General features: G+C 59.7%; 118 protein-coding genes and 3 pseudogenes (1 of these 121 cut by a window edge). 67 read left to right on the top strand and 54 right to left on the bottom strand.

Annotated features, from left to right (window positions below; translation table 11 throughout):
• The 11 genes from K0H47_RS03795 to K0H47_RS03745 form a co-directional block, all read left to right on the top strand.
• Positions 1-164: the 3' end of a DapH/DapD/GlmU-related protein gene (locus K0H47_RS03795; RefSeq protein ID WP_219272014.1), read on the top strand. It extends 379 nt beyond the left edge of the window; only the last 164 of its 543 coding nucleotides appear in the window; the start codon falls outside the window, past its left edge; its stop codon occupies positions 162-164.
• A 53-nt stretch (positions 165-217) separates the two neighbouring features.
• Complete coding sequence (locus K0H47_RS03790) at positions 218-1,180, top strand: glycosyltransferase family 1 protein (protein ID WP_219272027.1); 963 nt, start codon at positions 218-220, stop codon at positions 1,178-1,180.
• A 92-nt stretch (positions 1,181-1,272) separates the two neighbouring features.
• Positions 1,273-1,671 carry a polysaccharide biosynthesis protein gene (locus K0H47_RS03785; protein WP_017475061.1) on the top strand — a complete coding sequence of 133 codons (399 nt, stop codon included), beginning with the start codon at positions 1,273-1,275 and terminating at the stop codon, positions 1,669-1,671.
• Positions 1,672-2,148, top strand: coding sequence for a glycosyltransferase (locus K0H47_RS03780; RefSeq protein WP_093197929.1), 477 nt, complete (start codon positions 1,672-1,674; stop codon positions 2,146-2,148).
• Between the two features lie 54 nt (positions 2,149-2,202).
• Positions 2,203-3,630, top strand: coding sequence for a mannose-1-phosphate guanylyltransferase/mannose-6-phosphate isomerase (locus tag K0H47_RS03775; protein WP_219272013.1), 1,428 nt, complete (start codon positions 2,203-2,205; stop codon positions 3,628-3,630).
• Between the two features lie 12 nt (positions 3,631-3,642).
• Positions 3,643-4,986: a UDP-glucose/GDP-mannose dehydrogenase family protein gene (locus K0H47_RS03770; RefSeq protein WP_017475064.1), complete on the top strand. Its 1,344-nt coding sequence runs from the start codon at positions 3,643-3,645 to the stop codon at positions 4,984-4,986.
• 179 nt (positions 4,987-5,165) lie between these two features.
• The gene (locus K0H47_RS03765; RefSeq protein WP_063030974.1) at positions 5,166-5,450 is read left to right on the top strand and encodes a hypothetical protein; all 285 of its coding nucleotides are present in this window, start codon (positions 5,166-5,168) and stop codon (positions 5,448-5,450) included.
• Between the two features lie 86 nt (positions 5,451-5,536).
• Complete coding sequence (locus tag K0H47_RS03760; RefSeq protein WP_108083562.1) at positions 5,537-6,649, top strand: polysaccharide export protein; 1,113 nt, start codon at positions 5,537-5,539, stop codon at positions 6,647-6,649.
• 14 nt (positions 6,650-6,663) lie between these two features.
• Positions 6,664-7,323, top strand: coding sequence for a YjbF family lipoprotein (locus K0H47_RS03755; protein WP_342215283.1), 660 nt, complete (start codon positions 6,664-6,666; stop codon positions 7,321-7,323).
• A complete protein-coding gene (locus K0H47_RS03750) occupies positions 7,320-8,087 on the top strand; it encodes a capsule biosynthesis GfcC family protein (RefSeq protein WP_219272011.1) in 768 nt (255 codons plus the stop codon). The genes K0H47_RS03755 and K0H47_RS03750 overlap by 4 nt, the downstream gene beginning before the upstream one ends.
• The gene (locus tag K0H47_RS03745) at positions 8,084-10,174 is read left to right on the top strand and encodes a YjbH domain-containing protein (protein WP_219272009.1); all 2,091 of its coding nucleotides are present in this window, start codon (positions 8,084-8,086) and stop codon (positions 10,172-10,174) included. The genes K0H47_RS03750 and K0H47_RS03745 overlap by 4 nt, the downstream gene beginning before the upstream one ends.
• A gap of 281 nt (positions 10,175-10,455) precedes the next feature.
• Here K0H47_RS03745 and K0H47_RS03740 read toward each other — a convergent pair whose 3' ends face one another.
• The 5 genes from K0H47_RS03740 to K0H47_RS03720 all read right to left on the bottom strand — a co-directional run bounded on the left by K0H47_RS03740 (position 10,456) and on the right by K0H47_RS03720 (position 15,412).
• Positions 10,456-11,850, bottom strand: coding sequence for an undecaprenyl-phosphate glucose phosphotransferase (locus tag K0H47_RS03740; protein ID WP_219272007.1), 1,395 nt, complete (start codon positions 11,848-11,850; stop codon positions 10,456-10,458).
• Positions 11,851-12,070: 220 nt separating this feature from the next.
• The gene (locus tag K0H47_RS03735) at positions 12,071-12,760 is read right to left on the bottom strand and encodes a winged helix-turn-helix domain-containing protein (RefSeq protein ID WP_219272005.1); all 690 of its coding nucleotides are present in this window, start codon (positions 12,758-12,760) and stop codon (positions 12,071-12,073) included.
• A 32-nt stretch (positions 12,761-12,792) separates the two neighbouring features.
• Complete coding sequence (locus tag K0H47_RS03730; protein WP_063030959.1) at positions 12,793-13,548, bottom strand: EAL domain-containing protein; 756 nt, start codon at positions 13,546-13,548, stop codon at positions 12,793-12,795.
• A complete protein-coding gene (locus K0H47_RS03725) occupies positions 13,541-14,269 on the bottom strand; it encodes a winged helix-turn-helix domain-containing protein (protein WP_219272003.1) in 729 nt (242 codons plus the stop codon). The genes K0H47_RS03730 and K0H47_RS03725 overlap by 8 nt, the downstream gene beginning before the upstream one ends.
• A gap of 291 nt (positions 14,270-14,560) precedes the next feature.
• Positions 14,561-15,412, bottom strand: a complete 852-nt coding sequence (locus K0H47_RS03720) for a helix-turn-helix domain-containing protein (protein WP_177071375.1) — start codon at positions 15,410-15,412, stop codon at positions 14,561-14,563.
• 108 nt (positions 15,413-15,520) lie between these two features.
• On the opposite strand from K0H47_RS03720, the gene K0H47_RS03715 reads away from it, so the two are divergent.
• Positions 15,521-15,931, top strand: a complete 411-nt coding sequence (locus tag K0H47_RS03715; RefSeq protein ID WP_063030957.1) for a hypothetical protein — start codon at positions 15,521-15,523, stop codon at positions 15,929-15,931.
• Between the two features lie 237 nt (positions 15,932-16,168).
• On the opposite strand, the gene K0H47_RS03710 is transcribed toward K0H47_RS03715, so the two are convergent.
• On the bottom strand, positions 16,169-16,747 hold the full coding sequence (locus K0H47_RS03710) for a signal peptidase II (protein WP_307877321.1): 579 nt from the start codon (positions 16,745-16,747) through the stop codon (positions 16,169-16,171).
• Between the two features lie 90 nt (positions 16,748-16,837).
• Between K0H47_RS03710 and glsB the strand changes: the two genes are divergently transcribed.
• Together glsB and K0H47_RS03700 are read left to right on the top strand one after the other, a co-directional pair.
• Positions 16,838-17,746: a glutaminase B gene (gene glsB / locus K0H47_RS03705; RefSeq protein ID WP_017475078.1), complete on the top strand. Its 909-nt coding sequence runs from the start codon at positions 16,838-16,840 to the stop codon at positions 17,744-17,746.
• A gap of 193 nt (positions 17,747-17,939) precedes the next feature.
• Positions 17,940-18,626 carry a M24 family metallopeptidase gene (locus K0H47_RS03700; RefSeq protein WP_219272001.1) on the top strand — a complete coding sequence of 229 codons (687 nt, stop codon included), beginning with the start codon at positions 17,940-17,942 and terminating at the stop codon, positions 18,624-18,626.
• A 62-nt stretch (positions 18,627-18,688) separates the two neighbouring features.
• Here K0H47_RS03700 and K0H47_RS03695 read toward each other — a convergent pair whose 3' ends face one another.
• From K0H47_RS03695 to K0H47_RS03680, 4 genes are read right to left on the bottom strand one after another with little or no spacing between them, the layout of a single operon-like run.
• A complete protein-coding gene (locus K0H47_RS03695; protein ID WP_219271999.1) occupies positions 18,689-19,954 on the bottom strand; it encodes an FAD-binding oxidoreductase in 1,266 nt (421 codons plus the stop codon).
• Complete coding sequence (locus tag K0H47_RS03690) at positions 19,951-20,703, bottom strand: amino acid ABC transporter ATP-binding protein (RefSeq protein ID WP_063030951.1); 753 nt, start codon at positions 20,701-20,703, stop codon at positions 19,951-19,953. Before K0H47_RS03690 ends, K0H47_RS03695 begins: the two co-directional genes overlap by 4 nt.
• On the bottom strand, positions 20,700-21,368 hold the full coding sequence (ehuD, locus tag K0H47_RS03685; protein ID WP_177026630.1) for an ectoine/hydroxyectoine ABC transporter permease subunit EhuD: 669 nt from the start codon (positions 21,366-21,368) through the stop codon (positions 20,700-20,702). The genes K0H47_RS03690 and ehuD overlap by 4 nt, the downstream gene beginning before the upstream one ends.
• A complete protein-coding gene (locus K0H47_RS03680; RefSeq protein WP_177026629.1) occupies positions 21,365-22,147 on the bottom strand; it encodes an ABC transporter substrate-binding protein in 783 nt (260 codons plus the stop codon). Before K0H47_RS03680 ends, ehuD begins: the two co-directional genes overlap by 4 nt.
• Before the next feature lie 215 nt (positions 22,148-22,362).
• Here K0H47_RS03680 and K0H47_RS03675 point away from each other — a divergent pair, with 215 nt between their 5' ends.
• Entirely contained in the window at positions 22,363-23,142 is a 780-nt protein-coding gene (locus tag K0H47_RS03675; protein ID WP_201141583.1) for an IclR family transcriptional regulator, read from the top strand.
• Positions 23,143-23,349: 207 nt separating this feature from the next.
• Here K0H47_RS03675 and K0H47_RS03670 read toward each other — a convergent pair whose 3' ends face one another.
• Together K0H47_RS03670 and K0H47_RS03665 are read right to left on the bottom strand one after the other, a co-directional pair.
• Positions 23,350-24,594: a saccharopine dehydrogenase family protein gene (locus K0H47_RS03670; RefSeq protein WP_093197886.1), complete on the bottom strand. Its 1,245-nt coding sequence runs from the start codon at positions 24,592-24,594 to the stop codon at positions 23,350-23,352.
• A gap of 29 nt (positions 24,595-24,623) precedes the next feature.
• Positions 24,624-25,721: a carboxynorspermidine decarboxylase gene (locus tag K0H47_RS03665; protein ID WP_003211413.1), complete on the bottom strand. Its 1,098-nt coding sequence runs from the start codon at positions 25,719-25,721 to the stop codon at positions 24,624-24,626.
• 184 nt (positions 25,722-25,905) lie between these two features.
• Between K0H47_RS03665 and K0H47_RS03660 the strand changes: the two genes are divergently transcribed.
• The 8 genes and pseudogenes from K0H47_RS03660 (at position 25,906) to K0H47_RS03625 (ending at position 33,905) form a co-directional block, all read left to right on the top strand.
• The gene (locus K0H47_RS03660) at positions 25,906-26,568 is read left to right on the top strand and encodes a DUF2268 domain-containing putative Zn-dependent protease (RefSeq protein WP_219271997.1); all 663 of its coding nucleotides are present in this window, start codon (positions 25,906-25,908) and stop codon (positions 26,566-26,568) included.
• Between the two features lie 369 nt (positions 26,569-26,937).
• A pseudogene (locus K0H47_RS03655) lies at positions 26,938-27,958 on the top strand (LacI family DNA-binding transcriptional regulator).
• On the top strand, positions 27,942-28,946 hold the full coding sequence (locus K0H47_RS03650; protein ID WP_219271993.1) for an ABC transporter substrate-binding protein: 1,005 nt from the start codon (positions 27,942-27,944) through the stop codon (positions 28,944-28,946). Before K0H47_RS03655 ends, K0H47_RS03650 begins: the two are co-directional and overlap by 17 nt.
• Positions 28,947-29,768 carry an iron ABC transporter permease gene (locus K0H47_RS03645; RefSeq protein WP_063030943.1) on the top strand — a complete coding sequence of 274 codons (822 nt, stop codon included), beginning with the start codon at positions 28,947-28,949 and terminating at the stop codon, positions 29,766-29,768.
• Positions 29,765-30,559, top strand: coding sequence for an ABC transporter permease subunit (locus K0H47_RS03640; protein WP_219271991.1), 795 nt, complete (start codon positions 29,765-29,767; stop codon positions 30,557-30,559). The genes K0H47_RS03645 and K0H47_RS03640 overlap by 4 nt, the downstream gene beginning before the upstream one ends.
• The gene (locus tag K0H47_RS03635) at positions 30,556-31,587 is read left to right on the top strand and encodes an ABC transporter ATP-binding protein (protein WP_219271989.1); all 1,032 of its coding nucleotides are present in this window, start codon (positions 30,556-30,558) and stop codon (positions 31,585-31,587) included. Before K0H47_RS03640 ends, K0H47_RS03635 begins: the two co-directional genes overlap by 4 nt.
• Before the next feature lie 16 nt (positions 31,588-31,603).
• A complete protein-coding gene (locus K0H47_RS03630) occupies positions 31,604-32,437 on the top strand; it encodes a phosphodiesterase (protein WP_219271987.1) in 834 nt (277 codons plus the stop codon).
• 148 nt (positions 32,438-32,585) lie between these two features.
• Positions 32,586-33,905: an OprD family porin gene (locus K0H47_RS03625; protein WP_219271985.1), complete on the top strand. Its 1,320-nt coding sequence runs from the start codon at positions 32,586-32,588 to the stop codon at positions 33,903-33,905.
• Between the two features lie 45 nt (positions 33,906-33,950).
• Here the strand turns inward: K0H47_RS03625 and K0H47_RS03620 are convergent, their stop codons facing one another.
• From K0H47_RS03620 to K0H47_RS03610, 3 genes are read right to left on the bottom strand one after another with little or no spacing between them, the layout of a single operon-like run.
• Positions 33,951-34,400, bottom strand: a complete 450-nt coding sequence (locus K0H47_RS03620; protein WP_219271983.1) for a GNAT family N-acetyltransferase — start codon at positions 34,398-34,400, stop codon at positions 33,951-33,953.
• Between the two features lie 52 nt (positions 34,401-34,452).
• Positions 34,453-35,541: a polyamine ABC transporter substrate-binding protein gene (locus K0H47_RS03615; RefSeq protein WP_219271981.1), complete on the bottom strand. Its 1,089-nt coding sequence runs from the start codon at positions 35,539-35,541 to the stop codon at positions 34,453-34,455.
• 29 nt (positions 35,542-35,570) lie between these two features.
• The gene (locus K0H47_RS03610; RefSeq protein ID WP_219271979.1) at positions 35,571-36,872 is read right to left on the bottom strand and encodes an FAD-binding oxidoreductase; all 1,302 of its coding nucleotides are present in this window, start codon (positions 36,870-36,872) and stop codon (positions 35,571-35,573) included.
• Positions 36,873-36,989: 117 nt separating this feature from the next.
• On the opposite strand from K0H47_RS03610, the gene K0H47_RS03605 reads away from it, so the two are divergent.
• Positions 36,990-37,880 carry a LysR substrate-binding domain-containing protein gene (locus tag K0H47_RS03605; RefSeq protein ID WP_093197845.1) on the top strand — a complete coding sequence of 297 codons (891 nt, stop codon included), beginning with the start codon at positions 36,990-36,992 and terminating at the stop codon, positions 37,878-37,880.
• 21 nt (positions 37,881-37,901) lie between these two features.
• A complete protein-coding gene (locus tag K0H47_RS03600) occupies positions 37,902-38,747 on the top strand; it encodes a LysR family transcriptional regulator (RefSeq protein WP_257626613.1) in 846 nt (281 codons plus the stop codon).
• A 1-nt stretch (position 38,748) separates the two neighbouring features.
• Here the strand turns inward: K0H47_RS03600 and K0H47_RS30990 are convergent, their stop codons facing one another.
• Positions 38,749-38,874, bottom strand: coding sequence for a hypothetical protein (locus tag K0H47_RS30990; protein WP_257626612.1), 126 nt, complete (start codon positions 38,872-38,874; stop codon positions 38,749-38,751).
• 213 nt (positions 38,875-39,087) lie between these two features.
• Here K0H47_RS30990 and metE point away from each other — a divergent pair, with 213 nt between their 5' ends.
• The 4 genes from metE (at position 39,088) to K0H47_RS03580 (ending at position 45,594) form a co-directional block, all read left to right on the top strand.
• Positions 39,088-41,376: a 5-methyltetrahydropteroyltriglutamate--homocysteine S-methyltransferase gene (gene metE / locus K0H47_RS03595; protein ID WP_177071387.1), complete on the top strand. Its 2,289-nt coding sequence runs from the start codon at positions 39,088-39,090 to the stop codon at positions 41,374-41,376.
• Positions 41,377-41,622: 246 nt separating this feature from the next.
• Positions 41,623-42,120: a sigma-70 family RNA polymerase sigma factor gene (locus tag K0H47_RS03590; protein WP_093210076.1), complete on the top strand. Its 498-nt coding sequence runs from the start codon at positions 41,623-41,625 to the stop codon at positions 42,118-42,120.
• Positions 42,117-43,064, top strand: a complete 948-nt coding sequence (locus tag K0H47_RS03585; protein WP_093197833.1) for a FecR domain-containing protein — start codon at positions 42,117-42,119, stop codon at positions 43,062-43,064. Before K0H47_RS03590 ends, K0H47_RS03585 begins: the two co-directional genes overlap by 4 nt.
• An 88-nt stretch (positions 43,065-43,152) precedes the next feature.
• The gene (locus K0H47_RS03580; protein WP_093197829.1) at positions 43,153-45,594 is read left to right on the top strand and encodes a TonB-dependent receptor; all 2,442 of its coding nucleotides are present in this window, start codon (positions 43,153-43,155) and stop codon (positions 45,592-45,594) included.
• Positions 45,595-45,678: 84 nt separating this feature from the next.
• Here K0H47_RS03580 and K0H47_RS03575 read toward each other — a convergent pair whose 3' ends face one another.
• A complete protein-coding gene (locus K0H47_RS03575; RefSeq protein ID WP_093197825.1) occupies positions 45,679-46,737 on the bottom strand; it encodes a HoxN/HupN/NixA family nickel/cobalt transporter in 1,059 nt (352 codons plus the stop codon).
• A 103-nt stretch (positions 46,738-46,840) separates the two neighbouring features.
• Between K0H47_RS03575 and K0H47_RS03570 the strand changes: the two genes are divergently transcribed.
• Positions 46,841-47,389, top strand: a complete 549-nt coding sequence (locus K0H47_RS03570; protein WP_093197820.1) for a DUF924 family protein — start codon at positions 46,841-46,843, stop codon at positions 47,387-47,389.
• Here K0H47_RS03570 and K0H47_RS03565 read toward each other — a convergent pair.
• Positions 47,386-48,816: a hypothetical protein gene (locus K0H47_RS03565; protein ID WP_093197817.1), complete on the bottom strand. Its 1,431-nt coding sequence runs from the start codon at positions 48,814-48,816 to the stop codon at positions 47,386-47,388. The two genes, K0H47_RS03570 and K0H47_RS03565, sit on opposite strands and share 4 nt — an antisense overlap.
• A 171-nt stretch (positions 48,817-48,987) precedes the next feature.
• Here K0H47_RS03565 and yfcF point away from each other — a divergent pair, with 171 nt between their 5' ends.
• Together yfcF and K0H47_RS03555 are read left to right on the top strand one after the other, a co-directional pair.
• On the top strand, positions 48,988-49,620 hold the full coding sequence (yfcF, locus tag K0H47_RS03560) for a glutathione transferase (protein WP_093197812.1): 633 nt from the start codon (positions 48,988-48,990) through the stop codon (positions 49,618-49,620).
• Between the two features lie 33 nt (positions 49,621-49,653).
• Positions 49,654-50,385, top strand: coding sequence for a GntR family transcriptional regulator (locus tag K0H47_RS03555; RefSeq protein WP_063030910.1), 732 nt, complete (start codon positions 49,654-49,656; stop codon positions 50,383-50,385).
• 15 nt (positions 50,386-50,400) lie between these two features.
• Here K0H47_RS03555 and K0H47_RS03550 read toward each other — a convergent pair whose 3' ends face one another.
• Positions 50,401-50,664, bottom strand: a complete 264-nt coding sequence (locus K0H47_RS03550) for a hypothetical protein (RefSeq protein WP_063030908.1) — start codon at positions 50,662-50,664, stop codon at positions 50,401-50,403.
• Between the two features lie 143 nt (positions 50,665-50,807).
• Between K0H47_RS03550 and K0H47_RS03545 the strand changes: the two genes are divergently transcribed.
• The gene (locus tag K0H47_RS03545; protein ID WP_063030906.1) at positions 50,808-51,446 is read left to right on the top strand and encodes a hypothetical protein; all 639 of its coding nucleotides are present in this window, start codon (positions 50,808-50,810) and stop codon (positions 51,444-51,446) included.
• 29 nt (positions 51,447-51,475) lie between these two features.
• The gene (locus K0H47_RS03540) at positions 51,476-51,817 is read left to right on the top strand and encodes a hypothetical protein (protein WP_063030904.1); all 342 of its coding nucleotides are present in this window, start codon (positions 51,476-51,478) and stop codon (positions 51,815-51,817) included.
• A 173-nt stretch (positions 51,818-51,990) separates the two neighbouring features.
• Here K0H47_RS03540 and K0H47_RS03535 read toward each other — a convergent pair whose 3' ends face one another.
• Together K0H47_RS03535 and K0H47_RS03530 are read right to left on the bottom strand one after the other, a co-directional pair.
• Positions 51,991-52,740, bottom strand: a complete 750-nt coding sequence (locus K0H47_RS03535) for a creatininase family protein (RefSeq protein WP_219271977.1) — start codon at positions 52,738-52,740, stop codon at positions 51,991-51,993.
• An 86-nt stretch (positions 52,741-52,826) separates the two neighbouring features.
• A complete protein-coding gene (locus tag K0H47_RS03530; protein ID WP_023658766.1) occupies positions 52,827-53,540 on the bottom strand; it encodes a murein L,D-transpeptidase catalytic domain family protein in 714 nt (237 codons plus the stop codon).
• 37 nt (positions 53,541-53,577) lie between these two features.
• Here K0H47_RS03530 and K0H47_RS03525 point away from each other — a divergent pair, with 37 nt between their 5' ends.
• Positions 53,578-55,140: a murein L,D-transpeptidase gene (locus tag K0H47_RS03525; RefSeq protein WP_093197809.1), complete on the top strand. Its 1,563-nt coding sequence runs from the start codon at positions 53,578-53,580 to the stop codon at positions 55,138-55,140.
• Here K0H47_RS03525 and K0H47_RS03520 read toward each other — a convergent pair.
• Both K0H47_RS03520 and K0H47_RS03515 read right to left on the bottom strand, forming a co-directional pair.
• Positions 55,137-55,637, bottom strand: a complete 501-nt coding sequence (locus K0H47_RS03520) for an AAA family ATPase (RefSeq protein ID WP_093197805.1) — start codon at positions 55,635-55,637, stop codon at positions 55,137-55,139. The genes K0H47_RS03525 and K0H47_RS03520 overlap by 4 nt on opposite strands.
• A 45-nt stretch (positions 55,638-55,682) precedes the next feature.
• Positions 55,683-56,741 (bottom strand): alginate lyase family protein, encoded by a 1,059-nt coding sequence (locus tag K0H47_RS03515; RefSeq protein ID WP_219271975.1) that lies wholly within the window; start codon positions 56,739-56,741, stop codon positions 55,683-55,685.
• Positions 56,742-56,871: 130 nt separating this feature from the next.
• On the opposite strand from K0H47_RS03515, the gene dapF reads away from it, so the two are divergent.
• Complete coding sequence (gene dapF, locus K0H47_RS03510; RefSeq protein ID WP_219271973.1) at positions 56,872-57,705, top strand: diaminopimelate epimerase; 834 nt, start codon at positions 56,872-56,874, stop codon at positions 57,703-57,705.
• Here the strand turns inward: dapF and K0H47_RS03505 are convergent.
• The gene (locus K0H47_RS03505; protein ID WP_177026617.1) at positions 57,674-58,849 is read right to left on the bottom strand and encodes a PAS domain-containing sensor histidine kinase; all 1,176 of its coding nucleotides are present in this window, start codon (positions 58,847-58,849) and stop codon (positions 57,674-57,676) included. The genes dapF and K0H47_RS03505 overlap by 32 nt on opposite strands.
• Entirely contained in the window at positions 58,836-59,654 is an 819-nt protein-coding gene (locus K0H47_RS03500; protein WP_063030896.1) for an alpha/beta fold hydrolase, read from the bottom strand. The genes K0H47_RS03505 and K0H47_RS03500 overlap by 14 nt, the downstream gene beginning before the upstream one ends.
• Before the next feature lie 127 nt (positions 59,655-59,781).
• Between K0H47_RS03500 and K0H47_RS03495 the strand changes: the two genes are divergently transcribed.
• Positions 59,782-60,987: a YgcG family protein gene (locus K0H47_RS03495; protein ID WP_219271971.1), complete on the top strand. Its 1,206-nt coding sequence runs from the start codon at positions 59,782-59,784 to the stop codon at positions 60,985-60,987.
• Positions 60,988-61,001: 14 nt separating this feature from the next.
• Here the strand turns inward: K0H47_RS03495 and K0H47_RS03490 are convergent, their stop codons facing one another.
• Positions 61,002-61,682, bottom strand: coding sequence for a class I SAM-dependent methyltransferase (locus K0H47_RS03490; RefSeq protein ID WP_219271970.1), 681 nt, complete (start codon positions 61,680-61,682; stop codon positions 61,002-61,004).
• 119 nt (positions 61,683-61,801) lie between these two features.
• Here K0H47_RS03490 and K0H47_RS03485 point away from each other — a divergent pair, with 119 nt between their 5' ends.
• The 3 genes from K0H47_RS03485 to K0H47_RS03475 all read left to right on the top strand — a co-directional run bounded on the left by K0H47_RS03485 (position 61,802) and on the right by K0H47_RS03475 (position 63,155).
• Complete coding sequence (locus K0H47_RS03485; protein WP_219271968.1) at positions 61,802-62,329, top strand: GNAT family N-acetyltransferase; 528 nt, start codon at positions 61,802-61,804, stop codon at positions 62,327-62,329.
• Positions 62,330-62,404: 75 nt separating this feature from the next.
• Positions 62,405-62,950 (top strand): hypothetical protein, encoded by a 546-nt coding sequence (locus K0H47_RS03480; protein WP_219271966.1) that lies wholly within the window; start codon positions 62,405-62,407, stop codon positions 62,948-62,950.
• The gene (locus K0H47_RS03475) at positions 62,943-63,155 is read left to right on the top strand and encodes a hypothetical protein (protein ID WP_177071395.1); all 213 of its coding nucleotides are present in this window, start codon (positions 62,943-62,945) and stop codon (positions 63,153-63,155) included. The genes K0H47_RS03480 and K0H47_RS03475 overlap by 8 nt, the downstream gene beginning before the upstream one ends.
• Positions 63,156-63,165: 10 nt before the next feature.
• Here the strand turns inward: K0H47_RS03475 and K0H47_RS03470 are convergent, their stop codons facing one another.
• Entirely contained in the window at positions 63,166-63,591 is a 426-nt protein-coding gene (locus tag K0H47_RS03470) for an N-acetyltransferase (RefSeq protein WP_093197772.1), read from the bottom strand.
• Positions 63,588-64,079 carry a GNAT family N-acetyltransferase gene (locus tag K0H47_RS03465; protein WP_093197767.1) on the bottom strand — a complete coding sequence of 164 codons (492 nt, stop codon included), beginning with the start codon at positions 64,077-64,079 and terminating at the stop codon, positions 63,588-63,590. The genes K0H47_RS03470 and K0H47_RS03465 overlap by 4 nt, the downstream gene beginning before the upstream one ends.
• 32 nt (positions 64,080-64,111) lie before the next feature.
• On the opposite strand from K0H47_RS03465, the gene K0H47_RS03460 reads away from it, so the two are divergent.
• Positions 64,112-64,294, top strand: a complete 183-nt coding sequence (locus tag K0H47_RS03460; RefSeq protein ID WP_219271964.1) for a hypothetical protein — start codon at positions 64,112-64,114, stop codon at positions 64,292-64,294.
• Between the two features lies 1 nt (position 64,295).
• Here K0H47_RS03460 and K0H47_RS03455 read toward each other — a convergent pair whose 3' ends face one another.
• Positions 64,296-64,589 (bottom strand): fructose-bisphosphate aldolase, encoded by a 294-nt coding sequence (locus K0H47_RS03455; protein WP_219271963.1) that lies wholly within the window; start codon positions 64,587-64,589, stop codon positions 64,296-64,298.
• Between the two features lie 717 nt (positions 64,590-65,306).
• On the opposite strand from K0H47_RS03455, the gene K0H47_RS03450 reads away from it, so the two are divergent.
• Both K0H47_RS03450 and K0H47_RS03445 read left to right on the top strand, forming a co-directional pair.
• A complete protein-coding gene (locus K0H47_RS03450) occupies positions 65,307-66,866 on the top strand; it encodes an AAA family ATPase (protein WP_219271961.1) in 1,560 nt (519 codons plus the stop codon).
• The gene (locus K0H47_RS03445; protein WP_219271959.1) at positions 66,863-67,960 is read left to right on the top strand and encodes a hypothetical protein; all 1,098 of its coding nucleotides are present in this window, start codon (positions 66,863-66,865) and stop codon (positions 67,958-67,960) included. The genes K0H47_RS03450 and K0H47_RS03445 overlap by 4 nt, the downstream gene beginning before the upstream one ends.
• Before the next feature lie 324 nt (positions 67,961-68,284).
• Here K0H47_RS03445 and K0H47_RS03440 read toward each other — a convergent pair whose 3' ends face one another.
• Positions 68,285-69,700, bottom strand: a complete 1,416-nt coding sequence (locus tag K0H47_RS03440; RefSeq protein ID WP_003210161.1) for a cytosine permease — start codon at positions 69,698-69,700, stop codon at positions 68,285-68,287.
• Between the two features lie 251 nt (positions 69,701-69,951).
• Between K0H47_RS03440 and K0H47_RS03435 the strand changes: the two genes are divergently transcribed.
• Positions 69,952-70,863 carry a LysR substrate-binding domain-containing protein gene (locus K0H47_RS03435; protein ID WP_063030880.1) on the top strand — a complete coding sequence of 304 codons (912 nt, stop codon included), beginning with the start codon at positions 69,952-69,954 and terminating at the stop codon, positions 70,861-70,863.
• A 132-nt stretch (positions 70,864-70,995) separates the two neighbouring features.
• Here K0H47_RS03435 and argE read toward each other — a convergent pair whose 3' ends face one another.
• From argE to K0H47_RS03415, 4 genes are read right to left on the bottom strand one after another with little or no spacing between them, the layout of a single operon-like run.
• Entirely contained in the window at positions 70,996-72,141 is a 1,146-nt protein-coding gene (gene argE / locus K0H47_RS03430) for an acetylornithine deacetylase (RefSeq protein WP_177026612.1), read from the bottom strand.
• Complete coding sequence (locus K0H47_RS03425; RefSeq protein WP_093197759.1) at positions 72,138-72,815, bottom strand: DUF1028 domain-containing protein; 678 nt, start codon at positions 72,813-72,815, stop codon at positions 72,138-72,140. Before K0H47_RS03425 ends, argE begins: the two co-directional genes overlap by 4 nt.
• Positions 72,816-72,825: 10 nt before the next feature.
• A complete protein-coding gene (locus K0H47_RS03420; RefSeq protein WP_063030874.1) occupies positions 72,826-73,236 on the bottom strand; it encodes a RidA family protein in 411 nt (136 codons plus the stop codon).
• 25 nt (positions 73,237-73,261) lie between these two features.
• Positions 73,262-74,593: a flavin-containing monooxygenase gene (locus tag K0H47_RS03415; RefSeq protein WP_374106745.1), complete on the bottom strand. Its 1,332-nt coding sequence runs from the start codon at positions 74,591-74,593 to the stop codon at positions 73,262-73,264.
• A 195-nt stretch (positions 74,594-74,788) separates the two neighbouring features.
• On the opposite strand from K0H47_RS03415, the gene K0H47_RS03410 reads away from it, so the two are divergent.
• The 6 genes from K0H47_RS03410 (at position 74,789) to K0H47_RS03385 (ending at position 81,065) form a co-directional block, all read left to right on the top strand.
• The gene (locus tag K0H47_RS03410; RefSeq protein ID WP_219272022.1) at positions 74,789-75,586 is read left to right on the top strand and encodes a helix-turn-helix transcriptional regulator; all 798 of its coding nucleotides are present in this window, start codon (positions 74,789-74,791) and stop codon (positions 75,584-75,586) included.
• A gap of 46 nt (positions 75,587-75,632) precedes the next feature.
• Positions 75,633-77,015: an aspartate aminotransferase family protein gene (locus K0H47_RS03405; protein ID WP_219271957.1), complete on the top strand. Its 1,383-nt coding sequence runs from the start codon at positions 75,633-75,635 to the stop codon at positions 77,013-77,015.
• A 120-nt stretch (positions 77,016-77,135) separates the two neighbouring features.
• Entirely contained in the window at positions 77,136-78,515 is a 1,380-nt protein-coding gene (locus K0H47_RS03400) for an APC family permease (RefSeq protein WP_219271955.1), read from the top strand.
• 39 nt (positions 78,516-78,554) lie between these two features.
• Positions 78,555-80,045 carry an aldehyde dehydrogenase gene (locus K0H47_RS03395; RefSeq protein ID WP_219271954.1) on the top strand — a complete coding sequence of 497 codons (1,491 nt, stop codon included), beginning with the start codon at positions 78,555-78,557 and terminating at the stop codon, positions 80,043-80,045.
• A gap of 28 nt (positions 80,046-80,073) precedes the next feature.
• Positions 80,074-80,571, top strand: coding sequence for a GNAT family N-acetyltransferase (locus K0H47_RS03390; protein ID WP_157721256.1), 498 nt, complete (start codon positions 80,074-80,076; stop codon positions 80,569-80,571).
• Positions 80,572-80,588: 17 nt separating this feature from the next.
• A complete protein-coding gene (locus K0H47_RS03385) occupies positions 80,589-81,065 on the top strand; it encodes a GNAT family N-acetyltransferase (RefSeq protein ID WP_093197735.1) in 477 nt (158 codons plus the stop codon).
• 82 nt (positions 81,066-81,147) lie between these two features.
• On the opposite strand, the gene K0H47_RS03380 is transcribed toward K0H47_RS03385, so the two are convergent.
• Positions 81,148-81,636, bottom strand: a complete 489-nt coding sequence (locus tag K0H47_RS03380) for an HIT family protein (RefSeq protein WP_219271952.1) — start codon at positions 81,634-81,636, stop codon at positions 81,148-81,150.
• A 140-nt stretch (positions 81,637-81,776) separates the two neighbouring features.
• Here K0H47_RS03380 and K0H47_RS03375 point away from each other — a divergent pair, with 140 nt between their 5' ends.
• On the top strand, positions 81,777-82,106 hold the full coding sequence (locus K0H47_RS03375; RefSeq protein WP_219271950.1) for a DHCW motif cupin fold protein: 330 nt from the start codon (positions 81,777-81,779) through the stop codon (positions 82,104-82,106).
• A gap of 4 nt (positions 82,107-82,110) precedes the next feature.
• Here K0H47_RS03375 and K0H47_RS03370 read toward each other — a convergent pair whose 3' ends face one another.
• Complete coding sequence (locus K0H47_RS03370) at positions 82,111-83,136, bottom strand: NADP-dependent oxidoreductase (protein WP_219271948.1); 1,026 nt, start codon at positions 83,134-83,136, stop codon at positions 82,111-82,113.
• 93 nt (positions 83,137-83,229) lie between these two features.
• Between K0H47_RS03370 and K0H47_RS30985 the strand changes: the two are divergent.
• Positions 83,230-83,370, top strand: a pseudogene (locus K0H47_RS30985) (LysR family transcriptional regulator); the annotation flags it as partial.
• A 39-nt stretch (positions 83,371-83,409) separates the two neighbouring features.
• Positions 83,410-84,105, top strand: a complete 696-nt coding sequence (locus K0H47_RS03365; RefSeq protein ID WP_371315639.1) for a substrate-binding domain-containing protein — start codon at positions 83,410-83,412, stop codon at positions 84,103-84,105.
• Here the strand turns inward: K0H47_RS03365 and K0H47_RS03360 are convergent.
• Positions 84,090-85,004, bottom strand: a complete 915-nt coding sequence (locus tag K0H47_RS03360) for a LysR family transcriptional regulator (RefSeq protein WP_219271945.1) — start codon at positions 85,002-85,004, stop codon at positions 84,090-84,092. The genes K0H47_RS03365 and K0H47_RS03360 overlap by 16 nt on opposite strands.
• Positions 85,005-85,122: 118 nt before the next feature.
• Between K0H47_RS03360 and K0H47_RS03355 the strand changes: the two genes are divergently transcribed.
• Positions 85,123-86,352 (top strand): cation:dicarboxylate symporter family transporter, encoded by a 1,230-nt coding sequence (locus K0H47_RS03355; protein ID WP_219271943.1) that lies wholly within the window; start codon positions 85,123-85,125, stop codon positions 86,350-86,352.
• Between the two features lie 137 nt (positions 86,353-86,489).
• On the opposite strand, the gene K0H47_RS03350 is transcribed toward K0H47_RS03355, so the two are convergent.
• The 4 genes from K0H47_RS03350 to K0H47_RS03335 all read right to left on the bottom strand — a co-directional run bounded on the left by K0H47_RS03350 (position 86,490) and on the right by K0H47_RS03335 (position 90,735).
• Positions 86,490-88,100: an argininosuccinate lyase gene (locus tag K0H47_RS03350; protein WP_219271941.1), complete on the bottom strand. Its 1,611-nt coding sequence runs from the start codon at positions 88,098-88,100 to the stop codon at positions 86,490-86,492.
• 20 nt (positions 88,101-88,120) lie between these two features.
• Positions 88,121-89,368 carry an OprD family porin gene (locus tag K0H47_RS03345; protein ID WP_063030848.1) on the bottom strand — a complete coding sequence of 416 codons (1,248 nt, stop codon included), beginning with the start codon at positions 89,366-89,368 and terminating at the stop codon, positions 88,121-88,123.
• A 285-nt stretch (positions 89,369-89,653) separates the two neighbouring features.
• Positions 89,654-90,130, bottom strand: a complete 477-nt coding sequence (locus K0H47_RS03340) for a copper chaperone PCu(A)C (RefSeq protein WP_063030846.1) — start codon at positions 90,128-90,130, stop codon at positions 89,654-89,656.
• Positions 90,130-90,735, bottom strand: coding sequence for an SCO family protein (locus K0H47_RS03335; protein ID WP_017475143.1), 606 nt, complete (start codon positions 90,733-90,735; stop codon positions 90,130-90,132). The genes K0H47_RS03340 and K0H47_RS03335 overlap by 1 nt, the downstream gene beginning before the upstream one ends.
• A 265-nt stretch (positions 90,736-91,000) precedes the next feature.
• Between K0H47_RS03335 and K0H47_RS03330 the strand changes: the two genes are divergently transcribed.
• Positions 91,001-91,384, top strand: coding sequence for a DUF2946 domain-containing protein (locus K0H47_RS03330; RefSeq protein WP_218263737.1), 384 nt, complete (start codon positions 91,001-91,003; stop codon positions 91,382-91,384).
• A gap of 62 nt (positions 91,385-91,446) precedes the next feature.
• The gene (locus K0H47_RS03325) at positions 91,447-92,001 is read left to right on the top strand and encodes a putative natural product biosynthesis protein (RefSeq protein ID WP_017475145.1); all 555 of its coding nucleotides are present in this window, start codon (positions 91,447-91,449) and stop codon (positions 91,999-92,001) included.
• Here K0H47_RS03325 and K0H47_RS03320 read toward each other — a convergent pair.
• The gene (locus tag K0H47_RS03320) at positions 91,976-92,905 is read right to left on the bottom strand and encodes an aromatic alcohol reductase (RefSeq protein ID WP_219271940.1); all 930 of its coding nucleotides are present in this window, start codon (positions 92,903-92,905) and stop codon (positions 91,976-91,978) included. The genes K0H47_RS03325 and K0H47_RS03320 overlap by 26 nt on opposite strands.
• A gap of 90 nt (positions 92,906-92,995) precedes the next feature.
• Here K0H47_RS03320 and K0H47_RS03315 point away from each other — a divergent pair, with 90 nt between their 5' ends.
• Together K0H47_RS03315 and K0H47_RS03310 are read left to right on the top strand one after the other, a co-directional pair.
• On the top strand, positions 92,996-93,400 hold the full coding sequence (locus K0H47_RS03315) for a helix-turn-helix domain-containing protein (protein ID WP_219271939.1): 405 nt from the start codon (positions 92,996-92,998) through the stop codon (positions 93,398-93,400).
• Positions 93,401-93,531: 131 nt separating this feature from the next.
• On the top strand, positions 93,532-94,032 hold the full coding sequence (locus K0H47_RS03310; protein ID WP_219271937.1) for a DUF2165 family protein: 501 nt from the start codon (positions 93,532-93,534) through the stop codon (positions 94,030-94,032).
• A gap of 123 nt (positions 94,033-94,155) precedes the next feature.
• Here the strand turns inward: K0H47_RS03310 and K0H47_RS03305 are convergent, their stop codons facing one another.
• Entirely contained in the window at positions 94,156-94,812 is a 657-nt protein-coding gene (locus tag K0H47_RS03305) for a metalloregulator ArsR/SmtB family transcription factor (protein ID WP_218263740.1), read from the bottom strand.
• A 180-nt stretch (positions 94,813-94,992) separates the two neighbouring features.
• On the opposite strand from K0H47_RS03305, the gene K0H47_RS03300 reads away from it, so the two are divergent.
• Positions 94,993-96,051, top strand: coding sequence for a YhcG family protein (locus K0H47_RS03300; protein ID WP_219271936.1), 1,059 nt, complete (start codon positions 94,993-94,995; stop codon positions 96,049-96,051).
• Positions 96,052-96,129: 78 nt separating this feature from the next.
• Positions 96,130-97,329, top strand: a complete 1,200-nt coding sequence (locus K0H47_RS03295) for a lysozyme inhibitor LprI family protein (RefSeq protein ID WP_177026596.1) — start codon at positions 96,130-96,132, stop codon at positions 97,327-97,329.
• Positions 97,330-97,333: 4 nt separating this feature from the next.
• On the opposite strand, the gene K0H47_RS03290 is transcribed toward K0H47_RS03295, so the two are convergent.
• From K0H47_RS03290 to K0H47_RS03275, 4 genes and pseudogenes are all read right to left on the bottom strand, one after another.
• On the bottom strand, positions 97,334-97,654 hold the full coding sequence (locus tag K0H47_RS03290; protein WP_219271935.1) for a hypothetical protein: 321 nt from the start codon (positions 97,652-97,654) through the stop codon (positions 97,334-97,336).
• 66 nt (positions 97,655-97,720) lie between these two features.
• A pseudogene (locus tag K0H47_RS30980) lies at positions 97,721-97,834 on the bottom strand (general stress protein); the annotation flags it as partial.
• 167 nt (positions 97,835-98,001) lie between these two features.
• Complete coding sequence (locus K0H47_RS03280) at positions 98,002-98,478, bottom strand: hemerythrin domain-containing protein (RefSeq protein ID WP_219271933.1); 477 nt, start codon at positions 98,476-98,478, stop codon at positions 98,002-98,004.
• Between the two features lie 190 nt (positions 98,479-98,668).
• A complete protein-coding gene (locus K0H47_RS03275) occupies positions 98,669-99,226 on the bottom strand; it encodes an ATP-dependent Clp protease proteolytic subunit (RefSeq protein ID WP_063030826.1) in 558 nt (185 codons plus the stop codon).
• A gap of 156 nt (positions 99,227-99,382) precedes the next feature.
• Here K0H47_RS03275 and K0H47_RS03270 point away from each other — a divergent pair, with 156 nt between their 5' ends.
• Positions 99,383-99,604, top strand: a complete 222-nt coding sequence (locus K0H47_RS03270) for a PLD nuclease N-terminal domain-containing protein (RefSeq protein WP_063030824.1) — start codon at positions 99,383-99,385, stop codon at positions 99,602-99,604.
• A gap of 54 nt (positions 99,605-99,658) precedes the next feature.
• On the opposite strand, the gene K0H47_RS03265 is transcribed toward K0H47_RS03270, so the two are convergent.
• Together K0H47_RS03265 and K0H47_RS03260 are read right to left on the bottom strand one after the other, a co-directional pair.
• Positions 99,659-100,219 (bottom strand): type 1 glutamine amidotransferase domain-containing protein, encoded by a 561-nt coding sequence (locus tag K0H47_RS03265; protein WP_219271932.1) that lies wholly within the window; start codon positions 100,217-100,219, stop codon positions 99,659-99,661.
• Positions 100,220-100,248: 29 nt separating this feature from the next.
• On the bottom strand, positions 100,249-100,752 hold the full coding sequence (locus K0H47_RS03260; protein WP_219271930.1) for a DUF4142 domain-containing protein: 504 nt from the start codon (positions 100,750-100,752) through the stop codon (positions 100,249-100,251).
• Between the two features lie 197 nt (positions 100,753-100,949).
• On the opposite strand from K0H47_RS03260, the gene K0H47_RS03255 reads away from it, so the two are divergent.
• From K0H47_RS03255 to K0H47_RS03245, 3 genes are read left to right on the top strand one after another with little or no spacing between them, the layout of a single operon-like run.
• A complete protein-coding gene (locus tag K0H47_RS03255; RefSeq protein WP_063030820.1) occupies positions 100,950-101,174 on the top strand; it encodes a hypothetical protein in 225 nt (74 codons plus the stop codon).
• A gap of 15 nt (positions 101,175-101,189) precedes the next feature.
• Positions 101,190-101,621: a hypothetical protein gene (locus K0H47_RS03250; protein WP_063030818.1), complete on the top strand. Its 432-nt coding sequence runs from the start codon at positions 101,190-101,192 to the stop codon at positions 101,619-101,621.
• The gene (locus K0H47_RS03245; protein WP_063030816.1) at positions 101,621-102,358 is read left to right on the top strand and encodes a DUF72 domain-containing protein; all 738 of its coding nucleotides are present in this window, start codon (positions 101,621-101,623) and stop codon (positions 102,356-102,358) included. Before K0H47_RS03250 ends, K0H47_RS03245 begins: the two co-directional genes overlap by 1 nt.
• Here K0H47_RS03245 and K0H47_RS03240 read toward each other — a convergent pair.
• The 4 genes from K0H47_RS03240 to K0H47_RS03225 form a co-directional block, all read right to left on the bottom strand.
• Positions 102,312-103,367 (bottom strand): D-isomer specific 2-hydroxyacid dehydrogenase family protein, encoded by a 1,056-nt coding sequence (locus K0H47_RS03240; protein ID WP_063030814.1) that lies wholly within the window; start codon positions 103,365-103,367, stop codon positions 102,312-102,314. The two genes, K0H47_RS03245 and K0H47_RS03240, sit on opposite strands and share 47 nt — an antisense overlap.
• A gap of 46 nt (positions 103,368-103,413) precedes the next feature.
• A complete protein-coding gene (locus K0H47_RS03235; RefSeq protein ID WP_093197648.1) occupies positions 103,414-104,202 on the bottom strand; it encodes a DeoR/GlpR family DNA-binding transcription regulator in 789 nt (262 codons plus the stop codon).
• A gap of 411 nt (positions 104,203-104,613) precedes the next feature.
• Entirely contained in the window at positions 104,614-105,555 is a 942-nt protein-coding gene (locus K0H47_RS03230) for an alpha/beta hydrolase (protein ID WP_017475159.1), read from the bottom strand.
• A gap of 98 nt (positions 105,556-105,653) precedes the next feature.
• Positions 105,654-106,541 (bottom strand): LysR family transcriptional regulator, encoded by an 888-nt coding sequence (locus tag K0H47_RS03225; RefSeq protein ID WP_219271929.1) that lies wholly within the window; start codon positions 106,539-106,541, stop codon positions 105,654-105,656.
• A 132-nt stretch (positions 106,542-106,673) separates the two neighbouring features.
• Between K0H47_RS03225 and K0H47_RS03220 the strand changes: the two genes are divergently transcribed.
• Positions 106,674-107,519 carry an SDR family NAD(P)-dependent oxidoreductase gene (locus K0H47_RS03220; RefSeq protein WP_093197639.1) on the top strand — a complete coding sequence of 282 codons (846 nt, stop codon included), beginning with the start codon at positions 106,674-106,676 and terminating at the stop codon, positions 107,517-107,519.
• A gap of 3 nt (positions 107,520-107,522) precedes the next feature.
• Here the strand turns inward: K0H47_RS03220 and K0H47_RS03215 are convergent, their stop codons facing one another.
• Positions 107,523-108,278 (bottom strand): DeoR/GlpR family DNA-binding transcription regulator, encoded by a 756-nt coding sequence (locus K0H47_RS03215; protein ID WP_093197635.1) that lies wholly within the window; start codon positions 108,276-108,278, stop codon positions 107,523-107,525.
• An 82-nt stretch (positions 108,279-108,360) separates the two neighbouring features.
• Between K0H47_RS03215 and nudK the strand changes: the two genes are divergently transcribed.
• Both nudK and K0H47_RS03205 read left to right on the top strand, forming a co-directional pair.
• Positions 108,361-108,948: a GDP-mannose pyrophosphatase NudK gene (nudK, locus tag K0H47_RS03210; RefSeq protein WP_219271927.1), complete on the top strand. Its 588-nt coding sequence runs from the start codon at positions 108,361-108,363 to the stop codon at positions 108,946-108,948.
• Positions 108,948-110,146, top strand: a 1,199-nt coding sequence (locus K0H47_RS03205; RefSeq protein ID WP_219271926.1) for an alpha/beta hydrolase, incomplete at its 3' end; no start/stop codon positions are given. The genes nudK and K0H47_RS03205, both read left to right, overlap by 1 nt.

Genomic DNA, 110,146 nt, shown 5'->3' with positions numbered 1-110,146 from the left:
CAGGCGTCACCATCGGAAAAGGCGCCGTGGTTTATCCAGGCAGTGTGGTCACGCGCAACGTTGAAGCGTACTCAATTGTGGGCGGCAACCCGGCCAAACATCTTCGCTTCAGGAATAAAAATATTCTGTACAGCGCCGACTTTCCGATTTGGTTTGCCGTGTAAGCACCTCACTGGCTCCACTTTTATTTATGCAGGATTCTGACGTGAAATCATTAATGATCGCATGGATTGGCTATCAACGACGCGCCGATACCATGAAGCAATATTGGGCCTATGACATTCTGCACTTGCCCAACCAGTTCAAGAAGAAATCGGCGCGTCCACTGGACTACTTGATCAAGTCGTTTAAAACCATCAAGACGCTATTGGCCGGTTCGCCGGAAGTGCTGTGGGTGCAGTTGCCGCCGAGCCCGGTATTGCATATAGCACTGGCCTACAAGTTTATATTTAACCGGCGCTTGAAGATTATCGCGGATGCCCACAACAGCTTGTTGCGCAAACAGTGGATAGGTTTTCCGGGCACTGTATCCCTGTTGAATAGAATCGACGCAGTGGTCGTGCATAACTTTAAAGTCAAAGAGGAACTGGCAGGCCTTGGCGTCAAGGAAACCAATATCTTTATCCTGGAAGACTTGCCGTGTGACTTTCCGGCGGCGCCCGCCACTGAGCGCGAGAGGCCCTATGTGCTGTTTCCGTGCTCCTTTGATATCGATGAGCCCATAGAGGTCGTGATCAACGCCGCCCGGGAAATGCCGGATGTCGACTTCCTGATCACCGGCAAGTACCAGGGCAAGCTGTCTGAAGAACTCGTGGCGTCACTTCCCGCGAACATCAAACTGACCGGTTTCCTCAGCAAAGCAACGTTCGAACAGCTGCTGTGCAACGCGAATGTGGTGCTCGGCCTGACCACCCGCGACAACGTGCAGTTGAGCGTGGCCAACGAAGCGGTCAGCGCCGGCCGGCCGATGGCGCTCTCGAATACCACGGTACTGCGCTCGCTGTTTTCCGAAGCCGCAGTGTTCGTAGACACCATGAATCCGCTGTCGATAAAGGCCGGCGTCGCGCAGCTCATCGCCAATCAAGAAATCTATAAAGAGAAATCAGCCTTGCTCAAAGCCAAGCGAATAGCCCGCTGGAAAGGCCAGGCACAACAGTTAAGAACTGCCGCCACTATTTAATGATGTCTATTACACCTGACAGGAAGGGAACCGTCATGAGTCAATCAAGTGATGTTTTATTGATTTGTTCTGGAGGTGGGCACTGGGTGCAAATGAGCAAGTTGCTGCCGGCCTTCGACGGTCAGAAAGTTACCATTGCCACCGTGGATATCAGCATTGGCTCGCAGTATCCCGCCCACGCCTTTGCGCAAGTCCCGGACTTTAATCGCAGTGAGCCGATGAAGATCATCAAGGGCTTTTGCCAGATCTTTGCGATCGTCTACCGCAGCAAGGCCAGGTACGTGATCTCCACCGGCGCCGCGCCGGGGTTGCTGGGATTGGTCGCGGGAAAACTCATGGGGAAAAAGACCCTGTGGATCGACAGTATCGCCAACCCCAAGAAACTTTCGTTGTCCGGCCGCATTGCTGTTTATTTTGTCGATGAGTTGCTGACCCAGTGGCCCACGCTTTCGCAAAACAGCCGGGCCCAATATAAAGGGAGGATTGTGTAAATGATATTTTGCAGCGTTGGCACTCAAGCACCCTTTGAACGGATGCTCGGCTACTTGCATGAGTGGAGTCATGCAAACCCTGAGGTCCCGATTGTCGCCCAAGTGGGCAATCAGGAAAATGACCTGGGCCGCATTACGGCGCACAAGACCATTGCCGAGCCGCTGTTTTCCAAGAACTTTAATGCGTCAAAAGTGATTGTTTCCCATGCGGGCATGGGCAATATCATTCGCTCCCTTGAACTGGGAAAACCCATTGTTATCGTCCCGCGAGACAGCCGACGGGGTGAACACATCAATAATCACCAGTACGACACCGCCGAGAACTTTTCAGATATTCCGTCGGTGTTTATCGCCCACGATAAAGACGGCTTCTTTTCGGCGATTGATTCGGCACTTAACTACAGCAGCTCGGAAAGTTTATTGGACTTTACCGAAAGAGACCGTTTGATCAGTTATGTAAAGTCATTCACGTCTTAAGTTTCGGTCGATTGTCGACACGCTTCCATTACGTTTAATCATCGAGTAATCGCTATGATCCCAGTGATATTGTCTGGCGGCTCAGGCACGCGCCTGTGGCCGCTTTCTAGAGCACTTAAGCCAAAGCAGTTTATAGCGCTGCACGGTGACTTGAGTTTGTTTCAAGCCACGTTGGACCGCATCAAGCACCTGTCGATAGAGGGCGAGAGCGTCAGCCCTCCGATCATTGTGTGCAACGAAGAACACCGTTTCATCGTGGCCGAGCAAAGTCGATCGCTGGACTTGATACCCCAGAAAATCCTTCTTGAACCCACGGCCCGGAATACCGCTCCGGCGATTGCCGCCGCGACGTTGTCAGCCCTGCAAGACGGCGATGACCCGATCTTGCTGGTGTTGGCGGCAGACCATGTGATCGGCGATACCGGCGCCTTTAATGCGGCCTTGACGCTGGCCGCGGTGGAGGTCAACAAGGGCAAGATCGTTACCTTCGGCGTGGTGCCTACCAAGCCGGAGACTGGCTACGGCTATATCCGCACTCAAGCCGCTGCCCTCGATGGCGCGGCGCATGTCGAGGCCTTTGTCGAAAAGCCCGACCTTGAGACCGCACAAAGCTACCTGGCCCAAGGCAACTACTTCTGGAACAGCGGCATGTTCATGTTCCGCGCTTCCGTGATGAAGGCTGAGCTGGAGCGCTTGAGCCCGGAGATCATGGTGGCTGCGGAGCTGTCCCTCTCCAATGCGACGCACGACCAGGATTTCACCCGGCTCAACCAGGTGGATTTCGTGAACGCGCCCAACGTGTCGATTGACTACGCGGTGATGGAAAAAACCGACATCGCGTCGGTGGTCATCCTCAATTCCCCCTGGAGCGACCTGGGTGCCTGGGACTCGGTCTGGGAAGCGGGCCTCAAGGACCAGAACCAGAACTGCACCCAGGGCGATGTGCTGCTGCAAGACGTGACCAACAGTTATGTGCACGCCAGCCACCGCCTGGTCACCGTTGCCGGGATCAATGATGTGGTGGTGGTCGAGACCGCCGACGCGATCCTGGTGACCACCAAGGATCATGCGCAAGACGTCAAGAAAATCGTCGCGCAGCTCACTGAAAAGCACCGGATCGAGAGCGCCAGTCACCGCGAAGTCTATCGGCCGTGGGGAAAATATGACTCGGTGGACCAGGGTTATCGCTACCAGGTGAAGCGGATCACGGTTAAGCCGGGGCACAAGCTGTCGGTGCAGCTCCACCACCATCGGGCCGAGCACTGGATCGTGGTGTCCGGCACCGCGAATGTGCAGATCGCCGACAAGCAGGTGCTGCTCACCGAAAACCAATCCACCTACATCCCCATTGGCGTTGTGCACTCCCTGGAAAACCCGGGACGCATCCCGCTGGAGCTGATTGAAGTTCAGTCCGGCTCCTACTTGGGCGAAGACGACATCATCCGCTTTGAAGACCGCTATGGCCGCCTCGAGCTTGTTTAAAGGACTATTGAAATGAACGTAACTGTATTTGGAATCGGCTATGTGGGCCTGGTGCAAGCGGCGGTGCTGGCTGACGCGGGGCATGAAGTCTGCTGTGTCGACATTGACGCCACCAAAGTCGAGAACCTCAAGAGCGGGATCATTCCGATCTATGAGCCCGGGCTGAGTGCCCTTGTGCAGAAGAACCATGATGCCGGGCGCTTGCAGTTCACCACTGACGCGGCGCAAGGCGTGCGGCATGGTGAAGTGCAATTTATCGCCGTGGGCACGCCGCCGGATGACGATGGCAGCGCCGACATCAAGTACGTGCTCTCCGTTGCCGCGACCATCGCGCTCAACATGACCGAGCCGAAGATTATCGTGAACAAGTCCACGGTGCCGGTGGGGACCGCGGATAAAGTCCAGGCCAAGGTGTCCGAGGTGTTGGCGTCCCGGGGGCTTGAGGTGGCGTTTCAGGTGATCTCGAACCCCGAGTTCCTGAAGGAAGGTTCGGCAGTTGCCGACTGCACTCGCCCCGACCGAATCATCATCGGCAGTGACAGCAGCTACGCCGTGGAGCGCATGCGGGAACTGTATGAACCCTTCAACCGCAACCACGAAAAAATCATCACGATGGACATCCGCAGTGCCGAACTGACCAAGTACGCGGCCAACTGCCTGCTGGCCACCAAGATTTCCTTCATGAATGAAATGGCCAACTTCGCCGAACGATTGGGCGCAGACATTGAGGCCGTTCGTAAGGGCATTGGCTCTGACCCACGGATTGGCTACGACTTTATCTATCCCGGCTGCGGTTATGGCGGCTCGTGTTTCCCGAAAGATGTACAGGCCCTGGAGCGCACCGCGTCGTCGATCGGCTATCAGGCAACGCTGCTGTCGGCCGTCGAGGAGGTCAACAAGCGCCAGAAGCAGCACCTGTTCGGGCATATCCACCATCACTTCGGTGGGCAACTGGAGGGCAAGACCTTTGCGATCTGGGGCCTGGCCTTCAAACCCAATACCGACGACATGCGCGAAGCCTCCAGCCGCGTGCTGATCGAACAATTGCGCAGCGTGGGCGCCAGGGTTCAAGCCTTCGACCCGGAAGCGATGGCCGAGACCCAGCGCATTTACGGCATGAACGAAGACTTGCTGCTCATGGGGACCAAAGAGGCCGCGCTGCAAGGTGCCGATGCATTGGTGATTGTGACGGAGTGGCGTGAGTTCAAAGCCCCGGACCTGGACTTGATTAAAGAAAAACTGAGCACGCCAGTGATCTTTGATGGCCGCAATATATTTGATCCGCAGCGGATGAAAGCCAATGGCTTTGACTATTACGGTATTGGTCGCGGGTTATCAGTACGCCCAGTCGTTTAAACCTGACGATTATTAACATGGGTGGTTTGAGCTATCCACAAGTGAGATGATTTCGAGGAGGCTAAGTGCGTGATCCAACAGGGTCTTTGTACAGTTTGCATAGCCTGTTTATCTCCGTTCCATCACTACTCCCTTATTGCAAAGTTTGATAAGGGGTAAATATCGAGAAGGAGTCTGATATGAGGAAATTACTGTTGGCTGGCTTGCTGGCTTTCACAAGTACTGCGGCACTGGCGGCGGGTGAAGTCGCCGGCGCTGCGGTGAGCGAGGCCGCCGGCGCAGGTGAGTCCCTGTCGTTGAGCACCCCGCTCGTGGGCGGCGTGACGCTCGGTGAAGGGGTTGGAGTCGGCACGGCGGTTGTCGGCGCTGCAGCAGCCGCTTCCAACTCGGGTGGCAGTTCCAACGGCGGTACTGCCGGCACCGGCGGTACAACCGGCACAGGCGGTACTACCGGTACCAACTAATCCCTCGTAAACCCTGTTGTACAAGATCACTCAGAACTTTCTGGGTGATCTTTTTTAGACTCGTCCTCGACTAGCGTAGTGCCATTATGATTTCTAGGTTACCTGTTCTTTTGCTGGCAAGTATCAGCTTGCACGGCTGCATGTTTTCGCCTGGTCAACACATGGACACCAGTCAAATGTCCAGTGAGGGCTCTCCCGAAAGTACCCGGGTGGAGTTGATTCCGATCACGCCCAAGTTGATCGCCATGGATGCCGCCACGCACGTTCGTGAATCGGTACCTGCTGAATTGCTGGCGTATGTTCCGGGTGGCTATCGGGTAGGCGCCAACGACCTGTTGTTTATCACGGTCTGGGATCACCCCGAGTTGACGGCACCGTCCGGGCCGCAACAGCAGATCGACGCCAACGGTCGCTTGGTTCGTCCCGACGGCACGCTGTTTTATCCGTATATCGGCAACGTTCCGGTGGCCGGTAAAACCATCGAAGAATTACGCGCCTTTATCGCCGGGCGACTGTCGCAGTTTATTGAAAGCCCTCAGGTCGACGTCAGCGTCCTGCGGTTTGCCAGCCAGACCGTGGTGGTGACCGGTGCGGTGATCAAAGCCGGCCAACAGCCAATCACTACCACGCCCTTGAGTGCCGTTGAAGCCATTGGCGCCGCCGGCGTCGACCCGACAAATGCCGACCTGTCGGGCCTGACACTCACCCGCGACGGGCGTGAATACAGGCTTGACCTGGACAGCCTGAATCGCCAGGGCTCGCAACTGCAGGGCATTTACCTCAAGGGCGGCGACCGGCTGTATTTGCCCTATAACGACCAAAAACGTGTGTACCTCATGGGCGAAGTCAATCAGCCCCGGGCCCTGAGTTTCAAGGGCAAGTCGATCAACCTGACCGATGCCCTGGGCACGGTGGGTGGCTTGAACCAGACCACCTCCAATGGCAACGCCGTCTACGTGATTCGTGGCGCGGACAACCTTGAAGCAGAACCCGCCAAGGTGTTCCAGCTCGATGCCCAATCACCGTCCGCGCTGGTGCTGGCCACCCGATTCGACTTGCAGCCTCAAGACATCGTGTACGTCGGGCCAGCTGGCGTGACGCGCTGGAACCGCCTGATCAGCCAACTGCTGCCAACCGCCAGTGCCGTCGGGATCGGTGCCCGATCGTTTAATGACCTCAGCGAAGCCAACAGCAGATAAGGCTCAAGCCCTCCGTGAAAATTTTGCCTACCTGCGCCTGTCTGTCGATGGCGCTCTTGTTGAGCGGGTGTAACCCGTTGATGAGGGCGTCCTGGTACACCCTCGAAACCTCCGTCAGCGGCCCGGCCCCCATCAACGTGACCCGTGCCCAGGTCGACGCCGTGCCGTACCCGCAGATTCTGGTCACCACCGCTGTCAGTGAGGGGGTGATGGCCAGGGCACGGCGCCGGGGCGACCTGGAGTTCTGGGTCGCTTCCGGCAAGCAAGTGGTGATGATGCGTGACGGCCTGGTGGTACGCACCGTCGGCCTGGGCGTTTCCCTGGACGGCACTCGCTTCAGTGGCGAGTCACCGTTCAAGCGCGGCCTCCAGCATCTGCCCGATGGCTACACCAGCACACGCTGGATCGACCTCTACGACGGCAACCGAATCGGCGTCGCGGTCAACAGCCGTTTCAGCACCCACGCCATCGAGACCCTCCGCATTCTGGACAAGGATCATGCCTTGCTGCGCATCGACGAGCAGGTGGATGTTCCCACCTTGGATTTCCGCGCCACCAACCATTATTGGGTCGACCCGCAGGATGGTTTCATCCTGCGCAGCGAGCAGCATCTGACGCCCCGGTTGTCCCTGAAAATCCTACAGCTACGCCCTGATCGGGAGGCTGCCCGGTGAAGTCTCTGAATCTTCTATGGCTGGGCCTGTTGTTGATCGGCCCCGGTACGAGCCAGGCAGCCGTCACGGTCAGTGGCGATGCACGCAGCCCTGGCGCCTATGAGGTCAAACCGGGGGCGCGCTTGCTGGACGTGATTCGCGTGGCGCAACCGAACGCCGAAAGCTACTGGTTGGGTGCCGCGTGGCTGCACCAGTCGTTGATGGAGCCGCAGGCGCGTTTGAAGGCCGGGGTTTTGTTCGATTTGAAACTGCTGCAACGGGGAGCCTTGCTGGACGACCGGCCCATCCGAGCGCAGTTGAGTGCGCGTCTGTATCGGCAGGTCGAGCAGTTGCCGGTCACGGGCCGCCAGGTGGCGGTGCTGGACCCGATCGCCGTGGAGGCAGGGTTCGCGCGCAACGCGTTGCTCGATGACGGCGACCAACTTGTTTACCCCGAAAGGCCCTCCACCGTGGAAGTGCTCGGGGCCGTCGCGCAGCCCTGTGAGGTGCCGTACCGCGCCATGCAAGAGGTCGGGGATTATGTTCGCAATTGCACCGTCCTGGATGACGCCGAGCGCGATGACCTGTGGCTGATACAGCCCGACGGCCAGGTGCGACGGGTGGGCGTGGCGGCGTGGAATCGGGAGGACGGCATCGTGGCTGCTCCCGGGAGCCGGATCCTGGTGCCGGTGCGCAGCGATGACCTTGAGACGCCGACCCCTGATCTCAACCAACAACTGGCCGAGTTTTTTGCCACTCAACCGTTGGCTGAGGTGAACCCTTGAATTTACGTTTTGCTGCTGTATTGCTTTTGCCCTGCGGACTGGTTCACGGAGAACCCCGTTACACCCAAAATGATTTCGGCGGCGTGGGTCTACTCCAGACCCCCACCGCACGCATGGCCCCGGCGGGCGAGTTGAGCGCCAACGCCAACCGCACCGATCCCTACTCGCGCTACAGCTTTTCCTTGCAGCCGTTCGACTGGTTGGAGGGCTCGTTTCGTTACACCGCCATCAGCAACCGCAGGTACGGCGCCGAGGCGTTGAGCGGAAGCCAGAGCTTCAAAGACAAGGCCATCGACTTCAAGGCGCGGCTTTGGGAAGAAAGCCACTGGGCACCCCAACTGGCCTTCGGCGCCCGGGACATCGGTGGTACCGGGTTGTTTTCCAGCGAATACTTCGTCGCCAACAAGCGTTATGGCAACCTGGACTTCAGCCTCGGCATCGCCTGGGGCTACCTGGGAAATCGAGGCGATTTCGGTAACCCGCTGTCGGTGCTCGGCAGCAAGTTCAACGACCGGCCGAAGAGTACTGCGGTCGTTGCCAGGGCAGGGGATGTGAACTCCAACGCCTACTTCAGGGGGCGTCCTTCGTTGTTTGGCGGAATCGCCTATCAAACGCCCTGGGAACCCCTGAGCGTGAAGCTCGAATACGAGGGCAACGACTACAAGCACGAGCCGTTGGACAACCCGATCAAACAGGATTCGCCGGTGAATATCGGCGTGGTCTACAAGCTGGCCGACAGCGTCGATCTGAGCGCGGCCTGGGAGCGCGGTAATACCGCGATGTTCGGTATCACCCTGCACACCAACTTTGTCAGCCGCAAGGCACCGGTGAAGACCTACGATCCTCCCGCCGAACCGTTGCCGGCGCGCATGCCGACGACCCCGGCCGACCAGGTTGACTGGGCCAATGTATCCGATCGTTTGCAGCAGAATGCCGGCTACAAAGTGGAGCGCATTACCCAGCGCGGTTCCGAGCTGATGGTGTATGGCGAGCAACAACGCTACTTCTATTCAGCCAAGGCCGTGGGGCGCGCCAGTCGGATTCTCGACAACAGCGTCAATCAGGATATCGATTGGTTCACCCTGGTGAACAAGCGGTACGACATGCCTATCGAAGAGACCAGCGTGCCCCGTGACACCTTCCGCGCTGTGGTCAACAACGACCAGCCGTTGAAGGACCTGCACCGTACCACCGAGGTCAACCCGGCGATTGCCCACCGGGAAACCACGCTCTACACCGGCACCCGCCAGCCGTTCAACTACGGGCTCGGCCTGGGGTACAAACAGAACATCGGCGGCCCCGACGGGTTGCTCTATCAGTTCACCGCCGACGCCGATGCGGAATACCGTTTCACCCGCAACACCTGGTGGAGCGGCTTGCTCAGCGCCAACTTGCTGAACAACTACGACAAGTTCACCTACGACGCGCCAAGCGGGTTGCCGCGGGTACGCACCGACCTGCGCCAGTACATGACGACGTCCGATGTGACGATGCCGACGTTCCAGTTCAACCATGCGGCGCGACTGGATCGCGATCTGTATGGCATGGTCTACGGCGGTTACCTGGAGTCCATGTACGCCGGGATTGGCGGCGAGATGCTGTTCCGGCCGGCGGGCAAACACTGGTCGGTGGGTGCAGACCTGAACTTCGTGCGCCAGCGTGATTTCAACCAGGGGTTCGGCCTGCGGGATTACCAGACCATCACCGGGCATGTCACCAGCTACACGCAGCTGCCGTATGACACCTTGGCCGCCGTCAGTGTGGGGCGTTACCTGGCGCGGGACTGGGGCACCACGGTCGACATCTCGCGGCAGTTCAAGAACGGCGTGAACTTTGGTGGCTGGGTCACGCTGACCACGGCCTCGAAGGAAGAATACGGCGAGGGCAGCTTCGACAAGGGCATCTACATTTCCGTCCCGTTCGACGAGCTGATGAGCACTTCGACCATGCGTCGCGCCAACGTCGTATGGGCACCCCTGACCCGGGATGGCGGCGCACGCCTGAACCGCGGATACTCACTGCAAACCATGACCGATGGGCGTGACAGCGAGCTGTTCTACAACAACTTCGAGAAGATCACTGAGTAATGTAGCGGCGTCTGCCGACAAGGTGACTCACTGCCCGGTGCTCATGCGCCGGGCGGTGAGCAAACCGCAACAGTAAAGCGCCAGGTGCAATGCCGGCGCGCAACACGTCCCTGACTTTCCTCTCTGACTTTTATACGAACGGCTTGGGCCTGGATGCCCAGGCGTTGCTGTGGGCGTTAGTTTTGCGCGGGGCGGGGACGATGAGGGGGAGGGGCGATAGCGCCCCTAAGGGCGCCTGGTGCACCGCGCCGCCGGTGTGGCGGCGCGGGGGAAGGGAGGGCTTAGTAAATGTCTTTGGAGAGCAGGGTAAATGGCGTCTTGAACAGGATCTTGATGTCCAGCCACAGCGACCAATTGTTGATATAGCGCAGGTCGATATCGACCCGTTGCTGCATCTTCTCCAGGGTCTCGGTTTCGCCCCGGCAGCCGTTGACTTGCGCCAGGCCGGTGATGCCGGGCTTGATGCGATGCCGCGCCATGTAAGCGCGAATCTTGCCCGAGTAATAGTCATTGTGGGCCACGGCATGGGGGCGTGGTCCCACCAGTGCCATGTGCCCTTGCAGCACGTTGAACAGCTGCGGCAGCTCGTCGATGGAGGTACGGCGGATAAAACGCCCCACGGGGGTTATGCGTGAGTCGTTGCGGCTGGCCTGGCGCACTTCCTGGTCGTCATGCACGCGCATCGAGCGAAATTTCCAGACCTTGATCACCTCACCATTCCAGCCGTGACGGTCCTGCTTGAAAATCACCGGGCCGGGGGAGGTGAGCTTGATCAGCAGGGCGAACAGCAACAACAAAGGGCTGAGCAGCACAATCGCCAACAGCGCCAGGCTCTTGTCCAGCAGTGACTTGCTCAGTGCCGCCGTGGGGCGACTGGTCAGCGGGCTCTCATTAAGGAAGATTGCAGGTAGGCCGTCTACCTCGGCCACGCTGTGATTGAGCAGCAGCATGTTGTTGAGGTCGGGCACCCAAATCACGTCCACGCTGATCTCCAGCAGGTTGAGGTAGAGCGCCTCGATGTGCGTGGCTTCTTGAAGGGAGTGGGTGATGTACAGCCGGCGTATGCCGTGCGCTCGGATCAATGAGGGAAGGTCGGGCAAGTCGCCGAGAATCTGCGGTTGAGTGCTGCCCTGGGGGGACGCGGTGTTGGGGCCGACGAGGCCGACTAAGGGTGAGCGTTTTTGCCTGGCAAGCGTATTGGCCAAGTCCGTCGCTAGTTTGCCCGTGCCAATAATCAGTGATTTCTGGCGCTCGTGAAGTTGCCGATGGTAGTACCTGGACAGACTGTGAATCGGAATGTAGCAGAGTGCTAGTATTGGATAGCTCACTGCTGCCCAGAGTAGCAGGATCTCCGAGGGAAACAGCGAGCTGGCATTACAGGCAATGCCAACCGCCGATAATATGCCCAAGGTCAATAACCAGCCGGTGAATAACCGTCCCAGCCCAACAAAAAAGTCATCTTTTTTGCTATAGACGTCACATAACATGTACGCCGGTATAGAGGCCAGTATTGTAATGGCTGCCAATATCCGGTAGTGGGATTCCAATTGTCCGGTCTTGAACAGTACCAGTGAAAACAAAAGTACAACGACCACACTCAAGGCAATTGCCCACTGCCCCCAAAAGGTCAGACCCTTGGGTGTAAGGTTACGATGCATTCTTCTGTTGTTAAGCATACTTCTGCTCCCTGTGGTATCCACTCACGTACTGGCAGGTTAAAGCGAGGCGTGGTTTTAATGACTATCAAATGGCAGGCGCACGCGTAGGCGTGCGTATTGATAGTAATAAATGGCAGGGAGCAATGGCTGACGACTTATAACGCGGTCATGTTGTTATAAAATGGCAGATATAACGAGGTTTTAATAGGCAGGGTGAATTGTAATTTTTATGAAATAATTATTGTTCGGCGACGTTATTGCGGTTGCTCAACGGGCTTTTTATTTTCTGTGTGAGGCAATAACCGCGATTGCGTACCGCCCGGAACAGGCGCTCGCCATCGTTGACGCGTTTGAACTTGTCCTGCAGCCGGCTAAGGCACATTTCAAGCCCGCGATAGAGGTCGGGTTCGCGCCCGATATTGCGAATAAGTTCTTCCTTGCTCACCACACGCTCTTCATGGTGCAGCATCTTTTTAATCAGCGCCGACTCAATGGTGGTCAACGAAATTCGTAGCCCGCCTTTCACCAGTGCCCGGTCTTGCTGGGTAAGCAGCCAGACATCGGGAGTGCGCAATACGGGTGTTGCATTAACAGTTTCGGTCGGAGTGTTATTAAGGTGCGGGTGTGGAACGTCTGATTTTAATGCGGTGATGTTCGGGTTTTTTGAGGCGTCGTAAAGTTTTCGGGTCAGGCGATTGCTGGCCTCGTAAAGTCTTTTCGCGGCCACATAGTTGCTGAGCCAGAGATTAAAGTTCTGCTCACTGGTAACGGCATAGGAACTGGTCGAAGCGTCCGATGTTTTTTCTGCCGTTTCGATCAGCGGACCGCTGTCGACGTCGTAATGTAAAAATGCCACATTTGGCGTGAAATCGTGCAGTGCGATTGACGGGTACGTCGATGTAAATGTGTGTTTCTTGAGAGAACTCATGGCATTCACCGATTCCAGGAAAGTACGGGGGTTCATAAACTATCAGCAGGGGAGAAGTAGGGACCCTGAAAATAGTCAAAAGGCAAGCGTCTGGCGAGAAGTGCGCTGTCGGGGTGCTCGACGTTTTCGGCGATGAACGAGACTCGGGAGGTGCTCATCACCCCCAGCATCTGGTCGTAAAGTCGGTCGAACAGGCCCGAACGCGTGTTCAGACTGAGCCTGAGGGCCGAGTCTGGAAAAGGCATTTTTATATAGTCATAAAGACTCAAGTCGATCAGCAGGTCAGCTTTTTTTGTATCGAGTGTGTAATTGTTATAGGCAAGTTTCAGGCTGCTTCGGTCTTTCAGGCTATAGAGTTGGCGGATCATGTTTCGACGCTCCACCGGGCCCGGTAGAGTATCCAGCGTATTTTCGACGCTGACGATGAGTTGTTGTTTGTGTTTTTCCAAGGTGTTGGAAGTGCTGACAATTTCCTTGAGCAGGTCCTCATTCATCAATAATGACTGCTCGATTCGGAGAAACTTATGGAGGCCCGCACTTTTGTCCACACGCAAACGTTTTCCTTGTTGAACGGCCGAACTCGGTCTGGTGTATCGCAGGGCTTCACTGTAGGCGATTTTAAGTTGTTCAGAATAAAAGGCGCACGTATCAGCGGGCAGGTTGTCAAGAACATGCTCGGCATGGACTCGGACCTCGCTGCCCCATAATGCACAACTTCGTTCAAGTATCGCTTGTCGTGAAAATGTAAAGTCGACAGAGTCCGCAAGCAATAGAGTTCCGCTATTCACGGTTCGGCCGCTCCCTGACGGGTTGAATATGATTAACCGAAGCCAGTCCTCTGCTTAGTTTGTAGCCGTAACCCCGGATGCTTTGAATAATATTACTTCCATAGTGCGACTTTATTTTGCCGCGCAAACGGCTAATTGATTTTTCGAGTGCCCTGGAATCATAAAATCGGGCGTTAAGCCCCATGACCACGGCAATTTCATCATGGCTGAGCAATCGATTATGAATGAGCGCTTCAAGTACTTTCATTTCAACGAAGGAGATTTCGAGCTTTTTGCCTCCCCCGTAGATGCACATGCGGTCCTGATCGAGTAGCAAATCAGTATTACTTAGCCAGTACGTCTCGCTGAGGAACGCGGCAAACAGGGCAAGTTTTTTCTCGGGCGCGCTCTCGACCACCTTTATGCAGTAGTCGGCGCCTGCTAGATAATATTTGGTTTTGCTTAGTGTGGTGGCGAAGGTGACAACCAGGAAAATCGTGCTGCCAGGATTTTCGGATCTGGTTTTTTTAATGATGTCCAGCGTTTGAGTGCTGGCGGAGGGGGTGTCGATCTCTATGATGATGGCACGGTAATGTCCATGGCTTTCACAGGGACCAATTAGTTGGCCGTAGGAGCGTGTATCGACTTTTAGATTTTTCGGTACAGTACGAACTATAAGCTCGCTGAAGTCCTCGGATTTCGATGGGGTCCGTGCAATAGCGAGGACGTTGGAAAAATGCATCACGTTGCTCCCTTTTCCGGCATGCGAGGCCGTCAATTCAATCGCTGCAGGCGTTTAGATGTTAATCGAATTGAATACGCCAAAACGTGACAAATTTTAACATTCGCCACGTTATTTGCAGGGGATAAGGCGGATTTCAGGCGGGTGTTGAACGTGGGTTTCTGGGCAGGAGTACTCATATGCTAGTGCAAATTTTTTAGTGTGCGATAAGTATTTTAGGCGGGTTGATATTTTTTGGCTGGAATGATTTAACCCTTCTAGTCCTTAAGCTCTAAAAATGCTTATACGTGACTATTTATAATAATCCAGCAAGGCGATAGCGGGGGTTGTGTGCTGGGAGATGCTCGCGCGGTCGGCGAGGTAGCGCGCCGGGGGTTGGCCGATGGCCTTGCGGAACATGGTGATAAAGCCGCTGGCGTTTTCATAGCCGAGGTCCAGCGCTACCGTCTGCACGCTTTCGCCTTTGGCCAGGCGCTGCAGCGACAGGATCACATGCAACTGCCGGCGCCAGCGGCCGAAACTCAGGCCAATCTCCTCAAGCAACAATCGCGTCATGCTGCGTTCGCTCATGCCGATGCGCACGGCCCATTCCCCCAGGGTGGCCTTGTCGCTGGGGTTGGCCAGCAAACTGTCGGCCAGGCGCCTGAGCCGAACGTCCCGTGGCATGGGCAAGTGCAGGGCCTCGACCGGTGCCAGCGCCAGTTCGTCCAGCAGCGTGGCCACCAACCGGCCCTGGGCGCCCTCGGTGTCGTAGAGCGGTGGGAAGCTGACGGCCTTGCTGATCAATTCGTGTAACAACGGTGATACCGCCAGCGTGCAGCATTGCTGTGGCAGGGCACCGGCAGCGTCTGGGTCGACCAGCAGGCAGTACACATCCGCTGCCCCGGAACCGCGTGCGGCATGGGAAAGACCGCCCGGAATCCACAAAGCGCACTGGGGAGGCACGATCCAGATACCTTCTTCGATGACGCAATGGATCACCCCGCGCAACGTGTACATCAACTGACCCTTGCGGTGCTGGTGCGGTGCGTGCTCCCAACTGGCAGAAGTGCTGGAGGCGCTCACCGCGACCACGGCACGGGGAATCGCATCGGCAAGGGCCGGGCGCAATGGGTCACGGGTTTCGAGGCGGTGGTTGTACATGGAGGTGTGCGTCGTGGCTGGATTGCGAAACATTCTGGCCATTCTGTGCAATGGCGTCCAGTGATGGCATGGCTATTATGAGAAACATTCTCGTTAAAGGCGCTTCCCATGCAACTCGACAGTTCTACATTCCCTGTGGTGAAAATCGTGTTTGACGCCCCCAGCGACACGCCACCGCAAGACACCTTTGTGGCCTTCGAGGCGTTGTTGCAACGCGAAGAGCCCTTCGTACTGCTGCATGAAAAAGCCGTGGACGAAAGCGCTCACGAGCACTCCCACGAAGAGCGCAAACAAGCTTCTATCTGGATGAAGAAGAACAAGGTGGCCCTGCGTGCTTTCGTCAAAGGCATGATCCAGGTAGAGCCCAGCGCGGCCAAACGCCTGGCGCTCAAGCCGTTTGCGGTGATGTTTGGCAAGGCGTGGGGCTACCCGTTATTGGTAGTCGAATCCACGGATCAGGCTTGGGCACTGGCGCGGGACGTGCTGGATACCCAGGTGTCGGATGTGGCGCACTTTTGAGTGGAGAGGGGGGTGTTGCTGAGCTTTTTTTGTTTTCGGTGGCGTTCAAGGGCGCGCATGGCGGGCTGGAAAGAACATCAAACGTAGGAGCTGTCGAGCTTCAGCGAGGCTGCGAAAGCGGTGGGTCAGCCGACCTCAATGTCGCAGAACTGACGCCATCGCAGCCTCGCTAAAGCTCGACAGCTCCCACAAGTGTTCAGGGTTTTCCGGCAGCCATTCGGGTTGACTGGACAAACCTCAGACGTTACCCGGCTTCTTGAACAGATCAACCATCAGCAACAACGCACCCAAAGTGATCGCGATATCCGCAAGATTGAATACGCCTGTATGCAGCGAGCCGACATTCACCACCATGTAATCGACGACATGGCCGTCACGAAAGGCCCGGTCGATCAAATTCCCGGCGCCGCCCAGGGCAATCAAAAAAAGCGGCGCGGCTTTGGGCAGGGAATGGTTCCAATTCTTCCAGGCCCAATAACCGGCCCAACACACTACGGCGGCCACACCGACGATAAAGATCAGTTGCTTGACCCGGGTTGGCAAACCAGCGCCGAGGCTGAGGAATGCGCCCGGGTTCAGGCTCAGTTCCAACGCCATGTTCACCGGGCTTGAACCGAATCGGAACGTCGTGGCTTGCAGCGAAAATAGCGCCAGCAGTTTGATCAACTGGTCCAGGGCAATAAAGGCAATGCCCATCAGCACAGCAAAGCTTCGTCCTCTCAAAGCGTCCTGCATCTTCAACATTCCATTCCTTCGTGTGTTTTCGCCTGAATCGGCGGCGGCCAGAAGATATCGCACGGCCTGCGCAGCGTCCATCTTTGCACCAGCAGCCTGCCTGGCCCCGGCGTTTCAGGTATCCTCCGCGCCCCGCTCAACAACTATTCCCAAACCATGCCAGAACACAACATGCAGGCCCTCCTGGAGTCGATCCTCGACGAAGTTCGTCCACTGATCGGCCTCGGCAAGGTCGCCGATTACATCCCCGCATTGGCCGACGTACCGGCGCAGCAACTGGGCATTGCCGTGTATGGCAATGACGGCTCGTTCTACTGCGCGGGTGATGCTCACACCTTGTTCTCCATACAGAGCATCTCCAAGGTGTTCAGCCTGGTGCAGGCCATCGACCATGGCGGCGAAAGCATCTGGGAGCGCCTGGGTCACGAACCGTCGGGGCAACCGTTCAACTCCATGGTGCAGCTGGAGTTTGAGCGCGGGCGGCCACGCAATCCGTTTATCAATGCCGGTGCCCTGGTGATCTGCGACATCAACCAATCGCGCTTTGCCGTGCCGATCCTGTCCATGCGCGACTTCGTGCGGCGGCTGTCGGGCAATCCGCAGATTCTGGTCAACAGCGTCGTGGCTGAATCCGAAGCCCAGCACGGCGCGCGCAATGCGGCGATGGCGTACCTGATGAAGTCGTTCGGCAACTTCCACAATGACGTGGATGCAGTGCTGCACAGCTACTTCAACTACTGCGCGTTGCAGATGAGCTGCCTGGATTTGGCCAAGGCGTTTTGCTTTCTGGCGAATGAAGGCGTGTGCACCCACAGCGGTGAGCAGATTCTGACGGCGCGGCAGACCAAGCAAGTGAACTCGATCATGGCCACCAGCGGGCTGTATGACGAGGCGGGGAACTTTGCTTATCGCGTTGGCTTGCCGGGCAAGAGCGGGGTAGGCGGCGGAATTCTCGCGGTGGTGCCGGGGCAGTTTACGGTATGCGTGTGGTCACCGGAGCTGAATGCGGCGGGCAATTCGCTGGCGGGAATGAAGGCTTTGGAGTTGTTGAGCGAGCGTATCGGATGGTCGGTTTTTTGAAGAGACTTGATCGCTCCCACGCTCTGCGTGGGAGCGCAGCCCTGGACGCTCTGCGTCTGCCTTTGTGACGCGGAGCGTCACCGTAGGCATTCCCACGCGGAGCGTGGGAACGAGCTTAAAATCCGAGCACGTCTCCCTGTCGAGGAGGGTGCTGATACTATCGACGCAATCCCCCATCAGTCAGAGACAATCCATGTTGCCTAATCGCGTGGTCCAGGCCGCCGCCAAGTCGGTGCTGCAGCAGCTCGTTACGCGAATCACGCCACAGTCAACTGAAGCGTCCATTGCCGAAATGGCGACGCAGATGCTTGCGGATTCCGGCTATCCGGAGACCTGGTATTACGACTGCCCGGCCTTCGTGTTGCTGGGTTCGCGCAGTGCGCTTTCGGAGTCGGGACGCGACTATCGGCCCAGTGATGAAGCCGTCGGTTTACACAATCTGATCACGGTGGATTTGAGCCCAAGAGCAGGCAATGTGTGGGGCGACTGTGCCCGCTCTTTCTATGTGGAGGAGGGCGTGTGCCGGGCGGTGCCGGTGGGGGGCGAGTTCAGCAGGGGTTATGAAGTCGAGCACCTGCTACACGCGATGATGCGCACATTCGCCCGGCCTGAAACCACGTTCAACGATCTCCACGCGTTCGCCAATGACCTGGTCGCATCCGAGGGTTTCGAGAACCTCGATTTCGCTGGCAATGTCGGTCACAGCATCTGCGAACGGCGCGACCAGCGGATCTACATCGAGGCGGGGAATCACCGACGTCTTGAGGAAGTGGCGTGCTTTACCTTCGAGCCGCATATTCGCGAGCGAGGTGGTCGCTGGGGGTATAAGCACGAAAATATCTATTTCTTCGGCGACGAGGCTGAGGCCTGCGAGCTTTGACGAGGGCGCCGGTCTCCTGACGAGACGCGGCGCCTTTGAGTTTTTCGCGAGCAAGCTCGCTCCTACAGGGAGAGGCGATCCAGCAGGCTGTACCACGCCACGCCCGCGCCGATGTAGAAGCGTTGCAAGCCATGCATCGGCAACCGTTGCAAAGGTGTCACCGGGTACGCGAACGCTGAACGGCTGTCACATAAACGTCCCGCCAGTTGCTGGCCCAGGCTGGTGCACAACGCAATCCCGCGCCCGTTGCAACCCAGCGCCAGGGTCAAGCCCGGTGCGGGCTCATGAACGTGAGGCATAAAGTCCCGGGTGATCGCGATCCGTCCTGCCCAGCGGTACTCGAAGTCCAGCTTGCCCAGTTGCGGAAACAACAACGCCAGCGAGCGTTCCAGGTGCGCAAAGTCCGCAGGCCCGGTGGGATCTTCGAACAACCCGCGCCCGCCCATCAGCAGGCGGCCATGGGCATCCTTGCGAAAGTACAGCAGCAGGCGTTGGGCGGTGGAGACGGTTTCCTGCCCCGGCAAAATGCTCTCTGCCGCAGCCCCGTTCAACGGCCGGGTGGCGACGATAAAGCTGTTGGCCGCGAGCACGCTCTGGGCCATGCCGGGCCACAAGTCGCCGCTGTAGCCGTTGGTGGCCAGCACCACTTGGCCGGCAGACACCTGCGCGCCGCTGGCGGTCTGCAACTTCCAGCCTGCACCGGCCTGTTGCATCGCGGTCACAGCGCTTTGCCCATGAATGCGTACGCCCGCCGCCTGGGCTGCGCGCACCAGGCCACGGGCATAGGCCAAGGGTTGAATGGCGCCAGCGCGGCCGTCCAGCCAGCCGCCGGCAAACGCCTGGCTGCCCATGCGTGCGGACACCGCGCCAGCATCGAGGCGCTGCACCGGCACCCCGCGGCGCTCCCATTGTTCGGCCCTGGCATGCAGGCCCGCCACGCCTTTTTCGGAATAGGAAACCTGCATCCAGCCTTTGCGAGTGGGCGCACAGTCAATGCCATGGCGTTCGATCAGGTTGAACACCAGGTCTGCCGAGTTGGACACGGTGTTGATCAGCGGCTCGGCGCGCTCGGCACCGTACCTCTGCACCAGTTGATCGGGGTCGTATTTGAGCGTCGGGTTGACCTGCCCGCCATTGCGCCCGGACGCGCCCCAGCCGGGTTCGTTGGCCTCCAGCACGCACACGCTCACGCCACGTTCCGCCAGGTGCAGGGCCGTGGACAAGCCGGTGTACCCGGCGCCGACGATGGCCACGTCCACCTTCAATGACTCAGCCAGCGCGGGTGTCGGCGGTGCAGCGGGCGCGGTGGCGGCCCAGAGTGACTTCATGACAGGCTCCGAGTGTTGGCCGTGGGATGCAGCACGCGGCGCAGGAAGTCCTGGGTACGTGGTTGTTGCGGGTTGCCCAGTACCTGCTCGGCCGGCCCGCTCTCCACGATGTAGCCGCCGTGCAGGAAGCACACGCGGTCGGCCACTTCCCGGGCAAAGCCCATTTCGTGGGTCACCACAATCATGGTCATGCCTTCATCGGCCAGGGTGCGCATCACCTCCAGCACATCGCCCACCAGTTCCGGGTCGAGGGCCGAGGTGGGTTCGTCGAACAGCATGGCGTCGGGCTTCATCGCCAGTGCGCGGGCGATGGCCACCCGTTGTTGCTGGCCGCCGGAGAGTTGTTCCGGGTAGGCATCGGCCTTGGCCGACAGGCCGACTTTATCCAGCAGCGCCAAGGCCTCTTCCCGGGCCTGTTTCAGCGGTTCGCCTTTGACGTACACCGGGCCTTCCATCACGTTTTCCAGCACGGTGCGATGGGGGAACAGGTTGAAGCGCTGGAACACCATGCCCATGCGGCTGCGCAGGGCATGCACGGTCTTGCTGCTGCGCTGCACGGTTTCACCGAATACGCGGATGGTGCCGCCGTCGTAGGCTTCCAGGGCGTTGATGCAGCGCAACAAGGTGGATTTGCCCGAGCCGGACGGGCCGATCAGGCACACCACTTCGCCCTTGGCCACGTCCAGGTCGACGCCGTGCAGCACACGATGGGTGCCGTAGTGTTTTTGCAGTTGGCGAATCTCGATCATGCTTTTTTCCTCCGGCCCAGGTGCTGTTCCATGCGACGCAGGCCATACACCAGCGGCAGGCTCATCAGCAGGTAGAGCAGGGCGACCAGGGTGTAGACGGTCATGTTCTGGAAGGTGGATGAGGCGATCAGTTGGCCCTGGCGCGTCATCTCTGCCACGGTGATGGTGGACACCAGGGACGAGTCCTTGAGCATCATCACCAGGGTGTTGCCGTAGGGCGGCAAGGCGATGCGAAAGGCCTGGGGCAGGATCACCCGGCGCATCATCAGCACCGAGCGCATCCCCAGGGCTTCGGCGGCTTCACGCTGGCCCTGTTCGACGGCGATGATGCCGGTACGGAAGTTTTCTGCCTGGTACGCCGAGTAGGCGATGCCCATGCCGATCACGCCCGCCTGGAACGCGCTGAGGTGTACGCCCATGTCCGGCAACACGAAGTAGATGTAGAACAGTTGCACGATGATCGGCAGGCCGCGAATCACATTGATCACGGTGCTCGCCGCCCACGACAGCGCGCGGATCGGCGACAGCTTGAGCAACGCCAACACCAGGCCGATGGCGCTGCTGAGCAGGAACGACAACACGGTGATCTGAATCGTCACCCAGGCGCCCTGAAGCAGGATCGGCAGGAAGTCTTGGGCGTTTTGCAGGAATTCAGCCGGGTTCATGGCTGCACCTGGGCATCAAGTCCCCACTTCTTGAGGATCGCTTCCAGGGTACCGTCAGCCTTGATGCTGGCGATGGCCTGGTTCAGGCGCGCGAGGGTTTCGCTGTCGCCCTTGCGCACCACCAGGCACACCTCGCCGACGTTCACCGGCTTGTAGTCGGCGGCGAGCTTCACGCCTTTGAACAGCTTCTGGCGGATCTGGTAAGCCACTACCGGCTGGTCACCCACCGCGGCCTTGATGCGGCCCAGGCTCAGGTCGCGGACCATTTCGCCAATGGAGTCGTAGGTGCGGATTTCCTTGAAAATCCCCAGTTTGTTGAGCATGTCGTAGAAGATCGTGCCGGCTTGTACGCCGACCACTTGGCCCTTCAAGGAACTCAGGTCGGTATAGGTTGCGTTGTCGTCCGCACTCACGATCAGGCCTTCGCCGTAGGCGTACACCGGTGCGCTGAAGTCCACCACCTGCGCGCGCTCCGGGGTCTTGAGCATGCCGGCGGCGATGAAGTCGAGCTTGCCGGAAGTCAGGGAGGGAATCAGTGCGGCAAAGTTGGTCTGCTCGATTTCACTGGTGAAGCCACCGGCCTTGCCCACGGCATTGGCGACGTCAACCATCACGCCTTGGATGCTGTTGCTCTTGATGTCGAGGAAGGTGAACGGCGAACCGCTGGCCGTTGCACCGACTTTGTACGAGGCCGCACCGGCGGCGTGCACGGTTGCCACGCAAAAGGTGGCGCAGATACCGAAGGCGAGGCGGCGAAACAAGGGCGAAAGACTGTTCATCGGGTTACTCCAGAAGGAAAACGGATCGTCAGTACCGCAAGCGGTTGGAAAGCAAACCGCAAGCTCTATGCCATTTCGATTCAATAAAATCGTTTAGTGGTATAGAAAATCGACAAAATGAACCATTCGTATCGGTATGCGATTTTAAGTGGTCGAATTTTGCCGTTTGGTGTAGAAATATCGCCACGCTTGATCGACCTGACCGCGAGTTCGCCATGTCTGAAGAACGCAATAGCTTGCATAACCAATCCCTGGAAAAAGGCCTGTCGGTGCTCAAGGCATTCAGCGCACAGCGCCGCAGCATGAGCCTTGCAGAGGTGGCCGAGGCCGCCGGCATGACCAAAAGCTCGGCCCAGCGCATGGTGTTTACCCTGGAGAGCCTGGGTTACCTTCGGAAACACTCGCGCACGCGCCATTACCAACTCACACCGCGGGTGCTGGAGTTGGGCTTCAGTTATCTGGATGCGCATTCGTTGATTGAGGTGGCCAACCCATTCCTCTCGGAATTGACCCGCCTGACCGGAGAAACCTCGTGCCTGACCGAGCCTGCGGGTTACGACATGACGTATATCGCGCGGTTTGTCAGCGCGGGCTTCGTGCCGGTGCATATGCCGATTGGCTCGCGGGTGCCGATGTACTGCACCGCGTCGGGCCGGGCGTATTTGAGTGCGTTGCCGCAGGATGAGGCGTTGGTGTTGATTGAGAACAGCCAGCGAGTGGCGCATACCAGTCAAACGTTGACCGAAGTCGACAGGATCATGGCGTCGTTGCAGCAGGTGCGCGAACAGGGCTATGCGGTGAATGGCCAGGAACTGTTCCTGGGCGACATGACCATCGGCGCGCCGGTGTTGGGGGCTAATGGCCGGCCGGTGGCGGCGGTGCATGTGGTGGCGCCCACCAGTCGGTGGAGCAGGGGGGATGCGGAGAAGCAGTTGGCGCCGGCGTTGTTGCAGTGTTCAAGGGCGTTGAGCAATTCGGCGCGCAACCTTGAATAGATAAACTATCGAACAAACAACACGGTCAGTGTGGGAGCTGGCTTGCCTGCGATAGCGGTGGGTCAGTGAGCCCATACGGTTCTGACCCACCGCTATCGCAGGCAAGCCAGCTCCCACATTTGATGTTCATTGCTTTGAGGTTTGGGTTGGCCCCAACAAAAAATGCGCCCCTTCGGGCGCATTTTTTGTTCGGTCAACGATCGCCTATCAGGCAATCGCATCCCAGGCACGGTCACTGTTCTCGTCTTTGATCCGAGTCGGCAAGCCCATCACGTCCAGCGCCTTCAGGAACGGCTCAGCCGGCAGTTCCTCGACGTTGGCCATGTGCTTCACGTCCCACTCGCCACGGGCAACCAGCAGCGCTGCGGCTACAGGCGGTACGCCAGCGGTGTAGGAGATGCCCTGGCTGTCGGTTTCGGCAAAGGCTTCTTCGTGGCAGGCCACGTTGTAGATGAACAGCTCGCGTGGCTGGCCATCCTTGGTGCCCTTGACCAGGTCGCCGATGCAGGTCTTGCCGGTGTAGCCCGGTGCCAGCGACGACGGGTCGGGCAGCACGGCCTTGACCAGTTTCAGCGGCACGACTTCCAGGCCTTCGGCGGTGGTGACCGGTTTTTCGGAGAGCAGGCCGAGGTTTTTCAGCACGGTGAACACGTTGATGTAGTGTTCGCCGAAGCTCATCCAGAAACGCACATTGGGCACGTCGAGGTTTTTCGACAGCGAGTGCACTTCATCGTGGCCGGTCAGGTACAGATTCTGCGAACCGACCACAGGCAGGTCGTCGGTGCGTTTGACTTCGAACATGGTGTTGCTGGTCCACTGGCTGTTCTGCCAGCTCCACACCTGTCCGGTGAATTCGCGGAAGTTGATTTCCGGGTCGAAATTGGTGGCGAAATATTTGCCGTGGGAGCCGGCATTGACGTCGAGAATGTCGATCGAATCAATGCGGTCGAAATGCTTTTGCTGCGCCAGCGCGGCATACGCGTTGACGACACCCGGGTCGAAGCCCACGCCAAGGATGGCCGTGATGTTCTTCTGTTTGCACTCTTCCAGGTGGTTCCATTCGTAGTTGCCGTACCACGGCGGGGTCTCGCAGACCTTGCCCGGTTCTTCGTGGATGGCGGTGTCGAGGTACGCCACGCCCGTGTCGATGCAGGCACGCAGTACCGACATGTTGAGGAACGCGGAACCGACGTTGATGACGATCTGCGATTCGGTTTCGCGGATCAGTGCCTTGGTCGCTTCCACGTCCAAAGCGTTCAGCGCGAAGGCTTGAATCTGGGCGGGTACCTTGAGGCTACCCTTGGCCTTGACGCTGTCGATGATGGCCTGGCATTTGGAGATGTTGCGCGACGCGATAGCAATACGACCGAGTTCGTCGTTGTGCTGCGCGCACTTGTGGGCCACCACCTTGGCGACACCTCCTGCACCAATGATAAGAACGTTCTTTTTCAATTGCTTTATCTCTCCTTTATCTGTCCGCTTTACGAAAGGCTGGACAGGTAGTCGTCGTAACCAAATTCACGAACCACTTCGACTGTACCGTCGAGTTGTTTCACTACGATGGACGGCATTTTCAGGCCGTTGAACCAGTTTTTCTTGACCATGGTGTAGCCTGCCGTGTCGATGAACGACAGTCGATCGCCGATGGCCAGCGGCTGATCAAATTGGTACTCACCGAAGATGTCCCCGGCCAGGCACGACTTGCCGCACACCATGTAGGTGTGTTCGCCATTGCTTGGCGCCAGCTTGGCGTTGAGGCGATAGATCAGCAGATCCAGCAGGTGGGCTTCGATGGAGCTGTCTACCACGGCGAGGTTCTTGCCGTTGTAGAGGGTGTCGAGCACGGTCACTTCCAGGGAGGCGCTGTTGGTGATCGCCGCTTCGCCGGGTTCCAGGTACACCTGCACGTCGTACTTCTGCGAGAACGCCTTGAGGCGCTGGCAGAAGGCGTCGATGGCATAGCCTTCACCGGTAAAGTGGATGCCGCCGCCGAGGCTGACCCAGTTGACCTTGTGCAGCAGCGCGCCGAAGCGTTCTTCGATGGTGTTGAGCATCTGGTCAAACAGGTTGAAGTCACCGTTCTCGCAGTTGTTGTGGAACATGAAGCCGGAGATCTGCTCGATCACACCTTCGATCTTCACCGGGTCCCACTCGCCGAGACGGCTGAACGGGCGCGCCGGGTCGGCCAGCAGGTAGTCGGAGCTGCTCACTTGCGGGTTGACGCGCAAGCCGCGGGTCTTGCCTTCGCTGCGTTCGGCAAAGCGCTGCAGCTGGCTGATGGAGTTGAAGATGATCTTGTCGCAGTTATCGAGCATCTCTTCGATTTCATCGTCGGCCCAGGCCACGCTGTAGGCGTGAGCTTCACCTTCGAACTTCTGGCGACCCAGCTTCAGCTCGTACAACGACGACGAGGTGGTGCCGTCCATGTATTCCTGCATCAGGTCGAACACCGACCAGGTGGCGAAACACTTGAGGGCCAGCAGAGCCTTGGCGCCGGACTGTTCGCGCACGTAGGCGATCTTCTGCATGTTGACCAGAAGCTTCTGTTTGTCGATGAGGTAGTACGGCGTTTTGATCATTTTCAGAGCCTGCGGCGGTGCCTGCCAAAAAAGGACACGCATTGTGCCCGCACTTGGGACAGATCGAAAGGTTAGTCAGCGGAATTTGCTGGCCCGGTTATAAGCTGGCCTGTGAATATGACAGCCCGTAGGTATGATGAGCCGCTTTGATAACGGACCACGGCTTCGGCGACGAGAGGTGAGAATGGACGCATGGACGCTGCATTGGCTGGAAGCTTCGGGGAGCCTGGCGCAGTTTCGCGCTGAGCTGATCCGTGAATGTGAAGTCGCTTACGGGGCCATTGCGCAGATGATGCCGCCGCCGCGCCTGGACATTCTGATCCAGCGATTGCCGGGGGAGACCCTGCCGGAACTCGGCCTGGTGGGCCGTGCTTATCGCAGCACCCTGTTCAGCATGACCCTTGACCCCGACAACCCGAATTTCCTCGCCAGCCTGCAAAGCGGAGCATTGCGCCGGCACGTGGTGCATGAGGTGCACCATTGCCTGCGCATGGCGGGCCCGGGTTATGGCTGGACGCTGGGGGAGGCGATGGTCAGTGAAGGCCTGGCCGGGCAGTTTGTACGACGGGTGCTGGGCAGCGAGCCGGAGTTGTGGGAGCGGGCGCTTGCACCCCAGGAACTGCTGAGGGCACCGGTAGACCGCCAGCTTCTCGAAGCCACGTATTACGACCACAGCGAATGGTTCTTTGGTACCGGCGCGCGGCCAAAGTGGCTGGGGTACACGCTGGGCTACCAGATGGTGGAGGCCTGGCTGGCAAAGCAGGGCGACGTGGACGCCGCCACCTGGGTCAACGTGCCCGCCCACGACATACTCGCCAACGCCGCCAAAGAGGGGCTGGTGGCCTGAATCTGAAACACAAAACCACCAAACAACCCCCATCCCCTGTGGGAGCCGTCGAACTTTAGCGAGGCCGCGAAGGCGGCGGCACAGCCGACAACCAGGTTGCCTGACACACCGCTATGGTGATCGTTCCCACGCTCTGCGTGGGAATGCCGCCTCGGACGCTCTGCGTCCATCGGGCGATGCAAGGTTCAAGTCTTGCGCAGTGGTGACGCGGAGCGTCACGGGATGCATTCCCACGCAGAGCGTGGGAACGATCAGCGTGGGAACAAAAACGCATCCACACTGACATCAAACCGTCATCTCCCCATCGCCTGACTGCCACATTCCCCCGTTACTGTCCTCGCCAATGAGATCGATCTCAAGCGAGTGACAATGACTGATTTGAAAGACGTAGCTCGGTTGGCCGGCGTATCCCGCGCCACCGCCGCCCGCACCTTTGCCTCCCCGGAACAAGTGCGCCCGGCCACCCGTGAGCAGGTATTCGCCGCCGCCCGCGAGCTGGGTTTCAGGCCCAACCTGCTGGGCCGCCAATTGCGCCTGCAAACCACCAACCTGATCGGCGTGGTGGTGCCCAACCTGCTTAACCCGGTGTTCGCCGAACAGTTCCAGGCCATGGAGCGCGCCGCACGCCTGCGTGGCTATAACCTGTTGCTGGCGACCACCGACTACAGCGCCGAGCGCGAAAGCAGTGTGGTGGAAGAGCTGCTGCGCCAGCGCGTCGATGGTTTGGTGCTGACCGTCACCGACGCCGAAAGCAACAGCGTGCTCCACAGCCTGGCCACGGAAGAAACGCCGTTCGTGCTGGCCTACCACCAACCTGACAACCCCAACTACAGCGCCGTCTCGGTGGACAACCGCGCCGGCATGGCCCTCGCGACCCGTTATCTGTTGGAGGCGGGCCATCGCCGGATCGCCATGGTCGCCGGCCCCGCGTTGCAGTCCGACCGGGCCCGGCTGCGTTATGCCGGGTATTGCGATGCCATGGGCGAGTACGGTCTCGCTAGCCAACCGGTGATCGAAATGCCGGCCCACACCCAGGCTGAATTCGCCGCCATCGAACCCTTCCTGCAAGGCCCGCAAGCCCCCACAGCACTGGTCTGCTCCAACGATTTTCTCGCCATCAGCCTGATCGCCGAACTGCGCCGCCACGCCTGGAACGTGCCCGAACAACTCTCGGTGATGGGGTTTGACGGTATTTCCCTGGGCACCCAGATGCACCCGACGCTGTGCAGCGTGGTGCAGCCCATCGCGCTGTTGGCCAGCACCGTGATCGACCAACTGCTGGCGCAAATCGCCGGCAACGCACCGACTTCCCACTGCCTGCCGTGCCATGTCCGGCCGGGCGAAAGTACCCAACCCCATAAAGGAGACGCTTGATGCGCATGCTCAGTAAAACCCTGGCGGCATTGCTGCTGTGCGGCACGGCCAGCCTGGCCCAGGCCGCGGACACCGCGATTTGCTACAACTGCCCGCCAGACTGGGCGGACTGGGGCACGCAACTCAAGGCCATCGCAGCGACCACCGGCGTGCAGGTGCCGCTGGATAACAAGAACTCCGGCCAGTCCCTGGCGCAGTTGGTGGCCGAGAAAGCCGCGCCGGTGGCCGATGTCGTCTACTACGGCGTGACGTTCGGCCTGCAAGCGCAGAAGGCCGAAGTGGTGGAGGGCTATAAACCCAAAGGCTGGGAGCAGATTCCCGCCGGCCTGAAAGACCCGGACGGCCAGTGGTTCGCGATTCACTCCGGCACCCTGGGCATCATGGTCAATGTCGATGCCCTGGGCGGGCTGCCGGTGCCGCAAAGCTGGGCCGACCTGCTCAAGCCTGAGTACAAAGGCATGGTCGGTTACCTCGACCCGTCCAGCGCTTTCGTCGGCTACGTCTCGGCGGTGGCGATCAACCGCGCCATGGGCGGCGACCTCGATAACTTCGCCCCGGCCATCGACTACTTCCAGAAGCTGTCGAAAAACGCCCCCATCGTGCCCAAGCAAACCGCCTATGCGCGGGTGCTTTCCGGTGAGTTGCCGATCCTGGTGGACTACGACTTCAACGCCTACCGCGCCCGCTACAAGGACAACGCCAACGTCGCCTTCGTGATTCCCAAGGAAGGCAGCATCAGCGTGCCGTACGTGATGAGCCTGGTGGCGAACGCACCGCATCGCGCCAACGGTGAAAAGGTCCTGAACTTCGTCCTGTCCGATGCGGGCCAGGCGCTCTGGGCCAAGGCCTACCTGCGCCCGATCCGGCCTGTGAAGATGCAGGCGGACGTCGCCGCGCAGTTTCTGCCGGACAGCGACTACGCCCGGGCCGGCGTGGTGGATTACCAAAAAATGGCCGCCGTGCAGGAAGCCTTCGCCGCGCGTTACCTGAGTGAGGTCAAGTAAGTGAAGGCACTCTTGCGGCCAAATCCCGCCTGGGCGCTGGCCCCGGCGTTTGCGGTGCTGCTCGCGTTCTGGTTGTTGCCGCTGGCGCACCTGATGGTACTGGGCGGTGAAAGCCGCGACAGCCACGGCAGCGGTTACTGGCAAGTGCTGAGCAGCGCGCAATACCTGGGCAGCCTGGCGCAAACCTGCGTGCTCGCGGTGCTGGTGACGTTGGCGGCGCTGCTGGTGGGCGGCATTGCGGGCGTGTTTCTCGCCCGCCAGCAATTCTTCGGACGTTCGGCGCTGGTGGCGTTGTTGACGTTTCCCCTGGCGTTCCCCGGTGTGGTGGTGGGCTTCCTGGTGATCCTGCTGGCAGGTCGACAAGGCTTGTTCGCGGCACTCGGGCTTCAGTTGGCCGGTGAGCGCTGGATCTTTGCCTATTCGCTGGCGGGGTTGTTTGTCGGCTACCTGTACTTCTCGATTCCTCGGGTGATTCTCACGGTGATGGCAGCCTGTGAAAGCCTCGACCGCAGCCTCGAGGAAGCCGCCCATTCACTGGGGGCCGGGCATTGGCGGGTGGTGTGCGACGTGATCGTGCCGGGCCTGGCGCCGGCCCTGGCCTCCTGCGGGGCGATCTGTTTTGCCACGTCCATGGGCGCCTTCGGCACGGCGTTCACCCTGGGCACGCGGCTGAACGTGACGCCCGTCGCTATCTATAACGTGTTCACCAACTACGCCAACTTTGCGGTGGCCGCGGCACTCTCGGTGGTGCTCGGCGCGGTGACCTGGGCCGTGCTGTTGCTGACGCGGCGCCTGGTGAAAAACGCGGGGACGGTCCTGTGAAGCGCTCATCGCTGTTTGTCATCCAGCTGCTGTTTACCTTGCTGGTCTGCGCGTTCATGTTGGTGCCGGTATTGATGTCATTGCTGGCGGGGCTGACGCGTAATTTCTTCGTCGGCCTGTCCAGCGGCCTGACGTTCGACTGGTTGATTCAGGTATGGCAGGCCTACTCGCCGACGGTCTGGCTCTCGCTGCAACTGGCCCTGGCCTGTGCGGTGTGTGTCTGTGTGATCGGCGTGCCGGCGGCGTATGCCCTGGTGCGGATGAACAACCGCTTCAGTCGCGCCTTCGAGGAATTGATGGTGCTGCCGGTGGCCATGCCCGGCCTGGCCAGTGCCCTGGCGTTGTTGCTGACCTACGGCCAGTTCGGCGGGTTTCGCAGCAGCTGGTTGTTCATCCTGGTGGGGCACGTGTTGTTCACCTTGCCGTTCCTGGTGCGCCCGGTGATGGCGGTGATGCAACGCCAGCAGTTGCCGATGCTGGAAGAGGCCGCTGCGAGTCTGGGGGCCGGTCCCCTGCGACGCTTCTTCAGTGTGGTGGTGCCCAACTGCAGGGCCGGGATTCTCGCCGGGGTGTTGATGGTCGTGACCCTGTCCCTGGGCGAGTTCAACCTGACCTGGATGCTCCACACGCCGATGACCAAGACCTTGCCCGTCGGCCTCGCCGACAGCTACGCCTCGGCCCGCCTGGAAATCGCCAGCGCCTACACCCTTATCTTTTTGCTGATGATCGTGCCGCTGCTGATTGCGTTGCAGGCCATCAGCGCTCGTCTGTCCCGTGGAGACCGTCGATGACCGCTATCACCATTCGCCTGAAGGGTTGCCGCAAGGCATTCGCCGACGGCACCGTTGCCGTGCAGAACCTCGACCTGACCATCGAGGGCGGCGAAACCCTGGCCATTCTCGGCCCGTCCGGTTGCGGCAAAACCACCACCTTGCGTTTGATCGCCGGCCTTGAGCGTCCCGATGCAGGTCAGGTTTTTTTCGGTGACACCGACGTCACGCGCCTGCCCATCGAGCGGCGTGATGTGGGCATGGTGTTCCAGAATTACGCGTTGTTTCCCAACCTGGATGTGGCCGGCAATATCGTCTACGGCCTGAAAATCCGTGGCGTCGCGCCGGCAGAGCGCAACAAGCGCTGTGACGAACTGCTGGAGCTGGTGGGCCTGCAGAACCACGGCAAGCGCAGCATCCATGAACTGTCGGGCGGCCAGCGCCAGCGTGTGGCACTGGCCCGCGCGTTGGCGCCTCGGCCCAAAGTGCTGTTGCTGGATGAACCGTTGGCCGCCCTCGATGCACAGTTGCGTGAGCGCCTGCGCAGTGAGCTGGATCAGCTATTGCGCGGCCTTGGCATCACCTCGGTGTTCGTCACCCACGATCAGGGCGAAGCCATGGCCCTGGGAGACCGCATCCTCGTGATGGAGCAGGGGCGTATCGCGCAACTGGCCAGCCCGCGTGAGATCTACCAGCAACCGGCCAACGCGTTTGTCGCAGGCTTTGTGGGCAACCTGAATGCCTTTTCGGTGGTTGATCGCACGACCCATGGCTTGAAAGTGTGCGGCGGCGAACTGCCGTGGCACGAGCCTCATCTGCCGGCCACCGTGTATTGCCGCCCCGAGCACCTGCGGGTGATGGAGAGCGAAGGGCACCTGCACGGGCATTTGCTGGCGCATTTTTTCCAGGGCGCGCAAAGCCGCCTGCTGGTGGATGTCGGCGGCCCGCAACCGTTGCTGGTGGACAGCAGCGACAACCAGCTTCACGCCGTCGGCGCGCCAATTGCCCTGGCCATCGCCCCACACAAGCTGTTCACCCTGCATGCCTGACTTCAGAGAGCCTATTTTGAACCGTCCGTTTCTTGTTGCGCAGATCAGCGATCTGCACCTTAAAGCCGGCCAGCGCCTGACTTACGGCGTGGTCGACACCCTCGGTGCATTGCGCCGTGCCGTCGACCACCTGAATGCCAGTTACCCACGGGCCGATATCGTGGTGATCAGCGGCGACCTGGTGGACTTTGGCCGCGCCGATGAATACGCCGTGCTGCACCCCGAGCTGGCCCGTTTGCAGATGCCTTGCTACCTGGTGCCGGGCAATCACGATAACCGCCAGCATTTGCTCGACGCCTTTGGTGATCACCGCTATTTGCCGGCGAGCGCCGACGGGCCGCTGGACTGGGTGGTGGACGACTATCCGGTGCGGCTGATCGGCCTGGATTCGACGATTCCCGATGCCCATGGCGGCCAGCTGCTGGACAGCCAATTGCAGTGGCTTGATGAGCAACTGGCGCTGCAGCCGAACGTGCCGACCCTGCTGATTTTGCATCACCCGCCGTTTATCAGCGGCATCGGCCATATGGACCGCGAGCCATTCGTCAACGCCGCTGCGCTGGAAAAGATCATCGCCCGTCACCCTCAGGTGGAACGCCTGCTGTGTGGGCATTTGCACCGGCCGATGCAGCGCCGTTTCGGCGGCAGTGTGAGCTGCGTATGCCCGGGCACGTCCCATCAAATCGTGCTGGATCTACAGGAGGCTGCTCCAGCGCATTTCAACCTGGAACCGGCGGGTTACCTCTTGCACCGCTGGGATGAACAGCAAGGGTTGGTCAGCCACAACGGCGTATTCGGGGACTATCCGGGGCCGTATCCGTTTTATGACGCTCATGGATTGATTGACTGAAGTTTCCCGGAGGTCCATCTCGCCCAAGTTAATACCCGAGCACTTCTGAACAGTTATTAACGCACCGGCCAACCGAAGTTTGGCCGAGTGCTTCCTGCTGCCTTTTTTATGCGCCCGCAACAGTGATTGCGCGCCGGAGTTCGTCCTGATGAAAGCCACACTACATGTACTAAGCGTATTGACCGGCGGCCTGGGCATGGCCCTGAGTCCCTTGGCTTCTGCTGATTTCCTGGGGGACAGCAAAGCCAACTTGAGCATGCGTAACTTCTACTTCAACAACGACAACCGCGACGGCGCCGCTGCACCGTCGAAGACCGAAGAGTGGGGCCAGGCGTTCATCCTCAACTACCAGTCGGGTTTCACCGACGGCACCCTCGGCTTTGGCCTGGACGCCATCGGCATGCTCGGCGTGACCCTCGACAGCAGCGCGGCGAAGCATGTCGGCAGCTCGATGATTCCCACCGATGATGGCAAGGCTGCGGACGATTGGGCCCGTGGCGGCGTGACCGCGAAGGCGCGCTTTGCCAAGACCGAGCTGCGCTACGGCTACCTGCGCCCCAACCTGCCGATCCTGGTGAGCAACGACGGCCGGCTGTTGCCGCAGTCGTTTGAAGGCGGCCAAGTCACCAGCAACGACATCGACAACCTGACCCTGATTGGCGGCCAGCTTGAGCATACGACGGGTCGCGGTTCCAGCGACGCCAGCGGCCTGGCGGTGGCCGGTGCGACCCAGGAAAGCAACAAGTTCACCTACGGCGGCGCCGACTACAACCTGACCAAGAACCTCTTGGTGCAGTACTACTACGCCAACCTTGAAGACTATTACCAACAGCACTTCGCCGGCCTGGTGCACGTATTGCCGATGGGCGAGTACGGCTCGCTGAAAACCGACTTGCGTTACTTCAAGACCACCTCCGACGGCAAGAACGCAAGTGCCGCCGGGCGTGCCGATGGCTATAAGTTTGGCGGCTATACCAAAGGTGGAACCGGGGAGATCGATAACGACACCTGGAGCGCCGCGTTCATCTATTCCCTGGGGCCCCATGCGATCACAGCGGGCTACCAACGCGTGTCCGACGACAGCAACTTCGCCCAACTCAACCAGGGCGGCCTGGTGGGCAAAGGCGAGGCGGGCCCGAGTCTGTACCTGTACACCGACCGAACCATCCAGACCTTCATCCAGGCCGGTGAGCGTACTGCTTTTGCCCAGTACGCCTACGACTTTGCGGCGCTGGGCGTACCCGGTTTGAAGGCCTCGGTGATGTACCTCAAGGGCGACCATATCCTCACCACCAACGGCAACGATGGCAGCGAGTGGGAGCGGGATATTTCGCTGGATTATGTGGTGCAGAGCGGCACGTTCAAGAACGTCGGGTTCGGCTGGCGCAACGGCATGTCCCGCAGCGAAGTGGCACGGGATCAGGACCAGAACCGGGTGTTTGTGAACTACTCGATTCCGTTGATGTAAATCCTGAAGTCCATGCACCAGCCCTTGCGGCGAGGGCTGGTGCGTTTACAGCGACTTCATGTGCGTTGCATGCTCATCCTGTATTGACTCAAACCCGCAGCGCAGATAAAAGGCGGCGCCTTCGTGGGTGTCGGTAGACAGGCGCACAACACGGTACTGCTGCGCAGCGCGTTCCAGCAGTTGGCCCACCAACGCCTTGCCTACATGCCGTTCCCTCGAAGCCCGTGCGACGTACACCCGGCGCAGCCTGCCAACCTCCGGACCGGCGTAAGGGTCATAGGACAGCCCGCCAACGGCGATCAACTGCTCGTTGCTGAATACGCCCAAAAGACATTCGCCTGGCTGGTCGAACCGGTTGGCGCCGCTGTGCCACTCTGCAACGAGTCGCGTGAGAAACCTGAATCCTTCGGCGACGGCTTCTGCTTCCAGTATCAGGATCTCTTCGGGCAACGCCGAGAGGGCGCGTATCGACAAACCAACCGTTGATCTATCCACTGTATTGACTCAATTCCCTACTCAATGCAGCGACTATAACGCTCTCCCGGTATCACGTATTGGTCTTCAACTTGGTCCACAACCGAGTGGCCAGCCGCGCAATCGCCGGCGGCAGGTCTTCGACGATGAACAGCTTGTCCATCACGCTTTTCGACGGGTAGATCGCCAGGTCTTGCTTTACCTCGGGAGTCACAAACTCATCCGCGGTGCTGTTGGGGTTGGCGTAGTGGATGCTGTTGCTGATGTTGGCAATCACCTTGGGCTCCAGCAGGTAATTCATATAGGCATAGCCGTTCTTCTCGTGCGGCGCGCCCTTGGGCATCACCACCATGTCCAGCCACAGCGTCGAGCCTTCATCCGGGATCGAGTAGGCGATGTTGATACCGTTTTTCGCCTCCTTGGCGCTGGCGGCGGCTTGCACCACGTCGCCGTTAAAGCCGATCACTGCGCAGATGTTGCCATTCGCCAGGTCGCTGATGTACTTGGAGGCGTGGAAGTACTGGATGTAGGGCCGGATCTTCAGCAGCGCCTGTTCGGCCTTTTTGTAGTCGGCCGGTTCGTGGCTGTGGTGAGGCAAACCCAGGTAGTTGAGGGTGATCGGCAGAATCTGCGTGGGGTTGTCGATAATCGCCACGCCACAGGCGCTGAGTTTCTTGATGTTGTTTTCATCAAAGAACAGGCTCCAGGAATGGGTAACGTCGGTGGTGCCGAAGATCGCCTTGATCTTCTCGACGTTGTAGCCAATTCCCGCCGTACCCCACATATACGGGAAGCCGTACTGGTTGCCCGGGTCGTTGGTTTCGAGCTTTTTCATCAGCAGCGGGTCGAGGTTTTTCCAGTTGGGCAACTGGCTTCGGTCGAGCTTCTGGATCGCCCCGGCCTTGATCAGCCGCGACAGGAAGTGGTTGGACGGGCTGACCACGTCATAACCGGTATTGCCGGTCATCAGTTTGGATTCCAGCACTTCGTTGCTGTCGTGAATGTCGTAGGTCGCCTTGATCCCGGTCTCCTGGGTGAAGCGGGTCAAGGTGTCGTCGGCGATGTAGCCGTTCCAGTTGGAAATATTCACTTCTTCGGCGGCGTACACGGCCGCGGGGAGCGCGCTGAGGATGACCGCCAGGGACAGACTGTTGATGTGCATGTGAATCACCTTTGTTGAGGTTTTTTGTTCTAGATTTCTGTCCGAGCCCGGACCGTTTCCACGCGCATACGCAGCATGGCACCGATGTCGAACAACGGCCGGGGCGGGAGCCAGCCGGGCTCTGCCCTGAGCATTACGGAGTGCAGGAGCGACGAGGCTTGGCCCGACGCCCACTCGGCCAGCAGTCGGCCCCATAACGTGCCGCGGGCGACGCCCGATCCGTTGCAGCCGGCGACGGCGTACAGGTTGTTTTCGACTCGCGCGAAATACGGTTGGCCGCTGCGGGAGGCACTCAAGTGGCCGGTCCAGGTGTAGTGGATGTCTTGTTCGGTGAGCCAGGGAAAGCGTCGCTGCAAACCCTTCACATGGTGTTGGCGCCGGTGCAGCAGGTCGCCGTTGGACAAATCCCGAGTGCGGTATTCCGCCGTGTTGCGGATCATCACCCGGCGGTCCGGCGTCAGGCGCACCGTGGCGCCCAGTGGCCGGGTGGACAGTACGCCCCAGGGTTCCACCGCGCCGATACGGCGGTATTCCTCATCGCTGAAGGGGCGGGTGAGGCTGGCGCTGAGTTCCATCGGGAACGTCGCGCTGTCTTCAATACCCACCCGTGGAATAAAGGCGTTGAGGCACACCAGCACCTGGCCGGCTTCAATACGGGCGTCCAGGCCGTTGGCGCGAATGCCGCCATTGGCCATGCGCTCAAGGCCGGTGATGTCGGTGTTCTCATAGAGCGTCACGTTGTCCGGCAGGGCTTCCAGCAAGCCCTTTACGTATTTCGCCGGTTGCAGCAAGGCGTTGCCATTGCCGCACCAGATGGCGGCCTGGTAATGCTCGGTGCCGAGTGTTTGTGCGAGCGCCTTACCCTGTAGAAAGCGCGCTGAAGCCCCCACCGCACGCAAGGTCGCCAACTTGGCATCCACATGCTCGAGCTTGTCGGGATCGTGCACGGCGAAGAAGTAGCCGCTGTCCCTGAAATCGCAGTCGATGGCATGGCGGGCGATGCGCTTGCGCACTTCATCACTGGCGGCGCGTGAGATGGTGGTGTCCACCTCAAAATCGGCGAAGCCAGCGCGGCCCATCAATTCACTTTCAGCGGGATGCTCATGGGCCACCACAAAACCGGAATTGCGCGCCGAGGCACCTTGGGCGGCGCGCTGGCGGTCGACGATCACGATGCGGGCCTCGGGGTGCATCTCGGCCAGGGTGTGGGCCGCACACAAACCGGTAATCCCTGCGCCGATCACCAGCCAGTCGGCTCTTTGAACGCAGCTCAGTCGGCCCCGGGCGGGGAGGCTGTCAGTCTGGGCAATCCAGCCACATGTGTTTTCCATGAAGATCCTCGGCTGTATGCGTTGTTCGCATGACTAAGTTCGGGCTACAGCTGGAATCTATAGGGCCGGTGGTGATACAACCAACGTTATAAAATCATCCAGCTATTCGGAAAATGCATGGATAACATCCGTCACGTGCCTTCGTTGCAGGGCTTGCAGGCGTTGGTTGAAGTCAGCGATTGCGCCAGTTTCACCGTGGCGGCACAGAAGCTGTGCCTGACCCAAAGCGCGGTGAGCCGCAAAATCCAGCAGTTGGAAAGCCATTTCGGCGTGCCGATGTTCACCCGCACCAGCCGCAGCCTGCGCCTGACCGCTGAAGGTGAGCAGGTGCTGGCCAGCGCCCGGAGCATCCTGGCGCAACTGAAGGTGCTGGAGGATCGGCTCTCGCCTCACAAACGCCCGTTTCGCATCCGCCTGCATGTGTCGCTGGCGGTGCGCTGGCTGCTGCCCAAGCTCAGTGATTTCTATCGCAACCATCCCGATATTTCCCTGGCGATCGAGACCGTCGCCACCGAGGTGGTCGAGCCGGCGAGTGACAGCGATGCCTACATCCTTTACCTGCCAAAACCCGACAACGATCCTGCGCGCCTGACCTTGTTCCACGAGTCATTGGTGCCGGTCTGCGCACCGGGTTTGGGGCCACTGGCTTCGGTGGAGCAACTCGCACACTTTGCGCTGCTGCATCGTTCGGCCGACAAGCAAGACTGGATGACCTGGCTGGCGGCCAATGGTGCGCGGTCGCTGGACGACTACCGGCATATCCCGTTCAACCTCGACGAACTGGCACTGGATGCCGCCGCCCGCGGGCTTGGGGTGGCGATGACGGACCTGACCCTGGCGGCCGAGTCGATCGAACGGGGTGTGTTGGTGGTGCCGTTTGGTCAGCCGCTGGTGACCGGCGGGGTGTATGCATTGTGCTTGCAGCCATCGGCGGCGTCACACCCAGGCTGTGCGCTGATCATGCAGTGGTTTGGGCAGCAGGCGCGGCATGCTAACGTCACGCCTTAACTTACTATCGCCAGTTCATCCATGAAAATGCCCGATATCGACGCCATCCAGGCGTTCGTCCTGGTCGCTGAACTCAAGAGTTTCACCCGCGCCGCCGATGCCATCGGCGGCACTCAGGCGGCCATCAGCCTGAAGATAAAACGCCTCGAAGAAAGCCTTGGCCGCAAGCTGCTAGAGCGCACGCCGAGACGGGTCACGTTGTCGGCCCATGGGCAGATGTTTTTGACCAGCGCGCGCCGTTTGCTGGACAACTACCAGGAGGCGATGAACTGTTTTGGCCCGCAGAAACGCACCTTGCGCGTGGGCGTCAGCCACCACATTGTCGGCGCCGATCTCAGCCTGTGGCTGCGGCGTTTGGCGACCACCGACCCGGACGTGATCGTGGCGTTCAGCCTCGGCACTTCGCGGGACATGTTGATGAACTACGAGCAGGGCAAGCTGGATGTAGCGATGATCCTGCGGCACGACAACCGTCGCCAGGACGGCGAAGTGGTGGGCGTCGAACGCTTTGGCTGGATGGCTTCCCACGACTTCGAATTACGCCAGGGCGGGGCGTTGCCCCTGGCGATCCAGCCGGAGCCCTGCGGCATGCGCAGCATGGTGATGGCGGCGCTGGCCGAGCAGAACCGCGCCTGGGAAGAGGCATTCGTGGGCAGCGGCATCCTGGCGATTGGTGCTGCGGTGGTGGCGGGCATTGGCATCGGCGCGATGGTGGGGCGGATGGCGCCCGGTGGCTGCGTCGACGTAGAGCAGCGTTTCGACCTGCCGCCGCTGCCCAATCGTGAAGTGGTGCTGTATACGGCGCAGCGGGACACTCAGGCGCAAGCGTTGATCCGCACCTTGAGTGCCGATATTCCAGCGGACTGAACTAGAACATCAGGCGCCCGGCCCAGGCCATCAGCAGGGCCAGGCTACTGATGCCGAGGATGGCCACGCCCAACGCGGCGAAGTGAACGAGCAGGGCGGTTACAGGCTGACTTCGATGGGGTTCCATGTGAGGACTTCCTTGGGTGTTCGGGAAGCAAAAGTATGGGTAGCCATTGCGCACCGAAACAGACGCTGCTGGCTATTTCAGTGATAAGCAAAACCGAAGGAGCGCCCGAGGATCATGAGTAGAACTTGTGATCATCTGGAATAAAATGAGTTTGTCTCACTATCGCCCGATCCCGACAATAGCTCCCATACACACACATTGGAGCTTTACGTCATGGCTGTTGCCCATTCCCTTGGATTCCCGCGCATTGGTCGCGATCGTGAACTGAAAAAAGCGCAGGAAGCGTTTTGGAAGGGTGAACTCGACGAAGCCGGATTGCGCGCCGTAGGTCGTGAGTTGCGCAAGACGCACTGGGACCTGCAAAAGAAAGCCGGCATTGAGTTGCTGCCCGCCGGTGACTTCGCCTGGTACGACCAGGTACTGACTCACTCGCTGATGTTCGGTGTGATCCCTGAGCGTTTCCGCCCGGCCGATGGCAAAGCCACCCTGCACACGCTGTTCGGCATGGCCCGTGGCGTCAGCGACAACTGCTGCGGCGGTGCCCACGCCCAGGAAATGACCAAGTGGTTCGACACCAACTATCACTACCTGGTGCCTGAGTTCAGCGCCGACCAGCAGTTCCAACTGGGTTGGGAGCAACTGTTCGAAGAGGTCAAGGAAGCCCGTGACCTTGGCCACACCGTCAAGCCGGTGGTCATCGGCCCGCTGACTTACCTGTGGCTGGGCAAGGCCAAGGGTGGCGATTTCGACAAGCTTGACCTGCTGGACCGCCTGCTGCCGCTGTACGGCCAGATCTTCCAGCGCCTGGCGGACCTGGGCGTGGAGTGGGTGCAGATCGACGAGCCGATCCTGGTGCTGGACCTGCCGCAGGATTGGAAAAATGCGTTTGAGCGTGCCTACAACCTGATCCAGCGTGACCCGCTGAAGAAGCTGGTGGCCACCTATTTTGGCGGCCTGGAAGAGAACCTCGGCCTGGCAGCCAACCTGCCGGTGGACGGCCTGCACATCGACCTGGTGCGTGCGCCGGATCAGTACCCGACCATCCTCGATCGTCTGCCTGCTTATAAGGTGCTGTCCCTGGGCGTGGTCAACGGCCGTAACGTGTGGCGCTGCGACCTGGAAAAAGCCCTGGCCACCTTGCAGCATGCTCATGAGCGCCTGGGGGATCGCCTGTGGGTGGCGCCGTCTTGCTCCTTGCTGCACAGCCCGGTGGACCTGGGCCGTGAAGACAAGCTGGATACCGAGCTGAAAAGCTGGCTGGCGTTTGCCGTACAGAAGTGCGAAGAAGTGGCGGTGCTGGCTCAGGCCGTGAATCAACCTGAAGCGCCAAACGTGATCGCCGCCCTGGCTGAAAGCCGCGCCGTGCAAACTGCCCGTGCCGCTTCGCCACGTATCCATAAGCCCGCGGTGCAGGCCCGCGTGGCGGCGATCACCACCAAGGACAGCCAGCGTCACTCGCTGTTTGCCCAGCGGATCGAGAAACAACGGGCCGGCCTCAACCTGCCGCTGTTCCCGACCACCACCATCGGTTCGTTCCCGCAAACCGCCTCGATCCGCCTGGCCCGCCAGTCGTACAAGGCCGGCAAGTTGAGCGAAGCCGAATACGTCGAAGCCATGCACAGCGAGATTCGTCACGCGGTGGAAGTGCAGGAAAACCTTGGCCTGGACGTACTGGTGCACGGTGAGGCCGAACGCAACGACATGGTCGAATACTTCGCCGAGCAGTTGGACGGTTATGTATTTACCCGCTTCGGCTGGGTACAGAGCTACGGTTCCCGTTGCGTGAAACCCGCAGTGATTTTTGGTGACCTGAGCCGCCCGAAAGCCATGACCGTGGAGTGGATCCGCTACGCCCAAGGCCTGACCAACAAGGTGATGAAGGGCATGCTGACCGGCCCGGTGACCATGCTGATGTGGTCGTTCCCCCGGGAAGATGTAAGCCGCGAAGAACAGGCGCGCCAACTGGCCCTGGCGATTCGTGACGAAGTGGTGGACCTGGAAGCCGCCGGGATCAAGATCGTACAGATCGACGAAGCCGCGTTCCGCGAAGGCTTGCCGTTGCGCCGGGCGCAGTGGAAGGAATACCTGGACTGGGCCACCGAAGTCTTCCGCCTGTGCGCCTCGGGTGTGCGTGATGAAACCCAGATCCACACCCACATGTGCTACAGCGAGTTCAACGATGTGATCGAGTCCATCGCGGCGATGGATGCCGACGTGATCACCATCGAAACCTCGCGCTCGGACATGGAACTGCTGGAGGCATTCGAAGCCTTCGCTTACCCGAACGACATCGGCCCGGGCGTGTACGACATCCACTCGCCACGGGTGCCGGATGCCTCGGAGATGGCCAACCTGCTGCGCAAGGCAGCCAAACGCATCCCGGCCGAACGCCTGTGGGTCAACCCGGATTGCGGCCTGAAAACCCGTGGCTGGCCGGAGACTGAAGCGGCGCTGATTCACATGGTGACTGCAGCGCGTCAACTGCGGGCTGAATTGGCCTGATCCAACACCCGGAATCACACGCCGGGTGAAGATCAAAAATGTGGGAGCTGGCTTGCCTGCGATAGCGGTGGGCCAGTTTGCACCTTCGGCGACTGATACACCGCTATCGCAGGCAAGCCAGCTCCCACAGGAATCTACAGCGCTCAAAAAACTGTGAAATTGCCAGTTACGACCCTTGCAGACTAGAATGCGATCAATTCTTAATTACGCTTGGGTCTCACCGCCCGGCGCGCCCCGGTGATCGGCATGTCGTCTCCCCTCAATCTGCATATCCAGGACCTGTACTGCGAACACCATGGATGGTTGCACCGTTGGCTGGACCGCAAGCTGGGCAATGCCAGCGACGCCGCCGACCTGGCCCATGACACGTTCATGCGCCTGCTCACCCGGCAAACCAGCACCCACTTGGGCGCCGAGCCACGGGCATTGCTGACCCATATCGCCAAGGGCTTGATGATCGACAGCTGGCGCCGCCAGGAGGTGGAACGCGCCTACCTGGAAACCATCGCCCACCTGCCCGAGCAACATGTACCTTCGCCGGAAACCCGCTGGCTGATCCTCGAAGCGCTGTACCGCATTGAAGCGATGCTGCGGGATCTGCCGGAAAAAACCCGCCAGGCCTTCCTGATGTCGCAGATCGACGGCCTGACCTATCAGCAGATCGCCGATGCCCTGGGTGTGTCGCTGATTTCAGTCAAACGCTACATGCGCGATGCCTTCCTGGCCTGCCTGAGCGTGGCATGAGCCAGTCGATTGATCCGCTGATCCTCGGTGAAGCCGCCGACTGGATGGTGCAGTTGCAATCCGGCAGCGCCACCGATGAAGACCGCCGCGCCATCGCCCTATGGCAGGGCCGCAGCGCCCAGCACGCCCAGGCCTGGCAACGGGCGCAGGCCGTTCTGGGGGACTTCAACAGCGTGCCGGCGGCGATTGCCGGCGATACCCTCAAGCGCATTGGGCGCAAAAAGTCTCTCGGTCGGCGCCAGGCGCTCGGGCTGTTGCTGGCGGCGGGCCCGGCGGCCTGGCTGGCGTATCGGCAGGTGCCGTGGCAGCAGTGGACCGCCGACCAACACACGGCCATCGGCGAACAAAAGAACCTGACTTTGCCCGACGGTACACGCCTGCTGCTCAACACCGGCAGCTCGCTGAATATCGCGTTCTCCGATCAGGTACGGCGCATCGAGTTGCTCAAGGGCGAAGTGTTGATCACCACCGCCAAGGACTCCGCTCATCGTCCGTTTATCGTCCAGACCCGCCACGGCACGGCCCGCGCCTTGGGCACGCGGTTCAGCGTGCGGGTGGGTGAGCAGGCGAGTCGAGTGGCCGTGACCGAAGGCGCGGTGGAGTTGCTGGCAGAGCATGCCGGCCAGGGTGTGATCGTCAGGGCGGGCGAGCAGGGCGCCTTCAGTGTTGACCGGGTAGCCGCCGTCGAGCCGCTGGACGTCAGCGCCCTGACCTGGGAAAACGGCATGCTGCTGGCCCAGCACATGCGCCTGGCGGACTTGCTGGATGAGCTGGGTCGTTATCGCGCCGGCGTGTTGCGCTGCCACGACTCGGTGGCCAACCTCACGGTGTCGGGCGCGTTTTCCCTACGGGATACCGACGCCAGCCTGCACCTGTTGCAGGAAACCCTGCCGGTCAAGGTCAGCAGCCTCACCGGGTATTGGGTGACGGTCGAACCGCGCTGATTTTTTTCAACATTCGCTGATACCTTTTTCGTTGTCGCCCGGTGTAGGGGAGAACCCTCAACATTGCTCCGCGTCGACAGGAATGCCCATGACCGCCAGACCGCTCCCATACTGCCCCCGTCCGTTGAAGGCACTGAGCCTGGCGGTCGCCCTTGCCGCCATCGCGCCGTTGCAGAATGCCCAGGCAGAAGAAGCTGCGCCAAGCAGTGCGGCGCGCAGCTATACCCTCGCGCCGGGGCCGCTGGGGAATGTGCTGGCGCAGTTTGCGGCGTTGTCCGGGGTGCCGTTGTCGTTCGATTCCACCTTGCTCAACGATCAACAAAGCCCGGGGTTGCAAGGCAGTTACAGCGCGCAATCGGGCTTTGCCCAGTTGCTGCAAGGCAGCGGCTATACCCTGCAAGGCACCAGCGCCAATGGCTACACCGTGGTGCCCCAGGCCAGCGGCGATGCGTTGGAACTGGGCGCCACCACCATCAGCGGCGAGGAGAGCGGGGCGCAGGCGGACACGTATGCGGGCGGCCAGGTGGCACGTTCTGCGCGCCTGGGCGTGCTGGGCAACCGGTCCATCAGTGACGTGCCGTTCAGCGTAGTCAGCTACACCTCGAAAACCATCGCTGACCAACAGGCACGGACCGTGGGCGATGTGTTGCTCAACGACGCATCGGTGCGCCAGTCGTCCGGGTTCGGCAATTTCTCCCAGGTGTTCACCATTCGCGGCCTGCCGCTGAGTACCGATGACATCGCGTTCAACGGCCTGTATGGCGTGCTGCCCCGGCAGATCATCACCACCGAAGCCCTGGAACGGGTGGAGCTGTTCAAGGGCCCCAACGCCTTCGTCAACGGCGTATCGCCTTCGGGCAGCGGGATTGGCGGCAGCGTCAACCTGGTGCCCAAGCGCGCCGAAGACACGCCGACCCGCAGCGTCACCCTCGATTACGCCAGCGACAGCCAGACCGGCGGCCACATCGACCTCGGCCAACGCTTTGGTGAAGACAATCGCTTCGGCGCCCGGGTCAACCTGGCCCGGCACGGCGGCGAAACCGCCGTGGACGACGAAAACAGAAGCTCGCAGTTGATCGCCGTCGCCCTGGATTATCGCGGCGATCGTTTGCGGGTCTCAACCGACTTTGGCTACCAGAAAGAGCGCATCAATAATGGCCGCTCGGTGGTTTACCTGACCGGCACCAAAGTGCCCAGCCCGCCGTCGGCCAAGGACAACTATGCCCAGGACTGGAGCTGGTCGGAGCTGGAAGACACCTATGGCATGGTCAATGCCGAATATGACTTGAACGATAACTGGACGGCCTACGCCGCGGGTGGCGCCAAGCACACCCGGGAGAACGGCCAGTATTCGTCGCTGTATGTCGGCAACGATGGCAGCGCCAAGGTGGGCTTCCTGTATTCGCCCCATGACGAAGACAACAAAAGCGCCATGGCCGGCTTGAACGGGCACTTCGCGACGGGGCCGGTGACCCATCAGATGAACTTCGGGTTGTCGGGGATCTGGGGCGAGCAGCGCTCGTCTTACGAGGCGATCCTGCAAGCCAACCGCCAACCGGGCAACCTGTACAATCCGACGCAGACACCGCGGCCGACCAACACCTATTTCGGCAGCGATATTCACGACCCGCGTGTTGTCGGCAAGAACCGCATCAAGAGTGCGGCGGTGTCCGACACCCTGGGCTTTCTGGATGATCGGGTGTTGCTGACCCTGGGTGTGCGGCGCCAGACGATCGAGGTGGACAGCTGGAACACCGCCACAGGGGCGCGCGGTACGCCGTACTCCGAGTCCATCACCACGCCGGTCTATGGCCTGGTGATCAAGCCTTGGGAGCATGTGTCGTTCTACGCCAACCGTATCGAGGGCCTGGCCCAGGGGCCGACGGCGCCACTCACTAACGTCACCAATCCCGGCGAAGTCTTCCCGCCCAAGCGCAGCAAACAGACGGAGGCCGGGGTCAAGCTGGACTGGGAAAACTATGGCGCCACGCTCGGCGTGTACCGCATCGAACAGCCGAACAACGCGACCACCCGATTCCCAGGCCAGAGGCTCGATACCTTCACCGTCGACGGTGAACAGATCAACAAAGGCGTAGAGCTCAACGTGTTCGGCGAGCCCATCGACGGCCTGCGCCTGCTGGCCGGTGCCACGTGGATGGACACCGAACAGAAGAGCACCTCCAACGGCGCCACCGACGGCAACCGCGCCGCGGGTGTGCCGCGCTTCCAGTACAACGTGGGGGCGGATTGGGATGTGCCGGGCATCCAGGGGGCGGCGGTCAGCGCACGGATGCTGCGCACCGGTGGCGAATACGTCAACGCCGCCAACAGCCTGAGCATCCCGGCCTGGACCCGCGTCGACCTGGGCGCGCGGTATGGCTTCAAGGCGGATGACAAATACATCACGCTGCGCGCCAACGTCGAGAACGTGGCGAACAAGGCGTATTGGTCGTCGGCGTCGACGGCGAATAACTACCTGACCCAGGGTGAGCCGCGGACGGTGAAATTGTCGGCGACGGTGGATTTCTGAGCCTGGGAAAACCTATCGGTTCAATGAACAACCTGTGGCGAGGGAGCAAGCTCCCTCGCCACAACAAGCCAAAATGTCCCACGGTCAACCCGGATTCACCTCTATCCGGTCAAAGCCCCTGAGGCGATACAGCATCACCGAGATCGCCCAACTGGCCACAAAGATCCCGATGATCAGGTAGCCCAGCATCCCGAAACTGTCGTTCAGCGAGCCGATAAAGCTCCAGAACGATCCCTTCAAGTCCAACTGGTCACCCATCAACCCCAGCGCTTCAATGCTGCCGATCACCACCGCAACCACCACCGACACCAGGGTGATGGTCATGTTGTAGTAGATCTTGCGGATCGGCTTCATGTACGCCCAGCCGTATGCCCCCAACATCAGGTGACCGTCGAGGGTGTCCACCAGGGACATGCCGGCGCTGAACAGCAGCGGGAACACCATGATTGCCCACGGCGACAGCCCCTGTGAGGCCTGGGTCGCAGAGATTCCCAGCAGGCCGATCTCGGTGGCCGTATCAAACCCCAGGCCAAACAGGAAACCCAATGGATACATGTGCCAACTGCGGCTGATCAGGCGAAACACCGGGCGGAAAATCCGCGCCATGAAACCCCGGTCCGCCAGCAATAGGTCGAAGTCATCCTCCACGTACGCGCCGCCCTGGCGTACATGGCGCCAGGCCTTGTAGATTGCGTGCAGGATCACCAGGTTCATCAAGGCGATGACCAACAGGAACGCCGCCGAGACCGACGTGCCGATCACCCCGCCAATGGCCTTGAACCCTTCAAACCGGTCCTGCATCGTCGACGCCGCAAACGCGACGCCAATGGATGCCAGCACCACCACCGAAGAGTGCCCTAGGGAGAAAAAGAAACCGACCGCCACCGGGCGTTTCTTTTCCTGCATCAGCTTGCGGGTTACGTTGTCGATGGCGGCGATATGGTCGGCATCCACCGCATGCCGCAGTCCGAAGCCGTAGGCCAGCAACGCAGTGCCCAGCAGCACCGGATGCTCATGGAAGGCTACCAGCGCCCAAATCCAGGCGGCCACGTTAATGCCGACCAACAGCCCGTAGATACCAAACAGCTTGGCGCGAACCTGGGTGTTGGAGTCACTGAAAACCTGGGCAAGGCGTAGGATCATCAAAGGTACCTTTGTACAGTGGAAACATTCAGACATATTCCGGAACTTTAAAGGTTTTGTTTAAGTTGATGATGAAACCTGTGGGCTTACTGAGGAGACGACGGTGACGACTATCGAGAGTGGAGCGCTGGCGGTTATTGAATTCTGGAAGGCGGCGGGGCCCAAGCTCTGGTTTGCCAAGGATGAAGCGTTTGACCGGCGCTTTCGCGAGGCTTTCTACGCCGCGCATTTGCAGGCGGCCCGGCGCGAACTGGAGAGTTGGATGCAAACCCCGGAAGGCGCGCTGGCGTTGCTGTTGCTGCTGGACCAGTTCCCGCGCAATACCTTCCGAGGCACGGCGCATATGTTCGCCACCGACCCGCTGGCGCGCCTGTATGCGCGGCAGATGGTCGAGGCGGGGATGGACACGTTGATCGAAACCCCGTTGCGGGCGTTTTGTTATTTGCCCTTCGAGCATTCTGAAGACCCCGAGGATCAACAGCGGTCGCTGGCCCTGAACAAGGACCTTGATGCCAATACCTATCGCTGGGCCAAGGAGCATGCCCGCATCATCGAGCGGTTCGGGCGCTTTCCCCATCGTAATGAGGTGTTGGCCAGAGTCACGACAGAAGAGGAGCGGGCGTTCCTGGAGGACGGTGGCTTTTCGGGCTAGGACTCTGGTTCAGCGACAAAGTCTCTGACGCCCGCCTGACGAAAACGTCGAACGCCCTTGAGGTCAATCGCCCAACGCAGCGCTTCAGTCGCTGACGGACGTTCGCCATGGGTGATCGCTGCCTCATCGGTGGTCAGTCTGCCAAGGTAGCCCTGCTTGCCGCCGCGTTCGCTCCAGTAGTGGGTGTGGCTGAGCCAGGACTTGGCGAGCCAGCCTTTCCATTTGTCCACGGTGACCGGCAGGTCCAGCACGCCGGGACCCATCACCGGGCTGACCGGGCCGCCGACGATGTCGCCAAACAGGCCCAGGGGCGCGGGGAAGTAGAGGTTGGTCCAGCGGGTCACGGCGAACGCCGCGGCATGGTGCAAGTACAGGGGTGAAAATGGGCGACTGCCCACGGTGAAAGGAAGCCGACCGCTGTAGGCGTAGCCCTTTTCGTCGAGCGTCGGCGGGCACGCGGGGGCTTCGCGGCGTTCGATGCGGCGCTTAAAGTCGCTCACGCTGCGGCCCAGCAGCAGGCTGGCGTGGGCCATCGGGCTGCCGAGGGTGACCAGGTCGGTGATGCGCCAAGGGGTGCCGAGGTTGCGTTGTTCGATAAAGGCTTCGGCCTGCTGCTCGCGAAACCTGAGGAGGCTTTGAAGGCGGCCGTCGAGGGCGTTCCCGGCCTTCGGCAACGTGTCCTGGACCACCGGTTGCAGTCGCTCGTGATTGGCGTAGCGGGCGGCGAGTTCCGGGTTGTTGGGGTGCAACTGGTCGTGATGTTCATGCCACAGGTAGCCGACGATGTCGTAGGCAATCACGCTGCCCAGGCTGTGGCCGACGACGATGATGCGGTCGTAATCACCCTTGTCGTGCAGGGCACGCAGCAAGTCGACGCCATCGGCGCGGATCTGTTCACGCACCACCACGTTCTGCGGGTTGGGGCTCAGGTAGCGGGCGGCGTCGCCAAGGTACGACAGTGCCGAGTACTTCAGGGCCAGGCCGATCACCGCCAGCAGCACCGGGATCAGGGCAAAGGGGTTGTCGCTATGGGGAAACCGGCCATACAGCGTCGCCAGGGTGCCGCTGACCAGCAGTACAAGCATGGCCAGCAAGGTCCAGCGGGTGGCGCGCCAGATCGGCACGATGGCCGTGGGAATATCCCGGCGCGGGCGCTTGAAAATGTCCCATAGCCAACTGAGCAGGTGGCCGACCTTGGTGCCCTGCATCTTGTGGGCCCAGTAGTACTCATAGAAGTCGGTGGAGTTGCGGCCCGCCGACTTCAACACACGCAAGTCGAAGTTGCGCGAAAACCGGTCGGGTTTGCTCCAGTAGAAGGGCGTCGCCTCGGGGGTGTCCGCCGGGATCACCGCTTCCACGAAGCCGCGCAGGGTATCCATCGGGCGCTGTTCGCCGATTCCGTGGATGACGACTACCGCTTGTTTCATCTGTTGATCGTTCCTTGATCTGTTTTCGGGGGCGTTACGGGAGGGGTGCAAGGGGCCATAGTATTGCCATTATCGATGGTATTCCAGCCAGGAATGCCCCCATAAAAACCGCGCATTTTATTTGCACGGCGCGATCTCGTAGTGTGTTGCTCCCACCAAGGAGATGTCGCCGTGAATCATCGCCCGCTGACCCTGTACGTTGATGCCCATTTCACCAGTCCCTACGCGATGTCGGCGTTCGTGACCCTGCGGGAAAAAGGCCTTGAATTTGAACTGCTCACCCTGAACCTCGACACGGCCGAGAACCAGACCGAAGCGTTCGCTCACTTGTCACTGACCGGGCGCGTGCCGACTCTGGTACAGGGTGAGTTTGCGTTGTCGGAGTCGTCGGCGATTACCGAGTACCTGGAGGAAGTGTTCCCGCAGGTACCGGTGTACCCGGCCGAACCCCGCCAGCGGGCGAGGGCGCGGCAGGTGCAGGCGTGGTTGCGCAGTGACTTGATGCCGATTCGGCAGGAGCGTTCGACCCTGGTGGTGTTCTACGGGCTCAAGGGCGAACCGCTGTCGTCGGCAGCGCAAGCGGCGTCCCACAAGCTGATCAACGCGGCACAGGCGCTGTTGGCCGACGGCCGCGATTATCTGTTCGGCGAGTGGTCGATTGCCGACGTGGACCTGGCCGTGATGCTCAACCGGCTGATCCTCAACGGCGACAGGGTGCCCGCCAACCTGGTGGCGTATGCCCAGCACCAATGGCAACGGCCTTCGGTGCAGGAATGGGTCAAGCAGGCACGACCGTCGCTGTAGTCACCTCCTCAATTACTAAGTGAATCCTGATCCATGAATATACTGTCGAGTGACTCCCGCCTGCCGTTGTATCAGCGTTTTCGGGATCATCTGATTGAGCAGATTGCCAATAATCACTGGCGTGCCGGTGCGGCTATTCCTCCTGAAGCGGTGCTGTCCACCCAGTACCAGTTGTCTACCGGCACCGTGCGTAAAGCGATCGAGGCGTTGGTGGGGGAAGGCATTCTGGAGCGTCAACAAGGCCGGGGCACGTTTGTGCGTCGTCCGAAGTTTCAATCGTCGTTGTTCCGGTGTTTTCGCTTTCAGGGCCCGGGCGGCGAATGCCAGTTGCCCCAGAGCCGGATCCTGTCGGTCAAGCCGGTGAAGGCGCCGTTGTCGGTGAGCGAGGTGCTGGGGCTGGCGCCGGATGCGCCGGTGATTTGTATTGTGCGGGTGCACGTACTCGACACGGGGCCAGTGCTGGCGGAGGAAATCTGGCTGCCGCGCCCCCGGTTCCAGGCACTGCTGGACGTGGACCTGACCCGGCAGGGCTTGCTGTTGTACCCCACTTACGAAGAAGTCTGCGGGCAAGTCGTGGCATCTGCCGAGGAAGCCCTCACCGCCGAGTCCATCGATGACGTGTGGGCCCGCTGGTTGCAGGTGCCGGTGGGCAGCCCGGTGATGGTGATCGAGCGGCTGGCACGGGATTACGCTGGCCAACCCCTGGAGTTGCGACGCGGCCGTGGCCACGCCGAGCATTTCCGTTATCGCGTGGATATTCGCTGAACCGTTAGCGCGCTGCTATTCGGCTTTCAGTAGCACCAGCCAGGCTTGCACCACCCGGCGGTCAAGGTCTTCCCAGTCGGCCATGCCCAGCACCCGGGTGGTGTTCAAGCCGCGCAAGTAGCCGCGCAGTTGCTGGGCGATGGCGTAGACCACCTCGGGTTCCGCGGTGTTATCCAGCAGCACTTCCTCATAATCGACCAGGTAGTCGGCAACCCGGTCGCGAAATTCCGGCAGCACGGCTTCACGGATGCGATCGAAGGTTTTCTGGTGGGGCTTCATAGGCGTTCCTTATCATTTTGTGTGAGGCGGCCTGCACGACACTATTGCTCTAGATAATAGTCACCATCAAGTATTGCGAGTTCTGTTTTTCTGAAAAAGGAGGACAATTGCCATCATTGAACATGATGTGCAAGGACCCTGCGATGAGGACTTTTACCGGATTGGCCCTGGTGGCGCTGCTGATGAGCACAATGGTTGGCTCTGCGTCGGCCGGGGGGCTTCAAGCCAGCCACCTCGCGCCAATCGTCGCCAGCCCGGTGGGTTTGCAGCATTCGCAAACGGTCGGTGTGCTCTACAGCGACAACACCCTCGACAACCTGCAGTACCTGGCGCGCTACCACACCATGGCAGTCAATGGAGCCAAGGATCAGTTGGACGACCGGATTCGCCAGGCCTTCGTCGACAGCTCCGACCCGGACCTGGCGATTGACTGGCTGATGGCTTCGTTGCGGCACACCTTTGCCTCCGTCACCCGTTACGACAACCTTGATGCGCTGTTGCAGGCGCACCCGGACGTGGTGGTGATGCTCGACACCTACAACCAGTTGCTGACCCAGCGGAACGACCTGGTGGAGGCGCGGTTTGTCGCCAAATTCTATGACCTTGACTTGCAATACATCGACAAAGCCGAGGGTTCGGCGCAATTGCACTTGCCTTCTGTATGGGTACATGACAAAACGGCGCCCCAGATCGCTGCACAGATTGGGCAGCAGCGCGACGTTCAGTTGAATGCATTAAAGCAGTTCGATGCCTCGCTCAAGGCGTTGGTCGCTGCCGGTTAGCCCACTTCGTTTATTTTTCAGGAATTTCTATGCGCTTGTTGTTCGTGCCAGCGATGGCTTCTGCTTCTTTATTGATGACCGGTTGCGCGTCTGCCCCCAACGCACCGACCCTGACGCTGCAAACCAGCAAGTCTCCCGATGCGTATGTTGAGTGCGTGGTGCCCAAGTTCGAGAAGAACGGCATGACCTCCACGGTCACGCAGAACTCTCGGCATGCGCGGATCGTGGTGACCAGCAAGATCGCTGCGGACAACATCCTGGAAGTCTACAAATCCCAGGACGGCGGCAAGGTGTTCTTGTATGAGCGCAAACCATTGGCGTCGGCGTTCAAGCCATCGCGGTTCGAGCATGCGGCGCAGGATTGCCTGTAATCGACTGGCGCCGGTCTGTCGGCTGGCGGGGATCTAATGTGGGAGCTGTCGAGCCCCAGCGAGGCTGCGATGGCATCGCTGCGGTCTGACAGTGACACCGCGGTGATCCCATCGCAGCCTCGCTAAAGCTCGACAGCTTCCACAGTTGATCTTCATTGCATTGAGCGAACGATTCAGCTCGGCTTTGGCTCGCTGCTGAACGTCTCGACCGCTTTCACCAACCCCTTGGCCGCCAGCGCCACCAACTCACCGCCTTTTTGCGGGGTGGCCAGTACCGGGTCCGAACCCATGCGGCCATCCGGGAAACGTGCGCGGAAGTCGCGGGCTTCGCGGATCGGGCCGGTGTTGGCGATTTGCGGCGAGTAGTCAGCCGACTTGATCGCGTCCGGGTAGGCCCATTGGGTCACGGCGATTTCCGACGGCGTGGCATGGCTGCCATGGCCCACCGGGAACTGCTGGTGCGCCAGCTCGTTCACGCTTTCCAGGTCCCACCAGTTGCACAGTTTCAGCGCATAGCCTGACGGGCGCCCGCTGAAGCTGGCTTCGGCGTACAGCTCGGAGAACGCCGCTTCGATCGAGGCGATGTTGCCGCCGTGGCCGTTGAGGAACAGGATTTTCTCGAAGCCATGACCTGCCAACGAACGTACCCAATCACCAATCGCCGCGATAAAGGTCGAAGGGCGCAGGGAGATGGTGCCGGGGAAACCCAGGTGGTGTTGCGCCATGCCGATATTGAAGGTCGGGCCGATCAGGATGTCGGCGTTTTTTTGCGCTTCATGGGCGATGATTTCCGGGCACATCCAGTCGGTGCCCAGCAGGCCGGTGGGGCCGTGTTGCTCGTTGGAGCCGATGGGAATCACGATGCTGCGGCTGCGTTCCAGAAACTGGCCAATCTCGATCCAGGTGGATTGATGTAAAAGCATCTCAGGTTCTCTCTCTCATCAAGCCCAGGAACACGGTGGAGTTCCTGGTGGCGTGTGCCGCATGTTGCACGGCAACGGCCAGCCCATCAACCGCCTTTGACGGTACCGGCACTCGCCATCTGGCGCGGCTTGCAGTTGAGATACGCCGATGACTTCAGCCAGCGCTGGTCGGGGTACCAGGAAAACATGAACTGGCCGTCCTTGAGTTTATCCACCACCTGGCGCGCTACCTGCGGGCGTACGGCGGGGCAGCCCTGGCTGCGGCCGATGCGGCCCTCGCGCTTGCTCCACAAGGGGCTTACGTAGTCGGCGGCATGAATCACGATGGCGCGGTCCCGTGCACGGTCATTGAAACCCGGTTCCAGACCGTCCATGCGCAACGAGTAGCCATGGGCGCCTTCGTAGCTCTCCTGGGTGCGGAACAAGCCGATGCTGGACTGGTAGCTGCCTTCGCGGTTGGAGAACTGGGTGGCGAAGTTTTCCCCGGATTTTTGTCCGTGGGCCACCAAATCCCGCAGCACTAATGTCTTCTTGCGCAGGTCGAAGATCCATAGACGACGAGCGGTCGAAGGCTGGGAGTAGTCGATAACGGCCAGCCGGTCGGACTGTTCGATGCCATTGCCCACCGCGCACTGCATGGCACTCAAGGCTCTTTTCAATACATCGGGGTTGAGTTCTGGAGCGGCGTGGGCGAGGCTGCTATACAGAGTAAGAGGTTTACCGGTGTCTGCGAGCGCAACGGTGCTCAGCGAGGCAAAGGTCGAGATGATCAGGCCGAGTCGGCAGCAAAAGGTCAGCATGTATAGAGCATCTCCGCCGTGGATGGGAGCTAAGCGATTGTTCAAAAAACACGCATGTTACTTGAGCATTTGCCTGCTCGTTGCACCGCTGGTCGCGACAGCCGAAGACCTGTTGGTGGTGTCACCGGCCCCGGTGCAACTGGCGCTCTCGCAATTGTCGACGGTTTGCCCAGGCCTGGCCGGGCAGGTCGATGCGCCTTCCCAGGCGCGTTTGCAGGCGTTTTATCAGCAGCAGGGCGACGTGGTGCTGTGGTCCGAAGGGGATCGCCGCGCCGAATTGCAAGCCCAACTGCAGTTGCTGGCCGACGATGGCCTGGACCCGGCTCACTATAGACTGCCTCCGACGGATGCCACGGGAAACGTGCTGTGCATCGACATCGGCACCAGCCAGCAGTACCTGCAAGCCCTGCAGGATCTGCATTTCGGCCGCTTGCAGCAATCGCGCTTCGAGCCCGTCTGGCATTCGCAACCGGCCCCGGACTCCGACACCCAAGTGCTGGCCATGGCCGAGGCCGGTATGCAGAACGTCGCCCAAGCTTTCGACCAGGCCCGTCCGAGCGCGCCGCTATACCTTGGCCTGCGCAGCGCCTATGCCGCCCTGCGCCAGCAACCGTTGCAGCATTGGGAGGCGGTGGCCAGCGGCCCGCTGTTGCGCCCCGGCATGGACGATTCGCGAGTGCCGCAACTGGCGCGGCGCATGGTCAATGGCGGCTACCTGAGCGGCACCTCCGCCGGCACGCAGTACCGTGGCGAGCTGGTCAACGCGGTCAAGACCTTCCAGCAAAGCCATTCCCTGCAAGCCGACGGCGTGATCGGCCCGGGCACGGTCACCGAGCTGAACATCAGCCCGGCCATTCGCCGCGAACAACTGCGCATCAACCTGGAGCGGTTTCGCTGGTTGTCCCGGGACCTGGAGCCCGACGGCGTGTTGGTGAACGTTGCGGCGGCGCAACTGAGTTTCTACCAAGGCGGTGTGCCCGTGTGGCAAACCCGCCTGCAAGTCGGCCGCGCCGACCGCCAGACACCGCTGCTGAAATCGCGCATCACCCGGCTGACCCTGAACCCCACCTGGACCATCCCGCCCACCATCATGCGCGAGGACAAGCTGCCGGCGATCCGACTGAACCCCGAATACCTGCGCCAGCAGAACCTGCAAGTGCTCGACAGTCAGGGCAACCCGCTGGTGCCGGAACAGGTCGACTGGTCGCACCCCGGCAACATTTTGCTGCGCCAGGGCGCCGGCCCGCGCAACCCGCTGGGCCGAATCGTGCTGCGCTTTCCCAACCCGTATTCGGTGTACTTGCACGACACGCCGAGCCAGCCGCTGTTTTCCAAGGGACCGCGGGCCTTCAGTTCGGGGTGTGTGAGGGTTGAGCAGCCGTTGCAATTGCGGGACTTGCTGGTAAGCCCGGCGGAGAAGATCCGCACCGAAGAGCTGCTGGCGACGGAAACCACCCACGAGTTCCGGCTCGCCACGCCGGTACCAGTGTTGTTGGGGTACTGGACGGTGCAGGTCGATGGCAAGGGCGCTTTGCTCTACGCGCCGGACATTTACGGGCGCGACCCGGTGTTGATGAAAGCGATGGAGAGTGCGCTCTAGGCGCTTAGCTGAGCGTTGATCATCGTCAGCGCCTCATGGGGAGACAAGCGCGCCGTATCGACGGTCAATGGCGACTCGGCCCATGGCTCATATTCATGGGCCAGGACGGACTGCCAGGTGGGCGGCGTGAGCCCCGGAATATCGCTGGTGCGTGATTCCACGCGACGTTGATGTTCGTGTGGGTCGGAGCACACCACCTGGATATTCACCAGCGGCGTATCGGCGCTTAGCGCGGTGTCGCTCCACGCCTGACGACTTTCAGCCACCGGGTTAACGCAATCGACGACAACCGTGCGGCCCAGCAACAGGTTGCTCAACGCCAGCGCATTGGCCACCTGGTAACCGCTGCTGCCCACACCTTGCTCCAGAACCCCTGCATCGCGGATGGCCTGCTCGATGGTGTCGATGCGCAGATACACGGCGCCGGATTGGCCGGCAAGGGCCTTGGCAATCGTGGTCTTCCCGGTGCCGGGCAGGCCGCTGAACACAATAAGCATCGTCGATCCTTCGAATGGGTGAGTCGGCTCAGTCTACCGGGCGACTCACTTCAAATAACAGGCGCTGATCCAGTCCGAAGGCTTGGGCGCCAGCTGTTCGGCCACAGGTAGATACCGCGCGTCCAACTGCGCGGCCAGCCAGTACAGGGTATTGCTGCTCTTGGGGTTCCACTCGCCGCTGTAGCCCGGTTCGCCGATGCGGGCGCGGTCCCTGTCGAACTGCACGTGGGTGTTCACGAATTCTTCATGGTTGCGCTGGCCTTTGGCATACGGCGCAAGCCAGTCCAGTGCTTCGCTCAGCGAGCCGCCGTGGGGCGCGGTGAAGTCCAGCCAGTTGCCGCCAATGCCGTAGGGTTTGGCCGCCAGCGCCGCCTGAACCAGCGGCTCCAGGTCGTAGACCACGTAGTGCAGGGCGTCACGGTCCTGGAAGTCGGTCACCGAACCGTCGGGCAGCACGTTGTCGGTGATCTGTTGCTGGAACAGCTTGAAGGCCTCTTCCAGCATCTCGCGGTCGCCCAATGCGGCGGCAGCTACCGTGACCAGCTTCACGCGGTGGCTTTGCCAGTTATTGGTGTTGGTGGCCTTCTTGGCGCCATGGAACTGCTTGATACGTTCGATATAGCCGTTGCCCAGGTTGGTCAGCAGCGCGCGGGTGGCGTCGCGGGTCTGGGGGCGAAGGTCGCTGGCGGTGAGGGCGTAGGCGCTCATCAGCATGTCGAGGTTGGTTTCGTCGATCGGATTGAAATCCGGCTGATAGGTGCTGGCCCACGCGCTCAGGTAGTCATCCACTTGCTTGAGATAGCGCGTGTCGCGGCTCAGGCGCCAGGCGAGGGCAGCCTGGCGCATCACTGGCCAATCCTTCTCGGCGGCGATGCTTTGCTCGCGAATGCCGTGGTTGGGCAGCGTGCCTTCGGTGTGCAGATGGGGCAGGGCGTCGGGTTGGTCACCGAGGTGGCGCTGGGCGGCGGCCAGGAGGGATTTGGAGGTCGGGTTCGAGGTGGCGGGCTGGCAGGCACTCAAGACCTGGGGCGCGGCAAAGGCGGCTTGGGCGAACGAGGCGAGCAGCGCGGCCAGGGCCACGGTTTTCAGAGAGCGTTGGAGCATGCAGTTTCTCAGGGTTGGATTGACCAGATCGGGGCACAGCCACGCTACCATGCCCGTGATGGGGATTTGATGAAATACCCGCCAGCCCTCTATCCTAGCCTGCCAAGCCCGGTCGAGAACAGGACGCCCCATGACCTTGCAGTTCGTGAAGATGCACGCCCACGGTGATGACTTCATCGTGATCGACCGGCGCGGCCGGGATGACCCGATCACCGCGAACATCGCCCGCCGCCTGGGGGACCGTCATCGCGGCATCGGCTTCAATCAATTGGCCGTGGTGCTCGATTGCGCTGACGCCGCTGCCCGCATCACATTCTGGAACCCCAACGGCACTCCGCTCGATACCTGCGGCAGCGCCACCCGTGGGGTTGCGGACATGCTGATGCGCGAAGCCGGCACCGCCACCATCGTGCTGCGAACCAACCGAGGGCTGCTGACCTGCGTGCGCGAATCGGGACAGCGGGTGTCGGTGGACATGGGGCGGCCGTCATTGGGCTGGGAAGAGATTCCGCTGGCGCAAGCGATGCACACCGAACGCTTGCCGCTGGAGGGCGACCCGGCGGCGTGCAGCATGGGCAACCCGCATTGCACCTTCTTTGTCGACGACCTTGCGGCGGTCGATATCGCGACGCTTGGGCCGTCGTTGGAAACCCACCCGCTGTTCCCCAACAAGACCAACGTGCATTTCGTGCAAGTGCTGGACCGCAGCCATATCCGCCTGCGCATCTGGGAACGGGGCGGCGGCATCCCGCAGGGCTCGGGCTCGTGCTGTTGTGGTGCGGTGGTCAACGGGATTCGTCGTGGGCTGCTGGATGACACCGTCGACGTGCAATGCGATGGCGGTACCGTGACGGTGCATTGGGACGGTCACGGCGGCGTGGTGTTGACGGGGGCTGTCCAAACCGTTGTTCACGGCACAGTGGCTGCCGCGCTCATGGGTGGCGCAATGGAAAGTGCACACTGAAAGTGGTGCCCTGGTCCGGGCTTGAGCTTACCGAAACACCTCCATCATGGGCCTTGGCGATTTCCCGCACGATAAACAGCCCCAGGCCAACGCTACGCACCTCACTGTCCTGCTCCGTGCCTCGGGTCATGGGTTCAAACAAGCCAGCCATCAACGCTTCGGGAATGGCCGGCCCTTGGTTATGTACCGAGAGCCGGCTCTCTTGCGCGTCCTGGTGCGAGGTGACGGTAATAGGCTGTTGCAGATCGCCGTACGCCACGCTGTTGGCCACCAGATTGCCGATGATTTGTTGGATGCGGTCGGCATCCAGGAACGTGCGGGCGCTGCCCGTGGCGTGATGTTCGAGGGTCGCCGTGGGGAACGCCACCCGCAACTCGTCGAGACTGTCACGGGTGACGGTGTGCAGGTCGAGTGCTACGGGGTTGATGCCGATGCCCTGGCCCACTCTGGCCTGAGTGAAGTCCAGCAAGTCGGCGATCATCCGCTGCGCCCGTTCGGTGGACAGGCCGATATGCCCCAGGAGTTGGCGCTCTTTGGGGCTGTGCTCGCCGCGGGCGAGGAACTCCGAGGCCATCTTGATCGCGGTAAGCGGGTTCTTCAGGTCATGGCTGACAATCGCGACCATCTGCTCGGCAAACAGCGCCCGGCGCTGGGCGATTTCATAGGCGCTGCTCAGTTCGGCCTGGGCCTGCTGCAGTGCGACTTCAGTGGCGGTCTTTTCCTGCAACAAGGCTTCAGCCAGTTTGCGGGCATTGAGCAGTTCACGCTCGTACTTGTCGCGGTCGGTGGTGCCGAAGAGGGCCAGTTCGTTATAGGCAATGCCGGCATGTTCGTGCCTGACGCCGTTGAGCAATACCGTGACGGTGCGTCGGTCACGGTGCAGCAGGTCGAGTTTTACTTCGGCGATGGAGCCTTGCATTTTCATCAGCGGCGCAAGGTGCGTCTGATGGAAGATCCGCCCGCCCATCGTCAGCAGGTCCTGGAACCGTCGTTCTTTCAACTCATCGACGCTGAAGCCGGTCCAGTCGCTGAAGCACTGGTTGGCCTGCACGATGGTGCCGTCTTCCCGGGTAACCACCAAGGCGCAGGGCGCGCCGTCGAACAAACGTTGAGAATCCGGCAACGACAGGTTATCGACTGGCATCGGCACCTACCCATGGCAACAGGAAACTGTCCATGGCCGCTGAGCAGGCCCCAGGTGCACTCATGTGCGGGCAATGCCCCACGTTATCGACCAGGCAATACGTGCTGGCGGGCAACGCGGCATGCAGGTACTCACCGACGCACACCGGTGCGATCAAGTCGTCGGTGGATTGCAAAATCAGGGTGGGGGTCATCAGACCCGCGATGTCCTGGCGGTTGTCCGACAGGAAGGTCACCCGTGCGAAGCGCTTGGCGATGTCCGGCTCGGTGCGGCAGAAACTGTTGGTCAGTTCTTCGCCGAGGGCAGGTTGCCCGGGTGCGCCCATGATTACCGGGGCCATGGTGCTGGACCAGCCGAGGTAATTGCTGTCGAGGGTATCGAGCAATGAATGGATATCTTCGAGGGTGAACCCGCCCGTATAGCCATCGGAATCGATATAGCACGGCGAAGGACCGATCATCACATGGGCGGCGATTGTTCCGGGCGCCTGGCGATCGGCCAGGGCGCCGATCATCGCGCTGACGGAGTGACCCACCAGCACCACCGGGCCCACGGCGTATTCATCAACAATCTCGCCCAGGTCATGGGCGTAGCCGGCGAGTGAGCTGTATTTTTCGCTATCGTACGCGCCCAGATCAGACTGGCCAGCACCCACCAGGTCATACAGCACGACGCGGAAACGGCCGGTGAAATGAGGAAACAGGTAATTCCACATGGTTTGATCACACCCGAAACCATGGGAGAAAACCAGGGTCGAGGGACCGCTGCCAAACACCCTGACGTTATTGCGCTGCTGAAGGTCCATGGCGTTCTCGTGTAGGGCGTGTGTGGGGGTAGCGTAAGTCTAGATAGTCGGTGGCTTCGGGTCACCTGTTTACAGCGTCGATAGGGTAAAGTCGGCCGATTCAGGATGAAACTTCAGGTAACAAAACATGATGGTGTTCCTACGGCAATGTGTCTTGGGCTTGCTACTGATCGTTTCCGGCTCGCAGGTGTGGGCCGATACCGTTCCCCCGGCGCCGGTCACGGTTGCGCTGGACCAGCGCGTGATCGACCTGACCCACACCCTCGACGCCGCCACTCAATCGCGCATGACAGCGCAACTCGCCGGCCTGGAACAACGCAAAGGCGCACAGGTGGCTGTGATGCTGCTGCCGAGCACCCAGGGCGTGGGCATCGAGGACTTCGCCAACCAACTGTTCCGTGCCTGGAAACTGGGGCGCAAGGACGTCAACGACGGCATCCTGCTGCTGGTGGCGAAGGACGATCGCAAGGTTCGGATCGAAGTCGGTTACGGCCTGGAGGGCGTGGTCACCGACCTGCTGGCCCACCGCATCATCGAGGAACACATCACCCCGGCGTTTCGCCAGGGCGATTACGCCGGCGGCGTGCAGCAGGCGGTGGACGACCTGACGCTGTTGGTGGACGGCGGCAATTTGCCCGAGGTGGCCAAGGCCGGTTTTCCGCCTGAGGCTTATGCGGTGCTCCTGGCGTTTATGTTTGGCGGGGTGGTCGGGGTATTGATGGGGGCTGAAAAACTCCCTTGGCGTCGGGCCCTGATGGCGGTGGTCGTTGTCACTGTGGCGCTGGTAACGGTTGCAGGCGGCAAAGACTGGCCGGTCTATTTGCTGTTGCTGCCCCTGTGCATGTTGATTGGCGGTGCCACGTTTGGCGCGTTGTGGCAGGCGAGGGCGGCGTTTTATGCCGTGCTGGGGCTGTTGATTTATATCGCCGGGGTGCTGCTGACCGATCACTTTGTTGGCGACCTGTCGCTGATCCACTGGCTGGCTTATCCCATGGCCGGGCTGCTGATCCTGGGCCTGTACTTCGGCCTGTTCCTGGTGATGAAAAGCATGTGGAAAGAGAGCCAGGGCGGCTTTATCGCGCGGCTGGTGGCGGTGCTGGTGGTGTACGGGGTCGCTGGGGCATTGATTGATAAGGGCGCCACGGGATGGCTGCTGGCGTTTCCATTCGCTTCGTTCGCGGCGCTGTTCATCTTTGCTCATGGTATCAGCGGCGGGTCGGGATCGGGGTCTGGTGGGGGCTCCAGCTCCTCCGGTTCGAGCTCCAGTTCCAGCAGCAGCTCATCGGGGGGTGGCGGTTCCAGCGGTGGGGGTGGCGCGTCGGGGAGTTGGTAAGACTCCCCCGGAAGCTAGGCGGGCTTGTAGGCAATCCAGCCCTTGAAACTGAAGCCCGCGTAGAACAGTTCCACACCTTCAAAGCCTGCCTCCCGTAGCAGCGCTTCATCGTCCTCGGGCGACAGCACCGGCAAGTGGCTGCTGATCGCGGCAATCGCCCGCTGCGCATCTTCAGGCGGCACGCCGGAATCCACCGCATAGGCTGAATAACGCTTCAGCCAGCGCGCTTTTTCCTCTGGCGAGGATTGGGGGAAGCTGTGATGCGCCGCAATCAAAGGCGCGCCTGGCGACAAGCGCCGCCACAGTTCTTTTAGGGTTTGCAGACGGTCTTCGGCCGGGATGAAGTGCAAGGTCAGCAAGGACGTGGCGGCATCGAACGGCCCCTCGGGCGCGGTATCGATATAGCCTTCATGCAACTGCACCCGGGCCATCAGCGGACCCAAGGTGGCCTCGGCCAGCTTCAGCATCTCGGCAGACGGGTCCACCCCCACAAACTGCCACTCGGGCTGGCTGTCGGCAAACTTCTTCAACTCCAGCCCGCCGCCTGCACCGAGTACCAATACCTTGCCGGTGGCTGGGACCGTTTCGCGCAACAGCAGTGTGCTCATGCGCTGCAGGGACTCGAAACCCGGCACCAGCCTCACCGGGCCTTCGGCGTAGCGGGCAACAGCGGCGGGGTCTGAAAACCAGGTCATGGTGGTTCCTGTTGGCGGGGGAAGCGATAACCCTACTGGGGCAAATCCGGGCTGGCAATTGAAGAGATGTGCAGTTGTGTTAAAACGTTGCCTTTGCTGATTTTGAGAGTACCCCTCGAATGCTCCCCGACATTCTTATCCGCGATGCACGGCCTGAAGACGCGTTATGCATTGGCGTGCTGGGCATGCAGGTTTTTCTCGATACCTACGCCACAGAAGGCATTCGCGACTCAATCGCTGCCGAGGCGCTGCAAGCGTTTTCGCCCCAGACGATTTCCGCGCTGATCGCCCAGCCGGGCACGGCGATTATCGTCGCTGAATCCAATGGGCATCTGGTGGGGTTTGCCCAGGTGGCGATGGACACCGGCCATGCGCTGATCTCAACACCGAAAGCCGCGGAGTTGCAGCGGCTCTACATCCAGGAACGGTTTACCGGCCTGGGCCTCGGCTACCGTTTGCTGCAAGCGGCTGAACAGCGTGTGGGGCAGGGTGGGGCATCGTTGCTGTGGGCGACGGTGTGGGTCGGCAACGAACGGGCGCTGGGTTTTTATCCGCGTCGTGGTTATGAGCTGCTGGGGGCGCCGACTTACACGTTTCAGAATGAGAGCCATGAAAATCGGCTGTTTGGTAAAAGACTTCAGTCTTAACGCGTGAGCAATTGCACTTAAGAAAATCGAAATGATGTCGATATGATGTCATCGCTCACAAGGACCGTTTATCCGATGAAAGTGTTAAAGCTCGCCGTTGCCTGTGTATTCCCGCTGCTCGGCGCCTGTTCCAACTACCACTACAAGAACTACCAAGGCGATTGGGCCCCGGAAAAAATGCAACCGGTCGACCTCTCCGACAACCACCCGAATGCAGCGCTGGTGTACTTCGAAACGTTCCGGGTACGTGAACTGGGCGTGCCGTTTCACCGCTTGGTGTTGGCCACGGAAGTAGACGGCGTTGCGCTCCCGGGCGCCGGTCGACGTTCAATCCTTGATGTGTCCGGTGAACAGGCGCTCAAGTTGGCTCCGGGCAAGCATTCATTGCGCTGGTGCAACGTGTCGATGAACGCCTTGGGCACCGGCGGCGCCTTCTGCAACAAAGGCGCCGATGATGTGGTGTTTGCCGGGGGCCAGCGGTATGTCGTGACCTTCCGCATGACCGCCAGCACCAAGGGCTACCCGGGTGCCTACAGCGTGGAGTACCGCACGTACTCGACGATCAAGAACCTGGACACTCAGGAAGTCATTTTCCCGTTGGAAGGACAGGGTGATGGCTGAGCGCCTCGCACTGGAGAAGCTGGCTTATCTGGAGTTCCTGCGCCTTCTTGAGGCGAGTCATTTTGAACCGCAGCGCACCGGCCAAGCGTTCTACAACCACTTCAACTTGCACCGGCTTTCGGATCAACAAGCGCTGGCTGGGTTGTATGCGGCGGATGGGCGTCAGGCGATAAAGCTGATTGAGCGTATGTTCGACGTCGAGTGAAGTAAGTTCCTCAGAGCATTTTGCTCAGGAACACCCGGCTGCTGCCTTCCGGGTCGCAAGGGATTTCACCAAACCGCACCCAGCCATTCTTCTCGTAAAACTCCGGGGCCTGGAAACTGAGGGTGTACAGCATCGCCGAGCGGCAGCCACGGTGACGGGCTTCGTCTTCGAATGCTTTCAGCAGCGTTGTGCCCAGGCCTGAGCCACGCAGGGCCTCGGGCAGATGAAACAGGTCGAGAAAGGCCATGCCGAGGCTGGTTTTGCCGGTGATGCCGCCGAGGGTTTCACCGGTGTCGGGATGCTTGATCAGCACCGTCAACGGACGTCGGTCATTGGACCCGGTGACGTGCTCGTTGAAGGCGGCGAGGCCGCTGCCCAGGAGCTGCTCGGCTTTGGCGTCTGGCTGGTCGCCGACCTCAATCAGATGCGGCTTCATAGATCCATCACCATCTCATGCCACGCCATCCCGCCATGGTCCGACGCCGACGGCTGCACATAGCGATAGCCCATGCGCTTATACAGCTCCACGTGGCGTTCCTTGCACATCAGGTGAATGGTCTTCTTGCCCATCGCCTGCATGCGCTGGATAAACGTCTCCATCAACTGCGTCGAATAACCCTTGCCCTGATGAGCCGGGTCAACCACCACCGACATGATCACCACATTCGGCGCATCGGCTGAATGCCCGACCAACTCCTTGAAGGCCTCATCCGACATCACCACTTCATCGGCGCAACCGCAGTTGATGAAACCGACCACAACACCATCCGCCTCCAGAATCAGAAAGCCTTGCGGGTACAGCGCGATGCGCGTGGCGATCTTTTCCAGGGTGGCGGCTTCGTCGCCTTCGTAGGCCGAGATTTCGATCTCGTAGCAACGGTTGGCGTCGGCGGGGTTGGCGTTACGGAAGGTGAGGGCGGGCATTGGGTTACCGGAGAAATTGAACGACGGCCCCCATGATAAAGAAAGAACACCCCGACAACACCGCCGAACACAAAACCCACCACACCCCCGCCCCCCTGTGGGAGCCGTCGAGCTTCAGCGAGGCCGCGATGGCGGCCTCCCTGACACCACCCAGACTCGCCAAGCCCTATAACTGGAAAACCCGCCAATGCGGGTTTTCTCAACGCTGGAAATAAATCAGCGGGCTACAGGTGCATGCATCCCACGCCGCTCAATCACCCCAAACACATCCGCCACATCCTGGACCAGGATTCGAGCGGTTTCGGCGACGGTATTGATGTCTTGTTCGCCGTAATCAGACACGTTGGAACAGGCCATCAGGTGCAGGTATTTGAGGGCTGCGTTGAGGCGTTCGCTGATGCAGGCGTGGAGATCGCAGAGAGGTGCGTCGCTGTCGATGAGCAGGACGGGGGATTCGGTCGCGGTTTGGGACATGGGGGTGAAGCGGTGGGGCGGATGTTGAGTAGTCATGGTGTAAATCCTCAAGAAAGAAGAAATACCACCGTTCTGCTGCGAAACAGATTGGGTGGCAGCTGTGCGCGGGTTCGCAGACCGGACGATTTACACCAAAACCCGGCAGACCCGAAGGTCTCCCACGCACAGCCGCCATAAAACAATCGGCAGCCGCGGGGCGGCTGGGTCATGTCTGACGGTGTCGGTGTGAATCGTTTTAGGGCTGCGAAACCCTGTCGCTGACCAATGTCGGCGGCGAGGGACTATAAGCGCAAGTTTTCAGGACTGCAACGCGACTAACGTAGAATTTTCAGCCAGTACCACTACTCAAAGCAGATGCTCTATTGTAAATCAGCGAGAGTAATAATTTTTCCAAATGCTGGCGCTTTGATGGCTTCCTGTGCTCTATTACAAAAAATGATCGGTCTGCGGGGCGCGTGTGCCTAAGTGGTAACATCAAATCATGATTTTTAGCGAGTTGATCAGCTCAATGTTACTCATGCTGAAATGGGTTTGTTTGTTTTGCTCGCGCTTTTAGTTGTGGTTTAGGCTGGTAAGGTCGGAGCGGATGGAATTGTAGTAAGTTTTCGCGTTTTGTCGGGGGAGTTTAAAATTGTAGTTGGATGATAAATTCATGACTTTTTTGAGCTGATTTACCGGGCGTTGCTTTAGGTGTGTTGTTAGTGGGGTGTGTAAATTGTACTTGGTGTTTATTATATACAGAGGGGCTTTAGTTTGAAAACTATTCGTCTTAAAAATTTTCGAAGTCTTAAAGATACCGGTAAGATTGAGATAAAGCCAGTTACTATACTTCTGGGCCAGAATAGTTCGGGTAAGAGTACCTTTTTAAGGTCGCTTGCTCTCCTCAAACAGGGTATTGGCGTCCGTGCGCGAGAGCCTTTTCTTTGGGTCGGAGACTTAGTTGATTTTGGCGGTATTAGTGAGACGGTATCAAATTTTTCAGATGAAGGGTGTCTTTCTTTTTCTTATGATTTTGAAATGCCTTCAAGTTCGGTGTTGTTGAGAAGAACAACAGTATCAAGTAAGGAAAGTGTAGAAAATATCCCGTGCTCCATCTCAATAACTGAAAGATTACACCCTAAGGATGGTGCGGCTGCGTTTGAATATTTAATTGATATCGAAAATGAGAATTTTTCTTTTGCGCTCTCTAGGGTCGGAGAGTTTGTTAGCTTCGAAATTAATGGTGTTGATTACCTTAATTTAGTTGTAAATAGCTTGTCGGCCAAAGTTTGGAAAGGCCCTGTGCCGACTTTTACGCGAAAAAATTCAACTGACGTATTTGAGGATTTTGATGGTTCCTCAGACTTTCGAGATTTCACTAAGGCGTTGAGAGAGTTTATTGATGCTCGTGTCCATGGGAGAACTGGGGAGCAAAAGCGGGATTCGCTGCTATACACACTAACTAGATTTCCGTTTTCCGCATTTAGGCTTGTTAAGAATCACTATATTGGCGATACAAAATGGCGAAAACACTGTTGGACATGGACGGAAGAATCTAAGGGTTTTATCGAGCTTAAAAATTTACTTCTTGGTTATCGTTTTTTAGATTTTGTAAATATGGCATCGGACTATACATTGGAAGTCTTGGAGAGCGCCAAATACATTACACCATTGAGAGCAAGTGCAGAACGATACTATCGAAAGCAGGGACTTGCCGTTGATGAGTTAGATGCGCAAGGCGCAAATTTCGCTCTTTTCCTTGATAATATGTCCCCGAAGGATCGTAATAGCTTTTCAGATTGGTGTGAAAGTTTTTTCGGAGTATCTATTTTCGTGGAGGAAAGTGGTGGTCATTTATCTTTGTTTATTAAGTCTCAAGATAAGCAATCTGTAATGGTGAATATTGCAGATACCGGGTTTGGGTTTTCTCAAATGTTCCCAATACTCGCGCAGTTGTGGGTGGTGCAACATGCGAAGACAGAATCTAAAAGTAGCAAACTAAATATTCCATTGATTTTTTCGATTGAGCAGCCTGAGTTGCACTTGCATCCAAAATTGCAGGCTAGTTTGGCTGATGTATTTGTTAATTCTGTCACCGCGGCTCGCTCAATTGGTGTGGAGCTGAAGTTGGTCATAGAAACTCATAGTGAGTATCTGGTTAACAGGCTTGGTTATCTTATAGCGAAGTCAAAATTCAGTAGTGAAGATGTCTCTGTCTTGATATTTGAAAGGAAAGGCTATTCGGAAGGAACCAATATAAGGCATGCTAGTTACTCTAGTCGTGGTTTTCTTGAAAATTGGCCATATGGCTTTTTTGAGCCGGATAACTTATGATTTTTCAATTAGATAATTCCCTTGTACAGTTCGCGGCAGAGGGTAGGGATAATCTTGAAATAGTAGTTTCGGTTTTGGAGTTGCTATCCGTCGCGCAGCGAGAGGGTAGTCATCTTGTCTTTGCTGAACTCGATGTCGCAGACGGCCTAATTGGTATGCTTGAGGGGCGTGATGGATCAGCCAGGTCCTTGCTTCTTAAAGTGATTAATCAATACCCAAGAATTGGAAGCTTGGCGTATGGGGTTAAGCTTAAAGCTTTAATAGGTGATTTTGAACTGCCACAGGTTAGTGTTGTTGAGGGTGTTAGACGAATTGAATACCCGTTAGGGCTGGTAAATAGCAACTTGCTGCAAAAGTCATTAATTTTAGTGGAGAATCTTACAGACGCAGATTTTTACAGGTGGATTACTAACGCTGTTTTGATTGATACAAATTTTAGTGGTGTTTCTCTCGCGCTAGAAGGGTATCCTGGAGGTGGGAATACTACTGCTGAGGCGTATGATAACCTGAAGGCTAATACTTCGAGGTTGTGTCTATGTATCGTTGATAGTGATATTCGAGCACCATTATTAGGTCCGGGCGAAACCGCAAAGAAGGTTATAAAGAGTGATCTGATTGCACCTGTTGTTCGCGCGAACTACCATGTGATTGGCGCTTGCTCAATTGAAAATTTGATACCATTTTACTTTTTTGAACAGGCTTGGCGTGATGATCCAAATTATTCAGAAAAACTAGAGGTGTATAGAGCTCATTATCGTGAGGGTCACTGGAAATATTTGCAGCTTAAAAAAAATATATCTTGCTTTGAGCTTTACGGGGGTAGTGCTTTTTCTGTTTATTGGTCGAGTGAACTAGCGGCTGTTGAGGTTGGTTGTGTCGTGGATAGACCTAGCTGTGGCCGTAAGTCTAGTTGTAACGAGTATAAGTTGCCATTGCTTTCCGGCTCACCCTTAGGAGCTGCGCTTCCGCTTATTAAAGCGGCAGTGATTGAAAGGCAGCAGTTACTTCCGGATATTAGAGTCGCCTGGGAAAATATTGCCGAGGAAATTTTGGGGTGGTGTTGTGCTTCTACGGCTCACACCGCGACAGCATAGCTTGGTAAATGAATGTTTAGTAGTTCTTGTTGGCTGGCCTTAGTTAAATTTTGGGTGTGCTGTTATTTGCTGAGCAGGTTTATGTATCTATGAGGCTTTTTATTTTGTTTGGGTTTGTAAGGTTTTATGATAGGTTTTTAGGCCAGTCAGTAAGATAAATTATAATGGAGAGCTTAGAATTGAAAACTTTATCCTGAGGGTGTTAGTGACATTGAGGACGCTCACCTTTTCTTGGAATGGGTAGGAGCTTGGCATTTTTTGTAAAAGTTAGCGCCATTACGTGTATGGCGCTAAGGCGTCTTCTTCAAGAGAGCAGGATTTTAATCAAACCCCACCCACCAACTTCCCCCCTTCCAACCGGCGCTTATACGCACTGTCCCGACTCGCCAACCAGAAATACAACGGCGACGTCACCACCAACCCCACCAACCAGGACAAATCCGCTCCGTTGATGTGTGCCGAAATCGGCCCGACATACAGCGGCGTATTCATAAACGGAATCTGCACCACAATCCCCACCGCATAGGCCACCAGCGCCTGAGGGTTGTACCGCCCGTAAATCCCGCCGTCGACCCGAAAGATCGAACCGATGTCGTACTTGCCCTTATGAATCGCATAGAAGTCGATCAGGTTGATCGCCGTCCACGGCACCAGTACCACCAGCAGCACCAGCACCATGTCCACGAAGTGCCCGATAAAATCCTTCGACGCAAACACCGCCGCAATCGAACACGCGGCCAACACCAGCACCGAGATCACGGCGCGCGCCTTGGCGGTCGGGATCCAGCGGTAGGCAAAGGTCTGTACCAGGGTGATCAACGACAGCACCGCGCCGTACAGGTTGAGTGCGTTATGGCTGATCACGCTGAGCAGGAACAGCAACAGCATCAGCGGGCCAATGGAGCCGGTCGCCAGTTTGACCGCGTCCATGGTGTCCATGCCCACCGGCGTGGCGAGTACCGCAACCGCACCAAAGATGAACGACAGGCTGGAACCGAGCACGGTGCCCAGATAGGTGGTCCAGAAGGTCGACGCCACCGGCACGTCCGCCGGCAGGTAGCGGGAGTAGTCAGACACATACGGCGCAAACGCGATCTGCCACAGCGCGGCCAGCGACACGGTGGCCAGCCAGCCGGAGATGTTGAAGTTGCCGCGCGTCAGGAAGTCGGCCGTCTGCACATGGGTGAAGATGTAGCCGAAACCCAGCACGATGCCCGCGCCCAGCACCCAGGTGCCGATGCGGTTGAGCACGTGGATGAAGCGGTAGCCGATGATGCCGATGATCCCCGAGCCGATGGCGCCGATGACGATGCCCACTGGCACCGGGATCGCGTCGACGACGCCGTGCAGGGATTTGCCCGCCAGTACGATGTTGGAGGCGAAGAAGCCGATGTACATCACGCCGGCGATCACCACCACCAGCAGTGCGCCGAGGGAGCCGAACTGGGCGCGGCTCTGGATCATTTGCGGGATGCCCATTTGTGGGCCTTGGGCCGAGTGCAATGCCATCAGCACGCCGCCGACGAGGTGGCCGACGAGGATGGCGATGATGCCCCACACCAGGTTCAAGCCGAACAGTTGCACGGCCAGCGCGCCGGTGACGATGGGCAACGGCGCGATGTTGCCGCCGAACCACAGGGTGAACAAGTCTCTTACCTTTCCGTGGCGATCTTCCGGGGGCACGTATCCAATCGTGTGTTTTTCGATAAGCGGGGCGGAGGATGTTGCAGTGGTAACCATGACGAGCTCCAAGGCAAGGTGAGTACGTTGACGTACTTCGCTGGGCGGCGCGTGTGCGTCGCTTTTGTTGTTGGAGTGATCATGTGCAATGGTCACGGGTAGGTAAATTAGTAAGTTTGTTGCTATAGACCTTAAAAATAATATCTCGCGGCGATTTTCGCTCCGGTATGTTGCATGGACTTGAATCGTCAAAAAAAGCGGCTTTTTCTTGCACTTGTTTGGGGCGAATTCCCACGTTTCTGGAGGTCCCGATGGCTGCCTATAACCTGCGCCAGCTCAAATATTTTGTAACCACCGCCGAGTGCGGCAGCGTGGCAGAGGCCTCGCGCAAGCTCTATATCGCGCAACCGTCGGTGTCGACGGCCATCAAGCAGCTGGAAGACAGCTTTGGCGTGCAGTTGTTTATCCGCCATCACGCCCAAGGGGTGTCGCTGACGCCCAGTGGTGCACGGTTCTATCGCAAGGCCCTGGAGCTGCTGCGGGTAGCCCATGAATTCGAGCAGAACGCGCTGGCAGACAACGACGTGGTGGCGGGGCAGATCGATATCGGCTGCTTCGAGACGGTGGCGCCGCTGTATTTGCCGCGTTTGATTGCAGGCTTCAAGCAGCGCTGGCCGGGGGTGGAAATCCGCCTGCGGGACGGCGAACAGCAGGAGCTGGTGCAGGCGCTGACCGCCGGCAGTATCGACGTGGCGATGCTGTTTGAGCATGACCTGGGCAGCGCCATCGAGACCACACCGCTGATGCCGCCGCAGCAACCCTATGCGTTGTTACCGGCGGATCACCGGTTTGCGCAGCAGGCCAAGGTGTCACTGGCGGATTTGGTGCTGGAGCCGATGATTCTGCTGGATGTGCTTCCGAGCCGGACGTACTTCGTGAGCATCTTTGAAGAGCGTGGACTGACGCCGAATATTGTCTTCAGTTCGCCGTCGATCGAGATGGTGCGCGGGATGGTGGGGCGCGGGTTTGGCTTTTCGATTCTGGTGACCAAGCCGTTTTCGCCGTATTCCTATGACGGGCAGAAGCTGGTGTGTGTGCCGTTGGCGGAGACGGTGACGGGGTCGGGGTTGTCGGCGGTGTGGTTGCGGCGGGCGCCGTTGACCAAGCCGGTGCAGTTGTTTGTGGAGTATTGCCGGGAAGAGCTGGCGCGGTTACTTGGGTAAAACACAGAGCAAAAAAATGTGGGAGCCGGGCTTGCCCGCGATGGCGGTGTGTCAGCCAGCAAATAGGCCAACTGATCCACCGCCATCGCGGGCAAGCCCGGCTCCCACAGTTGATTTGTACTGCTTGGGGAATCAGGTACGGATCGAAAGCAACATTCGCTGCAGCATTTCATCGCAACCCTTCAGTTGCTCCACACTCACAAACTCATCCGGCTTATGCCCCTGGTCCATGCTCCCGGGCCCGCACACCACGGTGGGAATGCCCGCCGCATCAAACAACCCACCCTCAGTTCCGAACGCCACGGTGCCAAATTCCCGCGAGCCGCAAAACGCCGCAATCAGCTCCGCCGCCTGGCTGCGCTGGTCGGTGGCCAGCCCCGGGTACGCCGACAATTCACTGAAGCGAATCGCACTCTGCCGGCTCACCGCTTGCATGCGCGGCAACACCTGCTGCATCGCATAGGTTTGCAGCTCCTCGGCCACTTCACCCGGGTCCATCGACGGCAGGGCGCGCACTTCAAAGTCGAAGCGGCAATCCGCCGGGACGATATTCAGCGCCTTGCCCCCGGAAATCACCCCGGTTTGCACGGTGCTGAACGGCGGGTCAAAGCGCTCGTCCTGATGCACCTTGAGGCGTTGGCCAATCCGCCCCAGCTCACCAATCAACTCCGCCGCATACTCGATCGCATTCACGCCCTGAGGCGCATACGCCGAATGGCACGCCTCACCATGCACTTCGCAGCGCATGGCGAGCTTGCCTTTATGGCCCAGCACCGGCTTCAACTCGGTAGGCTCGCCGATAATGCACAGCAGCGGTTTCACCGACCATTGCTCCAGCACCTTGAGCAGCGAACGCACCCCAAGGCAGCCGACTTCCTCGTCGTAGGACAGCGCAATATGCACCGGCATCCGCAGGTCTGCGTTCACCAGCGACGGCACCAGCGCCAGCACGCAGGCGATGTAGCCCTTCATGTCCGCCGTGCCCCGGCCATACAACTTGCCGTCGCGCTCGGTCAGGGCAAATGCGGGCAGTGTCCAGGGTTGCCCGTCCACCGGGACCACGTCGGTGTGCCCCGACAGCACGATCCCGGGCACCTGCGCCGGGCCGATGGTGGCGAACAGATTGGCTTTGCTGCGTTCATCGTTGTAGATCAGCTCGCTGGCGACACCGAAACCCGCCAGGTAGTCGCGTATGTACTCGATCAATTGCAGGTTGGACTCGCGGCTGGTGGTATCAAACCCCACCAGCGTCTGCAGCAATTCGCGGCTGTTGCTCATCGGTCGTCTCCGGCCACGCCGTAGCCCGGTGAGCGGTCCGGGGCCAGGGCGCGGTCGATGTAGTCCTGCACCTGCGGGCGGTAGGCGTCCCACAACTTTTGCAGTTCGCCAATCGGGTTCTCATCGGCCCAATCCACCCGCAGGTTGATGATCGGCCAGGTCAGTTCACCCACCACTACCACGGCTGCCGAATGCACCGGGCCGGCTTCGCCACCGGCGGCGATGGCTGCGTGCATCGCGGCCAGCAGGCGATCGGTGAGTTGGCCTTCGCCCTGTTCAAATGCGGTGACCATGGCCTGTATCACCGAGCGGTCCGCGAGCATATTGCCGGCCGCGACGCACTGTTCACCCGACACCGCGTTATGGGTGCCGAGGGTTTCGCTGCCGCTGAAATGCACGGTGCGCCCCAGGTGATCAATCGCCGTCAGTTGCCGGTATTGGCTGTAGCCGTTGCGGGTGAGCGCCTTGTCCACCGCGTCGGCAGGGGCCAGGCCTTGCTCCAGCAGGTCGAGTACATCCGGGCCCAAGGCCGGCAGGGTGATATTTTGGGTCGAGACCGCACCCACACCGGGCCGCAGCCACGGGCAACGGGCGCCCACGGCGATGCTCGATGAGCTGATGGCAATGCCCATCTGGCCGGTTTCCGCGCAGCGGGCGACGATTGAAAAGGTCATGGGCGACTCCTTATTCGGGAATGACGGCGATCACATCAATTTCCATCAACCACTGTGGCTGGCCCAGGGCCGAAACCACCAACCCGGTGGAGATCGGGAACACGCCCTTGAGCCACTTGCCGACTTCCTGGTACACCGGCTCGCGGTAGCGCGGGTCGATCAGGTAGGTGGTGGTCTTGACGATGTGGCTCAGGTCGCTGCCGGCTTCTTCCAGCAGTTGCTTGACGTTGCGCATGGCCTGCTCGGCCTGGGCGCGCGGGTCGCCGAGGCCAATCAGGTTGCCATCGAAATCAGTGCCCACCTGGCCCCGTACATACACCGTGTTGCCGGCGCGTACGGCCTGGCACAGGTCGTTGTCCAGGCTCTGGTTCGGGTAGGTTTCCTTGGTGTTGAACATGCGGATGCGAGTGTGAGTAGGCATCAAAAAAACTCCAGAAAAAAAGTGATCAGGCGCTGACAGGTGAGGTGTGAACAACCGGTGCGGGCTCGCGGTATTCAAGGTATTGACGCTGGATGGCGATATGGTCGGCCACGTACTTGGCGTCATGCCACACGCCCCAGATAAACGACGAGCCCCGGCGCGACTGCCATGGCAAACCAAGGAAGTAGATGCCCGACTCGCTGGCCACGCCGCGCTGATGCTGCGGCTTGCCGGCGGCGTCAAATGCATCGACCTTCAGCCAGCTGTAATCCACGGCAAAGCCGGTGGCCCAGATGATTGAGGTGATGCCGGCCTTGGCCAGGTCCAGTTCCAGAATCGGCTGCTTGATGCACTCGGCATCGGGAAACACGCGGCGTGCTTCGGGCTCTAGCGGCAGGTCCAGGCCGTTGCGTTCGATGTAGGCATCCGCCGCATCCAGCAGGGCCAGGTAGTTCTCATCGCCGCGGGCCAGGTTTTCCACCAGATTAGGTTGGAAGCGAGCGACGCTACCGTCGAAGGATTGGGTCAGGCCTACCAGGGTCATGCCTTGCTGGGCCAGTTCGCGGAAATCGATGGTCTTGCCGCCGTGGGCGCCGCTCACCGCGATGGTCACGTGTTCGCGGCCGGGCTTCATCGCGGCCTGGTCCCACTCGCCCAGCACCCCCAGCCACCAGCAGAAATCGCGGTTGCGATAGGCACGTGGTGGGCGGTCGTGGGCACCGACCGACAGGTACACCTGGCGCCCGGAGCGTTGCAGTTCATCGGCGATCTGCACCCCGGAGGAACCCGCCCCCACCACCAGCACCGCGCCAGCCGGCAATTGTGCAGGATTGCGGTAGTCGGCGGAGTGGATCTGGTGCAGCGCGGTGTCTTTAGGGGCAATCGCCGGAATCACCGGCTTCTGAAACGGCCCGGTGGCCGCCACCACACGGTTGGCTTCGATCACGCCTTCGCTGGTGTGGATGGTAAAGCCTGGACGACCGACATTGCGCACCACGGAGGTCACGTCCACGCCGGTGCGAATCGGCGCATTGAACTTGCGTGCATAGGCTTCGAAGTAGTCTGCCACGCGCTCTTTTGGCGCAAAGCCATCGGGGGCGACAGTATCGAAGGCCAGGCCCGGAAAACGGTCATGCCAGGCCGGGCCGTTGGCGACCAGCGAATCCCAGCGGCCGGTGCGCCAGCGCTCGGCGATACGGCTGCGCTCCAGCACCAGGTGCGGCACGCCTTGTTTGCTTAGGTGCTCGCTCATGGCGACGCCAGCCTGACCGGCTCCCACTACCAGCGTGTCTATTTTTGTTATTGCTTGAGTCATGTGTCTGTCCTTGCGTAATGCAGTTGGATTCAGCTTGGGCATGGCTTCAAGGCTAGGGGGAGGGCGGTTTTTAATAAAATATTATTAAGCTGGGAAGTGAGCATAAATATCGGATGCAGGCTCACCCTATCGGGTGATTTCGAGGATGGGGCGGGTGTGTAACCATCCTGGCAGTTCTTTCAGCGAGTGTTTGAAGTGGAAAACGACCGGCTTTCTTCTGCGCAATGGTTCGAACAGATGGCCCGGGTGACCGACAGCATCGGGCAATCGGGGTTCGCCGCGACCTTATTCGAGGCCCTCGGTTATCTCCAGCCGATTCAGGCCACGACGCTGTATTTCTACCCGCGAGGTGGCATGCCCAGCGCGTTGTTCGAGCTGGAAGGGCCGTGGTTGCCACAAGGCAATGTGCGCCAGTACCTGTCGGGGTTCTATTTGCTCGACCCGTTTTACGGGGCCTGCGTGGAAGGCGTCAGCTCCGGGTGTTACGACCTGGCCGACGTCGCCCCCGATCACTTCGAACTCAGCGAATACTTCCAGTCGTTTTACCGGCACTCGCACCTGGAAGATGAGCTGAACTACATCCTGCAGTCGAGCAACGGCTCGAGCCTGGCGGTGTCACTGGCCTTTACGCAAAAGCTCGACGCCGCCATCACCCAGCAACTCAAGCGCATCGCCCCATGGGTGCTGGCCGTGCTGGGCAAGCATTTCGTAGGCCTGGATGCCCAGGGTGCGCGTTTCGAGAACCTGCTGGAGCAGCGCATTCACTCGGCGTTGAACAACTTCGGCTCGTCGATATTGACCGAGCGTGAATGCCGGATCGCCCAACTGATCCTGCGTGGGCATTCCACCCGCTCGTTGGCCGAGCGCCTCGACGTCTCGGAAGACACCATCAAGTCCCACCGCAAACACATCTACACCAAGCTCGATATCGGCGCGCAATCAGAACTGTTTGCCTTGTTTATCGACTCGTTGGCCGAAGCCCAGGGTGTCCTCAGCAAAGACCCCCTCGAAAGCTACATGAGCAAGCACCGCTGAGCGGCGTTGCTCGCCCTTGCGTCACTACTAATAAGAGAGAAATACCATGAACGTACCCGCCCAACTGAACCGCCTGACCGAGGACTACCAGAAGTCGGATGCGGCCCACCACATCCATGCCTTTGTCGATCAAAAAGCGCTGAATGCCGAAGGCCCTCGGGTGATGGTGCGCGGTGAGGGCCTTTACCTGTGGGACAGCGAAGGCAAGCGTTACCTGGACGGCATGTCGGGCCTGTGGTGCACCCAGCTGGGTTACGGTCGCAGGGATTTGACCGCTGCCGCTGCTACGCAGATGGACCAGTTGGCGTACTACAACATGTTCTTCCACACCACCCACCCGGCGGTGATTGAGCTGTCGGAGTTGCTCTTCAGCCTGTTGCCGGGCCACTACAGCCACGTGATCTACACCAACTCCGGCTCCGAGGCCAACGAAGTACTGATCCGTACCGTGCGCCGCTACTGGCAGGTAGTCGGCCAGCCGCAGAAAAAAATCATGATCGGCCGCTGGAACGGCTATCACGGCTCCACCCTGGCGGCGTCTGCCTTGGGCGGCATGAAGTTCATGCACGAGATGGGCGGCCTGATTCCCGACGTGGCACACATTGACGAACCTTATTGGTACGCCCATGGCGGCGAGCTGACGCCTGCCGAGTTCGGCCGCCGCTGCGCCTTGCAGTTGGAAGAGAAAATCCTCGAGCTGGGCGCTGAAAACGTCGCCGGGTTTATCGCCGAGCCGTTCCAGGGCGCGGGCGGCATGATTTTTCCGCCGGAAAGCTACTGGCCCGAGATCCAGCGTATTTGCCGTCAATACGATGTGCTGCTGTGCGCCGATGAGGTGATTGGTGGCTTTGGCCGTACCGGCGAGTGGTTCGCCCATCAGCACTTCGGTTTTGAGCCGGACACCCTGTCCATCGCCAAAGGCCTGACATCCGGTTACCTGCCGATGGGCGGCCTGGTGCTGAGCAAGCGCATGGCCGATGCACTGGTGGAACACGGCGGCGTGTTCGCCCACGGCCTGACCTATTCCGGGCACCCGGTGGCGGCGGCGGTGGCGCTGGCCAACCTCAAGGCGCTGCGGGATGAAGGCATCGTGCGCCAGGTGAAGGACGACACCGGGCCGTACCTGCAAAAAATCCTGCAGGAAGTGTTCGGCAATCATCCGATGATCGGCGAGATCCAGGGCACGGGCCTGCTTGCGGCCTTGCAGTTCGCCGAAGACAAGAGCACGCGCAAACGCTTCGACAATGAAAACGACCTGGCCTGGCAGTGCCGCACTTTTGGTTTCGAAGAGGGCGTAATCATTCGCTCGACGCTGGGCCGCATGATCATGGCGCCGGCACTGGTGGCCACGCGCACTGAGCTGGACGAGCTGGTTGAAAAGACCCGCATCGCCGTAGATCGCACCGCACGGATCGCGGGAAAACTCTGAAGTGACCAGCGCGCCACCCCAGGCGAGGGGTGGTGCGCAACCTCCATCAGGCAACGCTTGAACGGCATCGATGTGATCGCATGCCGCGACGGCCTGCATCCCCAATTCCAGGAGTCACCCATGAATACAATAACAAACGTGACCGATACACCCGCTCATCAACCCTCACCCAAAACCGCTTCGTCCCGTCGGTTTCGTCAGCCGCTGGGTCTTGTCGGGCTGGTGCTGTTCGGCCTGGCGTACATGGTGCCGCTGGCGGTGTTTACCACCTACGGCCTGGTGACCCAAATGACCAAGGGCCACTTGCCGACCGCCTACATGCTGACCCTCGCCGCCATGCTGCTGACGGCCTACAGCTATGGGCGCATGGTCCAGGCGCATCCCTATTCGGGCTCGGTCTACTCCTACACCCGTAAGGCGTTTGGCGCCTACTTCGGCTTCATCGCCGGGTGGACCCTGTTGCTGGACTACATCTTCCTGCCATTGCTCAGCTATTTGCTGATCGGCATCTACATGTCCGAATACTTTCCCGGGGTGCCGACTGCCGTGTGGGTGCTTGGCTCGATTGCCCTGGTGACCACGCTTAACCTGGTGGGTATCGAGTCCATCACCCGGGTCAACTGGATACTCATCGTGGCCCAGTTGGTGTTCATTGTGGTGTTCGTGGCTTTATCAGTGCATACCCTCAGCGAGCAGTTCGCACCCGTGTCGCTGATGGCGCCATTCCACCATGAAGGCTTCAGCGCGCCGCTGATCATGGCGGGTGCCGCGGTGTTGTGCCTGTCCTTTCTCGGCTTTGATGCGGTGTCGACCATGGCGGAGGAAACCCCCAACCCACGCCGCACCATCCCGTTGGCGATCATGGTGGTGTCGCTGTTCGGCGGTCTGCTGTTCCTGCTGGTTTCGTATTTCGCGCAAATGGTGTTCCCGGAATGGAACAGCTTCGTCGACCCGGATTCCGCGTCGGTGGATGTGATGCGCAGAGTAGGCGGCGAACTGCTGGTGACTGCCTTTACCGCGACCTATGTCGCCGGTTGCTTCGCCTCGGCGATGGTCTCCCAGGCCAGCGTGTCGCGGGTGTTGTTCGCCATGGGACGTGACGGCGCGTTGCCCCGCGTACTCGGCAAGCTGGTGACGAAAAAGCGCGTGCCCGCCACGGCCATCGTGCTGGTCAGCCTGTTCTCGCTGATTGCCTTGTTCATCACGCTGGATACCGTCGCCAACATGATCAGCTTCGGTGCGCTGTTCGCCTTCTCGGCAGTGAATCTGGCGGTGATCAAGCATTACCTGGTCGACCAGAAGTTGCGCGGCACGAAGAACTACCTGCTGTACGCCGTTGTGCCGGCGCTGGGGTTCCTCAGCACGATCTGGCTGTGGAGCAGCCTATCCAGTCTGTCGTTCACCATCGGCCTGTGCTGGATGGGGCTTGGGCTCCTGTGTCTGCTGGGCATCACGCGGGGGCTGCGGGTGAAGATGCCGGAACTGCAGATCGTCGAGTGAACCCCTCGTTTATCCATCGCCATTTATTGGGAGTACAACGTGTTCGACCTTAACTATTGGCAACAGCGTGTTGCCCGCCAGACCTTCATCACCACCGCCCTGATCGGTGGTCGCTCAGTCAGCGCGGCATCGGGGGCGACCTTCGATGCGATCAACCCGGCCACCCAGCAGTTGCTGTCGCAGGTTGCAGCCTGCGGTGACGCAGAAGTCGACCTGGCCGTGCGCAGCGCACGCCAGGCCTTCGACACTGGCCCTTGGCGGCGAATGCCGCCGGTGGAGCGCAAGAAGATCCTGATCAGGCTCTCCGAGTTACTGATGACCCACCGCGAAGAGCTGGCGCTGCTCGATTCGCTGAACATGGGCAAGCCGGTAATGGATGCCTACAACGTCGACGTGCCCGGCGCCGCCAATGTGTTTGCCTGGTACGGTGAAGCCCTCGACAAGCTCTACGATCAAGTCGCGCCCACCGCGCACAATGCGCTGGCAACCATTACGCGCGAAGCACTGGGGGTGATCGCGGCGGTAGTGCCGTGGAACTTCCCGCTTGATATGGCCGCCTGGAAACTCGCACCGGCATTGGCGGCCGGTAACAGCGTGGTCTTGAAGCCCGCTGAGCAGTCGCCGTTTTCTGCCCTGCGCCTGGCCCAGCTTGCCCTGGAAGCGGGTATCCCGGAGGGTGTGTTGAATGTGGTGCCCGGCCTCGGCGAAAGTGCCGGCAAGGCGCTGGGGCTGCACCACGATGTGGATTGCCTGGTGTTCACCGGCTCCACTCAGGTGGGCAAGTACTTTATGCAATATTCCGCCCAGTCCAACCTTAAGCAGGTGTGGCTGGAATGTGGTGGCAAAAGCCCGAACCTGGTGTTTGAGGACTGCCAGGACCTGGACCTTGCTGCGGAGAAGGCCGCCTTCGGCATCTTTTTCAACCAGGGCGAAGTGTGCTCGGCCAACTCCCGTCTCTACGTGCAACGCTCCATCCATGACGAATTCATCGAGCGCCTGATTGCCAAATCGCGCGCCTGGATGCCGGGTGATCCGCTGGACCCCAGCAGTGCAGCCGGTGCCATCGTCGACAGTCAGCAAACCGCACGCATCATGCACGCCATCAGCCAGGCCCGAGGGGAGGGCGCCAGGCTGTTGTGTGGTGGCAAACAGTTAAGCATCAATGGCTCCTCCAACTTTATCCAGCCGACCATTTTTGCCGGCGTGACCCGAGCCATGGCCCTGTCCCGTGATGAAGTGTTCGGCCCGGTGCTTGCGGTGAGCGCCTTCGACACGGAAGAGCAGGCGATACACCAGGCCAATGACAGTGTCTACGGCCTGGCGGCCTCGGTATGGAGTGATGACCTCAACCGTGCGCACCGTGTGGCCCGAGCCCTGAATGCCGGAACGGTTTCGGTCAACACCATCGACGCCCTGGATGTGTCGGTGCCTTTCGGTGGAGGCAAGCAATCCGGGTTCGGGCGTGATCTGTCGCTGCACGCTTTTGACAAGTACACGCAGCTGAAAACCACCTGGTTTCAGTTGCGTTAACTCAAGGCTGTCACCCGGTCGTGTATTTATGCGTGCGCGACCGGCACAAGTGCAGGCAAACTCAGCGCGAACTCAGAGGGTTTTGAATACCATGGTCACTCTTCGCGTAATGAGCGCCGCCGACTACGACGCCGTGCTTGAACTGATGCAGAACACGCCTGGCATCTCCCTGCGCGACGCCGACTCCCGCGAGGCCACCGCGCGTTACCTGGAGCGCAATCCCGGCATGAGTTTCGTGGCCGAGATCGACGGGGTGCTGGGTGGATGCGTGATGTGTGGGCACGATGGCCGGCGCGGTTATTTGCAGCATGTGCTGGTGCTGCCTGAGTATCGGCGCCAGGGCATTGCGAACGCGCTGGTAGAACGCTGCCTCACCAGCCTTGCGCAGTTGGGCATCCGCAAATGCCACCTGGATGTGTTCAAGACCAATGACAGCGCCGCCCGTTATTGGCAGGGCCAGGGCTGGCAGCTGAGGACCGATATTGACCGCTATTCGTTTACCCGACCGGGTGACGAGAACGCCTGACGTCCATGGAGGGACAAATGCTCGAGATACGACGCGCCACGCTGGAAGATGCACAGACAGCCTTCGACATTCGCCGGTTGGCCATACGCAGTCAATGCATCGGCGCCTATACGTCCGAGCAGATGATGGTGTGGACCCGGGGCGCCGCCGAAGACGGCTATGACGCGTTGATGGACAAGCCTTTTTACCTGGGCTGCGTGAACGGTGAACCTGTGGCCACAGGGATGCTGGATCTGGCGAACAACGAAATCGGTGCGCTGTTTGTGCTTCCAGGGTTTACCGGGCGTGGGATTGGCAAGCAGGTGCTGGTGTATCTGGAGGCGTTGGCGCGGGAGTTGGGGATTAAGGAAGTGATCCTGGACGCGACGTTGAATGCGGCGGATTTTTATCGGCGGTGTGGGTATGTGGGCGATGAACAGGCGATCTACCACTCGCCGTCGGGGTTGCGGCTGGCCTGTATTCCTATGCGCAAACACCTCCACAATGTTCGCTGACCCACCCAAAAACCTGTGACGAGAGAGCTTGCTGTAGTGAGGGAGCTTGCTGTGGCGAGGGAGCAAGCTCCCTCGCCACAGGTCATGTGTTGTCTTGGATATTGAACTCCGTACGCAAACACCGGATCACCTCGCTCACCGAAGCGCCTTGAACAGCCGGCGGCGTAGGGCTCTCACCAAACTCCCGCCAGATAAAAAGCGTCAGCTCCGCACCGTCGGTTGCCTTCTGCTGCGTCCCGAAATTCTGCAAAACCCGATAGCGCTCATCCTGCCAGAACAGCGCCTCAACCCATCCATAAACGGGTATGAAATGAAAGTGCAGCGGGAAGCCCGGCATATGCCCGAACCGGCTGATGTAAAGCCACTTGGGCTTCAACTGCGCTTCCATGACCCGCTGGGTTTTAGCCAGCAATCCGCCCAGCTCCGCGAGCGCTGCATCGGGCATGTCTGCAAGTGAGTGGACAGACGCCTTGGCACCCAGCATCAAATAGCCCGGCAGCGCGGACGACAGGTGATGATTGAGCAGCCAATGCTCGGTCTCATGCACAACAAAGGATGGATCGATCTTCATCGACATACGCCCATGGGAGGAGGGTGGCAGGATACCAAGAGTCACCGCCCTGTATCCCGCAAATGCTGCGGATCTGTCTCTATCGCTGTGCGCACCTGTTCGGTAAGTTCTGAGCACCTGCATTCACCGCCGAGACAATCATGGACCTGACCGCAATCCCCTTTGGCACCACCGACTGGTCGACCCTCAAACCGGTGATGCATCCCGGCGAAACCGGCAGTGCGTATTGGCGCACCTGCCAGTTCGGCTCAACCCGCGTGCGCATGGTCGAATACAGCGCCGGTTACCTGGCCGATCACTGGTGTTGGCGCGGGCATATCCTGCTGTGCCTGGAAGGTGAGCTGCACACCGAACTGGAGGATGGCCGGCAGTTCACGCTGACTGCCGGGATGAGTTATCAGGTGGGCAATGACATGGAAGGGCATCGGTCATCGACTACCGTCGGGGCGAAGTTGTTCGTGGTGGATTGAGGCGTCAAGCCAGTCGCACAATCAACTTGCCGAAGTTGCGCCCCTCCAGCTGCCCGATAAACGCCTCAGGCGCATTCTCAAGGCCCTCGACAATGTCTTCGCGCCACTTCAGCTTGCCCTGATCAATCCACTGCGCGGCTTCCTGCAAAAAGTCGTCCTGCTGCTCGTCAACGAACTCGGTCTGGATAAAGCCGCGCACGGTGAGGCTCTTGGCGAGGATGTCGTGCATAGTCGCCGGCAGTCGGTCGACCTGTTGCCCAGGCACCGAACGGTCGTTGTAATGGGCGATCAGCCCACATACGGGTATCCGCGCAAAGTCATTGAGCAGCGGCCTCACGGCATCCCAAACCGCTCCCGAGACATTTTCGAAGTAAACGTCAATTCCATTGGGGCAGGCTTCGGCCAACTGCTGGGCAAAATCCGCTGCGCGATGGTCGATGACGGCATCAAACCCGAGTTCATTTTTCACGAACGCGCATTTCTCCGGCCCGCCCGCGATACCCACGGCGCGTGCGCCCTTGATGCGGGCGATCTGGCCGACCACCGAGCCCACTGCGCCACTCGCCGCCGCCACTACCACGGTGTCACCGGGCTTGGGTTGGCCGATAGTGAGCAACCCCGAGTAAGCGGTGAACCCCGGCATTCCAAGAACTCCCAGCGCTGTGCTGGGGTGGGCCATGCCCGGATCCAGAAGCCGCAGATCGAGACCGTCCGAGAGCGCAAAACGCTGCCAGCCGGCATAGGCAAGCACCATGTCGCCCTCTTGCCACAATGGGTTTCGTGAGTGTTTGATCCGCGCGACCGTGCCGCCCACCATCACCTCGCCGATGCCCACTGGCTCGGCATAGGATTTGGCTGCACTCATGCGCCAGCGCATGTAGGGGTCGAGGGACAGATAGAGGTTCTCAAGCAACACTTCGCCTTCGGCAGGCACGGGAATCGCGCTGTACTCCACGCGAAAATCGCTGGGTTGCGGGCGCCCGTCGGGGCGGGCTGCCAGTACGATGCGTTGGTTCTGGAGTTGGGTCATGAGGCTCTTCCTGGTTGATAACGTTCCAGCAGAGTAGTCATGCTCCAGCTATCGAGGTAGGGTGATAGCTGTTGATTCAGAGTTAATCCAAAAATGATATCTGACGCGTTTGAACCCTATCTACTACGAACCTTTATCTCGGTATGCCAGCACGGCAGCCTGAGTGGCGCAGCCCAGCAGGCGGGCAGGGCGCAATCAGCCCTCAGCACACAAATCCGCCGGCTTGAGGAGTTGCTAGGCCAGCGGCTGTTGCGCAGAACAGGTCGGGGCGTGGTGCCCACTACCGAAGGGGAACTGCTGCTCACCTACGCGACGCGCATTCTGGCCTTGGGCGAGACGGTAGCAGCGCGCCTGAAAGAGCGCACGGTGATGGGCAATGTGCGCGTCGGGCTCTCGGAAGACGTGGCGGTATCGGCGTTGCCGGCAGCGCTCGGCCGGCTGCGGCGCGCCTGCCCGCATGTACACCTGGAGGTCGTTGTTGATCACGGCGACGCACTCGCCGAGCGTTGGAATGACGGCGAGCTGGACGTGGCCATTGGCGTCAGCTCATCGTTCAACGCCGACCCTGTGCACGCCTGGAACGTCGAGCTGTACTGGGTGTGCGCGATTGATGAAGAAATCGATGCGGCGCTGCCGCTGGATGTCATCGTGTATGCCGAACCCTGTGCCTGGCGGCGCTTGATGTTTGATGCGTTGCTGAACGCCGGGCGGGATTTTCGGGTCACGGTGACCAGCCCGAACATTGGCGTAATCACCGCAGCGGTGGAGGGTGGACTGGGTGTGGCCTTGCTGCCGGCGGAGAACATTCGGCCGGAGACCATGCGCATCATTTCCTTGGCTGAAAGCGATGGGCCTATTTTGAGTGTCAACTACGGCCTGTACGCCGTTCCACGGCAAAGCGACAGTATCCGCGCGGCGGTGGAACTGCTCACCGAGAGTTTTCACGCGATGACTCAACCCTTGCGATAAACCCCCGCCAACTCCCGCGCCAAGCCAATGAAATTCTGCAACGGCGCCGACGGATTGAACGCGCGCCGCACCAGGGTGATCGGCGCCAATAATCGTGGCCGCGCATCGCTGATTCGGCAATACACCACGCTCTCGCGGTGCACATCGCGCATCGACGCGGGCACCACCGAGATGCCTTCACCGGCGGCCACCAGGCTGACGTTGGTCAGCATGCGCTCCACTTCAAAGGCGATCTTCGGCTCGAAGCCGGCGTTCTGGCAGGCCTTGATCAGGTTGGCGTACATCCCAGGCGCGCCGGGGCGGCGGACAAGGATGAAGCGTTCGTCCTTGAGCTCAGCCATGGTGATTTTTGGCTCGGCGCCCTTGAGCAGCGGATGCCCGACGGGCAGGGTCAGCAGCATTTCTTCGTTGAGCAGGCGGTGGAAGGTCAGGCTCTGGTGGTCGCCCACCGGGGCGCGGAGGATGCCGATGTCTATGCGTTTTTCGATGGTGTCTTCGGTGACTTCCCGGGCGCTGCCTTCGTTGATCGAGAGTTCCACGCCCGGGTAGTGCTCGCGGTAGGCACGAATGATCCGCGGGATCAGCGGATGGGCAGCCGCGGAGCTGGTGAAGGCGATGATCAGTGTGCCCTCGATGCCCTGGGCGGCGCGGGCGGCTTTGAGGGAGCCTTGCTCGACGCGGGCGAGGATGGCCCGAGCCTCTTCGAGAAACACCATCCCACCGGCGGTCAGGTCGACGCCCTTGGGGTGGCGCTTGAACAGGTCGAACCCCAGCTCTTGTTCCAGGGCTCGAATCTGTTGGCTGAGGGGCGGTTGTCGCATGTTCAGGCGGGCGGCGGCGCGGGTGAAATGTCGCTCTTCGGCCACCATGATGAAATAACGTAAATGGCGAAGTTCCATGGTGGTATATCCCGTGACAAGACTTTATTATTTGTGGCCAGAATGCGCCTTGGCGACCAATATGCCGAAAGTGGCTTGATCCGACAATAACAATAAATAAAAAGACCCTGGAGCATTGATGCCATCCCGATTTTCCAATAACGCCACATTGCCTATTTTGATTGCCATTGCACTTGGTATGGTGTTGGGACTGTTTTATCCAGGCGTGGCGGTTGAAATGAAACTGCTCAGCGACGCTTTTATAAAAGTGGTCGGGTTATTGATGCCGTTTCTGTTGTTTGTGTTGGTGTCAACGGGTGTGGCGGGTATCAAGCGCGAGCCTCAGCATCGGCATGTAGTCGGGCGCATCGTGGTGTATTTCCAGCTGATGTCCCTTGCCGCATTGGTGTTGGGAATGTCGACGGGGTGGCTGTTCAGCCTGGATCACACGGCAGTGGCTAACCTGGATTTTGACCCCCTGACGCCGCCTGTTGCGCCGGAGGCGCTCCTGCATGAGCTGTCCATGACGTCGATTTCATCCAGTCTTTACAGGGTTTTTACCCAGAGTCTGGTACTTCAGGTGATGCTGGTGGCGGTGGTGTGCGGGCTGGTGCTGGGGCGTGGCGGCAAGGTTGGCAACCGCTGCCTCGGCTGGTTGGAAGCAGCAGTCGCCGGGCTGTTCTTGCTATTGCGCTTTATCTTGAAATTTGCACCGCTGGCGGCTTTTGGGGCGATGGCGTTTGTGGTGGGGAAGTACGGTTTAAGTTCTGTTTTACCGCTGTTGAAGTTTATTGTGGTGATTTACCTGGCGTGCGCGGTTTTCGTGATTTTAGTGTTTGCGACGATTGCGCGCCTGGTTGGATTTAAATTGACGCGGCTAATTGTTTACTTGAAAGAAGAGTTGTTGTTGGTGACGTTTACCGGTTCGTCGGTTGCTGCACTTCCCGGTTGTGTCAGCAAACTTGAGACGCTGGGCTGTGAACGCCAATTAGTGCGCCTGGTGCTGACCACCGGCTATACGTTCAACTTGGCCGGCACCAATATTTACCTGACCACCGCCATCATGTTTCTGGCGCATCTGGCTGGGGTCGAGATTGCGGTTCCCGAGTTGCTGGCGGTGCTGGTGATTTGCCTGTTCACCTCGCTGGGCTCTACCAGTGTGGCGGGCTCGGCGCTGTTTACCCTGATTGCCACCTTGAACATCCTGCAACTGGTGCCGCTGGAAGGGGTGGGGTTGTTGTTGGGAGTGGAGCGGCTGATGAAGTGTCGGTCGTTGACCAATGTGTTGGGCAATTGCGTGGCGTGCCTGGCGATATGCGGGTGGCAGAAGTCGATTGATCGCGAGGTGTTGAAGCGGGAATTGAGCTGAGCTGAACGCATGCATCAGGTAAAAGCAGCTCAAATGTGGGAGCTGGCTTGCCTGCGATAGCGGTATGTCAGTCGATAAATCTGTTGTCTGACACTCCGCTATCGCGGGCAAGCCCGCTCCCACATTCAGCTTGCATCTCAGCCCTTGGCGTTGAGCAACTTGTCGAAGGCCTTGTCCAGATTTCCCTCAGCACCTTTCAGCTTCTCACGACGCTCCTTCAACCAACTCTGGTCCGCGTCGAGATTCTTCCGCGCTTCTACCAACATCCGCTTGACCTCTTCCGGCTGCGGCCCACCCGTGCCTTTACGGGTCTTGACCATCGTCGTCGGCGACAGCGCCGCGCGGAAACCCGCATCATCCAGCGGCAAGGTGTTCGGCGTCCATTTGAATTTGTCCGCCGCCTGGGTGTACAGCTTCTGCGCGTCTGCATACGGGAAGGTCTTTGGCGTGGTGCCGTTGCTGCGCGCCTCGGTGACGATCAGCGACGCGAAGCTGTGACCAATGCGGAACGGCACCTTGAACTGGCGCTCCAGGGTGTCGGCCAACTCCATCGAAGTCGTCCACTCGGACTCCAGCTCATCCAGCGCCCGCTGCGGATTGATTTGCAGCGCATCCAGCACCGCGTCCATGCTTTTGAACATTTCGTCGGTGGACTGGAACAGCCCCAGGGAATCAAACGCGAACTTGTAGTCGGTCATCCCGGTAGTGACGTTGTGCGCGCGCAAGGTCACGGTCTGCGCCAGGCCGACCACATCCGAGGCCGATTCCCGGGTGCGCATCAACAACCCCGGGTTGCGCTTTTGTGGCATCGCGCTGCTGGTGTAGGTGGACTCTTCGTCCAGCAGCAGCCAGGGGCGGATCTGATGGTACTGGGTATGGATATCGCCAATCATCGCACCGATGCGGATCGCCGAAGACGCCGCCAGGTTGGCCGCCTCGATCGGAATGTCGTACGTCGACACCTGGCTCGAATCCAGGGAGTTTTCCCGCACGCCGTCGAACCCCAGCAACTCGGCCAGGCGTTCGCGGTTCAGCGGGTAAGCGGAGTTCGCCAGTACCGCGGTGCCCATCGGGCTCAGGTTGAGGCGGGTATAGAGTTCACGAATGCGCTGGCCGTCGCGATCAAATGCGGCTTCGAACGCCAGCAGGTAGTGCGCATAGCTGATGGGCATGGCCTGCACGCCGTTGGTGTAGGCGGGTACCAGGGTGTCGATGTTCTTGTCGGCGATATTCAGGATACGTTGACGGGTGGCGTTCAGTGCGTCGCTGTAGGCCAGCACCTGGGAGCGCAGTTTGGCCAGGCGGTAGGTGGCGAGCATGTCCTGGCGGCTGCGGCCGGAGTGGATCAGGGAGGCTTCCGGACCGATCTTGTCGGTCATGATTTTTTCCAGTTGCAGCACGTCTTCCGGGCGCTTGCCATCGGGCTGGTCGGCCTGGTCGATGGCAAAGCGCACGCCGCCGGCGATCTTGTGGCCCATGTCCGGCTTGACGATGCCTTCTTCGGTGAGCATCACGATCGAGGCTTTGTTGATGCGGTTCAGCCAGGCGAACTGGGTTTGGGTCGGGTCGCCCTTGGCCTTGTGGGCGCTTTGCGAGGAGCCCGGCGTGGCCCCGACTTTGGCCGCCTGGGCCGCGCATTCTTCGGTGGTTTTGCAGGGCAACGCGCCGGTGTCGGCGGCGTAGGCGCCGTAACTGCTCAACAGGGCAAAGGCGACGGCCAGGTGGATCAGGCTTTTTTTGTTATTCATGTGCAACGCTCCGGGAAAAATCACAGCAAGGGCAGGGTGTAGCTGACGATAAAGCGGTTCTGGTCGATATCGCTGCCGCTGCCATTGCTGCGATACGTGCCATTGCGCCATTTCACTTCAAGGTTCTTCAGGGCGCCGCTCTGAAACACGTAGCCGATATCGGTGTTGCGCTCCCACTCGGTGCCTTCCAGGGTGCGAGTGCGTACGAAGTTGTCGCCTTTGAGGTAGCGGGTCATGAAGGTCAGGCCGGGGATGCCGAGGGCGGCGAAGTCATAGTCGTAGCGGGCCTGCCAGGACTTTTCCTCAGGGTTGGCGAAGTCCGGCGAGATCATCACGTAGTTGACGAGGTAGGAGTCGGTACCGTCCAGGTGGGGGAAGCCGGTGGTGCCTTTCATGCGCTGGTAGGCGGCGCCGAACGAGTGGCCCTGGATGCTATAGGTGAACTTGGCGCCGAAGGCCTGGTTGTCGATGTTGCTGTTGCCTTCCTTGCTGGAGTCGGCGTAGCGCAGGTCGGTCTTGAACGACTGGGCGTCACCCAATGGCAGGGTGTGGACCAGGTTGAAGATGTGTTGCTTGTAGTTGTTCTCGAGGTTGGCGTAGTGGTAGCCGGTGACGAGGGTTTTGGTCCAGCTGTAGCTGGCACTGGCGAAGTCGAATTTATCGCTGGGCACGGCGCCCTTGATGCCTTTGCCATCGACTTCAATGTCTGCATGGCCGCTGTCGTTACGCAGGGTGTTGCTGGTCAGGCGCCCGGCGTCGAAGGTCAGGCCGGCGATGTCCTGGCTGGTCAGTTGGGTGCCGCGAAAGGTCTGGGGCAGCAGCCGACCGTCGTTGGGTAGTACGGTGGGCAGCTTGGGGATCAGCGTGCCGAATTTAAGTACGCTTTTGGAGATGCGTGCCTTGGCGGTGGCGCCCATTCGGCTGTAGCTGTCCGGAGCCCCATCCTCGCCGACGGGAAGCAGGCCGGTGTTTTGGCGGTCTGGGCTTGAGTCGAGTTTCAGGCCTTGCAAGCCGATGGCATCGATCCCGAATCCCACCAAACCTTCGGTATAGCCCGACTGGTAATTGAGGATCAGCCCTTGGGCCCACTCATCGCGTTTGGACTGGCTCGCGTTGGGCTGGCGGTAATCGCTGTTGAAGTAGAAGTTGCGAAATTCGAGGTCAGCCTTGCTGTCTTCAAAAAAGTCAGCTTCGGCAAAGGTTGGGAAGGCGAGGGTCAAACCGAGGGTGGCCGAAGTCAAACCCAGGGTAATAGGGGATTTTTTCATTGTTATTCCCGTTGTCTGCTGCTTATTTTTAGAATTATCTGGCCGGACGGCGACAGGGAGACGCGTCCGGCTTGCGCAGGCTAACGAGTTGTTTTGCAGATTGAAAATATATAGAAAGTGTTGAGGCGAGACGAAAAAAGTATGAAGCGGACGCCCGATTTTTCAGACACTGAAGGGCCAATGTGGGAGCGGGCTTGCTCGCGAAAGCGGTGGATCAGTCAATACATCCGGTGACTGTCACACCGCATTCGCGAGCAAGCCCGCTCCCACATTTTGATCTGCGCTTTAGTGCATCTTGCTGTGGTCCATGGTTTCCGTTGCATTCAACGCGCGGGCCTCAGCCTTCACTTCGATCGACTGCTTTTCGCCCTTGGCATTTTCCACGGTGACGGTCAGCGGCACCTGGTCGCCTTCCTTGATCTGGGCGGTGAGGTCGATCAGCATCACGTGATAGCCATCCGGGTCGAGCTTGACGGCCTTGCCGGCAGGCAACGGCACCGAGTCCACCGGGCCCATGCGCATCACGTCGTCCTTCATGGTCATCTCATGGATCTGCACGGTCTTGGCGACCGGCGACGCCACGCTGAGCAGTTTGCTGTCGCTGTCGGCGGTGACGGTCATGAACGCGCCGCTGGACGGCTGGCCCGGTACCGAGGCGCGTACCCAGGCGTCGCTGACCACCGCCTGTGCACTGGCGTGTGCGGCGAGGCCCAGCAGGGAAAGACCGAGGGCGAAGCGTTTGAGGTGTTGAACGGCAGTCATTAGCAGACCTCCATGACGGTGAGCAGGTCTTCTGCGCACTCTTTGGCGTTAAGCGAGGCAGACAAGCCCAGGCGCAGGGTGCCTCGGGTGTCGAACACAAAGCTGGTGGCGGTGTGGGAGAGGGTGTAGCTGTCGCCGGCGGGGATCTTTTCATAAAAGATCCCGAATTCCTTGGCAGCCACGGCGATTTCTTCCGGGGTGCCGTACAGCGCTTCGAAACTCGGATCGAAGGCCTTGACGTAGGCGTCGAGTATCTTGGGCGTGTCGCGTTCAGGATCGAGGGTGATAAATACCACCTGCATGATCTTGCCGTCGCGGCCCATCAGTTTTTTCGCCTGGGCCATGCGCGCCAGGGTGGTCGGGCATACGGCGGGGCACTGGGTGAAGCCGAAGAACACCACCGGCATCAAGCCGCGGAAGGAACTCAAGGTGACGGTTTCGCCATCTGTGTTCTTGAGCTTGAAGGTACGGCCCATGATCTTGTCGCTCAGATCCTTGCCGTACTTGAAGTTCAGTTTCGGGCTGTTGTCACAGCCGGCCAGCAGGCCCAGGCCCAGCAATCCCATGCCGGAGAGGACTTTGCGGCGGGTGAATAACGTACTCATCAACTGTGCATCCTGTGAAGCGCCTGGGTACCACGAAGCGTTAAATCAGGCGAGGAGAGCGTGGCATTCTAACAACCTGGGCCTCTGGGCGTAATCTGCGACGTTCTGTCACAGGCCCTGCCGCGCAAGACCAGATGTGGGAGCTGTCGAGCTTGAGCGAGGCTGCGATGCAGGCGCCACGGTCTTGCAGGGGCACCGAGGCGATCCATTCGCAGCCTCGCTAAAGCTCGACAGCTCCTACAGGGGGAATGGTAAAGTCGCCGCCATGAAACTCTCCCGCCCGGACCGTTCACTCATTGCCTGGACCCTGTATTTTTGCGTCCTGTTCAATGTGTTCGTCTGCGGTTTGGGCCATGGGCAGATGATGGGGCTTGAGCTCAATGGCCTGGGCGGTCAGTTCTGCTCAAGCCTGGGCACCAAGGCGCCGGCCTCGGATGCCGGCCTGGGTAATCCGACGGCCAGCAGCTGGTCGAATTTCTTCGCCTGCCCGGTGTGCTCCGCCGTGACCCTGGGCATCGTCTTCCTGTTTTGCCTGGCCTGGTTGTTGGGCCTGGGGCAAAAGCCGCGCCCGGCCCATGAGCAGCGTAACAAGGCGCCTCCGCGGTATTCCTGGCCCTCGGCCAACCCTCGCGCTTCCCCTGCATTCTGACGTGTGCCTTGGGCTTCCTGTTACCAGGAGGCGTTCTATCGTCACGAGTGTGAGTGCGTTCCATGAGCTCTATCCTGCCTTCCGGCGCTGCCCGCCTGGTCAGCAAGGCGTCGCGCCGTCCGTCCCGCGGCGACGTGTTGTTGCCGTCTGTCGAATACCCGAGTAACGCCCGCTGTTTCGTCCACCTGGATGCACGGTTGCTGCCGTATTGGCACACCTTGTTCGACATCTGCCCCGGTTTGCTCAAGCTCGACCCGCCGGAGGGCTTGAACCTGTTTCGCAGTTTCATGACCTGGGCCTACCGCAACCGTCCCTCCCTGAACTGGACCTACCACGTGAGTGTATGTCGTTGGTTGCTCGGTTCGGTGTATCGCACGCAGATCGATGAAGAACCCATCGAAGCGTTCATGACAGCGGCGGCAGCCCGTTGGGTCAGCGATGACACCAGCCAGGCCCGGGGCTTGGTCCTGGCCTGGCAAGGTTCACCCCTGCAAGTGGTGGATTGGAAGCAGGGCAGCGGCGTACCGCTGCAGAAACTGCCGCCGCTGCCCGGGGATTTCGCCTGGTGCGCGCTGGATAGCCAGGGACGGTTCAGCGGGTGGTTGCCGGTGCCTTGAGGTTCTGCTCGATCCACTGGGCAACGCTGGTGACGGCGATCTGCTGTTGGGCATTGAAGGTGACGGCGGGGTCCCAGGCCACGCCGTGGCCTTGGGCGAAGGCCACCCGGTATTTCAGCAGATTGTCCTCGGGTGCAGCGGCCAGTTCCGCTTCCAGGTACGTCACCGACCAGCGTTCGCGTTTGAGGGTGAGCCCCAGTTGCGCATCCACGGTCTCTGCCAGCTCGCCGTAGGTCAGGGTGTCGCCTGCGGTGTACACCACTCGGTTGACGATCGGCGGTTCGCTGAACAGGATGCGCGCCGTCAGCAGGCCGATGTCCTCAGGCGTGGTGACGGTGACGGCAGTGTCCCAATCCCCCAGTGCGCGCACGGTGTTTTGTGCCAGGTCGACAACGCCGAAGGACGGCTCGAACAGAAAACTGGTGAACATCCCGGTGGAGACGATCACCCATTGCGTGCCCTGTTGGTCACGCAGCAAGTCGCGCACATCAAGCTGTTCGTCCCACAGGTCCTGGGCCGAGCCACGGCCGATCACGTCGTAATCCACACCGAACTGCCACGGTACATAACGCTTCACGCTACCTGCGATGACCGCGTGGGTCAGCTTGCGCTGGGTGCCCGGGCCTGCGGCAAAGCCGATGCAACTGATCACGGTGTGATAGTTGGCGAACACCGTTGCCAGTTCGGCCTCGGAGCCGTTGGCCAGGTCACCGGCCAGCAGCTCAATGCCCAGGGCGCGCAGTTCGGTGATTTCCTGCTGTTTGGCGGGGTCGAGGGAGTTCAGTGTGGCGGGGCGCAGCAACACCGTCACAGGCACATTTTGCGGTGCAGCCAGGCGTGCCAGTTGGCGCAGTACCGCCAGGCCCAGTTCGCCGGCGCCCAGTACAAGGATCGAAGCAGTCATAGGGTTCTCGGTTCGATTGAAAGTCATGCCATGCTTGCAGAATTGCCGACGGGGCATAAGAAGGCACACCAGTGATACCGGGAGTAGAAGGTGGACAACGACGAGATCATCAGGCGCTCACAAGCCGCCTGCGAAGCCCTTAGCGCCGATGAAGACGGGCTCAAGCGCCAGGTGCTGACCCATGCGGGTAACCGCTGGTCGTTGGGCATCGTGCACCTGTTGGGCGTTAACGGGCGACTGCGCCATGCCGAGATCGGCCGGCGCATGGAGGGCGTCACCCAGCGCATGCTCACGCGGACCTTGCGCCAGCTGGAGCGCGATGGCCTGGTGTTGCGCCACGACTTTCAGGAGGTGCCGCCCAAGGTCGAATACCAGCTGTCGGAGCTGGGCAAACAGCTGCTGGTGCACATGATTCCGTTGTGGACGTGGGTGGTGGAAAACGCCGACGGATTCAGGCATGCCCGGGAGCGGTTCGATGCTGAGCAGATGCCGTGATCAGGGAATGGACTGATCAATTAAGAAAGTATTAGCTTGTGTAATTTGGGCGGCGCTACGTATTATCCAAATATGTTCTTGGATATAGGCCCAAGACCTGATTTTTGCTGTCGGCGAACAAGGAGTTTTGGATGAGCGAAGAGGCATGGCTGCCGGGTGGTTCTGCCGGGTTGTTCCTGGGCACGCAGGCGTTGGGCTTGAGTGTCTGGCTGACCCTCGCCGTTATCAACAACGGGCAGGCTTTTCGCAGCTCCGTCGGTGCGGTGGGCGCGACCATGGCCATGGCGCCACTGCACCAGGCTCCGGCCATCGATATACCCCTGTTGAGGCGCGCTGTGCGTTCCCCACACCTGCATCAATTGGCCCTGCTGATTGTGTTGGCGCTGCAAGTGATCGCGGCAGTGGCGGCATGGACCGGCAGCTACCAGTTGGTCCTCGGTGATGGCCTCTCGGCCGCCCGGCCATGGTTCAATCTCGCCCTCAGCGGTTTCTCGGCTTTCGTTTTCGCGATGCTGCTGGGAGGCTTGTGGTTTGGTTACTGGATTCGCCAGGAGGGCTTGCAGCTGACGCACTTGGTGCTGGCGATCTGGGCGCTGTTGGCGTTCGCACTGTTCAACCTGCAATGGGCCTGACTTCGGCCTGAGGCTTAGGCTGCGATGGACTGCGCAGCAATTGTGAGTCCTGAACCGTTGGTGTATCCGGGACACTGCGGCGCTGGAATTGCGGTTGCTGCGCAGCCCATCGCAGCCTCTTTCTTACGGGCGGCGGGGCTGGATACTGTAGGCGCAGCGCCGGTCCCCGGAAATCAAATGCTCGCGCCGCTCCACCACATTCTCATCGCCCAGGGCTGCCTGGAAGATCTGCAGTTCCGAACGGCAGAACCCCTGGCATTTGCGGGCGGCCACGCAGATCGGGCAGTGGTTTTCCACCAGTAGCCAGCCATCGTTCAGCGGCTCCATCTGCGCCATGTACCCGGCGCGCTCGCGAATCTGCACCAGGATCTCGACTTTCTCCCGCAAGCTGGGTGCGACGGAGCAAGCCTGGATGTATTCATGCTTGGCGGTCGCCTCCATGCTGGCGATGACTTTTTCCACGCCTTCGCTGCCAAAAATCCCTTCGATGGACTCGATCAGGTGCAACGTCAGCACGCTGTGGGAATCGGGGAATTTGCTTTGGGCGGTTTCGGTCAGGGTCCACTTCAACGATGGCCGGCCGGCACCCGAGATGGGGGCTGATACGCCGACGATCAACTCCGCGACCTGCAACTTCTGGATTTGCTGGCGGGCGGCTTCGGAGGTGATGTCCAGCAGCGCAGCCAGGTCCGCAGTTTTCAGTGGGCCACGGGTCTTGAGCAGGAACAGGATGCGGTCCCCGGTGGATGCCTGGCTGTCGTCAGTGGGTGTGGCGTTCATAGATCGGGAAGAACCATGGAAGTGACCGGCTCATTTGACCACAGCACGCATGTTGAGGCACCCCTTGATGCGCCTGAAGGTACGGTTCCAGTTGATTTGTATCGAAAGCATTCTGCTGGCCCATCACGCATTTTTCCCTCGCTACTATCGGCCGCCTGCCCAACCCACGAGGGAAAAGGAATGAGTGAGACCCCCGATAGCCTGATCACACCACCCGAGGGATACAGCGATTGGCTGACTGGTCTCAAGAGTCGAATCAACTCCGCCCAGCAGCGCGCCACCCTGGCGGTAAACCGCGAGCTGGTGTTGCTGTATTGGCAAATCGGCCAGGATATTTTGACCCGGCAGGCACGGCAGGGCTGGGGGACCAAGGTGATTGAGCGGCTGGCGCAGGATTTGCGTTCAGCGTTTCCGGAGATGAAGGGTTTTTCGCCGCGCAACCTGAAGTACATGCGTGCATTTGCCGAGGCGTGGCCGGATTCCGAATTTGTGCAACAGGCTGCTGCACAATTGCCTTGGGGCCATAACCTGGTGTTGCTGGACAGGCTGCCCGGCCCCGAAACCCGTCGCTGGTACATTGCACAGGCCATCGAACACAACTGGTCGCGCAACGTCCTGGTGATGCGAATCGAAGGTCGCCTGCTGGAACGCAGCGGCAATGCGGTCAGCAACTTCGAGGGACTGCTGCCCAAAGCCCAATCCGACCTGGCTCGCGAATCACTTAAAGATCCTTACCGTTTCGACTTCCTCGGCCTGTCCCTTGACGCGCAGGAACGTGAAATCGAAAACGCCTTGGTCAAACATGTCACCGATTTTTTGCTGGAGCTGGGCGCCGGTTTTGCCTTCGTGGGACGGCAAGTATTGCTGGACGTAGGGGACGAGGAGTTTTTCGTCGACCTGCTGTTTTATCACCTCAAGCTGAGGTGCTACGTGGTGATCGAACTCAAGGCCGGTAAATTCAAACCCGACCATCTGGGGCAGTTGGGCTTTTACCTCGCGGCGGTAGACGCCCAGCTCAAGCACCCGCAGGACAGCCCCACCATCGGCTTGCTGCTGTGCAAGAGCAAGAACGAAGTAGTGGCCGAATACGCCCTGCGTGACAGCTCGCGCCCCATTGGTGTTGCCGAGTATCAACTGGTGGAATCCCTGCCTGCAGAGCTGCAAACCAGCTTGCCGAGCATCGAACAGATTGAGCGAGAGCTGGCAAGTGATCGCCCTTCCATGGCGAGTGCTTCGTAGGACAGTGCCGACAGACTGGACATTGGCAATCGCGTCGGCACAATAAGCGCCTTGAAAGGAACTCACCCTAGGAAAGCCATGGCCCGCCGTATTCATTCTGCCTATCCAATGTTGTTGCTCACTGGCGTGCTGATGGGCGCGGGGATGCCTGCCAGTGGCGCGTCCTTCGATTGTAAAAAGGCCTCCACCATGGTGGAAAAGGCTATTTGCGCCAGCCCTGAATTAAGCGAACTCGACACTACGCTGGGCGTGTACTACCGCCAGGCGATGGCCAAACTGGCACCCGACCAGCGCGACGAATTGCGCCGTGGCCAGCGCATCTGGCTGCAGGCTCGCAACGCGTGTGCCGGTGCCCCGGAACAACTGCCCGGCTGCCTGCAATCCCAACTGAGTCAGCGAGTGGTCGAGGTGGGAACCATCACCCACAAAGACACCGCAGCCCTTGACGCAATCATTGCCAGTATCCCGTACCATCCGGCCCAGGCAGCAGAAGGGCTCCGGCGCTACCCGATGAACGATCTGGCAGCCGCCTGGCTGGTTTACCTGCAGCGTTTTGAACCCGACAGTGGCGTGACGGAGAATGAGGCCGAGGAGAATCGCAAGCAGGTTCTCGTAGCACTCAAGGAAGACAGTTTTCCCTGGTCGATCTGGCAGGACCTGCAAAACGATCCCGTCGTCAGCCGTGACCGGGTGACGTTGACCTTGCTGCGCATGATGATTGAGCGCCAACAGTATGAGATGTACGCCGACCAACGCCCGTATGTGCACTGCTTTGTCTTCAGCCGGCAGGGCGAGGTCGCGTATGAGTCGTTCGGATCGTTGTACGGCTCCACCCGCGACAGTTTTGCGCCGATCTGTGCCCCCCAAGGTGATCTGTTTGCACAGCCGGCGTGGAAGCGGTTGGACGACAGTTTGACCGAGCCTTTGTCCACGGCCTCGCAAAACGAGGGCACGATCCGCTTTGCCAGCTATGCCGACTGGAACACTCTTTCCCTCAAGGCCACTGCGTCGCCTCGGCTGTTTCTCCAGCCAGGCGCCGCAGGCAAGACCCAGGATCCTGAATTAACGCTGCGCAACTGGGGCGCTGATAAACACTGGCCCGCCAAGCAACGCCAGCAGGCGCTGGCGGCCATTGAACCGGCGCGCCAAGTCACGAGCGAATGGTTGCAGCGCGAGCGGGGCTTCTCTGCTGTTGATGCCCGGCAAGCGTCCCGGGAAATCGTTCGGCAGTGGTTGAACTTGCGCCTGGACTTTATCGGTGGCCCAAGCGAGCTCTAGTTTCTCAACTTCCCGATGCAGGCGCGGGTTTCTTGTCGCTCTTGCTGGACGGGTGCTGGGTCGAGGGTCCTTTGTGGCGCGTGCTCTTCACGCTTTTTGACGGCGCGGGCGCATTGGTCTCAGTGTCCTTGCTGCCACTGCTGTCGGCCCCGGATGGGCTGCTGGGATAGGTGCCTGGCGGCAGTGCCGAGCCTGGCACGCTGTTGCCGCTCAAGGCAGGCGTCTCGGGTGCGGTGTTGTCGCCGAAGGCTGCGTAGGCGGGGGCATACAGTACGAGCGTCAAGCTGGCGGCGAGTACGATCCTTTGGGAAATGCTGGTCTTCATGACTCAATCCCTCTTGGCGATGGGGACCGAAGCCCGGAATACATCCAGGCTTCGGCGACGCCTCAATCAAGACTTCTTGGAGCCTGGCGCGTGGCTGTGAGCCCCGCCTTTTTTGCCCGCTTCAGAAGCCTTCTCGCGGTCATTGGCGAAGTTGCCGCCTGAACCCTGGCCGCCGCTTTTACGGTTTGTGTCTTTCTGGTCTTTGTGACCAGCACCTGGGGTGGTTTTTCCACTATTAGCCATTTTGAAAACCCTCAATGATGAGCGAATCAATGGTGTTGCCTAATTGGGAATCCTCCAGCCAAATCAAAGTTTGAAATAGTTTCCAGGCATGCGACGAATGGACATCAAGCGGCCATTGGTTTCGCGCCGGGTGCTTTCTTGTGCGCGGCTTTCATCGCTTCCATCTCCGCGCCCAGCTCTTCCAGCAAGGCCTTGCCCAACAGCTTCCTGGCCTGTGGGAACATCTCGCTTTCCTCTTCCTCGATATGGTGCTCCAACAGTTCCTTGACGACTTTCACCCGTCCGGAAAACTCGGTGGTGGCGGGCGAAGTCTGCTTCAGGTCTGGCAGGACGAGGGAGTCGACGGTGCGGTGTTCTTCCTTGGCTTCGTGGTACATGATTTCCTGATCCTTGCCCCCTGCCTTGCGAAAAGCCGGATAGAGAATTTCTTCCTCAAGGCGGGTGTGCAGGCTGATTTCCATTTCCAGTTTCGCCAGCAGCTCGGTGCGCTTTTTAACGCCGCGCTCCGTAGACTCACTCAGCTGGTTCAGGATGGCTTTGACGCGTTCGTGGTCGGCCTTGAGAAGATCAATGGCATTCATGGGTGATACCTCACGGGTAGCGAAAGGGCGGGTCGAATTGCCCGCCTGTCCAGACCTCTACAGCATGAGTTGTACCAAGTTGAACTGAATATTTATTAGCTTATAAATCAATAGTTTATATCGAATAAATATCGGCGCCGGTCGTGCAGGTTGCACGGTCCGGTGGCGGCCGGCATGCATTAAACCATGCCTAGCCGCCGCTGACTTTCCAGTGCTTGATATCGTCGGCAAACACGATCTGTTCCACCTTATGGGCAATCCCGTAGGCCAGTGACTCGTGGGCGGCGATGACTTTTTCCTCGGCCGACAGGCACTTGAAAATATCCAGGTGCGTGTCGGCGTTGGCGGTTTCCAGTTCGTAGATTTTCACGTAGCGCGCCAGGTCGTTGTCCAGGCTTGAAAGGTATTCCCGCAGACGCTGATGATCGACGGAGCTCTGGTTGAAGTACCAGTTCATCGGGTGGATCAAAAAGCGTGAGTGGGGCGTGGTGATCCGGCGACCGGCCGCCAGGAACATGATGATGCCCATGGATTCGATGTTGCCTGCATTAATCGCACACAGCGGCACCGGTAGGGACTTGAGGAAGGTGTAGAGGGTAAAGCCGAAATTGGTGCTGCCACCGGTGGTCGACAGGTTCAACAACAACGAGCTGGCGCCTTGCTCGATCGCGTCCAGGCAGCAATCCCGAAAGCGCTCGGTAGTGCCCTGATCGATCTGGCAGTGAAAGTGGATGATGTGCTCGGTCATCCTGGGCCTCCGTAGGGTAAGAGGTGACGTACAGTTGAGTCTAGAAGGTTGCGGCGCATGTGCCGCAACCGTTGGGCGAGAGCCATCCGCTGCAATTTTAATGAACCCTCGGACGTGTTGCTTGACCTAACGCATACGACCTCAGGAGGATGAATCATGCAAATCGAATATGTCTGGATTGGCTTGGCGGTGATTCTGGTGCTGCTGGAACTGTGGGCGATCAACAGCGTGCTGCGCAGTGGCAGTGGCTGGGAAACCAAGGGTTTATGGTTGGTGGTACTGATCTTCATGCCGCTGTTGGGGCTGATTCTCTGGGCGCTGTTTGGGCCCAAGGGTGTGAACCGCGCGACACACGCCGCTGAGCACGGCAAAAGCTAAGACAGAATCGAAAAAGAACAGGCGCCCAAGGGCGCCTGTTTGCGTTGGGTGGCGTCAAGCCGCCAGGGTTTTGGCAATCGCCTCGTTGAACGCAGGCAAATCATCAGGTGTGCGCGAGGTGATCAACGTCCAGCCATTGGCCGGGCATTCTTTCACCTGCGCATCCACCCAGTTGGCTGCGCCGGCATTGACCAGGTCGGTACGCACGCTTTTGTAGGAGGTGAGGGTCTTGCCTTCGATCACGCCGGCATCGATCAGGGCCCAAGGGCCGTGGCAGATGGCGGCTACGGTTTTACCTGCCTTGACGAAATCATTGATCAGCCGCAAGGCATCGGCATCCTGACGCAGGGTGTCAGCGTTGACGGTGCCGCCGGGGATGACCAGTGCATCAAAATCACTGCCGTGCAGATCCGAAAGCTTGGCATCGGACTCCACTGTCCTGTCTTTCTCGGTGTCCTGGAGAAAGGTCTGGGTGCTGCCACCTTTTCTCGAGCCGTGGGTTACCGTGGCGCCAAAACCGCGCAGGGCTTCCAGCGGCTTGAGCAATTCGTCGCGCTCGATGCCAGTGTTGGAGGTGATGATCAGAATCTTCTTGCCGTGCAGTTGCGAACTCATGGTCGAGTGTCTCCTGAGTGGGTAGATAATTAATTGGCGTGCTGGGATTGCAGCTCCTTGGCCAACTTCAAGTGGGTTTCGAGCGTCGGCAGCGTCTTCTCGGCAAACGCCTTCAGTTCGGCGTTGTCCGAAGAAGCGGCTTCTTTTTTGAACAGCGCCACGGTGTCTTCATGGGCCTTCACCTGGTTGTCGGCGTAAGCCTTGTCGAAAGATTCTTCACGAATCTCCAGGATCATTTTTTTTGCCTTGTCGGTCAGGCTGGCATCATCCGGTACCTTGATATCAAGCTTGGTCGCCAGGGCAGTCAGCTCCTGGTTGGCCTTGGTATGGTCGGTGATCATGTGCTGGGCAAACGCCTTGATATCGGCGGCACCGCTTTTTTCCAACGCCAGTTTTCCGGCCTCGACTTCGGTAATCCCGCCTTGCGCGGCGGCGTCGACGAAGTCATTGGAGGTGGCCGCCATGGCCATGCCAATCGAGCCCGCGGCCAGTGCGAAGGTCAGTCCCATTTGTTTCATCAGCAAGTGCTTCATGATGCTTCTCCTGAAGAGTGGCGCGATGCCGTTACCTGACTGTTGAGCGGGTGCCTGAGCAAAAGGTTTAAATTAATTTGCGCTTATTTCTCCGGGCCGCAGCCCACGCAATTTCCTTGAACTATCAAAAAACCATGGGCTCTGCTGCATAACGGCTCCGCGCTGGAGCCTGATCATTTAACAGCAGGAGAATCACCATGGGCACTGAAAAAACCGCCGACAAAACCCCCGATGCAATCAGCTCCGAACAGGCGCAGAAAGGTCGCCAGCTTGACGAGAAGGACAGTTCCTTGCAGCGCCCCAACCCCAAGACTGAAACCGTTGATAAGGTGATTACGCCGACGTCCATCAAGGACACACAGCGGCAAACCGACTTGATCAATGAACAAGCGGCCAAGGCCGAGCGCAAGCTGGGCCAGTGAAGAACGGAGGTCGTCATGGGGCGATCCATCAGTGCCGGTGAGCTGGGTATCGAGCTCAAAGCCGGTGATGACACCGCACTGTTCAAGTGGTTTATCGCCAGCTTCTTGATGGGCAAGCGCATTCAGGCGCAGATCGCGGCGCAGGCCTATCAGGTGATTGTGGTGAAGCATGGCCGGGACACGCCGCGCAAACTGCAACACTGCACCTCCCGTGAGTTGGTGGCCATGCTCGGCGAGGCGCATTACGTGCGTTACGACGAAAGCACCGCGCAACGCCTGCTGGACCTCAGTAGCAAGTTGAACGCGGAGTACGCGGGCAAGATCAGCCAGATACACGATGCCAGTGCCGACCGCGCGGAGTTTGAAAAACGCTTGAACGCGTTCGAAGGCGTCGGGCCGAAGACGGTGGAGATCTTCATGAGGGATGCAGCGTCGGTGCTGTTCTGATGCCGATTTTTCTGGGGTGTGCCGGTTGGAGCCTGCCTCGTGAGCAATGGCCTCGCTTTCCCCGCCAGGGCACCCATCTGCAACGTTATGCCGCATGCTTGAATGCGGTTGAAATCAACAGCTCCTTTTATCGTCCCCATCGTCCGCAAACCTATGAGCGATGGGCGCAATCGGTGCCGCCGGGCTTTGGTTTTTCGGTCAAGGTGCCTCGGCTGATAACCCATGAGTTGCGTCTGCATGACTGCGATAAGGCGTTGGATGAATTCCTCTCACAGTGCCTGCAGTTGGGTGATCGCCTGGGCTGCCTGCTGGTGCAATTACCGCCTTCATTGAACTATGAGGCAGCCATCGCTGCCGGTTTCTTCACGGCCTTGCGCCAACGCTTCGCCGGTAATGTGGTGCTGGAGCCTCGGCATGCCAGTTGGGTGCAGGCCGAAGGCATGTTGCAGGAGTATCAAATAGGCCGGGTGGCCGCCGACCCTCCGGTGATCGCTGAAGGTGACGTACCGAGAGGCTGGCAAGGCGTGCGTTATTGGCGCCTGCACGGTTCGCCGCGTATCTATCACAGCGCCTACGAAATGGATCGATTACACGCCCTGTGCGAGGCGATGCAAAGATCGTCAACCGAGGGCGTTCCCACCTGGTGCATTTTTGACAACACCGCCAGTGGCCATGCGGTTGGGGATGCCCTCAGCCTTCAAGCCTTGCTTGGTGGAAGGCATGAATGTGGTCAATGATTTGCGCTGACGCCTCGGTGATTGCGGTACGGGTGTTGCCCGCGATGTGTGGCGTCAGTATCGCGTTGGCAATACCCGTCAAAGGCGATTCGAACTGATGTTTTTCCCTGGCAAAGGTATCGATGGCGACCCCCTTGATATGGCCGGGAACGCGCGTCATGAACGTCGCCAACTGGCCCTCGTCGACAATGCCGCCACGGGCTGTATTGATCAGGATCGACCCCGGCTTCATCCGAGTGAATGCAGTGCTGTCGAACAAGCCCCTTGTCTGCGGGGTGAGTGGGGTATGGATGGACACGACATCGGCCTCATCCAGCAATTCGCCGAGTGTGGCGCGCCATTGCAGGCCCAGGTTCGCGGCGGCCTGCCGGGTGAATCGCTCCGAGCCGGTGGCGATCACTTGCATGCCCAGGGCCCGGGCCTTATGGGCGAGCACCTGGGCGATCCTGCCGGTGCCTACCAGCCCCAGCGTCAACTCGGCGATTTGCAACGCGGGCGCGAGCAGGCCTTTCGACCACTGGCCTTGATGGGTTTGGGTGTTGTAGAGGTTAAGGTCCCGAGACAGGAACAGGGTTTGCGCCAGCACATATTCCGCCACGGCCGTTGCGTTGGAGCCCGGGGTATTGAGTACGGCCACGCCATGCTCGGCGGCGGCCTGCAAGTCGATATGGTTAAGCCCGACGCCGGCCTGGGCGATCGCCTGCAACGGGCTGCTTAGATCCGGCGAGGCCACGGCGTTGATCAGTGCAGCGCCCAGGGGAATGTTCAAGCGGGTCTTGAGTACGCTGTAGCCACCGGCTTTTACCACCGCGCTGATCAGCGAAGGTGTGTCGTGGCAGTTGATATCCACGAACTGAATGCGCCCGTCGTAATGGGTTTTGATGCTGTCCTGATCGGTGAAGTAGTGCAGGTTGAGGGTGATTTCCAGGCCGTATGCCAGGCACCGTTCGATCTCATCATGGAGCAAGGGAGGGTTGGGGGCATCCAGGATCAGGACGGGAAACGCCATCGGAATGCTCCTCTGCAAAGGCTATCGGGCTGTTATGGGGGGCATGTCAGGCATCCACTTGCATCACCTCCAGCCCCAGGCATTCATAAGCCTCGACGCTGCCCGGCGGCACATGCCACTCGGTAATCAGGGTATGGATGCGACTGCACGGTGCCACCACAAATGGCTCCACGGCGCCCAGTTTGTCGGCCAGGGTGACGGCCACCACGTGGGAGGCGCTGTCGAGCATAGCTTGTTTTACCGCCACCTCCTCAAAGTGCAGCGAGCTGATGCCGACCTGTGGATGCAGGGCGCACACACCCGTGAACAACAGGTCGGCCTTGATGCCCTGGATCAGCCGCAACGCCTCGTGTCCGCTGGCCGCCATGGTCACCGGGTTGAGTTGGCCTCCAGCGAGGATCACCGTCACATTGGGGTGCTCGGACAACGCGATAGCAATCATCGGTGAGTGGGTGACGGCGGTCAGCTTGATGGAGTGCGGCAAGGACTGGGCGATTTGCAGGGTGGTGGTACCGGAGTCGAACAGCACGATCTGGCCGTCTTCCACGCGATCGGCGGCGAGTTGCGCCAGGTGGCGTTTGGTCGCGGTGGTTTCGCCGAACCGGGTGAAGAAGTCCTTGCCGGTGTCCTTCGGTCGCGGCAGGGCGCCGCCATGCACGCGTTGCAGCAAACCGGCGGAGGCGAGTTCGCCGAGGTCGCGGCGAATGGTGTCCTGGGAAACAGCGAAATGTTCCACCAGTTCCGAGGCGGTGACCTTGCCGTCGCGCTCCAGCAGCAACAGGATTTTTTGTTTGCGCAGGGAGGGCAGATCGACGGCGGCATGGGTATTATGCATGTTTGTGCTCGTTAATGCGTGTTTGTGCGAGATTAATCAGTATTTGGCGGAAACGCAATGGGTGGCTGTGTCCCTCCGACGCCCTGTCGAATGTGCTGAAAATCATGACCAAACCACACAGGATCATGAACGTGCTCGGTACCCAGTGCCGTGTTTCGGTCAGCGGGCTGATGCAGGAGTTTTAGCTGCCGTGAAGCTTTCCAGCAGGGCATCACTGAGCAAAAAAATCGTAAAAAAGTAAAAAGAGTTGTCCACGAAAACCGTGGGTATCTCTGTGGATAACTTCCCTTGAGCCCGGCGGGTATGGCGATTTAACCGGCGGTTAATATTTGATCAGTCGCTGTTTATGGCCAGTATGGGCAGGCTTTGCGCCTTGACAGGCACCGGCGAAACCGGTGCCGAAATGCAGATTTAAGAGTCGTTCGGGCGCCCGGTAGAGGGACCGGCCACTTGGGTTGGGCGCTTCGATTGCATCAGGCTATCCAGGGCCTGGCGATAGTTGCGCCCAGCCAGCCGCATGCTGTCGTTATGAGTAGCGCCGGGCACCAGCAACAGGTGCTTGGGCTCTTGCGCGGCATCAAACAATTGCTGACTGAAGCGCGGTGGCACAAAGGCATCGGCGAGTCCGTGGACCACCAGCAGCGGCATGTGGATATCGGCGATCTTGTCGATGGAATCGAACTTCTGTGACAGCAGCCAGCGCACCGGCAATGAAGTATTGGCCACCGCCGTGGCTACATCTGCCAGGGAGGTGAAGGTGGATTCGATTACCAGCCCGCGCACCGGGGGCGGCACATGGTTATCCGCGGCCTGCTTGCCCAGCTCTGCCGCCAGGTCGATGGCCACAGCGCCACCCAGGGAGTGCCCGTATATGAGGCGTTTGGCGGGGTCGGGTTGCAGCACCTGGAAGCGTTCCCAGGCAATGCGCGCGTCTTCGTACACGCTGGTTTCCGAAGGCAGGTCACCCCGGCTCTGGCCGAAGCCGCGATAGTCGATGGCCAGTACCGAGAAGCCCAGGGCCCGCAGTTGTTCGATGCGAAACAGCTGGCCGGTGAGGTTCCAGCGTACGCCGTGCAAATAGAGAATCGCCGGGGCGTCCTTCTGCGCCGCCGGCCACCACCAGCCGTGAATATTTTGCCCGGACTTGAAACTTGCGGGTTTCAGGTCGAACTCCTGCACATCACGCGGCAACCCGCTGTACCAACTGGCTGTGCCCGGCTCGACGCGAAACAGCAGTTCGCGCTCCTTGTGTTGCAGCACCGCGCACCCCACGGGCAGGCCGATGATCAAGGCCGCCATGCACAGCAGGGGAAACCAGCGCAAGCCGAGGCGGGACAGGAAACGTGAAGACATGAAGGTTCCAGGACAGAGGCAAAGCACGGGTTTTAACAGATGCCTAGGCTGTGCAGGAAATATTTAGACAGCCGTCATCGGGCATTGCTTGCAAAGTATTACAGGGCTCCTTCCAGTACCGAGAAGAAGTGTCCGGGTAATGGCGAGGGATTGTCGGTGCTCCAATTGAGGTAGAGCCCGATGGTGGAAGGCGACACGGAGAGGGGAACAAACACCACTTTGTCACCGGTGATCGAACGGGCAATCGACTCTGGTACCAGTGCCACCCCAAACCCGCACGCCACCAGGCCAATCAGGGTGTGCAATTGATCGGCTTCCTGGACCACGCGCGGATAGAAGCCTGCGGCCTCGCACAAGGCGATCAACTGGTGGTGATAGCCGCTGCCCAATACCTGTGGGGTGAACACAAAGTCGGCATCGGCGAAATCCTTCAGCTCGATAGCGGCGTTGCCGGCATCGGGATGGTCCACGGGCAGCGCCATCAGAATCGGTTCATCCAGTAATAGCCGGGACTCGATGTGATCCGCCAGACCCGGCAGACGGCGCAAAAAGGCGATATCGGCCTCACCCGTTATCAGAGCTTTCGCCTGGCTGGCGGAGGGCATTTCCTTGATCACCAGCTGCACCTTGGGAAACGCCTGGCGAAACTGCTTGAGGGCATCCAGCAGCCAGGGATAACCGGCAATCGACACCGAGGTGATGGTGAGGGTGCCGGCGACTCCCTGGGACACCTGCCGGGCGTGTTCGACGCCTTGCTGCAATTGCCCGAGGACGGTGTAGGCCGTCTGAAGAAACGCTGCCCCGGCCGGCAGCAGCCGCACACCGCGTCGGTCACGCTCCAGCAGGGCAAACCCCAACTTCTGTTCCAGGCGATTGATCGCCTGGCTCAACGCGGGCTGCGCCATATGCAGCCGCAGCGCAGCCTTGTGAAAGTGCAGCTCCTCGGCGACGGCAACGAACTGGCGCAGCAGGCGGGTTTCGATCATCTGGGCTGATCCTTCAGGTAGATGGAGCCTGTGGGGCTTGATACGTCCGGGGTATCAACATCGCTGTTTTTCAGTATTAAACAGGGTGGCCTCGGGTTGTTAGGGTGGAGTGCCTATCAGGAGAACGCAACGATGGACTTTACAGGTAAAACCGCAATCGTGACCGGTGCCGCCCGAGGCTTAGGCTTCAGCTATGCGCGTGAGTTGGCGCGCCTCGGCGCGCAGGTGGTGATCAGTGATATCGGCGCGGACACCCTCGGTGATGGTGTGGACCCACAGGTGGTCCAGGCGGCTGCGCTGGCGCTTCAACGTGAAGGTCTGCAGGTGGTTAGTCACGTGGGTGACCTGTCCGGTGAAGCTGGCTGCCAAGACCTGATCGAGTGCGCCATCACCCATTTCGGGCAGCTCGATATCCTGATCCACAATGCCGGCTGGGTCGGCTATCAACCGATCGAGGCCGCCGACGCGGCGTTTATCCGACGGGCAATGGACATCAATGTCTACGCACCGATCTGGCTGTGCAAACACGCCTGGCGGCATCTCCAGCAATCCATCGCACCGCGCATCGTGCTGACCACCTCTGACCGTGCGATGTACACACACTATGCCCAGCCGGGACTCGTGGCCTACAGCGCCGGCAAGATGGCGCAATTGGGGATCATGAATGCATTGAGTGGGGAAGGGGCCGAGGATGGAATCCTGGTCAATGCCATCTCGCCGGTAGCCAAGACCCGCATGTGGGGCGTGAGCGGTGAGCCGCACAACCTCAAGCCGGAGTGGGTAACCCCCGGGGTGATCTTCCTGGCTTCTGCGTTGTGCCTGGACAGCGGTTATATCCTGCGGGCCAGTAACGGCCAGTTCACCGCCACGCGTTTCGCTGAGAATCCGCATGTCGAGTATCCGGTTGACCTGGCGCGGGTCCAAGCCTCGGACGCTACGCAAGTCGCCGCATCATGGGAGGCCATCAAGGAGAGTTGAAGGTCACGCAAGATAAAGCGTCAGCCCTTGGGCCTCATAGGGTTGCAGCAGTGCCTGCGGCGTACTGGCCAATGCGACGATCGCGCTGGCATGGGCCAGCTCCACCACTTGGTAGGGCGATGCGGTGTTGAGCTTTTCCGAGGTGGCCAGCACGATGGTTTCAGCTGCGGCGTGGCACAGCGCGCGCTTCACCACCGCCTCTTCATAATCGCCGGTAGACAGGCCGGCACTCGGGTGCACACTGCACACCCCCATGAAATACAGGTCGGCGTTTACTCGGCCGATGGCCTCCAGCGTGGCCGCGCCAACCCCCACCAGTGAATGGCGAAACAGCCGGCCGCCGAGCATGATCACTTCAATCTGCGGATGATCCACCAAGGCCATGGCAATCGACGGGCTGTGGGTGACCACGGTGGCGCTGAGGTCCGCCGGCAAGTGATGGACCAGTTGCAGGCACGTGGTACCGCCATCGATAAACACCACCTGGCCGGGCTGCACAAGTTGTGCTGCCGCGCGGCCAATGGCGATTTTTTCCTCGGGCACCAGGTGTTCCCGTACCGAAAAATCCGCCATCGCGGGCGAAGCCGGCAAGGCGCCGCCATGCACCCGCAGCAGCAAACCTTCCTTGGCCATTTCCCGCAGGTCGCGGCGAATCGTGTCTTCGGACACCTCCAATGCCTGGCTCAACTCCTTGGCAATCAGCCGGCCATCGCGGTGCAGCGTGTCCAGCAGGTGTTGTTTGCGTTGTTGGGTCAGCATCAGTAGCTTCCTGCACGTTTTTTCTTGACTGTGCACGATTTTGCACGACATGCTGAATAACACAAGACAAAAAGGCCCCGCCATGGAAAACAGCCCCGTTCGTATCCACGCCGAAGAGTTGCTCTCGGATAACTGGTATGTGCTGAAAAAATACACCTTCGACCTGCGCCGCCGCGATGGCAGCTGGCAGTCCCAGACCCGCGAAATCTATGACAGGGGCAATGGCGCGACCATCCTGCTGTACAACCGCGAACGGCGCAAGGTGTTGCTGATTCGCCAGTTCCGCATGCCGACCTTCGTTAATGGCTACCACGGCTACCTTATCGAATCCGCCGCTGGCCTGCTCGACAACGCCAGCCCCGAGGAACGTATTCGCCTGGAAGCGGAAGAAGAGACGGGCTACCGTGTGGGGAATGTAGAAAAGATCTATTCGGCCTTCATGAGCCCGGGTTCGGTGACCGAGCGCATTCACTTTTTCATCGGCGAATATCAGCCCGGTGATCGGGTCAGTGATGGCGGCGGGCTGGAAGATGAGGGCGAGGATATCGAAGTGCTGGAGTTGGGATTTGAGGCGGCTCTGGCCATGGTAGAAAGTGCCGAGATCGTCGATGGCAAGACCATCATGCTGTTGCAGTACCTGGAATTGCGGATGTTGAAAGAGGGCTGGTGATGTCGCGACGGTTATCGCTTGCGCTGGCGATGTTGCTTGCCGGATGCAGTGGTGTGAGTGCTGAGCAAACGTTTGTCGGTGATGGTGCTGTTCCCGCGTTTTATACTTGGACCGACAAGCTGCCTGCCTCACCCGGGCAGATGCTGCGCAGCGAGCCGTTGACCGGCCAGCAAAGCCTGGCCGATGCAGGGCAGAACATCCGTATTTCGTACACCTCCACCGACGGTCTCGATGCCCGCAAGCGGATTGTCGTTTCCGGTGCGCTGTTCCTGCCCAAGGGCACACCGCCGGTGGGTGGTTGGCCGTTGATGGCGTGGGCCCACGGCACGGTGGGCAGCGCCGATATCTGCGCGCCATCGTTCGCCGGGCGCAGCCCGCGAGATACGCGGTATCTCAATTATTGGCTGGCCCAGGGCTACGCCATCGTCGCCACTGATTACCAAGGGCTTGGGACACCTGGCCTGCATCCGTATGGGCTGACCAGTCCGCTCGCTTATGGTGTGCTCGACAGCATTCGTGCGGTGATGGCGGGTGATTTCGAACTCTCCAAGCGGGTGGTGGTGTTCGGGCAGTCTCAGGGCGGCCGTGCTGCGTTTGCGACGGCGGTCTATAGAAAAGACTATGCGCCCGAGTTGAATATCGTGGGGGTGGTGGCGACGGGGACGCCTTACGCTGCTGCCCATAAAACGGGTGACAGTGCCGAGGTGGAAAAGGCACGCAGTTCGGTGGTGCCGACCTTTGCCTACAACCTGCTGCGGCTGAGTACAGCCACTTTGTTTGATCCTTCGTTCGTGGCTGCCGACTACTTGAGCGAGCGTGGGATGCCGGCGTTTGAGATCAGTCAGCGTGATTGCTTGCATGTCATAGAGCAGCGGGTGATGGCTGATGGGCTCAGCTTCAATGACAGCTTCAAGCGTTCGCCGAAAGCGGCACTCGACAGGGTTTATCGTGAGTCGGCGTATCCGACGTTGAAGACGGATATTCCGGTGTTCATCGGTACGGGGGGGCAGGATCGGGATGTGTTTGTGCCGGGGCAAAAGGCGCTTGTCAGGGGTGCGTGCAAGGCGGGGGATCGGATCGAATGGCATTTTTATCCTGAGCTTGATCATTCTGCGACGGTCAATGGTTCGCTCGTGGACTCGACGCCGTTTGTGCGTAGGGCGTTTGCGGGGGAGGTGATTGGTGGGAATTGTGGGGG

This window comes from Pseudomonas sp. Xaverov 83, from assembly GCF_019352905.1.
Classification (GTDB): Bacteria; Pseudomonadota; Gammaproteobacteria; order Pseudomonadales; family Pseudomonadaceae; genus Aquipseudomonas; species Aquipseudomonas yamanorum.
This window is presented reverse-complemented; position numbering and strand designations above follow the sequence as displayed.

Excerpts from the sequence above, each read along its gene's own strand:
- K0H47_RS03445 (WP_219271959.1), top strand. The coding sequence starts at position 66,863 with ATGATTTTTCAATTAGATAATTCCCTTGTACAGTTCGCGGCAGAGGGT.
- K0H47_RS03715 (WP_063030957.1), top strand. The coding sequence starts at position 15,521 with ATGCAACTCGACAGTTCTACATTCCCTGTGGTGAAAATCGTGTTTGAC.
- K0H47_RS03470 (WP_093197772.1), bottom strand. The coding sequence starts at position 63,591 with ATGAAGCCGCATCTGATTGAGGTCGGCGACCAGCCAGACGCCAAAGCC.
- K0H47_RS03475 (WP_177071395.1), top strand. The coding sequence starts at position 62,943 with ATGGCTGAGCGCCTCGCACTGGAGAAGCTGGCTTATCTGGAGTTCCTG.
- K0H47_RS03305 (WP_218263740.1), bottom strand. The coding sequence starts at position 94,812 with ATGAACGCCACACCCACTGACGACAGCCAGGCATCCACCGGGGACCGC.
- K0H47_RS03530 (WP_023658766.1), bottom strand. The coding sequence starts at position 53,540 with ATGCTGACCTTTTGCTGCCGACTCGGCCTGATCATCTCGACCTTTGCC.
- K0H47_RS03350 (WP_219271941.1), bottom strand. The coding sequence starts at position 88,100 with ATGAATAACAAAAAAAGCCTGATCCACCTGGCCGTCGCCTTTGCCCTG.
- K0H47_RS03275 (WP_063030826.1), bottom strand. The coding sequence starts at position 99,226 with ATGACCGAGCACATCATCCACTTTCACTGCCAGATCGATCAGGGCACT.
- dapF (WP_219271973.1), top strand. The coding sequence starts at position 56,872 with ATGACCTTGCAGTTCGTGAAGATGCACGCCCACGGTGATGACTTCATC.
- K0H47_RS03580 (WP_093197829.1), top strand. The coding sequence starts at position 43,153 with ATGACCGCCAGACCGCTCCCATACTGCCCCCGTCCGTTGAAGGCACTG.
- K0H47_RS03415 (WP_374106745.1), bottom strand. The coding sequence starts at position 74,593 with ATGCCCAAGCTGAATCCAACTGCATTACGCAAGGACAGACACATGACT.
- K0H47_RS03550 (WP_063030908.1), bottom strand. The coding sequence starts at position 50,664 with ATGAAGCCCCACCAGAAAACCTTCGATCGCATCCGTGAAGCCGTGCTG.
- K0H47_RS03665 (WP_003211413.1), bottom strand. The coding sequence starts at position 25,721 with ATGATCAAAACGCCGTACTACCTCATCGACAAACAGAAGCTTCTGGTC.
- K0H47_RS03320 (WP_219271940.1), bottom strand. The coding sequence starts at position 92,905 with ATGACTGCTTCGATCCTTGTACTGGGCGCCGGCGAACTGGGCCTGGCG.
- K0H47_RS03650 (WP_219271993.1), top strand. The coding sequence starts at position 27,942 with ATGCGCATGCTCAGTAAAACCCTGGCGGCATTGCTGCTGTGCGGCACG.
- K0H47_RS03340 (WP_063030846.1), bottom strand. The coding sequence starts at position 90,130 with ATGACTGCCGTTCAACACCTCAAACGCTTCGCCCTCGGTCTTTCCCTG.
- K0H47_RS03375 (WP_219271950.1), top strand. The coding sequence starts at position 81,777 with ATGGACCTGACCGCAATCCCCTTTGGCACCACCGACTGGTCGACCCTC.
- K0H47_RS03615 (WP_219271981.1), bottom strand. The coding sequence starts at position 35,541 with ATGCACATCAACAGTCTGTCCCTGGCGGTCATCCTCAGCGCGCTCCCC.
- K0H47_RS03545 (WP_063030906.1), top strand. The coding sequence starts at position 50,808 with ATGAGGACTTTTACCGGATTGGCCCTGGTGGCGCTGCTGATGAGCACA.
- K0H47_RS03335 (WP_017475143.1), bottom strand. The coding sequence starts at position 90,735 with ATGAGTACGTTATTCACCCGCCGCAAAGTCCTCTCCGGCATGGGATTG.
- K0H47_RS03230 (WP_017475159.1), bottom strand. The coding sequence starts at position 105,555 with ATGTCTTCACGTTTCCTGTCCCGCCTCGGCTTGCGCTGGTTTCCCCTG.
- K0H47_RS03565 (WP_093197817.1), bottom strand. The coding sequence starts at position 48,816 with ATGAAACAAGCGGTAGTCGTCATCCACGGAATCGGCGAACAGCGCCCG.
- K0H47_RS03355 (WP_219271943.1), top strand. The coding sequence starts at position 85,123 with ATGCCATCCCGATTTTCCAATAACGCCACATTGCCTATTTTGATTGCC.
- K0H47_RS03695 (WP_219271999.1), bottom strand. The coding sequence starts at position 19,954 with ATGAAGTCACTCTGGGCCGCCACCGCGCCCGCTGCACCGCCGACACCC.
- K0H47_RS03380 (WP_219271952.1), bottom strand. The coding sequence starts at position 81,636 with ATGAAGATCGATCCATCCTTTGTTGTGCATGAGACCGAGCATTGGCTG.
- K0H47_RS03290 (WP_219271935.1), bottom strand. The coding sequence starts at position 97,654 with ATGAAGACCAGCATTTCCCAAAGGATCGTACTCGCCGCCAGCTTGACG.
- K0H47_RS03385 (WP_093197735.1), top strand. The coding sequence starts at position 80,589 with ATGCTCGAGATACGACGCGCCACGCTGGAAGATGCACAGACAGCCTTC.
- K0H47_RS03775 (WP_219272013.1), top strand. The coding sequence starts at position 2,203 with ATGATCCCAGTGATATTGTCTGGCGGCTCAGGCACGCGCCTGTGGCCG.
- K0H47_RS03590 (WP_093210076.1), top strand. The coding sequence starts at position 41,623 with ATGTCGTCTCCCCTCAATCTGCATATCCAGGACCTGTACTGCGAACAC.
- K0H47_RS03725 (WP_219272003.1), bottom strand. The coding sequence starts at position 14,269 with ATGCATTTTTCCAACGTCCTCGCTATTGCACGGACCCCATCGAAATCC.
- K0H47_RS03460 (WP_219271964.1), top strand. The coding sequence starts at position 64,112 with ATGATAAAGAAAGAACACCCCGACAACACCGCCGAACACAAAACCCAC.
- metE (WP_177071387.1), top strand. The coding sequence starts at position 39,088 with ATGGCTGTTGCCCATTCCCTTGGATTCCCGCGCATTGGTCGCGATCGT.
- K0H47_RS03370 (WP_219271948.1), bottom strand. The coding sequence starts at position 83,136 with ATGACCCAACTCCAGAACCAACGCATCGTACTGGCAGCCCGCCCCGAC.
- K0H47_RS03600 (WP_257626613.1), top strand. The coding sequence starts at position 37,902 with ATGAAAATGCCCGATATCGACGCCATCCAGGCGTTCGTCCTGGTCGCT.
- K0H47_RS03400 (WP_219271955.1), top strand. The coding sequence starts at position 77,136 with ATGAATACAATAACAAACGTGACCGATACACCCGCTCATCAACCCTCA.
- K0H47_RS03680 (WP_177026629.1), bottom strand. The coding sequence starts at position 22,147 with ATGAACAGTCTTTCGCCCTTGTTTCGCCGCCTCGCCTTCGGTATCTGC.
- K0H47_RS03520 (WP_093197805.1), bottom strand. The coding sequence starts at position 55,637 with ATGCTTATTGTGTTCAGCGGCCTGCCCGGCACCGGGAAGACCACGATT.
- K0H47_RS03295 (WP_177026596.1), top strand. The coding sequence starts at position 96,130 with ATGGCCCGCCGTATTCATTCTGCCTATCCAATGTTGTTGCTCACTGGC.
- K0H47_RS03610 (WP_219271979.1), bottom strand. The coding sequence starts at position 36,872 with ATGGAAAACACATGTGGCTGGATTGCCCAGACTGACAGCCTCCCCGCC.
- K0H47_RS03255 (WP_063030820.1), top strand. The coding sequence starts at position 100,950 with ATGGGCACTGAAAAAACCGCCGACAAAACCCCCGATGCAATCAGCTCC.
- K0H47_RS03790 (WP_219272027.1), top strand. The coding sequence starts at position 218 with ATGATCGCATGGATTGGCTATCAACGACGCGCCGATACCATGAAGCAA.
- K0H47_RS03515 (WP_219271975.1), bottom strand. The coding sequence starts at position 56,741 with ATGCTCCAACGCTCTCTGAAAACCGTGGCCCTGGCCGCGCTGCTCGCC.
- K0H47_RS03740 (WP_219272007.1), bottom strand. The coding sequence starts at position 11,850 with ATGCTTAACAACAGAAGAATGCATCGTAACCTTACACCCAAGGGTCTG.
- K0H47_RS03215 (WP_093197635.1), bottom strand. The coding sequence starts at position 108,278 with ATGCTGACCCAACAACGCAAACAACACCTGCTGGACACGCTGCACCGC.
- K0H47_RS03420 (WP_063030874.1), bottom strand. The coding sequence starts at position 73,236 with ATGCCTACTCACACTCGCATCCGCATGTTCAACACCAAGGAAACCTAC.
- K0H47_RS03360 (WP_219271945.1), bottom strand. The coding sequence starts at position 85,004 with ATGGAACTTCGCCATTTACGTTATTTCATCATGGTGGCCGAAGAGCGA.
- K0H47_RS03540 (WP_063030904.1), top strand. The coding sequence starts at position 51,476 with ATGCGCTTGTTGTTCGTGCCAGCGATGGCTTCTGCTTCTTTATTGATG.
- K0H47_RS03410 (WP_219272022.1), top strand. The coding sequence starts at position 74,789 with ATGGCCCGGGTGACCGACAGCATCGGGCAATCGGGGTTCGCCGCGACC.
- K0H47_RS03785 (WP_017475061.1), top strand. The coding sequence starts at position 1,273 with ATGAGCAAGTTGCTGCCGGCCTTCGACGGTCAGAAAGTTACCATTGCC.
- K0H47_RS03300 (WP_219271936.1), top strand. The coding sequence starts at position 94,993 with ATGAGTGAGACCCCCGATAGCCTGATCACACCACCCGAGGGATACAGC.
- K0H47_RS03455 (WP_219271963.1), bottom strand. The coding sequence starts at position 64,589 with ATGACTACTCAACATCCGCCCCACCGCTTCACCCCCATGTCCCAAACC.
- K0H47_RS03535 (WP_219271977.1), bottom strand. The coding sequence starts at position 52,740 with ATGCTTTTACATCAATCCACCTGGATCGAGATTGGCCAGTTTCTGGAA.
- K0H47_RS03660 (WP_219271997.1), top strand. The coding sequence starts at position 25,906 with ATGGACGCATGGACGCTGCATTGGCTGGAAGCTTCGGGGAGCCTGGCG.
- K0H47_RS03770 (WP_017475064.1), top strand. The coding sequence starts at position 3,643 with ATGAACGTAACTGTATTTGGAATCGGCTATGTGGGCCTGGTGCAAGCG.
- K0H47_RS03270 (WP_063030824.1), top strand. The coding sequence starts at position 99,383 with ATGCAAATCGAATATGTCTGGATTGGCTTGGCGGTGATTCTGGTGCTG.
- K0H47_RS03425 (WP_093197759.1), bottom strand. The coding sequence starts at position 72,815 with ATGACCTTTTCAATCGTCGCCCGCTGCGCGGAAACCGGCCAGATGGGC.
- K0H47_RS03735 (WP_219272005.1), bottom strand. The coding sequence starts at position 12,760 with ATGAGTTCTCTCAAGAAACACACATTTACATCGACGTACCCGTCAATC.
- K0H47_RS03265 (WP_219271932.1), bottom strand. The coding sequence starts at position 100,219 with ATGAGTTCGCAACTGCACGGCAAGAAGATTCTGATCATCACCTCCAAC.
- K0H47_RS03490 (WP_219271970.1), bottom strand. The coding sequence starts at position 61,682 with ATGACCTGGTTTTCAGACCCCGCCGCTGTTGCCCGCTACGCCGAAGGC.
- K0H47_RS30990 (WP_257626612.1), bottom strand. The coding sequence starts at position 38,874 with ATGGAACCCCATCGAAGTCAGCCTGTAACCGCCCTGCTCGTTCACTTC.
- K0H47_RS03235 (WP_093197648.1), bottom strand. The coding sequence starts at position 104,202 with ATGCATAATACCCATGCCGCCGTCGATCTGCCCTCCCTGCGCAAACAA.
- K0H47_RS03220 (WP_093197639.1), top strand. The coding sequence starts at position 106,674 with ATGGACTTTACAGGTAAAACCGCAATCGTGACCGGTGCCGCCCGAGGC.
- glsB (WP_017475078.1), top strand. The coding sequence starts at position 16,838 with ATGCAGGCCCTCCTGGAGTCGATCCTCGACGAAGTTCGTCCACTGATC.
- K0H47_RS03480 (WP_219271966.1), top strand. The coding sequence starts at position 62,405 with ATGAAAGTGTTAAAGCTCGCCGTTGCCTGTGTATTCCCGCTGCTCGGC.
- K0H47_RS03240 (WP_063030814.1), bottom strand. The coding sequence starts at position 103,367 with ATGGCGTTTCCCGTCCTGATCCTGGATGCCCCCAACCCTCCCTTGCTC.
- K0H47_RS03760 (WP_108083562.1), top strand. The coding sequence starts at position 5,537 with ATGATTTCTAGGTTACCTGTTCTTTTGCTGGCAAGTATCAGCTTGCAC.
- K0H47_RS03585 (WP_093197833.1), top strand. The coding sequence starts at position 42,117 with ATGAGCCAGTCGATTGATCCGCTGATCCTCGGTGAAGCCGCCGACTGG.
- K0H47_RS03260 (WP_219271930.1), bottom strand. The coding sequence starts at position 100,752 with ATGAAGCACTTGCTGATGAAACAAATGGGACTGACCTTCGCACTGGCC.
- K0H47_RS03435 (WP_063030880.1), top strand. The coding sequence starts at position 69,952 with ATGGCTGCCTATAACCTGCGCCAGCTCAAATATTTTGTAACCACCGCC.
- ehuD (WP_177026630.1), bottom strand. The coding sequence starts at position 21,368 with ATGAACCCGGCTGAATTCCTGCAAAACGCCCAAGACTTCCTGCCGATC.
- K0H47_RS03485 (WP_219271968.1), top strand. The coding sequence starts at position 61,802 with ATGCTCCCCGACATTCTTATCCGCGATGCACGGCCTGAAGACGCGTTA.
- K0H47_RS03700 (WP_219272001.1), top strand. The coding sequence starts at position 17,940 with ATGTTGCCTAATCGCGTGGTCCAGGCCGCCGCCAAGTCGGTGCTGCAG.
- K0H47_RS03710 (WP_307877321.1), bottom strand. The coding sequence starts at position 16,747 with ATGGACGCTGCGCAGGCCGTGCGATATCTTCTGGCCGCCGCCGATTCA.
- K0H47_RS03505 (WP_177026617.1), bottom strand. The coding sequence starts at position 58,849 with ATGCCAGTCGATAACCTGTCGTTGCCGGATTCTCAACGTTTGTTCGAC.
- K0H47_RS03390 (WP_157721256.1), top strand. The coding sequence starts at position 80,074 with ATGCGTGCGCGACCGGCACAAGTGCAGGCAAACTCAGCGCGAACTCAG.
- K0H47_RS03500 (WP_063030896.1), bottom strand. The coding sequence starts at position 59,654 with ATGGACCTTCAGCAGCGCAATAACGTCAGGGTGTTTGGCAGCGGTCCC.
- K0H47_RS03250 (WP_063030818.1), top strand. The coding sequence starts at position 101,190 with ATGGGGCGATCCATCAGTGCCGGTGAGCTGGGTATCGAGCTCAAAGCC.
- K0H47_RS03635 (WP_219271989.1), top strand. The coding sequence starts at position 30,556 with ATGACCGCTATCACCATTCGCCTGAAGGGTTGCCGCAAGGCATTCGCC.
- K0H47_RS03605 (WP_093197845.1), top strand. The coding sequence starts at position 36,990 with ATGGATAACATCCGTCACGTGCCTTCGTTGCAGGGCTTGCAGGCGTTG.
- K0H47_RS03280 (WP_219271933.1), bottom strand. The coding sequence starts at position 98,478 with ATGAATGCCATTGATCTTCTCAAGGCCGACCACGAACGCGTCAAAGCC.
- K0H47_RS03720 (WP_177071375.1), bottom strand. The coding sequence starts at position 15,412 with ATGTACAACCACCGCCTCGAAACCCGTGACCCATTGCGCCCGGCCCTT.
- K0H47_RS03345 (WP_063030848.1), bottom strand. The coding sequence starts at position 89,368 with ATGAAAAAATCCCCTATTACCCTGGGTTTGACTTCGGCCACCCTCGGT.
- K0H47_RS03325 (WP_017475145.1), top strand. The coding sequence starts at position 91,447 with ATGAGCTCTATCCTGCCTTCCGGCGCTGCCCGCCTGGTCAGCAAGGCG.
- K0H47_RS03780 (WP_093197929.1), top strand. The coding sequence starts at position 1,672 with ATGATATTTTGCAGCGTTGGCACTCAAGCACCCTTTGAACGGATGCTC.
- K0H47_RS03555 (WP_063030910.1), top strand. The coding sequence starts at position 49,654 with ATGAATATACTGTCGAGTGACTCCCGCCTGCCGTTGTATCAGCGTTTT.
- K0H47_RS03225 (WP_219271929.1), bottom strand. The coding sequence starts at position 106,541 with ATGATCGAAACCCGCCTGCTGCGCCAGTTCGTTGCCGTCGCCGAGGAG.
- K0H47_RS03440 (WP_003210161.1), bottom strand. The coding sequence starts at position 69,700 with ATGGTTACCACTGCAACATCCTCCGCCCCGCTTATCGAAAAACACACG.
- K0H47_RS03690 (WP_063030951.1), bottom strand. The coding sequence starts at position 20,703 with ATGATCGAGATTCGCCAACTGCAAAAACACTACGGCACCCATCGTGTG.
- K0H47_RS03330 (WP_218263737.1), top strand. The coding sequence starts at position 91,001 with ATGAAACTCTCCCGCCCGGACCGTTCACTCATTGCCTGGACCCTGTAT.
- K0H47_RS03575 (WP_093197825.1), bottom strand. The coding sequence starts at position 46,737 with ATGATCCTACGCCTTGCCCAGGTTTTCAGTGACTCCAACACCCAGGTT.
- nudK (WP_219271927.1), top strand. The coding sequence starts at position 108,361 with ATGGAAAACAGCCCCGTTCGTATCCACGCCGAAGAGTTGCTCTCGGAT.
- K0H47_RS03765 (WP_063030974.1), top strand. The coding sequence starts at position 5,166 with ATGAGGAAATTACTGTTGGCTGGCTTGCTGGCTTTCACAAGTACTGCG.
- K0H47_RS03495 (WP_219271971.1), top strand. The coding sequence starts at position 59,782 with ATGATGGTGTTCCTACGGCAATGTGTCTTGGGCTTGCTACTGATCGTT.
- K0H47_RS03405 (WP_219271957.1), top strand. The coding sequence starts at position 75,633 with ATGAACGTACCCGCCCAACTGAACCGCCTGACCGAGGACTACCAGAAG.
- K0H47_RS03245 (WP_063030816.1), top strand. The coding sequence starts at position 101,621 with ATGCCGATTTTTCTGGGGTGTGCCGGTTGGAGCCTGCCTCGTGAGCAA.
- K0H47_RS03310 (WP_219271937.1), top strand. The coding sequence starts at position 93,532 with ATGAGCGAAGAGGCATGGCTGCCGGGTGGTTCTGCCGGGTTGTTCCTG.
- K0H47_RS03465 (WP_093197767.1), bottom strand. The coding sequence starts at position 64,079 with ATGCCCGCCCTCACCTTCCGTAACGCCAACCCCGCCGACGCCAACCGT.
- K0H47_RS03625 (WP_219271985.1), top strand. The coding sequence starts at position 32,586 with ATGAAAGCCACACTACATGTACTAAGCGTATTGACCGGCGGCCTGGGC.
- argE (WP_177026612.1), bottom strand. The coding sequence starts at position 72,141 with ATGAGCAACAGCCGCGAATTGCTGCAGACGCTGGTGGGGTTTGATACC.
- K0H47_RS03675 (WP_201141583.1), top strand. The coding sequence starts at position 22,363 with ATGTCTGAAGAACGCAATAGCTTGCATAACCAATCCCTGGAAAAAGGC.